At 42.9% G+C, this 115,343-nt stretch carries 119 protein-coding genes, 1 other RNA gene, 2 pseudogenes and 1 other annotated feature (2 of these 123 running past the window's edge); of the genes and pseudogenes, 26 read left to right on the plus strand and 96 right to left on the minus strand.

Translation table 11 applies throughout. From position 1 onward, the window contains the following. From ACFSCZ_RS01615 to rpsU, 5 genes are all read right to left on the minus strand, one after another. A protein-coding gene (locus tag ACFSCZ_RS01615; protein WP_380771870.1) for a hypothetical protein crosses the window boundary here: on the minus strand, positions 1-98 show its 5' portion. Its footprint begins 406 nt before the window's first position; the window shows 98 of its 504 coding nt (coding positions 1-98); its start codon is at positions 96-98; the stop codon falls past the left edge of the window. 65 nt (positions 99-163) lie between these two features. Further along, entirely contained in the window at positions 164-1,165 is a 1,002-nt protein-coding gene (floA, locus tag ACFSCZ_RS01620) for a flotillin-like protein FloA (RefSeq protein WP_380771872.1), read from the minus strand. A 24-nt stretch (positions 1,166-1,189) separates the two neighbouring features. Further along, on the minus strand, positions 1,190-2,491 hold the full coding sequence (locus ACFSCZ_RS01625) for an NfeD family protein (RefSeq protein WP_380771874.1): 1,302 nt from the start codon (positions 2,489-2,491) through the stop codon (positions 1,190-1,192). A 310-nt stretch (positions 2,492-2,801) separates the two neighbouring features. After that, on the minus strand, positions 2,802-3,248 hold the full coding sequence (locus ACFSCZ_RS01630; protein ID WP_380771875.1) for a GatB/YqeY domain-containing protein: 447 nt from the start codon (positions 3,246-3,248) through the stop codon (positions 2,802-2,804). A gap of 15 nt (positions 3,249-3,263) precedes the next feature. Then, positions 3,264-3,434: a 30S ribosomal protein S21 gene (rpsU, locus tag ACFSCZ_RS01635; RefSeq protein ID WP_380771877.1), complete on the minus strand. Its 171-nt coding sequence runs from the start codon at positions 3,432-3,434 to the stop codon at positions 3,264-3,266. Between the two features lie 161 nt (positions 3,435-3,595). Between rpsU and ACFSCZ_RS01640 the strand changes: the two genes are divergently transcribed. Continuing rightward, positions 3,596-4,531, plus strand: a complete 936-nt coding sequence (locus ACFSCZ_RS01640; RefSeq protein WP_380771879.1) for a Na/Pi symporter — start codon at positions 3,596-3,598, stop codon at positions 4,529-4,531. 75 nt (positions 4,532-4,606) lie between these two features. Here ACFSCZ_RS01640 and deoC read toward each other — a convergent pair whose 3' ends face one another. The 12 genes from deoC to gpr all read right to left on the minus strand — a co-directional run bounded on the left by deoC (position 4,607) and on the right by gpr (position 18,254). Next, positions 4,607-5,272 (minus strand): deoxyribose-phosphate aldolase, encoded by a 666-nt coding sequence (gene deoC / locus ACFSCZ_RS01645; protein ID WP_380771881.1) that lies wholly within the window; start codon positions 5,270-5,272, stop codon positions 4,607-4,609. A 63-nt stretch (positions 5,273-5,335) separates the two neighbouring features. After that, positions 5,336-6,685 (minus strand): tRNA (N(6)-L-threonylcarbamoyladenosine(37)-C(2))-methylthiotransferase MtaB, encoded by a 1,350-nt coding sequence (gene mtaB, locus ACFSCZ_RS01650; protein WP_380771883.1) that lies wholly within the window; start codon positions 6,683-6,685, stop codon positions 5,336-5,338. Between the two features lie 4 nt (positions 6,686-6,689). Beyond that, positions 6,690-7,442, minus strand: coding sequence for a 16S rRNA (uracil(1498)-N(3))-methyltransferase (locus tag ACFSCZ_RS01655; protein WP_380771885.1), 753 nt, complete (start codon positions 7,440-7,442; stop codon positions 6,690-6,692). Between the two features lie 10 nt (positions 7,443-7,452). Further along, positions 7,453-8,391 carry a 50S ribosomal protein L11 methyltransferase gene (prmA, locus tag ACFSCZ_RS01660; protein ID WP_380771887.1) on the minus strand — a complete coding sequence of 313 codons (939 nt, stop codon included), beginning with the start codon at positions 8,389-8,391 and terminating at the stop codon, positions 7,453-7,455. An 18-nt stretch (positions 8,392-8,409) separates the two neighbouring features. Next, a complete protein-coding gene (dnaJ, locus tag ACFSCZ_RS01665) occupies positions 8,410-9,531 on the minus strand; it encodes a molecular chaperone DnaJ (protein WP_380771889.1) in 1,122 nt (373 codons plus the stop codon). Positions 9,532-9,676: 145 nt separating this feature from the next. Then, entirely contained in the window at positions 9,677-11,518 is a 1,842-nt protein-coding gene (gene dnaK, locus ACFSCZ_RS01670) for a molecular chaperone DnaK (protein ID WP_380771891.1), read from the minus strand. 33 nt (positions 11,519-11,551) lie between these two features. After that, entirely contained in the window at positions 11,552-12,160 is a 609-nt protein-coding gene (grpE, locus tag ACFSCZ_RS01675; protein ID WP_380771893.1) for a nucleotide exchange factor GrpE, read from the minus strand. Between the two features lie 238 nt (positions 12,161-12,398). Beyond that, positions 12,399-13,430: a heat-inducible transcriptional repressor HrcA gene (gene hrcA / locus ACFSCZ_RS01680; RefSeq protein ID WP_380772170.1), complete on the minus strand. Its 1,032-nt coding sequence runs from the start codon at positions 13,428-13,430 to the stop codon at positions 12,399-12,401. A 111-nt stretch (positions 13,431-13,541) separates the two neighbouring features. Beyond that, the gene (hemW, locus tag ACFSCZ_RS01685; protein WP_380771895.1) at positions 13,542-14,672 is read right to left on the minus strand and encodes a radical SAM family heme chaperone HemW; all 1,131 of its coding nucleotides are present in this window, start codon (positions 14,670-14,672) and stop codon (positions 13,542-13,544) included. Positions 14,673-14,759: 87 nt separating this feature from the next. After that, positions 14,760-16,592 carry a translation elongation factor 4 gene (gene lepA / locus ACFSCZ_RS01690; protein WP_380771896.1) on the minus strand — a complete coding sequence of 611 codons (1,833 nt, stop codon included), beginning with the start codon at positions 16,590-16,592 and terminating at the stop codon, positions 14,760-14,762. A 116-nt stretch (positions 16,593-16,708) separates the two neighbouring features. Continuing rightward, the gene (locus tag ACFSCZ_RS01695) at positions 16,709-17,053 is read right to left on the minus strand and encodes a YqxA family protein (protein WP_380771898.1); all 345 of its coding nucleotides are present in this window, start codon (positions 17,051-17,053) and stop codon (positions 16,709-16,711) included. Positions 17,054-17,135: 82 nt separating this feature from the next. Next, positions 17,136-18,254: a GPR endopeptidase gene (gpr, locus tag ACFSCZ_RS01700; protein WP_380771900.1), complete on the minus strand. Its 1,119-nt coding sequence runs from the start codon at positions 18,252-18,254 to the stop codon at positions 17,136-17,138. A 185-nt stretch (positions 18,255-18,439) separates the two neighbouring features. On the opposite strand from gpr, the gene rpsT reads away from it, so the two are divergent. Beyond that, entirely contained in the window at positions 18,440-18,703 is a 264-nt protein-coding gene (rpsT, locus tag ACFSCZ_RS01705; protein ID WP_380771902.1) for a 30S ribosomal protein S20, read from the plus strand. 40 nt (positions 18,704-18,743) lie between these two features. Here the strand turns inward: rpsT and holA are convergent, their stop codons facing one another. Next, positions 18,744-19,763 (minus strand): DNA polymerase III subunit delta, encoded by a 1,020-nt coding sequence (holA, locus tag ACFSCZ_RS01710; RefSeq protein ID WP_380771904.1) that lies wholly within the window; start codon positions 19,761-19,763, stop codon positions 18,744-18,746. Positions 19,764-20,052: 289 nt separating this feature from the next. Here holA and ACFSCZ_RS01715 point away from each other — a divergent pair, with 289 nt between their 5' ends. Then, positions 20,053-20,199, plus strand: a complete 147-nt coding sequence (locus ACFSCZ_RS01715) for a YqzM family protein (RefSeq protein WP_380771905.1) — start codon at positions 20,053-20,055, stop codon at positions 20,197-20,199. A gap of 71 nt (positions 20,200-20,270) precedes the next feature. Here the strand turns inward: ACFSCZ_RS01715 and ACFSCZ_RS01720 are convergent, their stop codons facing one another. The 3 genes from ACFSCZ_RS01720 to ACFSCZ_RS01730 are packed head-to-tail and all read right to left on the minus strand — an operon-like array spanning position 20,271 to position 23,745. Continuing rightward, positions 20,271-22,586, minus strand: a complete 2,316-nt coding sequence (locus tag ACFSCZ_RS01720; RefSeq protein ID WP_380771908.1) for a DNA internalization-related competence protein ComEC/Rec2 — start codon at positions 22,584-22,586, stop codon at positions 20,271-20,273. A 39-nt stretch (positions 22,587-22,625) separates the two neighbouring features. Continuing rightward, positions 22,626-23,087 (minus strand): ComE operon protein 2, encoded by a 462-nt coding sequence (locus ACFSCZ_RS01725; RefSeq protein ID WP_380771910.1) that lies wholly within the window; start codon positions 23,085-23,087, stop codon positions 22,626-22,628. Between the two features lie 55 nt (positions 23,088-23,142). Continuing rightward, entirely contained in the window at positions 23,143-23,745 is a 603-nt protein-coding gene (locus tag ACFSCZ_RS01730) for a helix-hairpin-helix domain-containing protein (protein WP_380771912.1), read from the minus strand. Between the two features lie 83 nt (positions 23,746-23,828). Between ACFSCZ_RS01730 and comER the strand changes: the two genes are divergently transcribed. Then, complete coding sequence (comER, locus tag ACFSCZ_RS01735; RefSeq protein WP_380771914.1) at positions 23,829-24,650, plus strand: late competence protein ComER; 822 nt, start codon at positions 23,829-23,831, stop codon at positions 24,648-24,650. 156 nt (positions 24,651-24,806) lie between these two features. Here the strand turns inward: comER and ACFSCZ_RS01740 are convergent, their stop codons facing one another. The 8 genes from ACFSCZ_RS01740 to ACFSCZ_RS01775 are packed head-to-tail and all read right to left on the minus strand — an operon-like array spanning position 24,807 to position 29,834. Then, positions 24,807-25,553 (minus strand): class I SAM-dependent DNA methyltransferase, encoded by a 747-nt coding sequence (locus tag ACFSCZ_RS01740; protein ID WP_380771915.1) that lies wholly within the window; start codon positions 25,551-25,553, stop codon positions 24,807-24,809. Beyond that, positions 25,550-25,906 (minus strand): ribosome silencing factor, encoded by a 357-nt coding sequence (rsfS, locus tag ACFSCZ_RS01745; RefSeq protein WP_380771917.1) that lies wholly within the window; start codon positions 25,904-25,906, stop codon positions 25,550-25,552. Before rsfS ends, ACFSCZ_RS01740 begins: the two co-directional genes overlap by 4 nt. Positions 25,907-25,921: 15 nt before the next feature. Next, entirely contained in the window at positions 25,922-26,479 is a 558-nt protein-coding gene (gene yqeK, locus ACFSCZ_RS01750) for a bis(5'-nucleosyl)-tetraphosphatase (symmetrical) YqeK (protein ID WP_380771919.1), read from the minus strand. Beyond that, the gene (locus tag ACFSCZ_RS01755; RefSeq protein WP_380771921.1) at positions 26,469-27,041 is read right to left on the minus strand and encodes a nicotinate-nucleotide adenylyltransferase; all 573 of its coding nucleotides are present in this window, start codon (positions 27,039-27,041) and stop codon (positions 26,469-26,471) included. The genes yqeK and ACFSCZ_RS01755 overlap by 11 nt, the downstream gene beginning before the upstream one ends. Before the next feature lie 5 nt (positions 27,042-27,046). Further along, the gene (gene yhbY / locus ACFSCZ_RS01760; RefSeq protein ID WP_380771922.1) at positions 27,047-27,346 is read right to left on the minus strand and encodes a ribosome assembly RNA-binding protein YhbY; all 300 of its coding nucleotides are present in this window, start codon (positions 27,344-27,346) and stop codon (positions 27,047-27,049) included. Next, positions 27,340-28,182, minus strand: a complete 843-nt coding sequence (aroE, locus tag ACFSCZ_RS01765) for a shikimate dehydrogenase (RefSeq protein ID WP_380771924.1) — start codon at positions 28,180-28,182, stop codon at positions 27,340-27,342. Before aroE ends, yhbY begins: the two co-directional genes overlap by 7 nt. 29 nt (positions 28,183-28,211) lie before the next feature. Continuing rightward, on the minus strand, positions 28,212-29,315 hold the full coding sequence (gene yqeH, locus ACFSCZ_RS01770) for a ribosome biogenesis GTPase YqeH (protein ID WP_380771926.1): 1,104 nt from the start codon (positions 29,313-29,315) through the stop codon (positions 28,212-28,214). Between the two features lie 3 nt (positions 29,316-29,318). Then, positions 29,319-29,834, minus strand: a complete 516-nt coding sequence (locus ACFSCZ_RS01775; protein WP_380772171.1) for a YqeG family HAD IIIA-type phosphatase — start codon at positions 29,832-29,834, stop codon at positions 29,319-29,321. 337 nt (positions 29,835-30,171) lie between these two features. Between ACFSCZ_RS01775 and sda the strand changes: the two genes are divergently transcribed. Further along, entirely contained in the window at positions 30,172-30,327 is a 156-nt protein-coding gene (sda, locus tag ACFSCZ_RS01780) for a sporulation histidine kinase inhibitor Sda (RefSeq protein ID WP_380771928.1), read from the plus strand. A gap of 261 nt (positions 30,328-30,588) precedes the next feature. Here sda and ACFSCZ_RS01785 read toward each other — a convergent pair whose 3' ends face one another. Together ACFSCZ_RS01785 and sigK are read right to left on the minus strand one after the other, a co-directional pair. Beyond that, positions 30,589-30,750 carry a hypothetical protein gene (locus tag ACFSCZ_RS01785; RefSeq protein ID WP_380771930.1) on the minus strand — a complete coding sequence of 54 codons (162 nt, stop codon included), beginning with the start codon at positions 30,748-30,750 and terminating at the stop codon, positions 30,589-30,591. A gap of 31 nt (positions 30,751-30,781) precedes the next feature. Then, entirely contained in the window at positions 30,782-31,516 is a 735-nt protein-coding gene (gene sigK, locus ACFSCZ_RS01790) for an RNA polymerase sporulation sigma factor SigK (RefSeq protein ID WP_380771932.1), read from the minus strand. Positions 31,517-31,681: 165 nt separating this feature from the next. On the opposite strand from sigK, the gene ACFSCZ_RS01795 reads away from it, so the two are divergent. Next, on the plus strand, positions 31,682-33,493 hold the full coding sequence (locus tag ACFSCZ_RS01795; protein ID WP_380771933.1) for a M3 family oligoendopeptidase: 1,812 nt from the start codon (positions 31,682-31,684) through the stop codon (positions 33,491-33,493). Between the two features lie 42 nt (positions 33,494-33,535). Here ACFSCZ_RS01795 and mtnN read toward each other — a convergent pair whose 3' ends face one another. The 19 genes from mtnN to ACFSCZ_RS01890 all read right to left on the minus strand — a co-directional run bounded on the left by mtnN (position 33,536) and on the right by ACFSCZ_RS01890 (position 52,185). Further along, complete coding sequence (gene mtnN, locus ACFSCZ_RS01800) at positions 33,536-34,231, minus strand: 5'-methylthioadenosine/S-adenosylhomocysteine nucleosidase (protein WP_380771935.1); 696 nt, start codon at positions 34,229-34,231, stop codon at positions 33,536-33,538. Positions 34,232-34,256: 25 nt separating this feature from the next. Continuing rightward, complete coding sequence (locus ACFSCZ_RS01805; RefSeq protein ID WP_380771937.1) at positions 34,257-34,892, minus strand: YrrS family protein; 636 nt, start codon at positions 34,890-34,892, stop codon at positions 34,257-34,259. 89 nt (positions 34,893-34,981) lie between these two features. Beyond that, on the minus strand, positions 34,982-36,730 hold the full coding sequence (locus ACFSCZ_RS01810) for a peptidoglycan D,D-transpeptidase FtsI family protein (protein ID WP_380771939.1): 1,749 nt from the start codon (positions 36,728-36,730) through the stop codon (positions 34,982-34,984). Positions 36,731-36,869: 139 nt separating this feature from the next. After that, positions 36,870-37,346, minus strand: a complete 477-nt coding sequence (gene greA / locus ACFSCZ_RS01815) for a transcription elongation factor GreA (protein ID WP_380771940.1) — start codon at positions 37,344-37,346, stop codon at positions 36,870-36,872. Between the two features lie 189 nt (positions 37,347-37,535). Then, the gene (locus tag ACFSCZ_RS01820) at positions 37,536-38,171 is read right to left on the minus strand and encodes an O-methyltransferase (RefSeq protein ID WP_380771943.1); all 636 of its coding nucleotides are present in this window, start codon (positions 38,169-38,171) and stop codon (positions 37,536-37,538) included. A 13-nt stretch (positions 38,172-38,184) separates the two neighbouring features. After that, entirely contained in the window at positions 38,185-39,342 is a 1,158-nt protein-coding gene (gene mltG, locus ACFSCZ_RS01825) for an endolytic transglycosylase MltG (RefSeq protein ID WP_380771945.1), read from the minus strand. 347 nt (positions 39,343-39,689) lie between these two features. Further along, positions 39,690-39,968: a DUF1292 domain-containing protein gene (locus tag ACFSCZ_RS01830; protein ID WP_380771949.1), complete on the minus strand. Its 279-nt coding sequence runs from the start codon at positions 39,966-39,968 to the stop codon at positions 39,690-39,692. A gap of 13 nt (positions 39,969-39,981) precedes the next feature. Beyond that, positions 39,982-40,398, minus strand: a complete 417-nt coding sequence (gene ruvX / locus ACFSCZ_RS01835; protein WP_380771951.1) for a Holliday junction resolvase RuvX — start codon at positions 40,396-40,398, stop codon at positions 39,982-39,984. 1 nt (position 40,399) lies between these two features. After that, on the minus strand, positions 40,400-40,669 hold the full coding sequence (locus ACFSCZ_RS01840; protein WP_380771955.1) for an IreB family regulatory phosphoprotein: 270 nt from the start codon (positions 40,667-40,669) through the stop codon (positions 40,400-40,402). A gap of 80 nt (positions 40,670-40,749) precedes the next feature. Next, positions 40,750-43,380: an alanine--tRNA ligase gene (gene alaS / locus ACFSCZ_RS01845; protein ID WP_380771957.1), complete on the minus strand. Its 2,631-nt coding sequence runs from the start codon at positions 43,378-43,380 to the stop codon at positions 40,750-40,752. A 313-nt stretch (positions 43,381-43,693) separates the two neighbouring features. Further along, on the minus strand, positions 43,694-44,767 hold the full coding sequence (locus ACFSCZ_RS01850) for an AI-2E family transporter (RefSeq protein ID WP_380771958.1): 1,074 nt from the start codon (positions 44,765-44,767) through the stop codon (positions 43,694-43,696). A gap of 224 nt (positions 44,768-44,991) precedes the next feature. Then, complete coding sequence (locus ACFSCZ_RS01855) at positions 44,992-45,180, minus strand: hypothetical protein (protein WP_120068728.1); 189 nt, start codon at positions 45,178-45,180, stop codon at positions 44,992-44,994. Continuing rightward, positions 45,140-45,670, minus strand: a complete 531-nt coding sequence (locus tag ACFSCZ_RS01860; RefSeq protein ID WP_380771959.1) for a PRC-barrel domain-containing protein — start codon at positions 45,668-45,670, stop codon at positions 45,140-45,142. Before ACFSCZ_RS01860 ends, ACFSCZ_RS01855 begins: the two co-directional genes overlap by 41 nt. A gap of 39 nt (positions 45,671-45,709) precedes the next feature. Beyond that, positions 45,710-48,097, minus strand: a complete 2,388-nt coding sequence (gene recD2 / locus ACFSCZ_RS01865; RefSeq protein ID WP_380771961.1) for an SF1B family DNA helicase RecD2 — start codon at positions 48,095-48,097, stop codon at positions 45,710-45,712. Positions 48,098-48,126: 29 nt separating this feature from the next. After that, entirely contained in the window at positions 48,127-48,801 is a 675-nt protein-coding gene (locus tag ACFSCZ_RS01870; protein WP_380771962.1) for a tetratricopeptide repeat protein, read from the minus strand. Positions 48,802-48,874: 73 nt separating this feature from the next. Continuing rightward, positions 48,875-49,990 carry a tRNA 2-thiouridine(34) synthase MnmA gene (gene mnmA / locus ACFSCZ_RS01875; protein WP_380771964.1) on the minus strand — a complete coding sequence of 372 codons (1,116 nt, stop codon included), beginning with the start codon at positions 49,988-49,990 and terminating at the stop codon, positions 48,875-48,877. Positions 49,991-50,004: 14 nt separating this feature from the next. Then, positions 50,005-51,147 (minus strand): cysteine desulfurase family protein, encoded by a 1,143-nt coding sequence (locus ACFSCZ_RS01880; protein WP_380771965.1) that lies wholly within the window; start codon positions 51,145-51,147, stop codon positions 50,005-50,007. Positions 51,148-51,169: 22 nt separating this feature from the next. Then, positions 51,170-51,589, minus strand: a complete 420-nt coding sequence (gene cymR, locus ACFSCZ_RS01885; RefSeq protein WP_380771967.1) for a cysteine metabolism transcriptional regulator CymR — start codon at positions 51,587-51,589, stop codon at positions 51,170-51,172. Beyond that, positions 51,586-52,185 carry a YczE/YyaS/YitT family protein gene (locus ACFSCZ_RS01890; RefSeq protein ID WP_380772172.1) on the minus strand — a complete coding sequence of 200 codons (600 nt, stop codon included), beginning with the start codon at positions 52,183-52,185 and terminating at the stop codon, positions 51,586-51,588. Before ACFSCZ_RS01890 ends, cymR begins: the two co-directional genes overlap by 4 nt. 182 nt (positions 52,186-52,367) lie before the next feature. Here ACFSCZ_RS01890 and ACFSCZ_RS01895 point away from each other — a divergent pair, with 182 nt between their 5' ends. Then, on the plus strand, positions 52,368-53,642 hold the full coding sequence (locus tag ACFSCZ_RS01895) for a replication-associated recombination protein A (RefSeq protein WP_380771969.1): 1,275 nt from the start codon (positions 52,368-52,370) through the stop codon (positions 53,640-53,642). A gap of 28 nt (positions 53,643-53,670) precedes the next feature. Here ACFSCZ_RS01895 and ACFSCZ_RS01900 read toward each other — a convergent pair whose 3' ends face one another. The 5 genes from ACFSCZ_RS01900 to ACFSCZ_RS01920 form a co-directional block, all read right to left on the minus strand. After that, entirely contained in the window at positions 53,671-54,435 is a 765-nt protein-coding gene (locus ACFSCZ_RS01900) for a tRNA threonylcarbamoyladenosine dehydratase (RefSeq protein WP_380771971.1), read from the minus strand. A 415-nt stretch (positions 54,436-54,850) separates the two neighbouring features. Beyond that, positions 54,851-55,038: non-coding RNA, 6S RNA (gene ssrS / locus ACFSCZ_RS01905), on the minus strand. 73 nt (positions 55,039-55,111) lie between these two features. Further along, positions 55,112-56,878, minus strand: a complete 1,767-nt coding sequence (gene aspS / locus ACFSCZ_RS01910; protein ID WP_380771973.1) for an aspartate--tRNA ligase — start codon at positions 56,876-56,878, stop codon at positions 55,112-55,114. A 13-nt stretch (positions 56,879-56,891) separates the two neighbouring features. Further along, positions 56,892-58,160: a histidine--tRNA ligase gene (gene hisS / locus ACFSCZ_RS01915; RefSeq protein ID WP_380771975.1), complete on the minus strand. Its 1,269-nt coding sequence runs from the start codon at positions 58,158-58,160 to the stop codon at positions 56,892-56,894. A gap of 65 nt (positions 58,161-58,225) precedes the next feature. Beyond that, positions 58,226-58,454 (minus strand) — a binding site (T-box leader). Positions 58,455-58,504: 50 nt separating this feature from the next. Next, entirely contained in the window at positions 58,505-58,681 is a 177-nt protein-coding gene (locus ACFSCZ_RS01920) for a hypothetical protein (protein WP_380771977.1), read from the minus strand. A 150-nt stretch (positions 58,682-58,831) separates the two neighbouring features. On the opposite strand from ACFSCZ_RS01920, the gene ACFSCZ_RS01925 reads away from it, so the two are divergent. Continuing rightward, entirely contained in the window at positions 58,832-60,100 is a 1,269-nt protein-coding gene (locus ACFSCZ_RS01925) for an N-acetylmuramoyl-L-alanine amidase (RefSeq protein ID WP_380771978.1), read from the plus strand. A 135-nt stretch (positions 60,101-60,235) separates the two neighbouring features. On the opposite strand, the gene dtd is transcribed toward ACFSCZ_RS01925, so the two are convergent. From dtd to ACFSCZ_RS01955, 6 genes are all read right to left on the minus strand, one after another. After that, entirely contained in the window at positions 60,236-60,682 is a 447-nt protein-coding gene (dtd, locus tag ACFSCZ_RS01930) for a D-aminoacyl-tRNA deacylase (protein WP_380771980.1), read from the minus strand. A 14-nt stretch (positions 60,683-60,696) separates the two neighbouring features. After that, positions 60,697-62,883 (minus strand): RelA/SpoT family protein, encoded by a 2,187-nt coding sequence (locus ACFSCZ_RS01935; protein WP_380771982.1) that lies wholly within the window; start codon positions 62,881-62,883, stop codon positions 60,697-60,699. Between the two features lie 146 nt (positions 62,884-63,029). Then, positions 63,030-63,542, minus strand: a complete 513-nt coding sequence (locus ACFSCZ_RS01940) for an adenine phosphoribosyltransferase (protein ID WP_380771984.1) — start codon at positions 63,540-63,542, stop codon at positions 63,030-63,032. Beyond that, on the minus strand, positions 63,533-65,899 hold the full coding sequence (gene recJ / locus ACFSCZ_RS01945; RefSeq protein ID WP_380771986.1) for a single-stranded-DNA-specific exonuclease RecJ: 2,367 nt from the start codon (positions 65,897-65,899) through the stop codon (positions 63,533-63,535). The genes ACFSCZ_RS01940 and recJ overlap by 10 nt, the downstream gene beginning before the upstream one ends. A gap of 236 nt (positions 65,900-66,135) precedes the next feature. Further along, positions 66,136-68,403: a protein translocase subunit SecDF gene (gene secDF / locus ACFSCZ_RS01950; protein ID WP_380771988.1), complete on the minus strand. Its 2,268-nt coding sequence runs from the start codon at positions 68,401-68,403 to the stop codon at positions 66,136-66,138. Positions 68,404-68,484: 81 nt separating this feature from the next. Then, positions 68,485-68,811: a post-transcriptional regulator gene (locus tag ACFSCZ_RS01955; protein ID WP_380771989.1), complete on the minus strand. Its 327-nt coding sequence runs from the start codon at positions 68,809-68,811 to the stop codon at positions 68,485-68,487. A 112-nt stretch (positions 68,812-68,923) separates the two neighbouring features. On the opposite strand from ACFSCZ_RS01955, the gene spoVB reads away from it, so the two are divergent. Beyond that, positions 68,924-70,468, plus strand: coding sequence for a stage V sporulation protein B (gene spoVB, locus ACFSCZ_RS01960; RefSeq protein ID WP_380771991.1), 1,545 nt, complete (start codon positions 68,924-68,926; stop codon positions 70,466-70,468). A 136-nt stretch (positions 70,469-70,604) separates the two neighbouring features. Here spoVB and ACFSCZ_RS01965 read toward each other — a convergent pair whose 3' ends face one another. Continuing rightward, positions 70,605-71,249, minus strand: coding sequence for a DUF421 domain-containing protein (locus ACFSCZ_RS01965; RefSeq protein WP_380772173.1), 645 nt, complete (start codon positions 71,247-71,249; stop codon positions 70,605-70,607). Positions 71,250-71,407: 158 nt separating this feature from the next. On the opposite strand from ACFSCZ_RS01965, the gene ACFSCZ_RS01970 reads away from it, so the two are divergent. Next, positions 71,408-71,800, plus strand: a complete 393-nt coding sequence (locus ACFSCZ_RS01970) for a TIGR04086 family membrane protein (RefSeq protein ID WP_380771993.1) — start codon at positions 71,408-71,410, stop codon at positions 71,798-71,800. A 104-nt stretch (positions 71,801-71,904) separates the two neighbouring features. Here ACFSCZ_RS01970 and yajC read toward each other — a convergent pair whose 3' ends face one another. From yajC to ruvA, 6 genes are read right to left on the minus strand one after another with little or no spacing between them, the layout of a single operon-like run. Beyond that, positions 71,905-72,165 carry a preprotein translocase subunit YajC gene (gene yajC, locus ACFSCZ_RS01975; RefSeq protein ID WP_380771995.1) on the minus strand — a complete coding sequence of 87 codons (261 nt, stop codon included), beginning with the start codon at positions 72,163-72,165 and terminating at the stop codon, positions 71,905-71,907. Between the two features lie 32 nt (positions 72,166-72,197). Continuing rightward, positions 72,198-73,337 (minus strand): tRNA guanosine(34) transglycosylase Tgt, encoded by a 1,140-nt coding sequence (tgt, locus tag ACFSCZ_RS01980; RefSeq protein WP_380771996.1) that lies wholly within the window; start codon positions 73,335-73,337, stop codon positions 72,198-72,200. Positions 73,338-73,362: 25 nt separating this feature from the next. Next, positions 73,363-74,391, minus strand: a complete 1,029-nt coding sequence (queA, locus tag ACFSCZ_RS01985; protein ID WP_380771998.1) for a tRNA preQ1(34) S-adenosylmethionine ribosyltransferase-isomerase QueA — start codon at positions 74,389-74,391, stop codon at positions 73,363-73,365. 3 nt (positions 74,392-74,394) lie between these two features. After that, on the minus strand, positions 74,395-74,601 hold the full coding sequence (locus ACFSCZ_RS01990) for a DUF2905 domain-containing protein (protein ID WP_380772000.1): 207 nt from the start codon (positions 74,599-74,601) through the stop codon (positions 74,395-74,397). Next, positions 74,598-75,599 (minus strand): Holliday junction branch migration DNA helicase RuvB, encoded by a 1,002-nt coding sequence (gene ruvB, locus ACFSCZ_RS01995; RefSeq protein WP_380772002.1) that lies wholly within the window; start codon positions 75,597-75,599, stop codon positions 74,598-74,600. Before ruvB ends, ACFSCZ_RS01990 begins: the two co-directional genes overlap by 4 nt. Before the next feature lie 18 nt (positions 75,600-75,617). Then, positions 75,618-76,238, minus strand: coding sequence for a Holliday junction branch migration protein RuvA (gene ruvA / locus ACFSCZ_RS02000; protein WP_380772004.1), 621 nt, complete (start codon positions 76,236-76,238; stop codon positions 75,618-75,620). A gap of 194 nt (positions 76,239-76,432) precedes the next feature. Here ruvA and ACFSCZ_RS02005 point away from each other — a divergent pair, with 194 nt between their 5' ends. Beyond that, entirely contained in the window at positions 76,433-77,101 is a 669-nt protein-coding gene (locus tag ACFSCZ_RS02005) for a general stress protein (RefSeq protein ID WP_380772006.1), read from the plus strand. Positions 77,102-77,260: 159 nt separating this feature from the next. Further along, the gene (locus ACFSCZ_RS02010; protein ID WP_380772008.1) at positions 77,261-77,878 is read left to right on the plus strand and encodes a YktB family protein; all 618 of its coding nucleotides are present in this window, start codon (positions 77,261-77,263) and stop codon (positions 77,876-77,878) included. Positions 77,879-78,098: 220 nt separating this feature from the next. Here the strand turns inward: ACFSCZ_RS02010 and ACFSCZ_RS02015 are convergent, their stop codons facing one another. Further along, positions 78,099-78,893: an ABC transporter ATP-binding protein gene (locus ACFSCZ_RS02015; protein ID WP_380772010.1), complete on the minus strand. Its 795-nt coding sequence runs from the start codon at positions 78,891-78,893 to the stop codon at positions 78,099-78,101. A gap of 252 nt (positions 78,894-79,145) precedes the next feature. Beyond that, entirely contained in the window at positions 79,146-79,988 is an 843-nt protein-coding gene (locus ACFSCZ_RS02020) for a glycoside hydrolase domain-containing protein (RefSeq protein WP_380772013.1), read from the minus strand. Positions 79,989-80,446: 458 nt separating this feature from the next. Here ACFSCZ_RS02020 and ACFSCZ_RS02025 point away from each other — a divergent pair, with 458 nt between their 5' ends. Then, positions 80,447-80,575 (plus strand): hypothetical protein, encoded by a 129-nt coding sequence (locus tag ACFSCZ_RS02025; RefSeq protein WP_380772016.1) that lies wholly within the window; start codon positions 80,447-80,449, stop codon positions 80,573-80,575. Positions 80,576-80,834: 259 nt separating this feature from the next. Then, a complete protein-coding gene (locus ACFSCZ_RS02030) occupies positions 80,835-80,930 on the plus strand; it encodes a YjcZ family sporulation protein (protein WP_380772019.1) in 96 nt (31 codons plus the stop codon). Between the two features lie 60 nt (positions 80,931-80,990). Here ACFSCZ_RS02030 and ACFSCZ_RS02035 read toward each other — a convergent pair whose 3' ends face one another. After that, positions 80,991-81,146: a hypothetical protein gene (locus tag ACFSCZ_RS02035; RefSeq protein WP_380772022.1), complete on the minus strand. Its 156-nt coding sequence runs from the start codon at positions 81,144-81,146 to the stop codon at positions 80,991-80,993. A gap of 158 nt (positions 81,147-81,304) precedes the next feature. Between ACFSCZ_RS02035 and ACFSCZ_RS02040 the strand changes: the two genes are divergently transcribed. From ACFSCZ_RS02040 to ACFSCZ_RS02050, 3 genes are read left to right on the plus strand one after another with little or no spacing between them, the layout of a single operon-like run. Continuing rightward, entirely contained in the window at positions 81,305-81,679 is a 375-nt protein-coding gene (locus tag ACFSCZ_RS02040; protein ID WP_380772024.1) for a DUF2512 family protein, read from the plus strand. A gap of 35 nt (positions 81,680-81,714) precedes the next feature. Further along, a complete protein-coding gene (locus tag ACFSCZ_RS02045; protein ID WP_380772174.1) occupies positions 81,715-82,545 on the plus strand; it encodes an MBL fold metallo-hydrolase in 831 nt (276 codons plus the stop codon). Between the two features lie 58 nt (positions 82,546-82,603). Next, positions 82,604-82,813: a heavy-metal-associated domain-containing protein gene (locus tag ACFSCZ_RS02050; RefSeq protein WP_380772027.1), complete on the plus strand. Its 210-nt coding sequence runs from the start codon at positions 82,604-82,606 to the stop codon at positions 82,811-82,813. A gap of 7 nt (positions 82,814-82,820) precedes the next feature. On the opposite strand, the gene ACFSCZ_RS02055 is transcribed toward ACFSCZ_RS02050, so the two are convergent. From ACFSCZ_RS02055 to ACFSCZ_RS02065, 3 genes are all read right to left on the minus strand, one after another. Continuing rightward, a complete protein-coding gene (locus tag ACFSCZ_RS02055) occupies positions 82,821-83,390 on the minus strand; it encodes a phosphatase PAP2 family protein (RefSeq protein WP_380772030.1) in 570 nt (189 codons plus the stop codon). A 504-nt stretch (positions 83,391-83,894) separates the two neighbouring features. Continuing rightward, on the minus strand, positions 83,895-84,068 hold the full coding sequence (locus tag ACFSCZ_RS02060; protein ID WP_380772032.1) for a hypothetical protein: 174 nt from the start codon (positions 84,066-84,068) through the stop codon (positions 83,895-83,897). 16 nt (positions 84,069-84,084) lie between these two features. Then, a complete protein-coding gene (locus ACFSCZ_RS02065) occupies positions 84,085-86,052 on the minus strand; it encodes an aconitate hydratase (RefSeq protein ID WP_380772034.1) in 1,968 nt (655 codons plus the stop codon). A gap of 408 nt (positions 86,053-86,460) precedes the next feature. Here ACFSCZ_RS02065 and ACFSCZ_RS02070 point away from each other — a divergent pair, with 408 nt between their 5' ends. Continuing rightward, positions 86,461-86,781: a YbjQ family protein gene (locus ACFSCZ_RS02070; RefSeq protein WP_380772036.1), complete on the plus strand. Its 321-nt coding sequence runs from the start codon at positions 86,461-86,463 to the stop codon at positions 86,779-86,781. Positions 86,782-86,786: 5 nt separating this feature from the next. Continuing rightward, positions 86,787-87,014, plus strand: a complete 228-nt coding sequence (locus ACFSCZ_RS02075; RefSeq protein WP_380772038.1) for a hypothetical protein — start codon at positions 86,787-86,789, stop codon at positions 87,012-87,014. A gap of 116 nt (positions 87,015-87,130) precedes the next feature. Here the strand turns inward: ACFSCZ_RS02075 and ACFSCZ_RS02080 are convergent. The 4 genes and pseudogenes from ACFSCZ_RS02080 to ACFSCZ_RS02095 all read right to left on the minus strand — a co-directional run bounded on the left by ACFSCZ_RS02080 (position 87,131) and on the right by ACFSCZ_RS02095 (position 90,129). Then, positions 87,131-87,561 (minus strand): annotated as a pseudogene (locus ACFSCZ_RS02080) (acyl-CoA thioesterase). A gap of 76 nt (positions 87,562-87,637) precedes the next feature. Then, positions 87,638-88,516, minus strand: a complete 879-nt coding sequence (locus ACFSCZ_RS02085; protein ID WP_380772040.1) for an SDR family oxidoreductase — start codon at positions 88,514-88,516, stop codon at positions 87,638-87,640. Further along, positions 88,513-89,199, minus strand: coding sequence for an RluA family pseudouridine synthase (locus ACFSCZ_RS02090; protein ID WP_380772175.1), 687 nt, complete (start codon positions 89,197-89,199; stop codon positions 88,513-88,515). Before ACFSCZ_RS02090 ends, ACFSCZ_RS02085 begins: the two co-directional genes overlap by 4 nt. A gap of 33 nt (positions 89,200-89,232) precedes the next feature. Beyond that, on the minus strand, positions 89,233-90,129 hold the full coding sequence (locus ACFSCZ_RS02095; RefSeq protein ID WP_380772176.1) for a DMT family transporter: 897 nt from the start codon (positions 90,127-90,129) through the stop codon (positions 89,233-89,235). 162 nt (positions 90,130-90,291) lie between these two features. Between ACFSCZ_RS02095 and ACFSCZ_RS02100 the strand changes: the two genes are divergently transcribed. Further along, positions 90,292-90,873, plus strand: a complete 582-nt coding sequence (locus tag ACFSCZ_RS02100; protein WP_380772177.1) for an LOG family protein — start codon at positions 90,292-90,294, stop codon at positions 90,871-90,873. Between the two features lie 161 nt (positions 90,874-91,034). Here ACFSCZ_RS02100 and ACFSCZ_RS02105 read toward each other — a convergent pair whose 3' ends face one another. Together ACFSCZ_RS02105 and ACFSCZ_RS02110 are read right to left on the minus strand one after the other, a co-directional pair. Beyond that, positions 91,035-91,445 carry an acetylglutamate kinase gene (locus tag ACFSCZ_RS02105; RefSeq protein ID WP_380772041.1) on the minus strand — a complete coding sequence of 137 codons (411 nt, stop codon included), beginning with the start codon at positions 91,443-91,445 and terminating at the stop codon, positions 91,035-91,037. A gap of 113 nt (positions 91,446-91,558) precedes the next feature. Next, positions 91,559-93,199: an ABC1 kinase family protein gene (locus tag ACFSCZ_RS02110; protein WP_380772043.1), complete on the minus strand. Its 1,641-nt coding sequence runs from the start codon at positions 93,197-93,199 to the stop codon at positions 91,559-91,561. Between the two features lie 396 nt (positions 93,200-93,595). Here ACFSCZ_RS02110 and ACFSCZ_RS02115 point away from each other — a divergent pair, with 396 nt between their 5' ends. Genes ACFSCZ_RS02115 through ACFSCZ_RS02125 form a run of 3 tightly spaced genes read left to right on the plus strand, consistent with a single transcriptional unit; the run spans position 93,596 to position 96,559 of the window. Next, positions 93,596-94,552 carry a tripartite tricarboxylate transporter substrate binding protein gene (locus tag ACFSCZ_RS02115; RefSeq protein ID WP_380772045.1) on the plus strand — a complete coding sequence of 319 codons (957 nt, stop codon included), beginning with the start codon at positions 93,596-93,598 and terminating at the stop codon, positions 94,550-94,552. 40 nt (positions 94,553-94,592) lie between these two features. Then, positions 94,593-96,098 carry a tripartite tricarboxylate transporter permease gene (locus tag ACFSCZ_RS02120; protein WP_380772046.1) on the plus strand — a complete coding sequence of 502 codons (1,506 nt, stop codon included), beginning with the start codon at positions 94,593-94,595 and terminating at the stop codon, positions 96,096-96,098. Next, positions 96,095-96,559 carry a tripartite tricarboxylate transporter TctB family protein gene (locus ACFSCZ_RS02125; RefSeq protein ID WP_380772048.1) on the plus strand — a complete coding sequence of 155 codons (465 nt, stop codon included), beginning with the start codon at positions 96,095-96,097 and terminating at the stop codon, positions 96,557-96,559. Before ACFSCZ_RS02120 ends, ACFSCZ_RS02125 begins: the two co-directional genes overlap by 4 nt. A 327-nt stretch (positions 96,560-96,886) precedes the next feature. Here the strand turns inward: ACFSCZ_RS02125 and ACFSCZ_RS02130 are convergent, their stop codons facing one another. From ACFSCZ_RS02130 to ACFSCZ_RS02145, 4 genes and pseudogenes are all read right to left on the minus strand, one after another. Beyond that, positions 96,887-97,363: a DinB family protein gene (locus tag ACFSCZ_RS02130; protein WP_380772050.1), complete on the minus strand. Its 477-nt coding sequence runs from the start codon at positions 97,361-97,363 to the stop codon at positions 96,887-96,889. Positions 97,364-97,468: 105 nt separating this feature from the next. Beyond that, a pseudogene (locus tag ACFSCZ_RS02135) lies at positions 97,469-98,074 on the minus strand (SDR family NAD(P)-dependent oxidoreductase). A gap of 315 nt (positions 98,075-98,389) precedes the next feature. Then, positions 98,390-99,229: a deoxyribonuclease IV gene (locus ACFSCZ_RS02140; protein ID WP_380772052.1), complete on the minus strand. Its 840-nt coding sequence runs from the start codon at positions 99,227-99,229 to the stop codon at positions 98,390-98,392. 16 nt (positions 99,230-99,245) lie between these two features. After that, complete coding sequence (locus ACFSCZ_RS02145; protein WP_380772054.1) at positions 99,246-100,034, minus strand: Fpg/Nei family DNA glycosylase; 789 nt, start codon at positions 100,032-100,034, stop codon at positions 99,246-99,248. A 435-nt stretch (positions 100,035-100,469) separates the two neighbouring features. Between ACFSCZ_RS02145 and ACFSCZ_RS02150 the strand changes: the two genes are divergently transcribed. Continuing rightward, on the plus strand, positions 100,470-101,003 hold the full coding sequence (locus ACFSCZ_RS02150) for a nitroreductase family protein (protein ID WP_380772056.1): 534 nt from the start codon (positions 100,470-100,472) through the stop codon (positions 101,001-101,003). A gap of 178 nt (positions 101,004-101,181) precedes the next feature. On the opposite strand, the gene ACFSCZ_RS02155 is transcribed toward ACFSCZ_RS02150, so the two are convergent. The 5 genes from ACFSCZ_RS02155 to glmS all read right to left on the minus strand — a co-directional run bounded on the left by ACFSCZ_RS02155 (position 101,182) and on the right by glmS (position 107,694). Further along, entirely contained in the window at positions 101,182-102,132 is a 951-nt protein-coding gene (locus ACFSCZ_RS02155; protein ID WP_380772058.1) for a ketopantoate reductase family protein, read from the minus strand. A 154-nt stretch (positions 102,133-102,286) separates the two neighbouring features. Then, positions 102,287-103,102: a ZIP family metal transporter gene (locus ACFSCZ_RS02160; protein WP_380772060.1), complete on the minus strand. Its 816-nt coding sequence runs from the start codon at positions 103,100-103,102 to the stop codon at positions 102,287-102,289. Between the two features lie 191 nt (positions 103,103-103,293). Continuing rightward, complete coding sequence (locus ACFSCZ_RS02165; RefSeq protein WP_380772062.1) at positions 103,294-104,313, minus strand: alpha/beta fold hydrolase; 1,020 nt, start codon at positions 104,311-104,313, stop codon at positions 103,294-103,296. A gap of 189 nt (positions 104,314-104,502) precedes the next feature. Beyond that, positions 104,503-105,828 carry a type I glutamate--ammonia ligase gene (glnA, locus tag ACFSCZ_RS02170; RefSeq protein WP_380772064.1) on the minus strand — a complete coding sequence of 442 codons (1,326 nt, stop codon included), beginning with the start codon at positions 105,826-105,828 and terminating at the stop codon, positions 104,503-104,505. Between the two features lie 66 nt (positions 105,829-105,894). Then, entirely contained in the window at positions 105,895-107,694 is a 1,800-nt protein-coding gene (gene glmS / locus ACFSCZ_RS02175; RefSeq protein WP_380772066.1) for a glutamine--fructose-6-phosphate transaminase (isomerizing), read from the minus strand. Positions 107,695-108,099: 405 nt separating this feature from the next. Here glmS and ACFSCZ_RS02180 point away from each other — a divergent pair, with 405 nt between their 5' ends. Then, positions 108,100-109,002 (plus strand): DMT family transporter, encoded by a 903-nt coding sequence (locus tag ACFSCZ_RS02180; protein WP_380772069.1) that lies wholly within the window; start codon positions 108,100-108,102, stop codon positions 109,000-109,002. Between the two features lie 85 nt (positions 109,003-109,087). On the opposite strand, the gene ACFSCZ_RS02185 is transcribed toward ACFSCZ_RS02180, so the two are convergent. From ACFSCZ_RS02185 to safA, 5 genes are all read right to left on the minus strand, one after another. After that, positions 109,088-109,843, minus strand: a complete 756-nt coding sequence (locus tag ACFSCZ_RS02185; protein WP_380772071.1) for an exodeoxyribonuclease III — start codon at positions 109,841-109,843, stop codon at positions 109,088-109,090. A 361-nt stretch (positions 109,844-110,204) separates the two neighbouring features. Further along, positions 110,205-110,720, minus strand: coding sequence for a BofC C-terminal domain-containing protein (locus ACFSCZ_RS02190; RefSeq protein WP_380772073.1), 516 nt, complete (start codon positions 110,718-110,720; stop codon positions 110,205-110,207). Positions 110,721-110,836: 116 nt separating this feature from the next. Then, entirely contained in the window at positions 110,837-111,553 is a 717-nt protein-coding gene (locus ACFSCZ_RS02195) for a YebC/PmpR family DNA-binding transcriptional regulator (protein ID WP_380772075.1), read from the minus strand. Positions 111,554-111,628: 75 nt separating this feature from the next. Next, the gene (locus ACFSCZ_RS02200) at positions 111,629-112,615 is read right to left on the minus strand and encodes a phosphotransferase (protein ID WP_380772077.1); all 987 of its coding nucleotides are present in this window, start codon (positions 112,613-112,615) and stop codon (positions 111,629-111,631) included. Next, complete coding sequence (gene safA / locus ACFSCZ_RS20140) at positions 112,605-113,669, minus strand: SafA/ExsA family spore coat assembly protein (RefSeq protein WP_417774581.1); 1,065 nt, start codon at positions 113,667-113,669, stop codon at positions 112,605-112,607. The genes ACFSCZ_RS02200 and safA overlap by 11 nt, the downstream gene beginning before the upstream one ends. Before the next feature lie 520 nt (positions 113,670-114,189). Here safA and ACFSCZ_RS02210 point away from each other — a divergent pair. Next, positions 114,190-114,756: a transcription repressor NadR gene (locus ACFSCZ_RS02210; protein WP_380772079.1), complete on the plus strand. Its 567-nt coding sequence runs from the start codon at positions 114,190-114,192 to the stop codon at positions 114,754-114,756. Between the two features lie 82 nt (positions 114,757-114,838). Here ACFSCZ_RS02210 and ACFSCZ_RS02215 read toward each other — a convergent pair whose 3' ends face one another. Beyond that, on the minus strand, positions 114,839-115,300 hold the full coding sequence (locus tag ACFSCZ_RS02215; protein ID WP_380772081.1) for an ACT domain-containing protein: 462 nt from the start codon (positions 115,298-115,300) through the stop codon (positions 114,839-114,841). A gap of 21 nt (positions 115,301-115,321) precedes the next feature. Continuing rightward, a protein-coding gene (obgE, locus tag ACFSCZ_RS02220; RefSeq protein ID WP_380772083.1) for a GTPase ObgE crosses the window boundary here: on the minus strand, positions 115,322-115,343 show its end. 1,271 nt of this gene lie beyond the right edge of the window; the window shows 22 of its 1,293 coding nt (coding positions 1,272-1,293); its start codon lies off the right edge, out of view; its stop codon occupies positions 115,322-115,324.

Consider the following 115,343-nt stretch of genomic DNA (forward strand, 5'->3'; position numbering starts at 1 on the left):
TTTTTATTTTCTTGATTTGCCCGTTTCTTCTGTTCGTTCGCCCGGTTGACGAAAAAACTGATCAGTGCAATGACTAAAATGGGCAAAAACTGTTCCAAAGGAGGTACCCCCTTTCCAATGAGGACATAGACCGAAATCAGTTATTTTGGACAGGTGTGATCCATTATTCAGGCTTTTTGTTTTTATCTTCAGCAGGCTTTGTCATTCTTCCGATTGAATCACGCATATCTGTATCTGCATCGATATTTCTTAGAGACAAGTAGTCCATTACACCAAGATTTCCTGATTTGAGCGCTGATGACATGGCAAGAGGCACTTCCGCTTCTGCTTCGACAACTTTGGCTCTCATTTCCTCGACGCGAGCTTTCATTTCCTGCTCTTTTGCCACAGCCATTGCACGTCTTTCCTCGGCTTTTGCCTGGGCAATTTTTTTGTCTGCTTCAGCCTGGTCTGTCTGGAGCTGGGCACCGATATTTTTTCCGATATCCACATCGGCAATATCAATGGAAAGAATCTCGAAAGCTGTACCTGCGTCCAGGCCTTTGGCTAAAACTGTCCGGGAAATCATATCCGGATTTTCTAAAACTTTTTTATGATCATCACTTGAACCAATGGTGGAGACTACTCCTTCCCCAACACGGGCGATCACTGTTTCTTCTCCTGCACCCCCGACAAGTCTGTCAATGTTTGCCCGTACAGTAATACGCGCCTTTGCCTTCACTTCAATTCCATCCATGGCAACCCCGGCAATAAACGGTGTCTCAATTACCTTCGGATTAACACTCATCTGTACAGCTTCCAATACATCACGGCCTGCAAGGTCAATGGCTGCCGCACGTTCAAAGGTTAATTCTATGTTTGCTCTTTGGGCAGCAATCAGCGCATTTACAACACGATCCACATTACCTCCAGCCAAGTAATGGCTCTCCAGCTGGTTAGTGGCAACATTAATTCCGGCTTTATGGGCCTTAATCATCGGTTCTACAACACGCCTGGGGATAACCCTTCTTAACCTCATTCCGATTAAAGTAAATATGCCGATTCTGACTCCCGCAGCCAACGCGGAAATCCACAGGCCGACCGGGACGAAGGTAAACAATACTGCCAGAACAATAATGGCTATGACGACAATAATTAATAAAAACAATGTTTCAGCACCCAGCATGATTTCTCCTCCTTCATTTTTATATCAGACTGCCCGAACAACAATTCGGGAACCTTCTACTTTGACTATTTTAACTTGTGTTTCTTTTTCAATAAAACTCCCTTCAGCGACTACATCAAGGCGTTCATCATCCACCTTGACAGTTCCTGACGGCCGAAGCGGCGTCATTGATACTCCCACACGCCCGATTAATTCCAACCGATTTACATTTGAAACATATCCGCTTTCTGTATTCGTTGAGTCTGTTAAAATAAATTTTCTGAAAATATTCACTCTTTTACCAAACACCTTTAACATAATAATGATGAGAAGTACAGCCAGAATTAAAGAGGCAACAATCGACATACCCATATGCACCACATTTTCGCCTGCCAGCAGCATACTGCCGATAACAGCAGCTCCACCCGATATTCCAAGGATTCCGCCGGCAACAAATATTTCAGCAGCAATCAGGATTAAGCCGATAACGAATAAGATAATGGATTCATACCCGGCCAGGCCTGCGACATAATGTCCGTAAAAAAATAGCAGCAAAGCGGAAAGTCCCATTCCTCCCGGCAGGCCGAATCCTGGTGAATATAATTCAAGTACCAGGCCAAGGCTTGCAATAGACAGCAAAATAGGGACAACAATCGGATGGGTAATAAACCTGGCAAGCGATTCGGCAAAGGCGGGCTCAATGGTTTCAACTTTGGCTTCAGACAAGCCTAAAGCTTGAAGCAACTCATCCATATTATGAACGGTCCCTTCGGAGTAGCCTACTTTTAAGGCCTGACCAGCCTCAAGTGTCAACAGTTCCCCCTTTTCCTTTAAATCAGGAAGATCAACCTTATTGCTTGCCATCGCTTTGGCAATATCGGGGTCACGTCCACTCTTTTTGGCTGCAGCTTCCATGGCTGCCAGCCACATGCTTTCGGCCTTTTCACCTGCAGCGTTCCCTTGCTGATCAATGACAGCCGCCGCACCCATTACAGCATTGGGTGTCATATAAATTTCATCGGTATGCAACGCTATATAGGCCCCTGCGGAAATCGCCCACGAATTGACAAAGGTTACGGTTTTTACATCGGTATCAGCAATCCTGTTTCCAATATCGCGAGCGGCATCCACAGCTCCTCCCGGAGTATTCATATTAAACACTATGAGATCAGCCTTTTCCTTTTCGGCCGTGCTGATAGCTCTGTCCAAAAAGGCATGAAGGCCTTTTTCTACTTCATCTTCTATAGGGATCACATAGACCTTTTTATCCTGACTGTCCGCCTGTACGGGAATCAATAACATCATCGCCATCATGACCAGGAGCACCGAAGCCAGAATTCTTTTCAAAAAACCCCCTCCCTTCCCTTATACCTAGTTCCTATCATTACGGATAACAGGAGAAAAAAGTTTCAATGTTTTTCACACTTATTATACATATAATAAATAAGAAAAATGTAATTTCTGCTTCATAGATTTTTGAGTCAGGGAAATTGGCAAGGAATTTTGTTGGTATGTATCCATCCACCCTATGATTCATTGGCATTCCTTTACAACATTCGTATGATCTTCATCATTGTGGGCTCAGCGGGGCAGGTTGATAATATACATACCTAACAAAAGCCGGAAAGCATGGCTTTCCGGCTTTTGTTTAAACACTTTATGACAGATGCCGCTGGACAAGCTTGCTGACAAGCGCTCCATTAGCCTTTCCTTTTACTTTGGGCATCAGGACACCCATCACTTTGCCCATATCAGCCTTTGACGATGCACCCGTCTCAGCTATCGCTTGCTGAACGAGCTTTTCGACTTCTTCATCACTCAGCTGTTCCGGCATGTAAACACTGATATATTCAAGTTCTTCTTGTACTTTCTGGGCGAGATCTTCACGTCCAGCTTTTTTGAATTCTTGGAGGGATTCATTACGCTGCTTTACTTCGCGAGAAAGGACTGTCAACTCTTCATCTTCGGACAATTGTTTATTGCCCAGCTTGATTGCTTCATTCTGCAATGCAGCTTTTAGCATGCGAATCACTGAAAGCTTTTCTTTTTCTTTGCTTTTCATCGCCTGCTTCATATCCTCATTTAAACGATTTAGAAGATTCATTTGTCCACCCTTTAATTACTTGCGTTTTCTAGCTGCTTCAGATTTTTTCTTGCGTCTAACGCTTGGTTTTTCATAAAACTCGCGTTTCCTATATTCTTGTAGAGTCCCTGTTTTAGAAACAGTACGCTTAAAACGACGAAGAGCATCCTCAAGCGATTCATTTTTGCGAACGACTGTTTTTGACATCTAACTTTCCCTCCCTCCGAACGAGCGATCACATATAAATGGATCGAAATCCATGTACTAAGCAATTATATTATAACAATTATTTCAGGTCAATGGATTGAGCATACGATTTTTTGCATGTTCCGCTAAAACAACCCATATCATTCAGTAGGGGTGAGGACATGCTCTATATCATTTTGTTTTTTTTATTGGCTGCCTGTTTTCTTGCCGGTATGACCTGGATGAGAATCGGGCTTTTTAATCTATCAGGCAGTGCGCTGCAACGTTGGGTGCAGCATGTTACAAACACTCCTCTAAAAAGCATGTGCGCAGGCATTGTGATGACTCTGATTCTTCAAAGCAGCTCTGCAGTGACAGTTATAGCTGTTGGATTGGTATCTGCCGGAATTTTGACATTTCCTCAAACTATCGGCATCATTCTGGGAACGAATATCGGTACAACCGTGACATTGGAAATCATCTCTTTTGATTTATCCGGGTTGATCATTCCTCTTTTCCTTATAGGCGTACTCTGTCTTTTTTTCCAGCATACCAGAGTAAGAAGCTGCGGTTTTATCCTCATCGGAATCGGGATGATCTTCTCCTCCATGAAAGGATTCAGCTGGCTTTCAAGCCCTCTGACAAACATCAGCTTTGTACAGCAGCTCATCCAGCAGTTGGAAATAAATATGCTGTATGCCTTTGCGGCGGGTGTTATATTAACAGCGGTGATCCAATCTGGCACTGTTGCCACAGGCATTGCCATGAGCTTTGTTGGAGCTGGCATATTTGGACTGGAGACAGGCATCCTGATTATGATGGGTTCTAATATCGGTACTTGCTCTACAGCCCTTTTGGCCGGAATAGGTGCAGGCAAAGAAGCTCGGCTTACGGCATATGCTCATTTATGGCTGAATATTCTCGGTGTCACTTTCTTTCTTCCTTTTATCCATCATTTAGCTGACTGGAGCGCTGCTTTATCAGAAAACCCTGAAACGCAGCTCGCTCATGCAAGCGTGTTGTTCAACATGATTTGTTCCATGGCTGTACTTCCTTTTGCGAACCACTTTGGACAATTCATCATGTGGATGCATCAAAAGAAATCAGTCTTCAGGTAAAAAACAACAAGCGGCCGGCATGAGGAGTTCATCAAGATGAAAACAATCGAAATTTTTTTGACCGTCCATCTCCAATTATGTCCCTGACAGGTTCTTGATGATGCTTACACCTGAACTGGCACCGATCCTGGATGCACCTGCTTTTATCATACTCCTGGCATCTTCTGCCGTGCGGATTCCCCCCGAGGCTTTTACACCCAGATGCTCTCCAACGGCCTCCCGCATCAAAGAAACATCTTTTGCTGTCGCCCCGCCTGTCGAAAAGCCGGTTGAAGTTTTCACAAAATCTGCGCCTGCCCGCTTCGAAATTTCACAAGCCAGTCTTTTTTCTTCGTCGGTCAGCAAACAGGTTTCAATAATGACTTTGACTAAGGCTCTGCCACTGGCCGCTTCTATTACGGCTCGAACGTCTTCTTCAACTAGAGAAAGCTGACCACTTTTTAATGCACCTATATTTAACACCATATCAATCTCTTGGGCCCCTTTTTTAATCGCATCGTCCGTCTCGAATGCCTTTGTTTCGGGGGTGGAGGCTCCCAATGGGAAACCGATGACCGTGGACACTTTTACATCAGAACCATTCAGCAAATCAGCAGCAAACTCAACCCAGGCCGGGTTGACGCACACGGATGCAAATTGATATCCTTTCGCTTCTTTGCATAATTGTTCAATGTCACTTTTTGCAGCATCCGCCTTTAGTAACGTATGGTCGATCATTTGTGCCATAACTTTTGGTTGCATCTAACATGTCTCCTTTGCTTTTCTTTATTGTATAAAAAAACTGCAGCGTATTGCTGCAGTTTCTTATATTGCCATGGAAGCCGGTGTATCCTCATCCATTACGCGCACAAATTGGCCTTCGTTATATGGATACCCTGCCTTTGTAATTTTTACTTTTACCAGCTTTCCGACCATGTTTTCTGTGGCAGGGAAAACAACTTTCAGATAGTTATCTGAATACCCCTCGTATAACCCGCTGTCAGGATCTTGTTTGAATCGTTCCTCAGGAATGACTTCAAGGACCTCATTTTCAAATTGCGAAGCATATTCTTTTGCCAATTGATCGGAGAGGGCAATCAACCGGTGGACGCGCTCATTTTTTAGATTTTCGTCAATTTGATCTTTCATCCTGGCCGCTGGAGTTCCTGTTCTCATGGAATAAGGAAAAACGTGAAGTTCAGAAAAACGATGTTCTTTAACAAAGTTATATGTTTCCATGAACTCCTCTTCGGTTTCGCCCGGGAATCCTACAATTACGTCCGATGTAATCGCCAAGCCGGGCAGTGCTTTTTTCAGCTTTTCAAGACGTTCTGCAAAAAATTCCATTGTATATTTGCGGCGCATTCTTTTCAGGACCGTGTTGGAACCCGATTGTAGCGGGATGTGCAAATGTCTCACGACAAGCCTGGACTTGTCAATGACGTCAATTACTTCATCCGTCAGCTGGCTGGCTTCTATTGAGGAAATCCGAACTCTCTTGAGCCCTTTCACTTGCGCTTCTAAATCTCTGAGCAATGCTGCCAGATTGTAATCTTTCATGTCTTCTCCATAGCCGCCCGTATGAATGCCGGTCAAAACAATTTCTTTATAACCTGCATCCACAAGCTGCTGTGCCTGACGGATGACTTCTTTGGGATCCCTTGAGCGCATCAATCCGCGAGCCCAGGGGATGATGCAGAACGTACAGAAGTTATTGCAGCCTTCCTGAATTTTAAGGGAGGCACGTGTGCGGTCAGTGAAAGCAGGAACATCCAATTCTTCATAGACGCGGTTTTTCATGATATTTCCCACGCCGTTGATCGGCTGGCGTTCTTTTTTGTACTGCTCAATATAATCAAGCATTTTTACCCTGTCCTGGGTTCCTACTACAACATCTACCCCTGGAATAGCCATAATTTCGCCGGGTGAGGTTTGGGCATAACAGCCCGTTACACAAATAACGGCATCCGGATTTTTCCGAATGGCCCGGCGGATCACCTGACGGCTTTTTTTGTCCCCGGTATTTGTGACAGTACAAGTATTGATGACATAGACATCAGCGGTATTTTCAAAATCAACCCGCTCATATCCATTGTTTTTAAACAGTTGCCAGATGGCTTCTGTTTCATAGTGATTCACTTTACATCCTAATGTATGAAATGCCACAGAAGACATTTAATCACCTCATTAATTCAAAATGATAAGAAACAGCGGATAATGCAAATAATGGTGCAGTTTCTGTTCTAAGTATTCTGGGGCCCAGGCCGATCAATCGAAAATGATGATCCTGCAGTTGGGCAATTTCTTCTTCTGACAATCCGCCTTCAGGACCAAATACGATCAATATATGTTCCCCGTGGCTGGCGGATGAGAGCATCTCGGCCAAGCCGCTTGTTTCCCCCTGTTTAGCGGACTCCTCATAAGCAGCAGCTTTATGTGTAAAAAGATGGCTCATATCCAGCAGCTGTCGGAAGGATACAGGCGGCATAACTTCAGGAACTTTTTGCCGATGGGACTGCTCAGCCGCTTCTTTAGCTATCTTTTTCCATCTTTCCAGCTTTTTTGAGCTCTTTTTCTTATCCCATTTTACAATGGAGCGGACAGCAATAAAAGGGACAAATTGTGACGCACCAAGTTCGGTCCCTTTTTGAATGATCCATTCCCATTTATCCCCTTTGGGCAGCCCGCTCGCAATTGTTATTTGAACTGGGAGCTCTTTGACAAACTCTTCCCATTCCTTAATCTGTACTATTGCGGAGGAGTTATCTATCTGTTCAATCACTGCTATTCCGGCTTCACCGCTTGAAAAAACAACAATCAGGGAATCGCCCGGCTTCATTCTCATCACTCGGCTGATGTGATGAAAATCTTCTCCCGCAATTTCCACAGTTTGCTGGCCTTGATAATGGTCATCAATAAAATACCGTTGCATCCTTCCACCTCTAATTCTTACGCCTGGAAATCAGTGCAACCCAGTCACTGATTCGGATCATTTCTTCAACCCGGAATCCTGCCTGCTGAAGAGCCTTCTTTACTTCATCCGCTTTTTTCTCAATAATGCCGGATGTAATAAAAAACCCGTTCTTTTTAACAACGTTAGAGGCATCCCCAGAAAAAGAAATAATCACTTCAGCCAATATATTGGCTACGACGACATCTGCTTTGGTTGTAATTCCTTGAAGTAAATCATTTTGTTCAACTGTAATGACATCATCGGCCTGATTTAAAGAGATATTTTGCCTGGCTGCTTCCACGGCCACGCTGTCTAAGTCGAGGGCTTTAACACTTTTGGCCCCAAGAAGAGCAGCTGCAATGCTCAGCACACCAGATCCGGTACCGACATCAATGACCGTATCACCCGGCCTGACTGTCTTTTCAAGAGCCTGGATACACATCACCGTTGTCGGATGAGTTCCAGTCCCAAAGGCCATGCCGGGGTCCAATTCAATCACCAGTTCATTTTCGGCCGGATGGTATTCCTCCCATGTCGGAACGACGGTAAACCGTTCGGATATCTTCACGGGATGATAGTATTTTTTCCATGCAGTCGCCCAGTCTTCCTCTTTGACATCTGTTATAGTGATTTGTGCCTTCCCAATATCTATTTGAAAATCCGCCAATTGTTTTATTTTTTCTTGTATGGAAGCTAAGGTTTCCATGAGACCATTTGTCTCCGGCAAATAGGCTTTGATCACAACTCCCTCTTCAGGAAAGTCGTTCGGGTCCAGTTCATAGATTTCGCCAAATGGATGGTCTCTATCACGCAAAAAATCTGCCCTGTCTTCAATAGCCAAGCCGCCTACTTTTGCTTCATGCAAAATAAAACTGATGGGTTCAACTGCTTCATTTGTGGTAAGAATGCTCATTTCCTTCCAGTTCATTCGCCGGCTCCCTTTGATTTATTCCCCTTTAAAAGCACGCTTCATTTTTCCAAAAAAACTTTCATTCTGTTCGTCCGGTACATTTCCGCTGATTTCTGCAAATTCCCGCAATAGTTCTTTTTGCCGGTCATTCAGCTTTGTCGGGGTGACAATTTTAACGATAACATGCTGGTCTCCTTTTCCAAAACCTCGAACATTTTGGACCCCTTTTTCCCGAAGCCTGAAACGAGTGCCTGTTTGAGTACCCGCAGGAACTTTTAATTTTACCTTTCCATAGAGAGTAGGCACTTCTATTTCATCTCCAAGGGCTGCCTGAACAAAGGTGATAGGCATTTCGCAATATATATCATCCCCATCCCTTTCAAAGAATTCATGCGGCCTGACGTGAAAAACAATAAAAAGATCTCCGGGAGGCCCCCCGTTCACACCTGGCTCTCCTTGCCCGGCAACTCGCATTTGCTGGTTGTCATCAATTCCTTTCGGAATCTTGACATTAATTTTTTTCCGATTCTTTACTTTCCCGTCCCCATAGCAAGTTGGGCATTTTTCTTTAATGATTTTCCCTGTTCCTTGACAATGGTTACAGATTCTTCGGTTAACGATTCTTCCAAAGGGTGTTTCCTGTTCTATATTCAACTGGCCTGACCCATGACAGTGGCTGCACGTCTCGGGAGTTGTCCCTGGCTTTGCCCCAGAGCCTCTGCAAGTGTCACAAGTTTCTTCTCTCGGAATTTCAATGACGGTTTCCTTGCCAAATATGGCTTCTTCAAAAGTCAATGACATCGTATATTGTAAATCAGCCCCTTGTCGCGGAGCATTCGGATCCCTTCTGCCGCCTCCAAAAAAAGTGCTGAAAATATCTTCAAATCCCCCGAAACCGCCGAAATCAGAACCTCCGCCGAAACCGCCAAATCCGCCCTGCGGACCTTCATGGCCAAATTGATCATATTGGGCTCTTTTTTGATCGTCACTTAATACTTCATAGGCTTCGCTGATTTCTTTAAACTTCTCGTCTGCTCCGGGTTCTTTATTAATATCCGGGTGATACTTTTTTGAAAGACGCCTGTACGCTTTTTTTATCTCATCCTTTGAGGCATCTTCCGATACGCCAAGTACTTCATAATAATCCCTTTTGCTCATGCTCCCACACTCCCGAATCTTTTCACATAACGTTCATTTTATCATACTCAATGCCATCATTAAAAGAAGAATACCGATATTTCCAGACTCATGAATAAAGTCAAAGCCCGAAATCGGGCTTTGACTTTATTGCTGGAAAGTGTGATTACTTGGAACCTTTGTCGTCATTGACTTCCTCATATTCTGCATCAACAACATTATCATCTGCGCCTGCTGTACTGCTGTCTCCAGCTCCTTGTTGAGCTTGAGCCTGTTTAGCAGCTTCTTCATAAAGTTTAACGGAGAGGTTTTGTACGATCTCCTGCAAGGCATCTTTCTTCGTACGGATTTCGTCAATGTCATCTTTTTCTACTGCAGCCTTCAGCGCATCTTTTGCTTCTTCTGCTTGTTTGACCTCTGACTCATCCACTTTGCCTTCAAGTTCTTTTAGCGTTTTTTCTGTTGTAAAAATCAACTGGTCCGCTTCGTTTTTAAGCTCGACTTCCTCTTGGCGCTTCTTGTCTTTTTCCGCATTTTCCTCAGCTTCTTTGATCATGCGCTCCACTTCTTCTTCAGAAAGGCCAGAGGAAGATTTAATTGTGATATTTTGCTCTTTCCCGGTTCCCAGGTCTTTTGCGCTGACGTTGACGATCCCGTTTTTATCAATGTCAAACTTTACTTCAATTTGCGGTACGCCGCGCGGAGCAGGTGGAATATCAGTCAGTTGAAAACGCCCAAGAGTTTTATTGTCTGCTGCCATTGGACGTTCACCCTGCAGTACATGAATGTCTACCGCCGTCTGGTTATCGGCTGCAGTAGAGAATACCTGCTGTTTGGAAGTAGGGATCGTAGTATTTCTCTCAATCAGTTTTGTAAAGACGCCGCCCATAGTCTCGATTCCAAGGGAAAGAGGAGTAACATCGAGCAGAACAACATCTTTAACGTCTCCGGAAAGCACTCCACCCTGGATGGCAGCACCCATAGCAACCACTTCATCAGGGTTTACGCCTTTATGAGGGTCTTTGCCGGTTTCCTTTCGGATCGCTTCCTGTACAGCCGGAATACGTGTTGATCCCCCGACAAGGATCACTTTGTCTATTTCAGATGCCGTAATGCCAGAATCCTTAATCGCCTGACGGGTAGGGCCCATTGTTTTTTCCACGAGATGAGAAGACATTTCTTCAAATTTTGCCCTGGTTAATGTAATTTCAAGGTGAAGCGGCCCAGCCTCACCCGCCGTAATAAACGGGAGGGAAATTTGCGTCTGAGCTACGCCCGACAGATCTTTCTTCGCTTTTTCCGCTGCATCTTTTAACCTTTGCAGAGCCATTTTATCTTGTGACAGGTCAATACCATGTTCTTTCTTAAATTCTTCCACAAGATAGTCAATAATGACCTGGTCAAAATCGTCTCCACCCAACTGGTTGTCACCGGCTGTGGCCAATACTTCAAACACACCGTCGCCAAGTTCAAGAATAGAGACATCAAACGTACCGCCGCCAAGGTCATAGACTAAAATCGTCTGGTCTTCATCCGTTTTTTCAAGTCCATAGGCAAGAGCAGCCGCTGTGGGTTCGTTAATGATCCGCTCTACCTCAAGCCCGGCAATTTTCCCGGCATCCTTCGTAGCCTGGCGCTGCGAGTCATTGAAATAAGCAGGAACCGTAATAACGGCTTTATCTACTTTTTCTCCCAGGTAATCCTCCGCATAAGATTTCAGATATTGAAGAATCATGGCAGATAATTCCTGTGGTGTATATTCCTTGCCTTCTATGTCCTCTTTAAAGTCAGAACCCATGTGGCGTTTAATGGATATCACTGTATGAGGGTTCGTTATCGCTTGGCGTTTAGCTACTTCCCCTACTTGAATTTCCCCATTTTTAAAAGCTATGACAGAAGGCGACGTGCGGTTGCCTTCTGGGTTTGGAATGACTTTGGGCTCACCGCCTTCGAGCACTGCGACACATGAGTTCGTCGTACCCAAGTCTATACCGATGATCTTGCTCATGTCAGATAACCTCCTTAACAATATGTAAAAGCACTATTTACTTACTTTAACCATAGATGGCCGGATCACCCGATCCTTCAAGAGATACCCTTTTTGGAATTCTTCCAAAACGATATTCTCTTCTGTACCTTCTTCTTCCGCCTGCATGACAGCCTGATGGAGGTTAGGATCAAATTCCTTACCTACAGCATCAATTTGCTTGGCTCCTTCCGTCTGCAGGGCATCAATAATGCTCCGGTAGACCATTCCGACACCGTCAAGCAAAGCTTTCGTCTGTTCGTTGTCAGGTTCAATCTGCATAGCTCTTTCAAAATTGTCAAGAGCTGGAAGAAGGTTCGTGATCAACTCTTGCGCTCTATATTTCTCAGCCGCTTCCTGGTCAAGTTTGGCCCGGCGGCGAGAATTGTCAAAATCGGCAAGCAGACGTAAGTAACGATTCTCTTTTTCCTCAAGCTGACCCTCGAGTTCTTTTATTTTGGCTTTCAACTCATTATCCTGATCTGTCCCCTGTTCAGAATCAGCCGGGATCTTCTCGGCTCGAACGTCTTCCTGTCCGCTTGGATTTTCATTTATTTTGTTATCTGCATATTCCTCCTGATTCAGCTCTTCGGGCTGTACAGTTTCTTTAGATTCTTCCTGCATGTCTTCACCTCCTTAAAAGAAAAGCGTAGGCGCCTTGCCCAGCCCCGACAAGCATAAGATAAACGCAGAAGAAGGCGGTCTTTGCCTTCAGCTGTGATTGGCTTATGACCTCGAGGGGCTAGGCGCCGAAGCTGGACAAGCGAAAAGCGTAGGCGCCTTGCCCGGTCCTGAACAAGCAATCTTATATCCAAAAAGAAGGGAAATTAGCATACGCTAATTTCCATTCCCGGATTGTGGTTTACTGTTCATTAAACATGTTTGTTAATGCCTGGCTCATATCCTTGCTCAGTACATCCAGCAGGCTGATCACCCTGGAGTACTCCATGCGTGTTGGACCTAAAATAGCTATGGTCCCAACCGGCTCTTTTGCGATAGAGTAAGTAGCCGTAATCAGGCTGCAGTCTTCTATCGCCATGTTCTTGTTTTCTTTGCCTATCGAGACATGAATGCCATTTGGTGTATGTTTAAAGAGTTCGTAAAACCCGTCTTTCTTTTCAATCATATCCAGCAATGATCTGATTTTATGAATATTGTTGAACTCAGGCTGATTCAGCATATTGGTCTTTCCGCCGAAGAAAATTTTTTCATTTCCCGGCATATCAATGGCCTGTAAAAGGGATTGCAGCAGCCGATCGTATTCATTTATATTTCGCTTGAGCAATTCTGCAACCTCAAACTCAATCTTGTCCCTTAACTCTGATATCGGAACTCCTGTTAATTTGTCATTTAACCAATTGACCAGTTTCTCTATATTTCCCGATGTATAATTGTCCGGCAATGAAAAAATTTTATTTTCAACATGACCGGTATCTGTAATAATGACAGCAACCGCTTTGTCTCCGGTAAGCGGTACAATCTGCAGCTGCTTCAGCTTGTTTTCCTTGACAGCGGGTCCCAGGAGAATTGCCGTGTAGTTCGTCAGCTCGGACAGAACACTGGCAGACCTTTGGACTACGTCTTCAAGTTCATAAATTTTCTCTGCAAAAATGGATCGTATGATTTGTCTTTCATGGGCACGCAGCATTTCCGGTGCCAGCAGGTGGTCCACGTAATATCTGTACCCCTTTTCGGACGGGATACGTCCGGACGAAGTATGGGTTTTTTCAATATATCCATGTTCTTCCAAATCCGCCATTTCATTACGGATGGTTGCAGAGCTAAGATTTATTTCAGCTTTTTTTGATAATTTTCCCGAGCCGATGGGTTGGGCATATCTGATAAAATCATCAATGATAGCTTGTAATATGAGTAGTTGACGATCTGTCAGCACCATTCATCACCTCTTTTAGCACTCTATGATCATGAGTGCTAAATCTACTTTATAAAGTAACAAAATGACCCAATGATGTCAACGAATTTATATACCTTTACCGATAAAGCTTTAGGATAAAAGAAAGGCTTGAAACACTTCGTTTCCAAGAAAAAGACCCTGACGGGTCAGGCGGATCGTCCCGTCTTTTTCTTCAATCCACCCTTTTGCGCATAGGCTGCTGAATTGTTCACGAAACAGACTCCTGGGATCAACAGAGAATTTCTGAATAAAGTGAGATATACTGACACCAGACCTTTTTCTTAAACCGAGAAACATTTCCTCTTCCATCTTTTCCTGATCGGTAACTGTATGTTGTTCTATGATTGGAAGAGAGCCCTTTTCAAGCGGGTTCATATACTTTTTCAGCGGACCGTAATTAGAATAACGTATACCCCTTACATATCCGTGTGCGCCTGCCCCAAAACCGATATATTCCTCATTATTCCAATATACGAGATTATGAATACTTTGAAAGCCCGGATTGGAAAAATTGCTTATTTCATACTGGTCATGGCCGCTTTTGGCCATTTCATCTATAAGCATCTCGTACATGGCAGCCTCCTGATCTTCACCCGGCAACCTCAATTGCCCTTTCCTCATTAAATTGTAAAAAACAGTCTTTGGCTCAACAAGGAGAGAGTACCCCGAATAATGAGGAAGATCCAATTCGATGGCTTTCTTTAAAGTTTCTGCAAAATCTTCCAGCGTTTGACCCGGCAAAGCATAAATTAAATCAATGCTGATATTTGAAAAGCCGGCTTTTTGAGCAAGGCGGATGGACCGGTATACATCCTTCACCTGATGCGAACGGCCAATTTTTTTTAACAGACTGTCATTAAATGATTGTACACCGAGGCTCAGCCTGTTCACACCATGGTCAGCAAGAACACGCAGCTTTTCTTCGGTCAAATCTCCGGGGTTGGCTTCAAAAGTAAATTCCCCACCCTCAAAAGGCAGGTTCCGTCTAATCGCGGAACATAATACTTCCAGCTGGTCTGCACTTAGCGCTGTGGGTGTGCCGCCTCCTACAAAAATTGTCTTTAATGACAAATCCGGAATCTGTTCTATATATAGTTTAAATTCTTTTTCCAGCAGCTGCAAATATTCATCTACCGGCTGCGTGTGCAGAAAAAACTTATTAAAGTCACAATAATGACAGATCTGCTCACAAAATGGAATGTGAATATAGGCTGAGTTCAATTTCTTCACGACCTTTGTTATAGTAGAACAAAAATAAAAGAAAGGAATCTTTTAATCCTTTCTTTTATTTTACCTTAACCGTTATGATTAGCTGTTTCCTGTGTCATCCATTTTCAATACAGCCATAAAGGCCTCTTGTGGAACCTCTACGGATCCCACCTGTTTCATCCGCTTCTTCCCTTCTTTCTGCTTTTCAAGCAGTTTTCTCTTACGGGAAATATCTCCGCCATAGCACTTGGAAAGCACGTTCTTCCTTAGTGCTTTTATCGTCGACCTCGCAACAATTTTTTGCCCGATGGCAGCCTGTACCGGCACTTCAAATTGCTGGCGTGGGATGAGTTCCTTCAGTTTCTCTACAATGTTCTTTCCTCGTTCATACGAGAAATCCTTATGAACGATAAAGCTGAGAGCATCCACTTTCTCGCCATTTAATAAAATATCCATTTTTACTAGATTGGACGGTTTATAGCCAATTGGCTCATAGTCAAAAGAAGCGTAGCCTTTTGTATTGGATTTTAACTGATCAAAAAAGTCATACACAATTTCGGCCAGCGGTATTTCATAAACCACATTGACTCTGATGTCGTCCAGATACTGCATGTCTATGAAATGCCCCCGTTTTTCCTGAGCTAATTCCATAACGGCCCCCACATAATCGTTTGGCACCATCATGGAGGCCTTAACATATGGCTCTTCGACTCTTTCCACGAGCTGGGCTTCAGGCATATTTGCAGGATTATCAACAGATATTTCTGTACCGTCATTTAAAAAAACCTTATAAACAACACTGGGCGCGGTGGTAATCAAATCGATCCTGAATTCACGCTCAATCCGCTCCTGGATAATTTCCATATGAAGAAGTCCGAGGAAACCACACCGGAACCCAAACCCGAGGGCCTGCGAAGTTTCGGCTTCATATTCAAGTGCGGAGTCGTTTAATTCCAGCTTTTCCAAAGCTTCTCTCAAATCATTAAACTTTGCCGAATCGATCGGATATAATCCGCAAAAGACCATAGGATTCATTTTACGGTAGCCGGGCAGGGGCTCGCTTGCAGGGTGTTCCGCATGGGTAATGGTGTCCCCTACACGAGTATCTGCAACATTTTTGATGGAAGCTGTAACAAATCCGACATCCCCTACTGTCAGTTCATCCACTAACATGGGCTTGGGAGCATGAACGCCGACTTCAGCCACCTCAAACTCCTTCCCGGTTGCCATCATTTTAATTTTATCTCCTGCTTTTAAGGTGCCGTCTATTACACGAATGGATGCAATCACTCCTCGATAGGCATCGTAAAGGGAATCAAAAATGAGTGCTTTTAACGGTGCTTCCGGATCTCCTTCAGGTGCAGGCACTTTTTCAACAATCTGTTCCAGAATATCTTCTATTCCAATGCCAGCTTTGGCTGAAGCTAAGACCGCATCAGATGCATCCAGTCCGATGACATCTTCAATTTCTTGCTTGACTCTTTCAGGTTCAGCGGCAGGCAAGTCAATTTTATTGATGACCGGAACAATTTCCAAATCATTATCAAGGGCAAGGTATACATTGGCAAGCGTCTGAGCCTCTATTCCCTGTGCTGCATCCACAACAAGAATGGCTCCTTCACAGGCAGCCAGACTACGAGACACTTCATATGTAAAATCAACATGCCCCGGGGTATCAATCAAATGGAAAATATATTCTTCCCCATCATTTGCTTTGTACTTTAATTGGACAGCATTTAACTTTATCGTAATGCCCCGTTCCCGTTCCAAATCCATGGAATCCAGCAATTGGTTTTTCATTTCTCTGGAAGACAACGCTTTTGTTTTCTCAAGAATCCTGTCCGCCAAAGTGGATTTTCCATGATCAATGTGGGCAATAATAGAGAAATTACGGATATTTTTTTGTCTTTTTTTCCTGTCATTTTGATTCATTTTTGTTCACTCCTGTTAATAGGCACATGTCCACTAGGTTAGATTATATCAGCCCGGCACTCAATTCACAAAAAAAAAAGCGCATGGAAATTCATGCGTTTTTATCAAATACGTATTCAAGACGAAAAGAGCTTCAAAAAAAATTGAATCAGTGCATCGGTTGCCTCTCTTACAAAAGAAGCAAGGGCTTTTCCCATCGACGAAAAAATATTAAACGTACCAATCTTCTCCAGGTCTTCTTTTTTCTTTGACAATTGATCGGCATGCTGGATTTCACTACCTAGCACCTCAGCCTCTATTTGTCCGTCTTCACCTTCATGGATGGAGACAGGAGACGGAAGTGACGGTTCTTCATAGCCCTTCATATTTTGCATCCCCTGATGTGCTTTTTCCATTCCGATAAATACACCTATAAATAGAACCAGCACAACAATGAGACATTTACCGATGAATTTCCCCAAACCGATCACCTCCAAAATCCCGTCCTATATTTCCTCTACTAAAACAGTATGTGTCATAGAGAGTTCATAGAACTTCCAAGTGTTACCGTGTTTTAAATCCGGCGTCTTCTTGGTTAACTGCAGTATGGAGTGCCGCGTTCAGGCCGGCAGCCAGCAGGTTGGCCATGTCTTCAATGAATACATCAACCTCTTTTGGTGTCACCATCAAGTTATGTCCAAGCGGGGCAAGAACTTCTTGGATCAGCTTTCTTTTTTCATCATCCCCGAGTACGCCCACGATTCCCATAAATGTCTTGCGCTTGTCCTCGTCCGGCATATCTTCCTCTGTTAATTTCTTTTTCTCCCCAAAAGTAAGGCCGGCAGGGGCCAATGACCGGGAAGGTTCTCCTGAATCTTTTATTTCTCTCCCAAAATGCTTCAATATAAAATCAATGGTGTCACTGGTAATCGTAACCGCATCTACAACAGTTGGAACACCAATGGAAATAACAGGAATTCCCAGTGTTTTTTGACTCAATTCCTTTCTTTTATTCCCAACTCCCGAGCCCGGATGAATGCCTGTATCGGATATTTGAATGGTTGCATTCACTCTTTCTATGGACCGGGAGGCCAATGCATCAATGGCTATGATAAAATCCGGCTTGGCCTGTCCGGATACACCGTAGATAATGTCACTGGTTTCTATCCCCGTAAGACCCATTACTCCCGGAGTAATAGAACTGACCGGCCTGTAGCCCTCCTCTACAGTGTGTCCATCCAGTTCAAACAGATGCCGGGTGACAATGATATTTTCACAAACAAGAGGACCGAGCGAGTCAGGCGTAACGTTCCAATTGCCGAGGCCGACGATCAGACAGCTCGCTTGTTTTGGAATTCCGAGCATGGATAGAAAACGGCTGAATTCAGCAGCGAATATTTCCTGAACTTTTTGCTGCAGTACACTATCCTGGCTTCGAATCCCCTGTACTTCAAGTGTTAAATAATGGCCGGATTTTTTTCCGATCTGCTGCTCTCCTTCAGGTGTGATATGTACTGAAGATATTTGGACATCATCCTGTATTCTTTCTTCTATGATGACTCCATTAATTTCTCGTTTCTGGCCTTTTTTTACTGCCTTTTGATCCACAGCGATTTCCAGTGCTTCTTTCGCCAGATCGGTTCTGATTGAATAACGGCTTACATCAAGATCCTGCTCCTTCATATGCAACGCCTCCCTTGATAGTGCCTATTTACTTTTCATCTTCTCCGATATCAGAAAGATTCATGCATCAGAATCCACCGGCTCTTTAATTTATATTGCATTCCTATGGGCTGTTTGGTAAAATACTCTTGTTCTATATTGGATCTTGTATGGGCAATGTTTATGGTTTTCAGGAGGTGAAGGGAATGCCAAACATTAAATCAGCGATTAAACGTGTAAAAACCAATGAAAATAAAAACCAGCAAAATGCAGCATTTAAATCAGCAATGCGCACAGCTGTTAAGAAATTTGAAACGGCTGTAGACCAGAATGATGAAAATGCAAAAGAACTTTTCAAAGATGCAATCAAGCAAGTGGATAAGGCTGTGACAAAAGGAATCATCCATAAAAATACAGCAAACCGCCAAAAAGCACGATTGGCCAAAAAACTCAGCAAAGTGAGTGCTTAATCAACGGATCCATGTAAAAAACGACCTCTGCAGGTCGTTTTTATTTTTGCTCCTGTAGAATTTTCACCAGCAGTAATTCAAGTGCCACTGCCCTGTCCAATCCACCGGTTTTCAGAGTCAGATCACAATCCGCGATCAAATCAATTACCCTTTTCAGTTCCTCCTCCGAGAAAAAGCGCGACTGCTCAGCAGCCAATTTAATCCGATATGGATGGACCTTTATTAGTCCAGCCGCATGCTTTTGGCTGTACCCCCTCGCAGTTAATTCCTTTACTTGATAAATCAGTCTGAATTGTCCTGCAATCAACGATAAAATTTTGATTGGTTCTTCATTTTGTTTCATCAAATCGCGAAAAATTCTAAGGGTCTCATCCATATTCCTTTTCATGATATTTTCTGTTAAAGCAAATACATTCTGTTCCAAGGAACGTGAAATTAAATGTCTGACGGTTTCCTCGGTAATTCTCCCTTTTTTACCGGCATAAAGTGAGAGTTTCATCAGTTCCTCATTTAATATCATCAGGTCCGAACCTGCCATGAACAATAAAGATTCAACTGCAGATCCATCAATGGTTACATCATTTAAACCAGCTCGATCTTGAATCCACTTTTTGAGCTGTTGCTCGTTCAGCGGCTTGGCCTCCAACATTACAGCGTGCTTTTTGAATAGCTTGGTGATTTTTTTTCTCTCATCCAGTTTGGCGTAATCAGCAATAAATACCACTACCGTGTATGGCGCCGGATTTTCCATATATTCCTCAAGTCTCTTCAGATGATGCTCCACTTTCTCCTTTTGCTTTACTGCTGTTAAAAACACTGGGTTATGTAGAATCAGCAGCTTTTTTTCACCGGTAAACGGATACGTTTCGGCATCTTCAATAGCAAGTTCCACGGGGGTTTCTTCCAGATCGTACACCGAATAATTAAATTCAGCATCTTGCTCCGTTAACACGTTTGTCATCAGTTGCTGTTTTACCTCATTGATTAAAAAGGTTTCTGTTCCGTATAATAAATATATAGGAGAGATAGCCTTTTTTTGGATTTTTTCGATCATCGTCATATGCACTCGTCTCTCTTTCGCATTTCTACATATCCATCGTAAAAAAAGAAAGAGGTTTTGACAAGAGGCAAAGGGGGCTGTGCCGCCAACAGCCACAGCTCCCTAATCTATATAAACGCTTTTAAACAAGGCCTAGGACACTTATTTAAAAGCGGGGTAACCAACTGTAAGGATAGTTTGGCCGCCAGCAAAAAAAGTATAGGTGTTAACTCTTGTCAACAGAGGTAAATGGATAGTGGATTTTTTTTTCGGCTTCATCTATACTAAAGTGGAAACAGGAGGGGTAGTTGTGAGAGAATCTGAATTCCAATTTGAACAAAATGTACAGTCCAAGCGCAACGATGCTATCGACTCCGGTATTGGATTCGTAGTATCATTTGTATTCTTCACACTCATTTTTGTGATTGGCACTGTGATTGAAGTACTTGGTAAATGATGAATAAAGAAGAAGTTTGCGTCCGCAAGCTTCTTCTTTATTTTTACAAGGAGTCATTAAAGAATATAGCGTTATCTTGCATTATCATATGGAATTACTGTATGAAAGGTTCCTTTTTTTGATGTAAACCGGTAGTGAACTCCCCCATTTTTATCCGTTCGAAAGATATGAACTTTTTCTGTTTCCAGAATGTCAATCACCTCAGGATGAGGGTGGCCGTAACGATTTGATTTTCCTGCTGATATCACAGCATATTGAGGCTGGATATATTCCACAAACATCTTGCTTGTTGATCCTCTGCTCCCATGATGAGCGACTTTTAACACGTCAATATCCAGGTGTTTATAGGCGGAGATCATTTCTATTTCTCCCGCTTCTTCAACATCCCCGGTAAACAGCCAAGTCAGCCCTCCCATGGACGCGTACAGGACAAGTGAATCATTATTTCCTTCATAATAAGTATCAAATGGAAAAACAAATTGAAAAGTGCCCGATTTATTTTTCCAATTTTCCCCTGCTTGCACTTCCTTTACCTTTATTTTTTGCTCCCATGCCACATGGAGCAGATTGGCCATCACGGGTTTCTCCCAGGAATTGGGGCTGATCCATATTTCTCCTACCCTCAATTCTTTCAAGACATCATTTGCTGCACCGATATGATCAATATCACTGTGGGTTAATATCAGTTTATCAATCCGATGAATCCCTTTGCTTTTCAAAAGAGGGATGAGCGTATCCCTGCCCACCTGATAAGGTGCCGTCCTCTCTTCCCATTCTTCCCTGGGAAAGGTAAGCTGTCCTCCTGTATCAATAAGGTATGTGCCCCGGTTATATGGAAGTTTTATCAAAATGCTGTCCCCCTGGCCCACATCAATAAAGACCACTTCTCCGTACGGGGAATATTTTAGGAAAACAGAATAAAAGAATAAAATGAAAATAAGCGGGAGGATGGCTTTAAACGGCTGTACGTTTTTTTCCCTTAATAAGAAATATAAAAATGTACCACCGCATATAAAAATCATTCCACATGCAGAAGGCTTTCCAGTTACATGTACGGCAAAAGGAACAGTGCTTGCCGCGTTTGCTATGTTTTCAGACAGGGATACCATCTGGTCCAGCAGGTACACGAGGCTATTAAAAGCGGGGATTTCAGTAAAAGACAGGATAAACAGAACGAGTGCAGCAGGAAGTAAAATGAGTGTGTAAAACGGAACATACAGCAAATTTGCTGCCAGACTTAATAGAGAAAACTCATAAAAATGATAGGCAAGGATGGGGGCGGAAGACAGCGCAGAGACGACAGAAATATGAATCATCTTCCTAAGGGCAGAACGGTGATGATCCAAGAGAAAAGACGACATCAACAATGAGAAGCTGACAGCATAGGACAATTGAAATCCAACATGATAGACAAGCATGGGATTGACCATTAAGAATGCAATGAAGCTGATAGAGATGACATCTACTGCAGACAGCGGAAGCCTCCATCTTTTTGATAATAATAACAGAGTTGTCATGATCACCGCACGGATGACCGGGGGGTTTCCTCCAGTCAAAACCGCATACATTGGCAGGAAAACAATCAGCAGCCAAAAAGCAAATTCTCTGGTTAAGCCCATTTTAATACAAAGAAAATAGACAGCACCCGCAATAATTCCCACATGCAGCCCGGAGATAGCTAACAGATGCACAATCCCAAGCCGTTGATAAGCCCGTTCCGATTCTTCTGACATGAGGGAACGGTCACCAAAGACAAGCGCTGCCGTATAGGCAGACAACCTCTCGGGGAATTTGTTTTCAATGATTTGAATTCCGGTTGCCCGCATATTTTGCAGAACAGCAGTGACAGAATTTCGGTGAGCATAACAGCTATCGGCTGCTATCCTGTCGGCTTCTAAGATCCAGTGAATATTTTTCCTTTCTAAATATAAAGCATAGTTGAACGCATGTTCGTTTCGGTTGGGCTCCGGCCGGGTCAATATCCCATCCACATGGCAAGTCATACCGGACCTAAGTTTCTGAAACAAATCATTCTTTTCGTTTTCTGCGGACATAAGATATTGCAGCAGGACCTTTTCTTTGGCTGGGGTGATGGCAACAGCCTTTATCCGGTTGCCGTCGAACTGAGGGGATTCTAAGAGGGTGACAGGTTCCTGGATTTTCCCGGAGGTTGCATATGAAGAGTGATGCCGAGCTTTTGTAAACTCGCTCAACAAAAAGAAAATAAGTACGGTTGTGCAAAAGAAGAAGAAGTAGTTTTGGTTTTTTATGTACTTGACTCTTATGATTATCAATAAAAGAAATAGGATGGTCAAGAAACCAGGCTCAAAAGCAGTGAGGATTCCTAATAATGCCGCCAGGGCCACGTACACCCACTTTCCGGACATTTTTCCCTCCTTAGAGAACGGGGGCATCCCGCCCCCTAATTATTTTGCATAAGCAAACTTCATAAAAATATCTCTGTCAAGCGGTACTTTTTCTACATGTAACCCGGCTTGCTCAAACAGTTCAATGGAGTGCGGGTGGTTTTTGTAATCATCAGCATAATAGACCGCTTTAATCCCGGCTTGGATAATTCCCTTTGTACATTGGAGACATGGAAAATGCGTGACATATATCTCAGCTCCGTCCGTCGGAACTCCAAACTTCGCACATTGAATGACGGCGTTCATCTCAGCATGAATGGTACGGACACAATGTCCGTCAATGACATAACACCCTTCGTCAATACAATGTACGCCACCTGCTATGGATCCATTGTATCCCCCCGCAATAATCCGGTTGTCCCTGACAATTGTCGCACCAACCGTCAACCTTGTACATGTACTCCGAAAGGATAATAAGTGGCTTTGGGCCATAAAGTATTGTTTCCATGATATTCTTTCCATAAGCTGCTCCCTTTTTATCTATTTTCTTTAGTTTATCGGCTTGGATCTGTTCCAGTCAATTCACAGAAATCAGCTCTTGGAGCCTCTCAAATGTTTTTTCTCCGATTCCCGAAACATTTTTGAGGTCTTCCGGTGTCTTAAATCGTCCTTGCTCCTCCCTGTAGTCCATAATGGCCTGTGCTTTTGAGGGCCCTATCCCCGGAAGAGTTTCCAGTTCAATCAGTTCTGCCTTGTTTATATTTATTTTTCCTTGATCTTGTGAAGCGGGGACAAATCCTGCAGCAGGACCACTTTCTTCCAATTCTCCTTGTTCCGGGATATAAATCACCATTTCATCATGCACTTTTTGCGCGAAATTAATTTGTTTTTCATCAGCAGTTTCTTCCAGTCCTCCAGCCTGCTGTATTACATCCAAAATGCGGTCGTCCTCATTTGCTTCATACAGTCCAGGGCTGGAAACAGCCCCTTTTACATCGACATATATAGGACCTGCTACATCTTCCAGTTCTTCTTCAGGAGCCTGTCCGGGATATCCTTCAAATATAGGAGGTTCCTGCAGTCCCCCCCTTTCACCCGGTCGGCCAATAAACAACAATCCTGCCAGGACCGTCACTGCAAGGCTGATCAAAATTGTTTTGTATTTCTCAAACCAGATCAATTTACTTGCCTCCTTTGCCTGATGAATATTTACAATTGCAAAAACATACATTGTCAGGAATAGATGTTTAAGGGGGAAACAGCATGAAGGTAGGATTTATAGGTACAGGAAATATGGGAACCATTCTTTTGGAAGCCTTAATCAGCGGCGGAGCAGTTTCTCCTTCGAATATTTTCGTAACAAACCGTACGAAGTCAAAAGCTCTCAGACTGCAGCACAAATATAGGGAAATTACTGTAACGGACGATGCTGAGGAAGTCATAGTACAGGCGGACATCGTCTTTCTTTGCATAAAGCCTATCGATATGATTGCTTTCATCAAGGAAAGAGCATCATTATTTTCAAAGAAACAATGCCTTGTTTCTATTACGAGTCCCATCCAGGTTCCTTGGATTGAACAATTGGTGGAAGCATCTTGTGCCCGGGTCATACCAAGCATTACAAACAGAGCATTGGCAGGAGTTTCGCTTTTTACTTATGGAATTCACTGTGAGGAATATTGGAAAAGGTTACTTTGGGAGATGTTTTCTAAAGTATCTGTACCGCTTGAAATTGATGAAAGGATTGTAAGGGTATCTTCAGATATTGTCAGCTGCGGCCCGGCATTTATCAGTTTTCTGACAAGATGTTTTATTGAAGCCGCTGCAGCTGAAACAAATATCGATGAGGATACAGCTGCTGTTCTAGCGGAAAATATGCTGATCGGCATGGGGGAACTGTTGAAACAAAAGCATTATACCCTTCCCGCCCTTGAAGAAAAAGTATGTGTAAAAGGAGGAATTACAGGAGAAGGGCTCGCTGTTTTACAGGAAGAAAAAGGAGAAATGTTTGAAAAACTGTTTCGTGCTACCCATAAAAAATTTGCGGATGAAGCATTTCATATTCGGGAAAAGTTTAATGTATAAGAGTATAATTCGACAAACCTATGAAAACTCCTTCTGTCTATACGAAAATTTATCCCATCTATCCGGGGCTGGAATATAGTAGAAAGGCCGAACTTTCGGTTAGTAACTTTTTCAAACTCGCAGGAGTTTTACATCAACCATTTGCCCGGCCTCTCTTTACTTTTTTCTGCAAGTAAAAAAAAGACGCCGTGATGTTTCGTCAGGAGGCTGACCGGAAAAGTCTGCTGTGACTGAGAGAATCTCAAATCCGGCTTCCATCAGCCATTCTTGATAATCCTGCAGCAGGTAAGTCCGCTGTTTGTGAAGTTCGTCCATCCTTTGATATTGCCCTGTTCTCTCATCCAAAACAAAAAACGTAATGGCATGTTCAGCTGAGCAGGGCTCCTCTCCGGGATAGGCATCCCATATATAAGCAACATTATCCTCATTCAGAGTAAAAGTCTGATGGGCAAACCCTTGGTCCATTTGATACACAGAATGAACATCAAATAACAGGAGCCCCCCAGAAACGAGATGTTCGTGAGCAGCACGAAATGTTTTTTTCACTTTTTCAGGCGTAGGTAAATAATTCAGTGAGTCACAAAAGATGGTGATGATGTCGTATTCCGGCAACCCTTCCAGTTCACTCATGTCTTGATGATATAAGGGAAGAATAAGCCCTTCGTTTTCTGCTTTTTCGGCTGCCACTGCCAGCATATCCTCTGATAGATCCACACCCGATACATGGAAGCCTTCTTTCATTAAAAGGATGGCCATTTCTCCAGTGCCGCATCCCAAATCAAGCACCCGGACTCCGGGTGCCTTCCATCGATCCTTATTCTCTTTCAAAAAGCGGACCCAGCGATCGTACGGAGCCTCCTCCATTAACTTATCATATACATAGGCCAGCTGTTCATAACTCACGGTGCCAGTTCCCTCTGTACATTCTCCATCGGTGCATCTCCCCACAGTCTTTCGAGATTATAATAGCTTCTCTCATCACGGTGGAATATATGAGCAATGACATGGCCCATATCAATCAATACCCACCTGGCCTCTTCGAAACCTTCCATCTTCTTTATATCAAGGCCCAATTTTTCTGCACTTAATTTCACTTCTCTTGAAATGGCTTGAACCTGTTTTTCCGAAGTCCCGTGACAAATGAGAAAATAATCGGAAATCAGTGAGATTCCCTGCATATTTAACACTACAATATCTTCCGCCTTTTTATCATCTGCTGCTTTTACAACTGTCTTCAATAGTGTTTTTGAGTCCAAGCTTTCATCTCCTCCTTATTTGGGTGCCATAGCATTATAAGCTTCAAATGTATCCGGGTAAACGGTAGCCGATTGACCAATCAAGTATTTGATGGTATTGCCTAGAGATTTGAACACGGCCATATCCAATTGTTGGTCTGCCAGTTGACGGACTTCATCCAGCCCGGGGAATTTTCTTCCCGGTTCAATATAGTCTGCAATATACACTATTTTTTCCAGCAAGGACATGCCTGCTCTGCCGGTCGTATGATAACGGATGGCGTTCAGGATCTCCTCATCTTTTATACCCACTTCTTCCTGTACAAGAACTGCACCTGCAGGTGCATGCCATAGCTCAGGATGAAAATCCAGCAACCGGGAATCCAATCGGTACTCGATAATTAATTCTTTCAGCTCGCTAATCGGCTGAAGTTTTGCGTAATCATGAAAAATTGCAGCCAGGACCGTTCTTTCTACATCTGCACCATACTTTACCGCTAGCTTCTCTGCAGTTTCCGCAACTCGGACTGTATGGTCGTATCTGGGTCCAGATATTTTTTCACTCAGAATCTGATAAGCCTGTTCACGTTTCATATAAGTGATGCTCCTCTATATAGCGAATCACACGTTCAGGGGTTAAATACCTGATGGAGTCTCCATTTCTAACCCGATTCCTGATCATGGACGAGGAAATTTCAATCATGGGAACTTTTACGTTCAAAATCGGATATGGGGTCTCCAATGTATAATCAGGTCTGTTTGTACCTACAAATTGAACAAGTTCAAGCAGCTTGTCAATGTTGTACCAACGAGGCAAAAACTCTACCATGTCTGCTCCAATGATAAAATAGTACTCCGCATTGGTTTCCTGCTCCCGGATAGCTTTCATTGTGTGGTAAGTATACGACGGACCTTCCCGATGCAATTCAATTGTGTCAACAGAAAATAAAGGGTGGTCTTCAATTGCTAGTCTCAACATAGCCAGCCGGTCCTGTGCAGTCGTCCCGCTCCGCTTTTCCTTATGTGGCGGCTCACGGTTAGGCATCAGCCTTACTTCATCCAACTCTAATTGATTCAAAACCTCATTGGCAATGATTAGATGTCCCATATGAGGCGGATCAAATGTCCCCCCTAAAATCCCTATTTTCCTCTTCATACAAATCAACCCTTCACGGGAAGATCAATTTGTTTATTATCCGTGGATTCCTTGTAAAGAACGATGACGCGTCCGATGATTTGTACCAATTCAGCTTGTGTTCCCTGGACGATTTCTTCAGCCACCGTTTCTTTATCATCTTCACAGTTTTGCAGGATATTCACTTTAATCAACTCTCTTGCTTCCAGTGCATCTTGGATTTGCTTGACCATATTGGCATTTACCCCGCCTTTTCCGACTTGAAAAATCGGCTGAAGATGATGGGCTTTGGCACGTAAAAATCTCTTTTGTTTTCCTGTCAGCATGATGTTCCTCCCAAGCAGTGTTGGATCGTCTCTTTCATCCGAGTCACATTTGGTTTTGTATTCGTCCATTTTTCAAAGGCCAATGCTCCCTGATATACAAGCATGGCAAGACCATTCTGAGTTGTAGCGCCATACCGAGCTGCTTCCTTAAGAAATTGAGTTTCTCCAGGGTTATAGATGATATCTGAAACGAAAGCCCCGGGGGTTAATCCTTGCAGTGAGATAGGGCTGCTATAGATATCAGGCTCCATACCGATCGAAGTTGTTTGGATAATCAATGAATACTTGCCGATGCTGGCCTCAGCCTCCTTGAGTGATAAGGCTTGAGAATCTGCTTGATACGGCTGATTTTCAATGAGATTTTTTGCTGTTTGAACCGTTCTGTTGGCAATGTCCACTTGATGAACACCTTTAGACAAAAGAGTGTAATAAATGGCTTTGGCAGCTCCGCCTGCCCCAACAATCAATGTCTTTTCTCCTGAAAGATCATCTTTCCAATCCTCTTTTAGAGATGCTACAAATCCTTCGCCATCAGTATTATAACCGACAAACAGGCCATTTTCTCTGACGACTGTATTTACAGCTCCAATCGCTTCCGCAAGCGGGTCCACTTTGTCCAACAATGGGATAATCGCTGTTTTGTGGGGTATAGTGATATTAAAGCCATTCATACCCATTACTTTCATTCCCTCAACAGCTGTCTTTAAATCTTCCCCTTTTATGTGAAAAGGATGATAATAAGCATCTATTCCGAGTTCATTCAGTTCTCTGTTATGCATGACCGGTGATAATGAATGGGAGATGGGATCGCCAATCACACCAAATAACTTTTTCAATCTACTCATCCTGTCTTCATATTTTTTCATCAAATAAGAGAAGGCCGCAACAATACGGAAACACCTTTAGGTGCATAGGCAGCTATGTTTGCACCTTTTTCCTTTACCGTAACCCAGCCCAATCCTGAAAAAACAATATCCGTTTGATCTGATTTAATGGAAAACTCATGCCTGACAAGTTCCGGGAAATCCTCCAATTCATTTTTATTTGGAGGCTGGAGCATACCGCCGGCATGCTTTTCATACAAATCATCGGCTTTTTCCAATTTCGTCCGGTGTATATCCAGGCTGTTGGACAAATAGCAGATGATAGAGCGCCTTCCGCCTTGTATATAATCTAAACGTGCAAGCCCTCCAAAAAAGAGGGTTTGTCTTTCATTTAATTGGTAGACCCTCGGCTTTATTTCTTTTTTCGGCGTGATGGTTTTCAACGCCTTTTTACTAACAACATGTGCCATTTGGTGGTGATTCATTATTCCAGGGGTATCGACAAGCTTCTTCCCATCGTCAAGCGGAATTTCAATCATATCCAACGTAGTGCCGGGGACATGTGAAGTGGTAATGACTTCCTCACGGCCCGCAGCAGTTTTAATCACTTGGTTGATAAACGTTGATTTTCCAACATTGGTACAGCCTACCACATACACATCTCTTCCTTGGCGGTATGTTTCTATCTGTCCGAGAGCTTCCTGGATGCCCAGGCCTTTTTCTGCGCTCACCAGCAAAATGTCCACTGGGGTCAGTCCCATTTCCCTGGATTGTGCTTTCATCCACTGGATCAGTTTATTTTTATTTGTTGATTTCGGAAGCAAATCCACTTTGTTCCCGATCAGGAGCACCTGATTTCTTCCCGCAAAACGTTGGATCCCCGGGATCCAGCTTCCGTTAAAATCAAAAATATCGATAATTTTTACAACGAGACTATCAGTGCTGCCGATCGCATGCAGGATATCCAGAAAGTCCTGATCTGATAATTCTACATCCTGGACTTCATTATAATGCTTTAACCTAAAACATCTTTGGCAGATGACTTCTTCTTTTTCCAATGCAGAAGGCGGCGTAAAACCGAGTTCGCCTGGCCTTTCCGTTTGAATAGAAACACCGCAGCCTATGCAATGAATGTCTTGATTCACACTTTATTCCTCCCAATGAATGAGGCCTTTGCGTTTAAGCAATGCCATAATCCTTCTCTCAACCATCCGGTTAAATCGGGTAAAAAAGCCATCAGATTGTGCGACCGGCACCACAAGGATTGTGTATAGACCTGCGCGGTTCCCGCCGAATACATCCGTTAACAACTGATCTCCTATAATGACGGTCTCTTCTCTTGACAGACGCATCTCTTTCATTGCCTGTAAAAAAGCTTTTCTGGAAGGCTTTTTTGCTCTGCATATGAATGGGATGTTCAACGGGTTGGAGAATTCGCCGACTCTCTGTTCATTATTATTTGACACAATCGTCACTTTCATGTCATGGTTCTTTAACTCTTCCAGCCATTCAATCAGCTGCGGAGTTGCCTCTGGTCTATCCCATTCAACCAGTGTATTATCCAAGTCTGTAATAATTCCTTTTACACCTTTTGCTTTTAAAGCAGCAGGATCTATGGAAAAAACACTTTTGACATACTCATCTGGTAAAAAACGTTTTAACAACATGCGCACCTCATTATTTCTACATCTCTTTTTATCATATATAAATCGTCCCTGTGTTTCAAAATTTTACAGGAACAAAAATATTAACAAAACTTTTCGACAAATTCTATCAATACCCCAAACTGTGGGTAACTTTATAAACATTACATGTCAGTATACGACTGGCATCAACAGCGTTATAAACAGATTAACCACAAGTTATCCACTAAAGGTTGTGGATAAAGGAACGCTTGTTCCACAATGGGTTCTTTGCTAAAGTAAATGTCAAATAGTAGAACCGATTATCTTAATCATATCCCTTACTGCAGAACGTGAACGATTCATGGAGGTGAAGCTGGTGAAGAAGCTTTCCGATGAACTATTAATCGAAACTTATTTCAAAGCAAAGAAACTGAATTTGTCCCAAGAATTCATCAGTTTAATGGAATCAGAAATCAGGCGGCGTTCTATTGCATGCCAGTACAAGAACGCCATATTAACACGTTCAACGTAAGTGCACCTTTTTCCAAGGTGCTTTTTTCATGATCTGATGGCTTGCCTGCTTTTATCCTGCCTTATTATACCATTTGTTCCGGCTTGCGGACATGTTTATTATAATGAAAAGTAAGTACCAGGAACGAATGATGATTCGATGAGAAATCTCGTCTGATTCATACAATAAAAAAACCGGCTGGGATAGCCGGCTTACTTGCAAGTAATTAAGTATTTGTATAAACCAGCAGAAGCAAGCTTAAAGAAACTTCCAGTGAATTCCTTACGGCTCTCTGCCTAGCCTTCTCAAACCTTTTGCAGCAGGGGAATCCGGATCAGCTTTTCCCTGTTGCTTGGAAAGATTCTCTTGAAATACGCCTCCACCCTCGTTAATCATTCGCTGGACTTCCAATTCATATTGGATGTAATCATCAAGCCTTGGCAAATAACTTGTGCCTCCTTGCTTAAATATACGACTATCTTTCGAAGCCATCTTTATCATTCTTCATTTTGTCTTTTTCCGCCCTGTAGAACTCATGGAACATTTTCATTAAAGCCCTTTTTTCAATGCGGGATACATAACTTCTGGAAATGCCGAGTTCTTTTGCAATCTCTCGTTGGGTCCGTTCTTTCTCAAGGTTCAATCCAAATCTGCCGACGATTACTTCCTTTTCCCTTTCATCCAATACATCGATATAGTCTTTAATCTTCTCTAACTCCATGTTTAGCTGAATCGTATCAAAAATATCCTCTGCATCAGACTTCAAAACATCAATGAGCGAGATTTCATTGCCTTCTTTGTCCTGTCCGATCGGATCGTGCAGGGATACATCTTTCCGTGTTTTTTTGAGCGCTCTGAGATGCATTAATATCTCATTTTCAATGCAGCGTGCCGCGTATGTCGCCAGTTTGGTTCCTTTCCCGAAGGAATAACTTTCAATGGCTTTAATTAATCCGATGGTACCAATGGAAATCAGATCTTCTGAATCTTCCCCAGTATTCTCAAACTTTTTGACAATATGGGCGACCAGGCGTAAATTATGCTCTATCAGCTTATTTCGTGCTTCTTCATCCCCGTCTGCCATCCTGATTAAATACTTTTTTTCATCGTCCGGAGAAAGCGGCTGAGGAAATGCATTATTTTTTACATAAGATACAAGGAAGATCAATTCTTTGAATAATAATCCAATAGCCGTCAGGATTCCCGACAATTCCTCACCCCCTGATGATTTTGCCCAGTGATTATAATATATGACTTCAATGGTGGACATTTGCTTGTCTTTAGAAAAATAGAGTTGTCCATAATCTCTTTGTCATGAAATGAAGGGAAAGCTTATCATATAATAAAAGAAATATGTTTAAAGGAGGATGATGAGATGAACTCGCATACATATTCCATGACATGGGACCTTGATGTTCTGTTTCCGGGGGGAAGTGCATCCGCTGAATTTTCTGCGCATGTCAAAAGAACAGAAAATGACATTGCCTCCTTTACAGCTTCACTCGAACAATGGAGTCACTCCGGCAAAAGCGTTTCCACACTTCGCAGCCTTTTGAAAAAGCTCCAGCAAGCGGAAATGGATTTGGAAGAGGCCGATTCATTCGTCACATGTCTCCAGGCCCAAAATACAAAAGACGTAAAAGCCAATGAGTTAAGAGGCTTTGTCACAAAACTAAAAGCGGAGCTCCGTACGGACTTAACTTCGTTTGACAAGGCGCTGGCGGAAATACCTGCTGCAACATGGAAACAATGGATGGAACAGAATGAATTAAAAGAGCTTGCATTTGTTTTGAATGAAAAAAGAAAACAAGCAGCTGATCAGCTGTCTAAAGAAGAAGAAGCAATCATTCATGCGCTTTCAACGGACGGTTACCACGGATGGGGAGAATTATATGACACAATCGCAGGTTCAATCAGCATTCCGTTTCAGGAAAATGGGGATCCTGTCCATCTATCTGCAGGTCAGGCGGAAAACAAGTTTGCAAGCCAGGATCGCAAATTAAGGAAGCGATTATTTTATGAATGGGAAAAAGCGTGGAGTGATAAGGCAGGACTTCTTTCTGATACAATCAATCACCTCTCTGGTTTCCGGCTTGCTGTCTACAGGCAGCGGGGCTGGGATGATGTAGTAAAAGAGGCGCTGGATGACAATCGAATGAGCAAAGAAACGTTGGATACGATGTGGAGGGTTGTATCACAAAACAAAGAACCTTTTACCCGATTTTTGAAAAGAAAGGCGCAGCTCCTTGGCGTAGAACAGCTGGATTGGTATGATTTGGATGCACCTGCTATACAATCACCGAGAACTTATCGGTACCAGGAAGGGGCATCTTTTATTATTGAACATTTTAAGGAATTTGGGGAGGAGCTTGCCGAATTTGCCGAAAAAGCTTTCCGCGGAAGATGGATTGAAGCGGAAGACCGGCCAGGAAAACAGCCGGGCGGCTTCTGTACATCATTTCCGCTGAGCGGACAGTCAAGGATATTTTTGACATATTCTGGAACATATGAAAATGTGTCTACTATTGCACACGAATTAGGACATGCTTTTCATGCGTATGCCATGAAAGATGTACATCCATTAAACACTCAGTATGCTATGAATGTTGCGGAGACAGCCTCAACTTTCGCTGAAACGATTGTAGCTGATGCCGCCTTGAAGATGGCTAAAGATGATCATGAGAAGCTGGCCCTGCTTGAAAGCAAGATTCAAAACTCCGTCGCCTATTTTATGAATATCCATGCACGTTTTCTGTTTGAGTCACGCTTTTATGAAGAACGTAAAAAAGGCATGGTGTCTGCTCCAAGACTGAACCAGCTGATGGAAGAAGCCCAGAAAGAAGCTTACGCGGATTCACTCGGACAATACCATCCATATTTTTGGGCATCCAAGCTCCATTTTTATATAACCGATGTTCCATTTTATCATTTCCCTTATACGTTTGGATACTTATTTTCCCTCGGTATATACGCAGAAGCTAAAAAGCACGGGAAAGGCTATGAACAGAAATATATGGCCCTTTTGAAGGATACCGGAAAAATGCGTGTCGAGGAGCTTGCGAAAAAACATTTGGATGCAGATTTGACTGAGGAAGGTTTTTGGCAGGCAGGAGTGGAGCTCTGTATCAAAGATATACAGGAGTTTCTTAAAATGACTGAGCCTCAAGTATCCTCTCAAGACTGCTAAAAACCGAAGGTTCGCCACTTGAACCTTCGGTTTCTTTTGAATTTAATCTAAAGATTTGATCATTTCCATAACCAGATTTGCTGAGTTCATTGAAGCTTTTTCAATAAATTGCTCAAAAGAAATTTCCGATTTCTGGCCCGCTATATCTGAAAGCGAGCGGATGACAACAAATGGAATGTTAAATTGATGGGCTACCTGCGCAATGGCGGCCCCTTCCATTTCAGCTGCCTGTAATTTCGGAAAGGTCTTTCGTACGAATTCTACTTTGGCCGGGTCGCTCATAAAAGTATCACCGGTCACAATCAGCCCTTTGACTGCTTTTATACCTTTAAGCACTTGAGCTGCAGCCTGGGCTGTCTTCATTAACTGTTCATCAGCCTTAAAAGCTTCAGGCAGCTGCGGAACCTGGCCGTAAGCATATCCAAACGCTGTGACATCTACATCATGGTGGCGGACTTCGTCTGATATGACCAGGTCCCCAATTTGTAACTCCGGATTATATCCCCCTGCAGATCCCGTATTAATCAAAACATCCGGTTGGTACCTTTCCATTAATATTGTAGCAGCCATGGCTGCATTTACTTTACCGATGCCGGCTTTGGATAAAATCACTTCATGCCCATACAATGTGCCGACAGCAAACTCACAATTCGCCACTGTTTCCGTTTTCGTTGCCCGGAATTGCTCCCGCAACAGTGTGACTTCCTCTTCCATTGCACCTATTACAGCTATTTTCATATGTTGATTAACTCCCTGTTCTTTATTATCTTTTATCGTTTTCAATTAATTTTTTGACCTCTACAGGCTTCCATCCCTCTCCTGAAATCCATTCAATATATACACGGTATGTATCATCGCTGCCCTTTTCGGACACCGTTAAGACGGCTTGATTTTCCGGATCTTCTCCGCCGGTCACCCACCAGTCGTTCATGTTATCGGCTGAAATACCAATCGCATATGCCGCAGCCTGAAGTTTTTCATTCCAATCAGTAGTTCCCATATTATAAGATGATTGATGTCCATTTTGCTCTGTTCCAATCGGCTTCCATGACGGATTGACAATGACCTTTTCAACATTGGGCTCGTCACTGTCCATTTCTCTTATTTCATCGGACTTCTCATCTTCTTCTGTGGACTCTTCATTACCTTGTTCCTCGTTCGGCTCAACTTCGGCGGTAGCTTCCTGCGTTTGTTCTGTTTGCTCAGAATCTGATTCATGATTGTCAGGAGGACTACCGGCCTGCTCTGTCTCACTGCCGCCCCCAAAAAAGATCGATCCTCCGACTAATAAGATTAAAACAAGGACAATGGCAATCAGCGTATTTAAAATAATATTTGTTTTTCTCCGTTTTGCCCGGCGTGCAGAGCGTGATTTTTCATCTTTGAAATCGATCGGCATTGATACAACCCCTCCCGTCATTGTACCTATAATATCATGCACAGGGGAAAACATGCATCCTTTTTTCATTTTGAAGGGTCGACGCGTTTTTACATGGCGTCTGATTGTGCCTGTATCATTTGAACAATATCAGCATACAGGAGATTGACTCCGCCCTGATCAATGGGAACATCCATATTGACGACCACAAGAACATATTGAGGATCTTCAAATGGAAAATACCCGGCAAACCATTTATGATGAAGCTGATGGTCATTTTGAATAACAGCTGTTTCCGCTGTACCAGTTTTTCCTGCTACTTGGATGGGAAGGTTATTCAGTACATGTCCTGTACCTTCCGGATCAGTTACAACCTTTCTGAGAAGCTTTTGAAGCTCCATCGCTGCAATAGGTGACACGTTTCCATTGTCTATGATTTGAGGCTCAAAAGATGTCATAACGGTTCCATCACCATACTGAATTTCGGATACTGCCCGGATGGACATTTTTTCTCCTCCCCTCGCGATCGAGGCCATCATGTTAGCTACAGAAATAGGGGCCAGCCGTACTTCCTGCTGTCCAATCCCTGTCTGAGCTATGAGATTTTTATCTTTTCTGCTCTCATTTTCGGCAAAAATTCTTCCGGTATCGTGCTCAAACTGTTTGAAATCATCTAACTGAAAAATATCTCCCTCCCAAGCGGCCGATTCAAGAAGCCCCAATTTTCTAGCATAATTCTCTAAAACCATGGGATCCTTTTCCAATAACTCTTGTGCCAATTCGGCAAAGGTTCGATTACAGCTCCTGGAAAAGCTGTCCTCAACATTTAGATGTCCAAGGTTACGTTCAGCAGGATTTCCCCTTATATCCAAGTCACATCGGTATCTGTCTTGATCACGGACTATTCCTTCCTCTATTGCAGCTGCAGCTACAACAGTTTTAAAAACCGATCCTGGGATCAGCTGGCTGAACATCATGTTCTTTGAGCCTTCATTCGAATAAGGGTTTTTTGTGTTCATTTGCGGCCTGGAAACGGCAGCCAATAGATCGTTTGTTTTTACATCCAGAAGGAGGGCTCCGCCTTTTTGGATCCCGTGCTTGTCTACAAGGGCTTCGACTTCTTTCTGAAGCGTTTGATCTATTGTTGTTTTAACCTGCAGTGGGTAAAAAGGGTTCGATTGACCTGCATATTTTACATCAATGCCAAAAAGAGGATTGCCATTCCCATCTACATGAAATACAAATTTCGTTTCATTTTCCGACTGCAAAAAATCATCAAATGTTTTTTCAAGTCCGGTTAACCCGATGGTTGTGTATCTCCAATCCTGATCTGGATAGCGTTTTTTAAATAATTCTTCATTTTCTCCGTAAATTCCGATCAGCTGGCCCGCCAGCCGTTTTTTCGGAAAGATTTTCTTTTTCACTGCAAGGACACCTGGTATATTCAATTGGTTAATGGCATCCGCCTGCGGGTCAGTTAATAGAATGGGGTCTTTTCCCCCTGCAATCATCGGTTCATCAGCATGTTCCACTTGACGAACAAGGATAGACTCGGGAACCTGTAAAATAGATGCAATTTCTTCACTTTTCCAATCCATTGATTGAATAAAAGGAAACAGAACAAGCACCGACTTTTCCTCATAAGACAAAGGCTGTCCGTCACGATCCAGAAATTGACCCCTGCCGTCATCCAGGATGAGCTCATGGGTTCTCTGGCGAACACTTTCCTTAACAAGGTTTACATGGCGGGAAGAAAAATTCTCGGTTTGAAATAATTGAATTTGCATCAACCGCCCAACGAGACCGCTGAGCATGAAAAAGAATATCAATGCAACTGCTAGCAGACGCTTTTTTGCCATTTCATACACTCCTCTTTCCCATTGTTGCCGCAGGAAAAGAGATGTAATCATGGCCTACTAAATTTCTGCTAAACGTTGTGACCCTATTTACATATAATTAAAAAAACACGGAAAGCTGCGGCCATCCGTGTTTTACTCGTTAACTGATAGAAATAATTTTTACTCTCATCTCGCCGCCGGGTGTCTGAACAGTTACTTCTTCATTCACCTTTTGCCCAAGCAAGCTTTTGGCAATGGGTGAGTCGTTGGAAATTTTTCCTTCAAACGGATCAGCTTCCGCACTGCCCACAATCGTATATGTTTCTTCATCACCATCAGGCAATTCAACAAACGTAACCGTTTTCCCAAGGGTTACTGTATCCGAATTCATCTCGTCATCTTCAATAATTTTTGCATTGCGGATCATATTTTCCAACGTGGTAATTCTTCCTTCAACAAATGCCTGCTCTTCCTTTGCCGAATCATACTCCGAGTTTTCTGAGAGATCCCCAAAGCTGCGGGCAACTTTGATCCGTTCAACGACTTCTTTTCTCCTTACAGTCTTTAAGTATTCCAGTTCCTGTTCTAATTTTTCTTTTCCGGCTGCTGTCATATGATATTCTTTTTCTGTAGCCATTTCCCTTCACTCCTTATTCATTCCACCATATCATTCGGCTGATGCCTATAAAAATACATGACAGCGCGCCACATGAAGGGCGCGCTATCGATTTAAGTAAATGCTTATATTCATTATCTATGCCATCATATTATAAAAATGACATTTATTCAAGAGCTTGCAGAGCTTATTTGGGAGATTTCGGTTTCTTTATATCTTTTGGCTGACTGCCAGTCCATCACCGGCAGGGATGATGCTTGTACGGTATTCCTCATGATTCATAAGAAACTGGTTGTATTCTTTCATTTTCCGAACGATGTTTTGAAGTCGCCGGTTCTCCACTTTTTCCTCTGCAACATAGCCTTTAAACAGCACGTTATCGGAATAGATGCAGCCTCCTTTGACAAGCAACTCACCGTACAGGTTAAAAAACTTCATATATTGACCTTTCGCCGCATCAATAAATACTGAATCGTAAGGGCCCAAAGCAGAGACATCTTCCACAAGATCCATGGCGTCTCCTGTCAAGACCGTAATTCGCTCCTCTTCTCCTGCAGTACGGATATAGCTTTTTGCCTGCTCCGCTCTAACCGGATCGATTTCAATGGTAGTAATCTTCGCATCAGGCAAAACATCAGCAATACGCAGTGCGGAGTATCCGATGGCCGTCCCAATTTCCAATATGTTGGCGGGTTGCTGAATACTCATGAACTGCAGCATGACATCGATGGCCGTCTGCTGCATAATTGGAACACGATCTTCCCTGGCGAACTTTTCCATGTCTAAAAATAAATCGTTTCTTGGAGGGAGCAGGGATTCGATATATCGGTCCATGAATTCATTCATGCTGGCGTGCCTCCTATTGTTTTCTTTTCTCCGTAATGTATTTCTTTTTAAGTTCATTGTGTTCCTTTAACGTTTCAGCATAATGAACCTTTCCTGTTCCATACTCGGCCAAGAAGTACAAATACTCACTTTCCGCAGGATTCAGGGCAGCCTTGATAGATGTCTCACCTGCATTTGAAATCGGACCGGGCGGAAGTCCCTTGACTTTGTAGGTATTATAGGGAGAATCCACTTCCAAGTCCTCATACAGCGTTCGGTCCTTATGTTCACCCAATGCATACAAAACGGTCGGATCTGTCTGAAGTGGCATATCCTCATCAAGACGATTATAAAACACACTGGAGATCATATGTCTGTCAGCTTTTTCGGTGGCTTCCTTTTCAATGATGGATGCCATGGTCAGCACCTCGTGAACACTCATCTCTTTCTCTGCCATCTTGTCCGAATATTTCACAACGATTTCCTGTGATTTTTGAATCATGGGATCTATGATTTCTTTGATCGACAAGTCTTCCTCAAAAAAGGAATAGGTCGCCGGGTACAAATATCCTTCCAATGGATGTTTAACATGGCTGTTAAAGGCATCGGCGGTCAGCAAGTCCGGATACTTATCTTGAAAATACTTCACAGTTTCCGCCTGATTCAATTCTTTTATGATTTCTTTCTTCGAGTAACCGGTCTGATCAGAGATCAACTCTGCAATTTGGTCCAATGAATACCCCTCAGGAATGGTTAATTTAAAAATCGGTTCAGAAGCCAAAATCCCAGCCTGCAGATTAGTCGAAATTTCCTTTAATGACATCGCAGGTGTAAATGTGTAATTTCCTGCCTGAAATCCGGATATATTATTGAACTTCACATAATACTTGAAGACGGAAGCATTTTTGATGACCCCTTTATCTTCAAGCAACTCTCCAATGGACGCAGTCGTTGAGCCGATCGGCACCTCCACCTGAATTTTTTCGTCACTCTTTGGATCTGCTGGTTTCAGTGCTGACTTTATATACACATAACTGCCAATTGCTGCTATTAAGAGCAACGCTCCAGCAGCGAGCATAATCATGGCGACAATTTTCCTGATGATCGCTGCCTCACTCCTTTTTTCGAGCAGACTTTCTCTGATTATTGCTGCCCGTGCTTCTTCATCTATTTTCTCCTTGCCCTTTATCATGATGCAGGGTTCCCCCTTCCCCATCGCTTTCGCACCACACCTATTATACAATAAATTTAACAAACGTCAGCGAATTTCCGCAGAATTGGTCGAATAGTTCCACACAGGAGCAAAAGCTGTTAAAGGAACGATCCATTCAGGAGAACTCTCGACATGAAAAAAAACCAAGCACGTGTCTATCAGACGGAGCTTAGGAGCCGGGTACTGCTTAAGGATATCCTCTGGTACTTGTTATACAGAGCTGGAGGGGGCAGATTTCGGTATGCGGGCATGGAAACCTCGAGCATGCAATCAAATCCCAATCACATGAAAAATGCCGGCCCAAGGACATTGGGCCGGCAAAGTTTTTATTCCTCTTCTTCAGCAAGAAATGTATTGAGCATTTCTTCAATCATATCCCATTCTTCATCCGTCTCGATCGCCTTTAGATCACCGGCTTCGTCTTCTTCGTTCGGTACATAAGAGGAAGCATGAATTTCAATTTCTTCGTCTTCACTTGCGCCGGCCGGATAGTAAAGAACATAGGATTTATCGAACTCCTCGGAGTCAAACGTGAAGAGGATTTCAAATAGTTCTTCGTTTCCTTCTTCATCTACAACGGTAATAAAATTTTCGGCATTTTCCATCGTTTTCACCTCTTTATCTTTGGCTGTCCAAAAAATTTTGCAGAATCATAGCAGCTGCCATCTTATCAATGACTTTCCTTCTTTTTTTTCTGCTGACATCCGCTGAAAGAAGTACCCGTTCCGCTGCCATCGTACTCAGGCGTTCATCCCACAACTCTACAGGCAAGTGAAACTTTTCTTTCAGCTGTTCAGCAAAAGACATGGATGCTTCGCCGCGAGGTCCTATGGTATTGTTCATATTTTTGGGAAGACCTACAACGATTTTTTCCACATCGTACTCTTTTATAATTTGACCAATCCGCTCAAATCCAAACATCCTCTTTTCTTCATTTATGGATACCGTCTCGATCCCTTGTGCGGTCCAGCCCATTTCATCACTGACCGCTACACCCACTGTTTTGGATCCTACATCCAGGCCCATTACTCTCAAATTATTTCTCCTCACGATGCTGCTTTAAATAGGACTTCACCAGCTCTTCAATGATTTCATCCCGTTCAAGCTTTCTCATCATATTCCTGGCATCCTGATGCCTTGGAATATAGGCCGGATCGCCGGAAAGCAAATACCCGACGATTTGGTTAATTGGATTGTACCCTTTTTCTTGAAGAGCTCCGTACACATGAAGCAAAACCTCTTTGACATCATGTTCCATCGGATCTTCATAAAACTCAAAACGCATTGTTTTATCAAATGAGCCCATTTACAACAACACCTCTTTCAGAACTTGGCGCACACCTGCAATTCAACGTTACCTTCATTGTACATGATTTGAACCCGTATTCAAACGGATTTTACCCATTCACTGACATAAGATAAGGCAGATTCCAGTTGATCAGGGTTTTTTCCGCCTGCCTGAGCCATATCAGGGCGCCCGCCGCCGCCCCCGCCGCAGCGGACTGCCACTTCTTTCACAAGCTTTCCGGCATGATACCCTTTTTTAATTAAGTCTTTTGTAACTCCGGCAATAATACTCACTTTTCCATTTTGAGCGGAACCCAGAACGACAATACCTGATCCAAGCTGCTGTTTTAAATCATCACCCATATTTCTTAATGTATTCATGTCGGCTCCTTGCACAGAGCTGACAAGAACTTTTACTCCATTGATTTCTTCGGTTTTTTGAATTAGGCTTCCTGCTTCCACATGTGCAAGTTTAGATGTCAGTGACTCATTTTCTCTTTGCAATTCTTTCATTTCCTGCAGCAGTGTATCCAGTCGGCCCACTGCGTTTTCGGGCTTCGTTTTTAACATATCAGCCATTGTATGCAAATCATTGACCTTCGCGTTCATTAATCGAAAGGCATGCTCCCCCGTTACAGCTTCTATCCTTCGTACCCCGGCACCAATTCCACTTTCTGAAACAATTTTAAACAAACCGATTTCTGCTGTATTGGATACATGGCACCCTCCACATAATTCAAGACTATCCCCAGCAGCTACTACACGTACAGTTTCCCCATATTTTTCGCCAAACAGTGCCATAGCTCCCATTTCCCTGGCTTCCGACAAGCTGGTTAATTTCGTTTGTACCACATGATTGGCCCAAATTTCCCTGTTAACCTTTTCTTCAACGCTTTTCAGTTCTTCGCCGGTAACAGCCCCAAAGTGCGAGAAGTCAAAACGCAGGCGTTCCGGGCCGACATAGGAACCTGCCTGATTCACATGAGTACCCAGCACTTCCTTCAATGCTCTATGGAGAAGGTGAGTCGCAGTATGGTTCTTAGTAATCTGATGGCGCATATCCAGATCAATTTTTGCTGTTACACTGCTGCCGGATTGCATCCTTCCTTCTTTTACCAAACCGGTATGAAGGTTCTGTCCATTCGGCGCTTTTGTCACCTTTGTTACTTGTACAACTCCGTGTGGGCCGCTTACAGTCCCGTGATCAGCTACCTGTCCTCCGCTTTCAGCATAAAAAGGCGTGACATCCAGAATCAACTGAATTTCATCACCAGTTGCTGCTTCCTCAACCAACTCGCCATCCTTCAGCATAGCCATCACAGTCGACTGCATTTCAAACTGCTCGTAACCGACAAATTCACTGGTTTCTGTAATTTCAGCCAGAGTGCTGTTTTGTACTTGCATGGATTCTTCTTCGTTTCTGGCAGCACGAGCTCTTTCTCTTTGCTTTTCCATTTCATTGGCAAAGCCTTCGTGATCTATTTTTAAATTTTGCTCTTGTGCGTACTCCTCGGTCAGCTCGACAGGAAATCCATACGTATCGTACAGACGGAACACATCCTCGCCAGATATCATGTCTTTCCCTTCCGACTTTGCCTTTCTCATGACTGCTGTAAGGATTTCCAGTCCTTCATGCAGCGTTTCATGGAAACGATCCTCTTCATTTTTAATGACGCGCTGGACGAATTCAGTGTCCTCCATGACTTTCGGGTAAAAATCATTCATCATTTCTCCAACAACCGGGACCAGTTTGTACATAAATGGTTTTTCCATTCCCAGGTCTTTCCCATATCGGACAGCTCTGCGCAACAGCCTCCTTAATACATACCCGCGCCCTTCATTGGAAGGCAGCGCACCGTCACTTACAGCGAACACCACTGTACGAACATGATCTGCAATTACTTTAAAAGCTGTATCTTTTTCAGGCGTTTCCCCATATGACTCTCCGGACAGTTTTTCTGTTTGATGGATAATCGGCATAAATAGATCGGTCTCAAAGTTTGTCGGCACATTTTGAATAACGGAAGCCATTCGCTCAAGGCCCATTCCGGTATCAATATTCTTCTTTGGAAGCGGTGTATAGGTCCCGTCAGGATTATGGTTGAACTGTGAAAATACAAGGTTCCAGATTTCAAGATACCGTTCATTTTCCCCCCCTGGAAACAGTTCAGGATCCTTCGGGTCATCCCCATATTCCGGACCCCGGTCATAGAAAATCTCCGAGTTGGGACCGCTGGGCCCTTCACCGATATCCCAAAAATTCTCCTTTAAACGGATGATTCTCTCTTCGGGCAATCCAATCATTTGGTGCCATAATTCAAACGCTTCATCATCTTCGGGATGAATCGTCACCGATAGTTTGTCCGGATCAAGGGCCATCCATTTTTCACTCGTTAAAAATTCCCATGCCCACTCAATAGCTTCCTTTTTAAAATAATCACCGATGGAAAAATTCCCGAGCATTTCAAAAAATGTATGATGTCTTGCAGTTTTACCGACGTTTTCAATATCGTTGGTACGAATGGATTTCTGTGCGTTGACAATACGCGGGTTTTCAGGTATTTCTCTCCCGTCAAAATATTTCTTCAATGTTGCAACACCACTGTTGATCCACAATAAAGATGGATCATCATGAGGAATTAAAGAAGCACTGGGTTCCACCGTATGTCCTTTTTCTTTAAAAAAATCTAAAAACATCTGTCTAATTTGTGAGCCGGTCAGCTTTTTCATAGTGATTTCCTCCTCTTTTTCCAGAAATGAAAAAAAGCCTCTCCCCATCCAGGGGCGAAGCTTGTACGCGGTACCACCCTGATTTAGCAAAAAAAGATTTGCTGTCTCTCAGGACCTTAACGCGGTAAACGGCAGCCATTAACTGCTCTCCGGATTAGCTCAATATTACTCTTCATCTGGAATTTCTTTCAGCCTGGGAAATTCCTCTCTTCCGCAATTTGCTCAGATGGGCTGTAATATGAATGGATCCTTCCTCGATTTCATGTCATTTAGCTAATAGAAATTATAGGGAATACAATTTCCTTTGTCAATCTTAAGTTCGCTTAGATTCAATCAGATAATTTCGGGAATGCACAACAGCCACCTTGATGATCGCTAAAAGCGGAACTGCTACGACCATGCCAATCACTCCCCCAGCTTCTCCGCCAATGATTAAAGCAGCAATAATAAATAAGGGATGAATGTTAATAGACTTCCCTACAATGAAAGGCGAAAGAATATTTCCCTCCAGAAATTGCAGCAGCAGAATAATACCGGCTGCCATGACGGCCATCTTGATGGAGGTTAATACTGCAAAGGAAACGACCGGGACAGCACCAATGAAAGGACCAAAGTACGGGATGATATTTGTAAAGGCTACAATGGACCCCATAATTACTGGATAATCAAGGCCTATCAGCCAGAATAATAAACTTGAAATGATTCCGATAATTGTGCAAACCAGCAGTTGTCCACGAATGTATCCTCCGAGAGATAAGTTCACCGCAGTAAGAAACTCTTTACCTTGTTTTCGCCATTTTTTCGGAGTTATATACCATGCAGCTTTTTTAATTAATTCAACATCTTTCAATATGTAAAAAGAAATAAACGGGATCACTGCAACAACTAAAATAAAATCAATAAGACCTTTGAAAGCAGTCAATACCTTCTCTAAAAAACCATTCAGCCATTGTTCAAAAGCGTCTACACGTTCTTCCACCTGCATTTGGACACCGTCCGGCAATCTTGAGGCAGAGTCATGTAAATCCCGCACCAGATTTTTGTAATAAGCTGCCAATTCAGGGACATGCTCTGAGAAATGGTAAATTTGCTGTACTGCAATGGGTATTCCGACATACAGTGCAAAACCGGTTCCACCAAAAAACAAGGCATAAATGATCAAAATGGCGGCGGTACGTTTGATGCCCAAATGCTCTAGTTTCTCAACCACCGGATATAACAAATAAGCGATAAACCCGCCAATGATAAATGGAAGCAATCCGATTCCCACAATGGTCAATACCGGTTTCCACAGCGGCTTAATCAGTAATAAACAATATAAGGTGATACATAATAACAAAATGACAGCCAAAATATATAAGAGCCGAAACCGCTTTTGTTTCAACATGTTCCCTCCTTCGATTAGCTTTCGCCACTTTCAACGATTTTAATCGAAGGATCCATAAAAATGCTTTGGGACGGATAAGCTTTATTTTTGGATTAAATGCTTGTAAAAGCATCCATACATCCTTGAGACATTCAGAAAAAGCATAGGTGCTTCAAACCAATCTATGTACAATTCGCAGATAAAAATTTTTTCAAAAACAAGAGGCCGCCTGCTATAGGCAGCCTCTAACTAAGTTTGCGTTCCCGCTCATCAAACAGGTCGTCCAAGGAACTCAAGGTACCATCTTCTTCCACTTGGTGTGTATAAATAATTTCTTTTCCAATGGAAAGTTCAATGAAGCAATTCCAGCAATAGTACTGATTGACTCCAATTTTACCAAGGTCCTTGCTTTGACAGTTCGGGCATTTCATCATGAATCTGGCCACCTCGCTGGTTCATTGCTGACAGGATGATTGCATCTTTTCCAATATTCGGCGGTTCCAGGGTACGGATGACCCGCTTCCCTTCCGTAATATCGCTAAAGAAGCCGTCTGTCAGCTCATATCCAACGATTTTTCCCTCTTTTTCCAAAAAATATACGTCATCCAGCAAACCAAGCTGTTCTCCATCCGGAGTCATGGCTGCTTTTCTGGATAATGACTGGCCATGATGCATGGTATATTCCCCTTCTGTCTCCTGATATTTTGAATGCCTGTCCAAATCTTCGACCATAATTCCATCTTCTCCGTAAGATGAAATGGATGAAACAGGAAGCCGCAATTTTTTACCTATGATCCCTTTTACCTGCAGCAACAGATCTGTTACCTTTCCCTCTTCGCCAATGCAAATATCACAAACCTCACCCAGCAGTTCGCCATTCCTGCTATAAACAGGCATGCCTTTTAATAAAGAAAATGTCCGCAAAAAGAAACACCGCCTTTTTCGAACATTTTTATTTTCTGCTCAGTCGAGGAAATCATAAGGTGAAACATTTTCCATGCCGATCATTGGATCAACCATAAATAACCGTTGTTCATAGGGCATTTCCTCTTGCAAGCCATTATTTATTTCTTCTTTTGGCTCAAGCTCGCCAGTGAGCTTTTCTTTTAAAGTAGTCTGCCTTTGTTGATCATCTTCTCTCTCAATTCCCATACGAAAGGCGCTTTCTTCACCACATAAAATAAGAAACTGCTTGCTTCTTGTGATAGCTGTGTACAGCAAATTTCTTCGAAGCATGCGGTAATAATTCCTCACCACCGGGATGATGACAATCGGAAACTCACTGCCCTGGGATTTATGAATGGAACAGCAAAAAGCATGCGTGATTTGATGAAAGTCCTGTCTCATATATGTGACTTCTGTTCCTTCAAAAGACACGATGATCATATCTTGTTTATCCACGTTCTCTTTGGCATACATAATAGAAATAATTTCTCCGATATCTCCATTAAATACGTTTTTTTCCGGCTGATTGACAAGCTGCAGCACCTTGTCCCCGATCCTGAATTTTGTTTCTCGGAGAGTAATTTCTTTATTTCGTTTTTCTTTTTTTGGATTTAATATGTCCTGCAGAATTTTATTCAGATGGTCAATGCCGGCCGGACCCCTGTACATGGGAGCCAACACTTGAATATCTTTTGCAGAGTATCCTTTTTGAATGGCGTTTTTTACAACCTGTTCGACCACATCCCCGATTTGCTGTGCCTGGCATTTAATAAATGACCGGTCTTTTCGTTGGACTGACACATCATGGGGAATACGGCCATTCTTGATATCATGAGCCAAATCGACAATGGATGAACCATCTTCCTGACGGTAAATATCCGTTAATTCCACTACCGGCAGTATACCGGAAGCCAGCAGGTCTTTCAGTACCTGTCCGGGACCTACAGAAGGCAATTGGTCTTCATCCCCGACAAGGACCACTTGAATAGTTTCCGGAAGAGACTTAAACAGTTGATGTGCAAGCCATGTGTCCACCATTGACATTTCATCGATGATGATCATATTACCCTCTATTTGGCGCTCTCCTTCAGTGTCCAGATCTTCCTGGCCGGTCATGCCAAGCAGTCTATGGATCGTCATAGCTGGAAGACCCGTTGACTCAGACATCCTTTTGGCTGCCCGTCCCGTAGGAGCAGCCAATATAAAAGGAAACACATCACCGCGTTTATATGCATGCGGATCGAGCGAGCAGCCGTGAAGTTCTGCATACAATTCAACAATCCCTTTGATCACCGTTGTTTTTCCAGTCCCTGGTCCTCCTGTCAGGATCATAAGGGGGCTGGTGAGGGCCGTGTGAATCGCTTCTCTCTGGGAAGGTCCATATTGAACCCCGAGCCTTTCTTCCAACTTCCCAAGTGCCATTAAAAACTCAGATTCAGGAAATTGGTCTGCGTACTGCTTTTGCTCCAAAATTTCCCGGATGTTTGTGACGATTCCTTTCTCTGAAAAGTAAAGGGAAGGCAAGTATATGCGCTGTTCCTCGCCAATGATTTTCCCTTCTTCCTTTAATTGAATCAGTGCATCACTGATGAGGGAATAAGAAGTATCAACCGGCCGGCTGCTTTCGAGAAGCTTTTTAACCTGTTCAAGAAGCTGTTCCGCTTCCAGATACACATGTCCATTTTGCATACACTGCTGTTCTAAAATAAATAAGCATCCGGCTTTTACCCGATCCGGATGGTTCCCCTCAATCCCCAGCTGAATCCCCAGTTCATCTGCTCTTCCAAAGCCTACACCTTCTACATCTTCAATCAGCCGGTAGGGATTTTCCTCAATCATAGCAACCGTATCTTCCTTGTAGACCTGATAGATTTTCATCGATATTTGCGGACCGAATCCATATTCATTCAAACGGATCATTACTTGCTCAAGTCCTTGGTGTTCCATCAGCGTTTCGTATATATTTTTTGCAGCCTCTTGTGAAATACGAGGAATTTTTTTAAGGACTGACGGGTTGCTTAATATCTGGCTGATGGCATTTTCACCCAGTGAGTCAACAATTTTTTTCGCGGTCTTTTCCCCGATCCCGGCAAACAAATCGCTGGATAAATACGAAACAATCCCTTGTTTTGTCTGGGGTAATTCTTTTTTAAAGTGACGGGCATGAAATTGGAGTCCAAATTTAGGATGTTCTTTGAGACCACCATAAAAGATATATGTTTCCTGTTCATGAATTTTTGGAAAATAGCCTGTAACCACCGCTTCTTTTTCCTTATATTCCTCATTTGTTTCCTCAACTTTAACCCGGACAACAGAGTAAAGGTTTTGTTCATTATGAAATATGGTCAAGAGGTGCCGGCCTTTTATGAATTTTTCTTCTTCGGAAATAAGTTCATTCGATTTCATCGGCGGTCCCTCCCCATTTCTTAGTCTTTTTATTCCAGAGCTTGTATAATCAGCTTTTTGCCGTTGCCTGCGAGCAGGTGATCCGGTTGGATCTTCAGCGCCTGCTCGAAATATCCCAAAGCTTTCTCAAGCTCGTTTTCTCTCCCTGCATAAGCTACTCCAAGATTATAAAACGCATCCGCATGCTTAGGATCTGCCTCTGTCACTTCCGTCAATGTTTTCACTGCTTCCTCCAAAACTCCTGTTTGTGCCAAAGCCAGGCCATATTGAAATTTTGCTTCTACATCACTATCATCCAGCTCTACACTTCTTTGCAAATAGGGTAAAGCGAGCTCGTTTCTTCCAAGGCTGACAAAGCACATGCCAAGCATATAGTGCAAATCATTGGTTTCCGGGCCAATGGACAAGGCTTTCTGAAACATTTGTGCGGCCTCCGGGTATTTTTCCTGATTGAAGTATAAATTACCGTAACTATAATAAGCAGAGGTTGCCTGATCATCCAATTCCACAGCACGCTTTAAAAACTGTTCTGCCCTCTGAATTTCGCCAACTGACAGAAGGACATTGGCGAAGTTGACATAACCCACCGGATCTTTTGGGTTTTCATCGATGGCTTCCGTAAACATCTGAATGGCTTTTTCCAACTTACCCTGCTGCAAATATTCAATACCTTCTTTATTTTTATCCATTTCCTCACTCCGCACATAAGTTCTGTCAAAAAAATTATAGCATATTTCTCATGAAGAAAAGCTGCTTATTCAGTAAGCAGCCTGTTCATTATCCTACATATTCCAACCTTTTTCCATCTCGGAAAATTTGCTCAATCGTTCCTCCTCCAAGACAAACACCGCCATCATAGAAAACCACTGCCTGACCAGGTGTGACAGCCCTGACCGGACGGGCAAATTTTACTTCGGCTTCACCGTTTCCGAGAAATTTCACTGTTACCTCCTCATCCGGCTGCCGGTAACGAAATTTTGCCGTGCATGTCCGTTCCGTTGGTCTGTCTAGTGTTGAAATCCAGTTGACATCCGCTGCAAGAATACGGTCTGAATAGAGTGCAGGATGACTGAATCCCTGTTCAACATATAAAATGTTTTGTTCCAGATTTTTTCCGACAACAAACCAGGGCTCACCCGCTCCTCCAATCCCGAGACCGTGGCGCTGCCCGATGGTATAATACATCAGGCCGTCATGCGTACCGACTCTTTTTCCATCCAATGTTTCCATATTTCCCTTTTGCGCCGGCAAATACCCGCTCAAGAATTCTTTGAAATTACGCTCTCCGATAAAACAAATACCGGTACTGTCCTTCTTTTGGGCAGTCGCCAGTCCTGCTTCACCTGCAATTTCCCTGACCCTTTTCTTTTTAATTCCTCCCAGTGGAAACATCACTCTTTCCAGCTGTTCCTGCGTCAGCTGATTGAGGAAATAGGTCTGATCCTTGTTCTCGTCTATTCCTCTCAGCATTTTTACTTCCCCATTTTCACGTTCAACCCGTGCATAGTGGCCGGTAGCCACAAAATCTGCTCCGAGCTTCAAGGCATGATCAAGAAAGGCTCTGAATTTAATTTCTTTATTACATATCACATCAGGATTCGGGGTTCTGCCCGCTTTATATTCATCTAGAAAATACGTAAAAACCTTATCCCAATATTGTTGTTCAAAATTAACGGCATAGTAGGGAATTCCGATTTGATTGCAGACCCGGATTACATCGTTGTAATCTTCGGTCGCTGTACAAACGCCAAATTCATCCGTATCATCCCAGTTTTTCATAAATATACCGATTACGTCATACCCTTGTTCTTTCAAAAGAAGGGCAGCTACAGATGAATCGACACCGCCGGACATCCCAACGACTACACGTGTATCTTTCGGTGCTTTGTTCAAGATCAATCTTCCTTTCACATGATAAGCCTGCGGACGATATCCGCTGTTTTCCCGGCTGCCTCTTCTGCTTTTTCGACGGTTGTATCAATTCCAAAGCTAAATCGGATGGAATTCCGGCCGCGTTCAGACTCCTCTCCAAACATAGCGGTTAATACATGGGATGGTTCAATTGACCCGGCTGTACATGCGGAGCCGCTAGATGCCGCAATTCCGGCCAAATCCAAATTTACCAGAAATGATTCAACTTCTGTTCCGGGGAAGCTGATATTCAATACATGCGGTACAGCGTGCTTTTGGGAACCATTGACCGTAAAATCAATATTGTCAGATTCCAAAGTTTGGATAAAGGCCTCTTTCACCTTTTCATAAGTTCGTCTTTTTTCCCGGCGTTCGGCTGCGGCTATCGAAGCAGCTTCTGCAAATCCGCAAATGGATACCAGATTTTCGGTACCCGGCCGCCTCTTTAACTCTTGTTCTCCTCCATATAGAAGAGGTTCTATCCCGGATCCGTTCTTTATATAAAGGCACCCCACACCCTTTGGGCCATTAATTTTGTGTGCTGTTACGGACAGCAAATCAACCTGCAGGTCTTTCACATGTATTTCTTCAGTCCCATATGCCTGAACTGCATCCGTATGAAAATACGCCTGATGGTCTGCCAGCAGTGATCCAATTTCTTTAATAGGCTGTATCGTTCCTACTTCATTATTGACAAACATGATAGAAACCAGAATGGTATCTTCCCGCAATGCCGCTTCCACATCTTTTGCATGAATCAATCCCTCTGCATCCGGTTGAAGATAAGTAACTTTAAACCCTGCTTTTTCCAAAAATTGACATGCGTGAAGCACAGCGTGATGTTCAAACGCCGTTGTGATAATATGTCTTCCTTTACTTTGATTTGCAAAGGCTGTTCCGGCCACAGCGAGATTATCCGCCTCTGTTCCACCGCTCGTAAAAACGATCTCCTGATCCGATGCATGTAATGTCCGGGCAATGATGGATCTCGATTCGTCCAGTACTTGCCGTGCCAGCCGCCCAAATGAGTGTATGCTCGATGGATTTCCAAATATTTCATTCATGACAGAAATCATTTTTTCTGCTGCCCTTGGATGGACAGGTGTTGTAGCAGCATGATCCAAATAAATTTTCCTCATTGTTCCCACCAAATTTCAAAGTTTAAATGTAAAACATATAAGGCTGAACTTGGCCATCATCTTTATGGTTAGCCAAATCTTCCACTGTAGTGCTGTCCAATACATCTTTTACTGCATCACGTATACGGATCCATAAAGCTCTTTTAGCCGGCTCTTCATCTTCAATGCCTTCCACCGGACTAATCGGTCCCTCCAACACACGGATAATATCTCCTGCAGTAATCTCTGCAGGTTTTTTTGCCAGAATATACCCGCCGTAAGCACCCCGGACACTTTTGACAAGACCTGCATTGCGCAATGGTCCCGCGAGCTGTTCCAAATAATGTTCGGAAAGATTATGGGTCTGTGCGATAGACTTGAGTGAAATGGGACCTTCCCCATATTTCTTTCCCAATTCAATCATAATAGTCAGGCCATAACGGCCTTTTGTTGAAATTTTCATATACTTGCACCCCGTTCAATTTCTGCATTAGTATCTTTATCTTTTAGCCATTTATTTGCAAGTGCTTGGCACTGGGGTAAGGCTATACCTATAAATGTTCCCGCAGCAAGGCTGAAAATGACCGTGCCAATAAAAACAGGGCCTCCCAGCAGCCATCCAATGACTAAAACTCCGATCTCCATCAGACGCCTCGCATTGGACACCTTCCATTTTGTCCTGGCAGTCAGGGCCAGCATGAAACTGTCTCTGGGACCCGCTCCCAGCTTTGCTGAAAGGTAAATACCCATCCCATATGCATAAACAACCATTCCCGCCAAGAACATGACACTTTTCCCGTACCACGTGGCAGGCTCAACCATAAATGGCAGACTCATGTACATATCAATAAAAGCGCCAACGAAAATCATATTTAAATATGCTCCAAATCTGGGCCATTCTTTCATCATGATTCCCGCACTCCCGAGTACGATAAAACCGATGATGATATTCCATGTTCCGATGGTCAGGCCAAACTGATAGTACAAGCCGACGTGAAGAACATCCCATGGAGCCGCTCCAACATCAGCGACAATGGTCAGCGTAATTCCAAGAGCCATGATGAGGAGGCCGCCGGTAAATAGGCCTAACCTTTTGTTTAATTGCTGACTGTTCCTCAATTCCTCTACCCCTTTGCATTGCTCCATTATAACATAACATCCGCTTAAAATGCATAGTTGGCGCAAGTCTGATATGATAGAATCATCGAATGAAGAGAACAACAGTTTGGAGAGGATTGTTAATGGACGTACAACCTTTGGCATTCCGAATGAGGCCAAAAACGATTGAGGAAGTAGTCGGCCAGCAGCACCTCGTCGGCGAAGGAAAAATCATTTCAAGAATGGTAAAAGCAAAACAGTTATCCTCCATGATACTATATGGTCCGCCAGGTATAGGAAAAACATCTATAGCCAGCGCCATAGCCGGAAGTACCCAGTATGCATTTCGTTCATTAAATGCAGTAACTAATAATAAGAAAGATATGGAAATTGTGGCAGCAGAAGCGAAAATGAGCGGCAAAGTCATTCTTTTGCTTGACGAAGTCCACAGGTTGGATAAAGCCAAACAGGATTTTTTGCTGCCTTATTTAGAAAACGGCATGATTGTCCTGATCGGAGCGACAACAAGTAATCCATATCACGCGATTAATCCGGCGATCAGAAGCCGCTGCCAAATCTTTGAGCTATATCCACTTTCTGAATCAGACATGAGGAAAGCCATTGAAAGAGCGATCCATGACGATGAGAGGGGACTGGGATCCTACTCTATCAACATTGAAAAGGAAGCTTTACATCATTTTGCATCAGCCAGTAACGGTGATGTAAGAAGTGCTCTAAATGCAGTTGAGCTGGCTGTTTTATCAACCGAGCCGGATCCGGAAGGAATCATTCATATAACAACCGAAATTGCTGAAGAATGCCTGCAGAAAAAAGCCTTCTCCCACGACAAAGACGGTGATGCTCATTATGACGTGTTAAGTGCTTTTCAGAAATCCATACGAGGCAGTGATGTCAACGCAGCTTTACATTATTTGGGTCGAATGATAGAAGCCGGAGATCTGCCCAGCATCTCCAGGCGATTGCTTGTTACAGCCTACGAAGATATTGGCCTGGCTAATCCTCAGGCAGGTCCAAGAGCCCTGGCCGCGGTACAAACAGCAGAAAAAATTGGCTTTCCTGAAGCTCGAATCCCCTTGGCCAATATTGTCGTTGAACTATGCCTGTCTCCCAAGTCCAATTCAGCATATAAGGCCATGGATGAAGCCTTAAGTGACATCAGAGCCGGCAAAAGCGGCGAAGTGCCTCTCCATTTGAAGGATGCCCATTATAAGGGAGCTGAAGCACTCGGAAGAGGAATAGATTATCTGTATCCGCATAACTATGAAAGCGGCTGGGTGAAACAGCAATATTTACCGGATACGATAAAAGACAAAGAGTATTATAAGCCAAAAAAAACAGGTAAATTTGAGCAGGCATTGGCAGCTGTATACGAAAAAATCAAGCAGAATGAATCATAAAAGGACGGGATCTCAGCCCGTCCTTGATTTAATCACTGTTAACTCTTTCAATCCGGATATCCTTTAATAGCTCTCCCACTACATGTCCAGCCATGATGAGTCCGGCTGTTGACGGAACAAATGCATTGGAAGAAGGAGGCATCTGTGACTTCCGAATATCTGAATCCTGTTTTCCGACTTCCTTCACTACATCCTCCCGGACGACAATCGGACTTTCATCCGAAAAGACAACAGGGACTCCTTTTTTAATTCCATCTTTTCGAAGACGGGTCCGGATTACCTTGGCGATCGGGTCAGTATGAGTCTGAAAGATATCTTTTATCATAAACCTGGTGGGATCCATTTTGTTGGCGGCTCCCATACTGGAAATCATCGGAATATCCCTTTTCAGACATTCTTTTATGAGATGAATTTTGTAGGAAATCGTATCAGAAGCATCTATCACATAATCCAAATCATGAGCAAAAAATTCATCGTACGTCTCTTCTGTATAAAACATCTTTAGTGCAATGACTTCACAATCCGGATTAATATCTTTAATCCGTTCTTTCATCAGATCTGCTTTTGGCCGGCCAATAGTGGACAGCAGGGCAATAATCTGTCTGTTAACATTTGTAATATCTACTACATCTTTATCTACGAGAATCAGTTTTCCAATCCCGGATCTTGCCAGAGCTTCGGCGGCAAATGATCCTACTCCTCCTATTCCAAGTACTGCAGCTGTGCTGTTTTTCAGCCGGTCAAGGCCTCTTTTACCTATGGCCAATTCATTTCTGGAAAACTGGTGTAACATAAACATCCACTCCAAACTCTATTCAATTCTGGAATTAGATTAATGTAAAGAACAATAATATGCAAGAAAAAATGAGAGTTTTTCATAGAAGATTTAAATACATGCCTCCATTGACATTTATGAAAATTAGTACGAAGCACATGAAAGCAAAGCGCCATAAACACTTACAGTACTACGGAACGCTCAAACCGGCACAACAAGCTATTACTCAGAAGTCAGCAGCCAAACCTTGATCTCATTAACATGATGAAAGGCTTCATGCAGATTTACAACGTGGTAATCTGAACTCCTTTAAATAAGCTTCCCCGCACTGAAAAGACGCATCCTGAAAGTCCTGCAGCAGGAAGGAGGAGAATTTCCCCTTAAACACAAAAAACAACCTGCCAATTGACAGATTGCTTGTAGAGCAAAATAAAAAAGTCCCGATCGTGCCGTCTTGAAGATCCTTTGTTTTGAACCCGCTCTCGGCAGGTGGGTGCCCTGCTCCAGGCTTCAGGCGTCCTCTGACCAAAGGCTTGCCCTCGTTCTGGAAACTCCAGGCTCCCGTAGGTAAAACTTGTCGGTCAAAACGATAAGGTATTTAGACGAACACATCAGGACTTTCTTGTTGATTAAATATTAGCATAGGAGCTTGAATATATCAAACAAAATCAAATACAAAATTGTAAATTTATTCCTATTCATTTTGGAGGCGCAAATGTAATTCCTTTAGCTGCTGACCGTCTACTTTATCCGGAGCATCCATTAATAGATCGCTCGCACTTGCTGTTTTCGGAAAAGCGATAGTATCTCTCAGGCTGTTTCTGCCCGCCAGAAGCATAACCAATCTGTCAAGACCTATGGCAATTCCTCCATGCGGGGGAGTACCATACTCAAAAGCTTCAAGCAAGAATCCGAATTGTTCTTGCGCTTCCTCTTCCTTAAATCCAAGAGCTTTAAACATTTTCTCCTGAATATCCCGTTCAAAGATTCTCAGCGAACCTCCTCCCAGTTCATATCCATTCAAGACAATATCATATGCTTGGGCACGTACTTGTTCGGGATTTGATTCAAGAAGCCCTACATCTTCCCTTACCGGCATTGTAAACGGATGGTGCGCAGCAGTATACCGGCCTTCATCTTCATCATATTCCAACAATGGCCAGTCCGTCACCCAGAGAAAATTAAACTTGTTTTCATCAATGAGTCCAAGCTCTTTTCCCAGTTTTAAACGCAGAGCACTAAGCGCATCTGCAACAACAGTCCTTTTGTCCGCAACGTATAAAATTAAGTCACCTGTCTCCGCGTCAAGTGCAGCGGTCAGCTGATTCACCTCTTCTCCGCTGAAAAATTTGGCGATCGGTCCTTTGATGCCATCTTCATCTACTTTCATCCAAGCCAAGCCTTTAGCACCATAAATGGCCACAAACTCAGTAAGTGCGTCAATATCTTTTCGTGAATATTTTTCGGATCCCTGCTTGACTACAATGGCCTTTACCTGACCACCTGATTTAACGGCTCCGGCAAACACCTTGAAATCTGAGTCCTTGACAATCTCAGAAACATCCCGAAGTTCCATGCCAAAGCGTGTATCCGGTTTGTCACTGCCAAACCGATCCATTGCTTCATCATAGGTGATCACAGGAAACGGTGTAGGAATGTCAATGCCCTTTATATCTTTCATTATTTTTACCATCATCGTTTCAACAAGGTTCATGATTTCTTGCTGGTCCATAAAGCTGGCTTCAATATCCACCTGGGTAAACTCCGGCTGGCGGTCAGCTCGTAAATCCTCATCCCGGAAACAGCGTGCAATTTGGTAATACTTTTCAAAACCGCTTACCATCAACAATTGTTTAAAGATTTGAGGTGACTGCGGCAGTGCATAAAATTCTCCGGGATGAACGCGGCTTGGGACAAGATAATCCCTTGCACCTTCAGGCGTACTCTTGGTCAGCATTGGCGTCTCAATATCCAAGAACCCGTTGTCATCAAGATAGTTTCTGATTGTTTTCGTCACATCATGGCGCATTTTAAATACTTCAAACATTTCCGGTCTGCGGAGATCTAAGTAACGATATTTCAAACGAATGTCTTCAGCAGCTTCCGTTCTGTCCTCAATCATAAATGGAGGAGTTTTTGACTTATTGATAATTTGAACTTCATGGACAATTACTTCAATGGTTCCAGTTTTTATTTTTGGATTATAAGTCGATTCATCCCGTTTGACGACTTTACCTTTAACATCCAGAACAAATTCGTTACGGATCGTTTCGGCGGTTTCCAAAGCCTTTTGTGACACCTCCGGGTTAAATACGATCTGAACGACACCTGTCCGGTCGCGAAGATCGATAAAGATTAACCCTCCCAAGTCACGCCGTCTCTGTACCCAGCCTTTTAAGACAACGGACTCCCCAATTGCACCTTCTGTTAATTCACCACAATAATAAGTTCTTCCATACATATTCAGACTCTCCTTATCCTTCACTTCTTAAATATCCTGGCAGATGGTCAAACGGAACTCTTTCTTGATCACCGGTTGTTAAATTTTTAACCATTGCGTTTCCGCTCTCCAGTTCATCTTCTCCAATAATTAAAGCAAATTTAGCACCGATTCGCTCCGCTGCTTTAAATTGAGCCTTCATTTTTCGGCCCATATAATCCTTCTCCGCGGAGAAACCTTCCCTGCGAAGCTTTTGTAATAATGGTACAGCATAATCTATCGCCTTTTCACCCAGGGCAATAATATAGCAATCCACCGCATGTTCCTGCGGCAATTCCACTCCTTCAGCTTCAAGGGCACTTAAGAGGCGTTCAATGCTGAGGGCAAACCCGATCCCCGGCTGGTCCGGACCGCCAACCTCCTGTACCAGACCATTATATCTGCCGCCGCCGCACAACGTTGTAATGGCTCCAAAACCATCTGCTTCGCTCATAATTTCAAAAGCAGTGTGGTTATAATAATCCAGCCCCCTTACAAGTGTGGGATCGACCACATATTCGATGTCCATATCTGATAAGTGTTGTTTTACCGCTTCAAAATATTGGAGAGATTCGTCATTCAAATAATCAAGAATCGATGGAGCCGACTTCATGAGCTGATGGTCGCGATCCTTTTTGCAATCTAAAATTCTGAGCGGGTTCGTCTCAAGACGCTGCCGGCAGTCCTTACAAAATTCTCCAATTCTTGGTTTAAAATGATGGATTAATGCATCCCTGTGCGCTTTTCTGCTTGATGTATCACCAAGGCTGTTAATCACAAGACGCAGTTTCTTCAATCCCAGTTCTTTATAAAGCTCCATGGCAAGTGATATCACTTCCGCGTCAATAGACGGGTCGTTGCTCCCTATTGCTTCAACCCCAAATTGGATAAACTGGCGGTAGCGCCCTGCCTGCGGCCGTTCATAACGGAACATCGGTCCAAAATAATATAACTTGACCGGTTGAGCAGCCTGTCCATACATTTTATTTTCTGCATAAGACCTGACAACAGCAGCTGTTCCTTCCGGCCTAAGTGTAAGGCTCCGTCCTCCCCGGTCTTCAAACGTATACATTTCTTTTTGGACGATGTCTGTCGTATCCCCTACACTTCTTTGAAAAAGCTCAGTATGTTCAAAGATAGGAGTTCTGATTTCTTTATATAAAAACCTGTTGCATATTTCTTTGGCTTTCTTTTCGATAAACTGCCATTTTTCAATTTCACCAGGAAGAATATCCTGTGTACCTCTTGGAATTTGAATCGACAACCTCATATCTCCTTTCCAGCACCTATATATAAAACAAAAATACTCCCGGTCTCTTGTTTCGAAAAACAAGGGACGAGAGTATTTCCCGCGGTGCCACCCTTTTTAAAAGCAATCATGCACTTTCACTTTTTCACGTAACGTGTGTGTAACGTCCAGCCCCTACTAGGCATAACTGTTCGAGGAGGAATCCTAAGGAGTGTCTTTCATTAAGGCAATTTGCGGAAATACTTTCAGCCTGGATATTTCCTCTCTGATCAAATCGTTCCCAATTACTTTCTCCCTCAACGGATGGATCTGTTTAATTTCACTATCATCATACGAATGTGCATTGAATTTGTCAATGGTTAACCTCTCTCCAGCTCTTTTTTCATAAAAGAAATACTCGTATGATCCACTCCCGCTTCATTTGTAACAACAGCAAGACCTTCCCGCTGTTCATTCTCGGCGGTGTTTTGCCAGTGGAGCCCGTCCATATCCTGCATGGAAGTTCCTGCAAATCTGCCTTTATCGTTGATCCTCATCCAATGAATCCTCCCAAAAGTTGATTCCTTTATTATTGCCCTACGGACAAAAATCTATCAAAAATTGAAGAAAAACATACCCATTCCAACCTTTTTTATTTTGACCCATCATGCGATAATAATGATCAAGAGAGAGAGGCGGTAAATATAGTGGGGAAAAAAGCATTTCTGATCATGTTCATACTGATATCAATGATTGCCGGGTGCAGCAAAGACCCCTCTCCTGTCATTTCTGATACAGAAACCGCCACCATTGCAGGTGAAGTGGTTAATGTGCGCGAAAAGCCCGGCACTTCCTATTCCATCATTACCCAAATACATCAGGGGGAAACATACCCTGTTATAGATAAAAAAAACGACTGGATTGAAATTAAATTAGATTCCGAAGAAACAGGCTGGATCGCCGGCTGGCTGGCCACTGTCCAAGCGGGAGAGACCATACAAAAAGCAGGGGTTGTTACGGTGCAGCAATTAAATGTTCGTTCAAAGCCAAGTACTGACAGTGAGGCAGTGGGCACACTTCAGGAAGGGGATACGGTTCATGTACTGGACGAAGAGAATGGGTGGATGAAAATTTTTTACCATTCCAGCACAGCTTGGGTGAGCGACAGGTATATACAGATTCAGGCAAATGAACAGTCTGAAAATCACAGCCGGATTGCAGAAAATATCATGGTTCTTCATGATGATTCCAATGTAAGGAAGAAACCGGATATCCAGTCCAACATTGTGGGACAGGCTCATGCCGGTGAAATATATCAAGTGTTGGATGAACAAGATGGCTGGTTCCAAATTGAAACAACAAAAGGAAAAAAAGGCTATATTCCCGAATGGATTGTTTCCTCCACTGACCGGCCCGCCGGCATTAGGAAAAATGGAAAAGGCCTGTCAGATCAACTGATCGTGATTGATGCAGGACATGGTGGACATGATCAGGGGGCAGCAGGAATCAATGGAACGATTGAGAAAGAATTAACATTGGAAACGGCTAAATTGCTGAAAAAAAAGCTTGAAAAAGCCGGAGCAGACATTTTATTAACAAGATCAAGCGATCAGTACGTTCCCCTGCAACAGCGTACAATGATGGCTGCCGAAAATGAGGCAGACGCTTTTATCAGCCTGCATTATGACAGCATTGAAGAAGATTCGGCATCGGGACACACAACATACTACTACTATGCTTACGAAAAGCGCCTGGCGGATACGATTCATAGCCATCTGTCAAAAGCCATTAAACTGAAAGACAGGGGTTCAAACTTCGGTAATTATTATGTCATGAGGGAGAATACACAGCCGGCCGTGTTGCTCGAATTGGGTTATTTGAGCAATGAAGAGGAAGAGCAATTGATCAAAACAAAAAAATACCGTGAAATGATCACAGATGCGATTGTTGAGGGCCTCAAAGATTACTATGATTAATCACACAATCACGACTTATACACCCAATTGCTGCAGCTTGTCATTGCGGGAAGATCAATACGTATTGTTGCATGGATTTTTTGGACATGTTCAAAAAAGTCAGTTGCGAGACGTTCCGCATCTGACTTTTTTCCATTAATTATGATTTTTTTCCAACAGGAGTGTAACAGGCCCGTCATTGACCAATTCCACTTCCATTTTTCCTCCAAATATGCCCGTTTCCACATGAATACCCTTTTTGCGGAGCAGATGATTAAACTGTTCATAGAGCGAAAGGGCCAAATCAGGAGGAGCCGCATCCACAAAGCTTGGCCGTCTGCCTTTTTGACAGTCGGCATAAAGGGTGAACTGGGAGACAGACAGAATGTCCCCTCCCACATCTTTCAAGGAACGGTTCATCTTTCCTTCTTCATCTTCAAAAATTCGCAAATGCACAATCTTTTCTGCCAGCCATTCTGCTTCTTGGACCGTGTCCTGATAAGTAACGCCTACGAGCAAAACAACACCTTGGCCGATAGAACCCGTTACTTTACCATCAACGGTGACTTGGGCCCGGCTGCACCTTTGTAACACAACTTTCACGTATCCATGCTCCTTTAGTTCATTACCCGATGAACTGCATATATATCCGGGATCTGCTTAATTTTTTCCACCACTTTATGAAGATGGCTGATATTATGAATCGCAATGGTCACCATGATTGTAACCATTTTATTTCGGTCCGTTCGGCCGCTGACGGCCGTAATATTTGTTTTTGTGCCACTTACAGTCTGCAAAACTTCATTTAACAGCCCTCTCCGATCGTAACCCAATACCTCAATGTCCACATTATATTCTTTCCTTGTGCCGCCGTCTTGAACCCACTCCACAGATATGAGCCGATTTTCCTGCTCGGTATTAGAAACATTCGGGCAATCTCTTCGGTGGACAGAAACACCCCTGCCCTTAGTAATAAAACCAACAATATCATCTCCGGGAACAGGGTTGCAGCAGCGGGAAAGTCGGATGAGAAGATTATCTGCTCCTTTTACCTTGACCCCTGCATCATGTTTTCGAGGCCGGTTTATCTGCCTTCCTTCTGTGATTTCCTTTACAGCCTCTTCCTCATCCCGTTTTTTCCTCCATTTTTCAGCAAGACGATTGGCTACCTGCTGAGCGGAGATACCATTATAACCTACAGCGGCATACATATCATCTTTTGTGGGAAAATTAAATTTTTCTGCAGTTCTCTCAATATTTTCAGGAGTAAGAACTTCTTTAATATCAAAATCCATTTCTTTGATCTCTTTTTCAATTAATTCCTTACCCTTGATGATATTTTCTTCTTTCCTCTGCTTTTTAAAAAACTGCCTGATCTTATTTTTAGCCTGGGATGTCTGCGCCAGCTTTAACCAATCCTGACTGGGTCCATAGGAATGTTTGGATGTCAGCACTTCAACAATATCACCAGTATGAAGTTTATGATCGAGCGTGACCATCTTCCCGTTTACTTTAGCACCAATCGTTTGATTGCCGATTTCCGAATGAATCCTATAGGCAAAATCTATAGGTACCGATCCTGCAGGAAGCTCTATAACATCCCCTTTGGGAGTAAACACAAACACCATATCGGAGAATAAATCAATTTTTAATGACTCCATGAACTCTTCAGCATTTGCTGCTTCATTCTGGAACTCCAGTATTTCTCTAAACCAGGACAGCTTTTTATCAAACGTTGCAAGCTTGTCAATCGTTTTTCCTTCTTTATATGCCCAATGCGCCGCAATTCCGTATTCGGCAATCCGATGCATTTCAATTGTCCTGATCTGTACTTCAAGAGGTTCTCCTTTAGGCCCTATGACTGTTGTATGAAGTGACTGATACATATTAGTCTTAGGCATGGCAATATAATCTTTGAACCTTCCCGGCATTGGCTTCCAGCATGTATGAATAATTCCGAGCACTGCATAGCAATCCTTAATACTGTTGACAATAATCCTTACGGCCAGCAGATCATAAATTTCATTAAACTGCTTATGTTGCAACGTCATTTTTCGATAGATAGAGTATAAATGTTTGGGCCGGCCATACAGCTCAGCTTTAATTTCCACTTCCTCCAGCCTGTTTCTTACTTCCTCAATGACATTTTCTAAATACTCTTCTCTTTCCGCCCTTTTTCTTTTCATTAAGTTAACGATTCGGTAATATTGCTGAGGATTTAAATAACGGAGTGATATATCCTCCAGTTCCCACTTAATCTTGGAGATACCGAGACGATGGGCCAGGGGTGCAAAAATCTCAAGCGTTTCGTTGGCAATCCTTCTTTGTTTTTCGGGCGCCAGATGTTTTAAGGTCCTCATATTATGGAGTCGGTCTGCGAGTTTAATTAAAATGACGCGAATGTCCTTCGCCATCGCAACGAACATTTTCCGGTGGTTTTCTGCCTGCTGCTGTTCATGTGACTTATACTTTATCTTTCCGAGCTTGGTGACACCATCAACGAGCATGGCCACTTCCTCGCCGAATTCCTCCGTTAACTGTTCAATCGTTACATCGGTATCTTCCACAACATCGTGGAGAAAGCCCGCCGCCACTGTTGCCGGATCCAATTCAAGGTCTGCCAATATTCCTGCTACCTGAACCGGATGGATAATATACGGCTCGCCTGACTTTCGAAATTGATCCTTATGTGCCAACCGGGCAAATTCAAATGCCTTCATGACTAGTTCGGCGTGTTCATCATTTAAATATTTTGTTGTCCGTTCAAAAACATCTTCAGCTGTTAATATGCTATCTTTTGCCACAAGGATCACCTTTTTACAAATAAATATGATATAAAATCAAAATGTAACGCATTTCAGTGATATAAATTTAATATATGAATACTATTATGGTTTTTACAGCAATACTTGTAAAAGCACTCTTACGAGTGCTTTGGCTGTTGTTACATCTAAAACGACATGAGTGACAGAAGGTCGTAATCCTCCAGCTTATCTCTTCCGTTCAAATAAGACAGCTCAATGAGGAAAGCAATTCCTGCAACGACCCCTCCCAATTTTTCCACAAGCTCGATCGTGGCTTTGATGGTTCCTCCGGTCGCCAATAAATCATCAGTGATTAAAACACGCTGCCCTTTTTTGATGGCATCTTTGTGTATAGTCAGAGCATCTTTACCATATTCTTTTCCATAGCTGGCCTTAATGGTTTCTCTCGGAAGTTTTCCCTCTTTTCTTACCGGTGCAAATCCTACACCCAGAGCATAAGCGACCGGACAGCCAATGATGAAGCCGCGTGCTTCCGGACCAACTACAATGTCAATTTCTTTTTCCTTTGCGTACTCAACGATTTGATCTGTTGCATATCGAAACGCTTCGCCGTTATCCATCAAGGTGGTAATGTCCTTAAATAATACACCTTTTTGCGGCCAATCAGGAACGATTGTAATATATTGTTTTAAGTCCATGCATCCATTTCCTCCCCAAAGTAAGCAGGGTCTGCAACTCTCTTTTCAAACCACAGCTTCAATTCCTGATATGATGAGTAGATCAGTTGTTTTTCCAATTCCATAATCGCCTGCTTCTGTTGATAGGCCGGCGACTCTGTCAGATCTCTTTTCATTTTTACTGGATTTAACACGATTGTCCCATCTTTTATTGTAACAAATTCAAGTTCAAAAAACACTTGGGTCATAAATTGTACGGTTTCTTTTGACCAACCCCGGTAGGCTTCCAATTCTTTACCGTATCTTTTTACATCAAATGTCCTTCTTTTGGCAAGAAAAGCATAGTACCATTTAAAATGATCCCTTGTGGGAATGGTTTGAAAGAACTCCCCGCTTTCATGATAAAAATGCGCATAAATACGATCCGGCAATTTTCCTTTTACCAACTCTTCAAGTAGCTCAATGGTTGGAGGAAGATCCAAAAGAACAAGGTATTTACCGTCCAACCTAATGTTTTGTGCCTCTTCCCGACTTTTAATCCATTGGATTTGTGCCTGACTGGTGATTTGAAGCTTATTGAACGTTTGTTCCCTAAATACAACAACAGTAGTTTGGGCGGCCGGTAATTTCGGAAGCCAACTTTCTGTGTTTTTGTTTCCCCGCTTATCAAACAGCTGCCAATTACGAATGCTTGCATCTCTAATAAATATTTGCGGCTTCTTTACATTATTCCATTCATTAATGGACAGTTCCCCGATAACAGACAGGTCAGCATCAGGGGAAATATCGTCTGCCAGTTCTCCCATATGAAAACCGATACCGTCCAAATTCCTGCCGTCTTGTTCCAGCATGATCTTTACATGATTTTTATTAGCTCCAATTTTTCTTACATGTTGAGCTTTTAGCTGATCCATCATAAATAGCGGCTTGGGATTGTTCACCCCGTATGGAGCCAGAAGCTCCAGCTCTTGAATGGTTTGTATATCTACTTCAGTGATAGAGGCTTTATGATCCAGCTCAGTAACAGGCTGTAAATCTTCGGGACTTAACTGATTCTTTGCTTCGGTGTTCAAACGTTCTCTTAGTTCCTTAATATCCGAAATAGAAAGAGTCATTCCGGCTGCCATAGGATGACCGCCAAAATGTTCAAGGAGATCCGAACAAGTAAGCAGGCTGGCAAATAAATCAAAACCTCGAATACTCCTGGCCGACCCTTTCGCTTTACCTGTTTTTTCATCCAGGCCCAGCACAATCACCGGCCTGTAATACTTTTCAACAAGTCTTGAGGCTACGATCCCGATAACCCCCGGGTTCCAGCCCTCTTTTGCGAGTACAAAAACATGCTGCTCGGAAGGAGGAAAGAATGTATCTGCCATATCCATGGCTTCTTTTGTAATTTCTGAAACAAGCGTTTTTCTTTCTTCATTCATTTGTTCGATGGCAGCGGAAAGTTCCTCTGCCTCCTGAACATCGTTTGTTAACAATAATTGTGCCGCCGGATCGGCAGAAGCGAGCCTTCCCGCAGCGTTCAACCGCGGACCAATTGTAAAACCGACAGTTTCCTCAGTCGCTTCAGCCAAATTTACGCCAGCCGACCGGCTCAGTGCAATGAGTCCTGGTCTTTCGGTCTGGCGCAGGCATTGCAGTCCCTTTTTGACAATAAGCCGATTTTCTCCGAGCAGCGGTACAAGATCGGATATTGTCCCAATGGCAGCTAAATCAAGCAGTTCTGTTGGTGCATGGCCTAATAAAGCATGGGCAAGCTTGAAGGTTACTCCTACACCAGCGAGATCCGGAAATGGATATTGTGTATCATTGTATCTCGGATGTATAATGGCATACGCAGCGGGCAATTCAGGCTGGATTTCATGGTGATCTGTAATAATTACATCCATGCCAAGCTGCCGGGCAACCTCTGCTTCGTGAGTAGATGCGATCCCCGTATCTACAGTAATAATTAGATTTACTCCTTCTTGAGCAGCGCGCCGGTAGGCACTTTCATTCGGACCGTAGCCTTCTGAAAAACGATTGGGAATATAAAATTGAGCGCAAGCGCCCATGTCCCTCAAAACTGTCATCAACAGCGCAGTACTCGTCACACCATCAGCATCATAGTCTCCATATACTAAAATTTTCTCTTGATCTTGAATCGCTTTGTGAATTCGCTCCACTGCTATTTTCATATCCTGCATCAAAAAAGGATCATGAAAATCTTCCTTTTCAATATGTAAAAAGCGATAAGCGTCAACAGGGTCTTTGATTCCCCGGTTGATTAACAAACTGGCAGTGAGCGGAGATATACGAAGTTCGCCGGTTAATGCAGCAACCGCCTTCTCATCCGCTTTCTGAACGATCCAGCGAGTTTTTGATTCTAACATTCACTCACTCCCTCAGACTAACTTATTATACAAAATGGCGCGGTCCCTTTCAATAAACCAAGGGGATATAAAAAATAGCACAAGAGCCACTCCAGCAAGACGTTAGCGCATAGAGACGAACAATTCACCATGTGAATCCTCTTCCTGTCAAATAATTTGTCCCAAACCTCAAAAAAGCCGCAGAAAATGCGGCTTTTTATTTGATGCGATGCTAATTTGCTTAAGTTGTCAAATATTTACACTTGGGGTTCGTCTGACCACTTCTTCTTTTCTTTAACCGTTTTGATCGGTCCTTTTTTCTTCAACTCTTTCACTTTAAGGTCATACCACAGTTGGGCAGCAATAAAGATTGATGAATAGGTTCCTGCCAGAAGTCCTACAAGCAGAGCTACTGAAAAGTTTCGAATCGACTCGCTGCCGAAAACCAATAAAGCAACAACTGTCACAATAACTGTCAGGATGGTATTGATGGAGCGAGTCAAGGTCTGGCGAAGACCCCTGTTCACTACATCTGCGATGTCCTGCTCAGTTTTCAACCGTTTTTTCGCTCTCATATTTTCACGAATCCGGTCAAATGTGACAATTGTGTCATTGATAGAGTAACCGACAATGGTCAGGACTGCTGCAATAAAAGTTAAATCCACTTCCAAACGCGTTAAGCTGAAGAAAGCTACAATGAAAAATGCATCATGAGCAAGCCCGACAACAGAAGCAATCCCCATCCTGGATTCAAAGCGGAAAGTAACATATATGATAATACCCAATGCAGCAATACTCAGTGCATAAAATGCATTATTGGCCAGTTCCTTTCCAACTGTCGGTGAAACTGTACTGACATTCGGCTCTACACCATATTTCTTTTCAAAATGGTCCTGCAGCCCGGCAATTTCCTCCTTGGACATGGCCCCTTTATATTTGGCCACACCTATTTCCTGTTCGTTCCCCGACAGAACAATGTCATCTGCCGGCATTCCAATTGAGTCCAGCTCTGCCTTCAGTTCGTCTGCAGACAATGTTTGTCCCGCATTGATTTCGACCCGTGTTCCGCTGGAAAAGTCGATTCCCAGGTTTAGCCGAAACATCCCCAGAATTACAGCGCCTGCCACAAGCAAAACAATGGAAAATGCATAAAATTTCTTTCTGCTTCTAACGAAATCAAACCGGTCAAACGGAGTCTTCAGGTTATATGCAGCAATGTTCTCAGACAGGTCATGAATCTCGGATTTCTTTACACCAAACCATCCCGGTCTGTTGTTAAAGAAATTACTGTTGATCCAGAGGCCGAGAAGCAGTCTTGAACCATAGACTGCAGTTAAAAAGCTCATTAATATACTCAATATGAGCATAGTTGCGAAGCCTTTAACGGAACTCGTACCAAAATAAAAGAGTACTGCTCCTGCCAGCAGTGTCGTAAGATTGGCGTCAAAAATTGAAACAAAAGAGGATTTATTCCCAGCCTTAAAAGCCGACCGCAATGACCTGCCGAGACGAATCTCTTCCTTTAGCCTCTCGTACGTAAGGATGTTTGCATCCACCGCCATCCCGACACCGAGAATTAAAGCTGCTATACCGGGCAGCGTCAAAACCCCGTTCATCAAATTAAAAATGAGCAGGATTAAATATATATAGACACTAAGAGTGATGGAAGCAATGATCCCCGGAAACCGATAATAGAATATCATAAACAGGAATATCATCGCGATGCCAATGATACCCGCGGTAACAGTTTTATCCATTGCCTGTTCCCCAAATTGCGCCCCGACGGATGTGGAATACACCTCAGTCAATTTAACAGGCAGGGCGCCTGCATTCAGAAGGTTTGCAAGATTTTCGGCTTCTTCCACTGTGAAATTGCCTTCAATGGTAACATCCGTTTCGTTGAAAACCTCATTGACATTTGGTGCCGAAATCAATTTGGAATTGCCGGTGGCAACGGCCTCTTCATATGAATCGACCCCTTCTTCAAAATCCATCCAAATGGCCAACTGATTATTGGGCCTCATACTGACAATCTTCTCTGTTACTTCTCTGAATTTATCCCGATCCTTCAGCTTAACAAGGACTATAGGCTGATTTGTCTCCGGATTGAAACTCTGCTTTGCAGCACCTTCGACTAAATCCGTTCCATCCAGCATAATGTTGTCGTTCACATCTCTAAAGGTTAAGGTTGCTTGTGTACCAAGCATTTCCCTTGCTTCGTTCTGATCTTCAACTCCGGCCAGCTGAACCCTGATCCGGTTATTCCCCTCGATTTGAATATTTGGTTCACTTACTCCCAGAGTGTTTACCCTGCGGTTAAGAGCTTCAGTTGTATGAACCAGTGTTTCACGGTTAATTTCCTGCCCCTCTTTAGCAGGCTCTGCCTCATACAAAACTTCGAAACCGCCTTGGAGATCAAGGCCCAGCTTAATGCCATTTACAATATTGGTTGTGGTCGTGCCCGAGATTCCTGCAAGAAAAATCACTATAAGGAAAAAGGCTACGATTCTGCTTCGTTTAACCATGAAAAATATGTCCCCCTTGAAAGAAGAGCAGCCAGAAACTCTTTTTGTCTGATTTGATTATGGAGCAGATGGTAAATTGTGTCAATCAGCTTTATCTGCTCGTAATAGTTCTTGGAGATCTTCGCTCTCTAAATCATCCAGAGAGTTTGAGCCCCGAAATGCTTCCATCGTCGCGAAATGCATAAAATCGCCTGTCTTTAAGGAAAGGATATCTGAAACCAATTCATAGATTCTGATACCTTCTTTAGGCTTTTTCCACGTTTTTTCAGTTAAAAATTTCCAAAGATGGGTTACAGAAACTTCTTCGTAGCCAAGTACTGCAAATTCCTCCACTTTGCTGGCTAAAGCCGGCTGGAGTCTATGAAAATAATCATCATATTCGTGCTTATTCTTTTGTTCAGCCATCATCAGACCACCCTTCTTTTAACAGTACAACCGTGAACTTGTCATGCTTTGTCCAAGTCCATGCATATACATAATTGTAATCGAAATGAGCATATTTGAGAAGGCAGGGAAACAGATGTCAAAGTTTCTGAAAGGCACATTGATTTTGATGGCTGCAGGACTTGTGACGAGGCTGTTGGGATTTATCAACAGAATCGTGCTTGCCCGTGTGGTCGGAGAAGAAGGGGTAGGTTTATATATGATGGCCTATCCAACTTTGATTCTAGTTGTAACCATTACACAGCTGGGATTGCCGGTTGCGATTTCCAAAGCTGTAGCAGAAGCGGATATAAAAGGGGACCAGCAAAAAATCAAAAGAATTCTTGCTGTTTCCCTGGCTGTAACAGGTACTTTATCATTGATTTTCACACCAGCTTTATTCATATTGGGACCTTTGCTTTCCAATATACTTTTTACAGATTCCAGAACAATATATCCGTTGCTGGCGATTACACCGATTATTCCTATTGTAGCTGTATCCTCGGTCATCCGAGGCTATTTTCAAGGGAAACAAAATATGAAACCATCAGCTGTCTCCCAAGTCCTGGAGCAGGCTGTTCGTATTACGCTCATTGCCTTCTTAACAAAAACTTTCCTTCCCTATGGAATCGAATATGCGGCGGCGGCTGCCATGGTGGCATCTGTCATTGGGGAATTGATCTCACTCTTATATTTATTCGCTATGTTTAAATTGAAGAAAAGATTTCCTGTCAGGAAAAACTTTTGGCATGCATTGAAAGGCGGAAGAACAACATTTCATGAGTTAATGAATGTAGCTCTTCCAACAACGGGAAGCAGGATGATCGGTTCTTTATCATGGTTTTTTGAACCAATCATTGTTTCCCAAAGTCTGCTGATTGCCGGAGTTGCTGCGGGAATAGCAACGAAGCAATACGGATTATTGACTGGATATGCACTTCCACTGTTGACCCTGCCTTCTTTTATTACTTTTTCGCTGGCCACTTCACTTGTCCCTGCGATCAGTGAAGCCAATGCAGTTCGTAATCACCAGCTTGTTGAATACCGGCTGCAGCAGGCTTTGAGGTTTGCCTTGTTATCCGGCGGATTGTCAGTCGTTATTTTGTTCACATTTTCAGAGCCTTTAATGAAATTGATCTATGGGACAGAAAATGGAGCTTATTTTATACAGTTAATGGCCCCATTCTTTATATTTCATTATTATCAAGGCCCCCTTCAAGCTATATTACAAGCTTTGGACTTGGCAAAAGCTGCCATGATCAATAGTCTTATCGGAAATGCAGTAAAACTCACTGTTATTTTTGTCCTGGCTTCCCAGCCTGATATCGGTATTACCGGCGCCGCATTAGGCATTGCTACTGGAACTGTCTTAATTACAACCTTGCATTTTGCCACTGTTTTAAAGAAGATTCAATTTACAGTCTATATTCAGGAATACGTGAAGTTTTTTGCAGCAGCCATTGCGGCGGGATTTTGCGGGAGATTGATGTACAGCGGACTGCAAGTTCCATCAACCTTTTTACAGCTAGTGGCCTGTATCATTTTTACGGCATTGATTTATATACTGTTATTATTTCCATTAAAGCTGATCAAAAAAAATGATTTGCAGAGGATCCCTCTAATTAACAACCTATGGAAGTAAGAGACGCACAAGTCGAGAGCCTCAGGCGGCAAGCACAAGATTTTTTCAACTTATAACCGGCTGTGCAGGGACATGCTGGGGCGTACAATACACAACTTTGCTCAAAAAATGATCCCGGCTATATTACCGGGACTTTTTACTCTTTACCATCCATATAATCTACAAAGAATTCCCCATCCTGAAAGCTGCAAAAAGAAATGCTTTCTATCTTTTTGTGCCCCCTTTCAGCCAATTCTCTCCTTAACCATTGTTCGTCGATGTTTGATTTTTTCAGCCCCGGCTCCTGTATCTTTCCATCTATTATAAGAGGAATAGTCAAAGTTCCCGGTTTATTCTTATTTTCCTTTTTAAATACAGATAAATTTCCGCTCGTCTCTAATATGGCAAATTCTACATCCGCTATATTACGGATATCCTTTTGCCTCAGCTGCGTAAGCAGATCATCAAAGTTATAACGGTGTCTTCTCATTTCTTTCTCATTGATTTTGCCTTTTTCAATAATAATGCTTGATTTCCCATCAACCAGACGCCGGAACTTTATACTCTTTAGAGAAAGATAAGCTGATCCAACTTGAATCAGGAGCAAAATGACCAGGGGAATAATGGTATGCAATATAGGATCTTTATGTTGTTCAATCGCAAGTACAGCCAATTCCCCCATCATAATAAACACAACAAGATCGAGTACGCTCAGTTCACCAATTTCCCTCTTGCCCATGAGACGAAAGATAATAAGGATGACGATATAAAGCAAAACTGTCCGCAGGATAATAATGAACATATCAGACACTTTCCATCCCCCTGACAAAAAGCATTACGTATTAGTATGAGCAATAAATTTACAAACATAAGGGAAAAAGCTTCTATTAACGGAATTTGTGAATATGCTGTAGAAGGACAGGCGTTATAATGGCCAAATGTAAAGGAAAGGAGTGAAAGATGATCGAAGCAAAAAACGTTGGACTATCTGTCATTTACGGGGTTGCCACCATCTTATTGCTTGCAGCTGTCACCAGTTTCATTTTTTCGTTCATCTTGTCTTTTACCCATACTCAAGAAAAATCTATTGCTTTACTCATCACGATTATTTCATTTTTTTGCGTATTTGCCGGCGGATTTATATGCGGAGGCAAAGCAAAGCAAAGAGGATGGATCGTGGGAGGAGCGACAGGCTTGCTTTACAGCTTGATTATCTTCTTATATCAATATTTAGGACCAGGTACACTATTCTCCTGGGAACAGCTCATATATTACATTTGTTATACTCTGACAGCCATGATGGGAGGAGTTCTGGGAGTCAATATCGCAGGCGGGCCACAGCACAACAGTTGAGCAATTCATCTCAGCCTAATGCAAAAGGAACACGGCACCTGATCTTTTTGCATGCAAAAAGAAGCGTCATTTGCTGAACGCTTCTTTTTCACATCTTCATAGTATTATGATTGTACTACTTCTCTAATTGCATTTCGATCATATGTAAGTCTGCTGCCATCGCCGCACAAAATGACTACTTGTCCTTCGTCGATCGCATCGATTGTTCCATGGAGGCCGCCGATCGTAATGACCTTGTCTCCTTTTTGCAAATTATTTTGCATCGTTTGAACAGCCTTCTGCCTCTTTTGGTTCGGTCTGATCAGCAAGAAATAGAACAAAACGAACATTAAAATAAATGGCAGTAAATTCGCGAGTGTTTGCAAGTTCCTTCCTCCTTTCCGGATTACTGAATTATTTAGAAATTTTTCGCGTCCGGACGGTTGAATCCATACCGCTCAAAAAATTCTTCCCTGAAGTCACCGAGACGATCTTCACGGATCGCATCTCTGACTTGCTTCATTAATTTTAACAGAAAATAAACATTATGATAAGTCGTAAGCCTGATTCCGAATGTTTCATTACATTTAATTAAATGGCGGATATACGCACGGGTGTAATTGCGGCATGCATAACAATCGCAGTTTTCGTCCATTGGCCGGTAATCACGGGCATACGCAGCATTTTTCACAACAAGGCGGCCTTCACTTGTCATAAGGGTGCCATTTCTGGCAATCCTCGTCGGCAGAACACAGTCAAACATGTCCACACCCCTGATTGCCCCATCGATGAGTGAGTCAGGTGAACCTACTCCCATCAGATACCGCGGCTTATCTGCAGGCAGCAGCGGTGCAGTAAAATCCAGCACTGAATTCATTACATCTTTGGGTTCTCCTACAGACAGACCTCCAATAGCATATCCCGGAAAATCCAATGAAACTAAGTCCTTCGCACTTTGCTTTCTTAAATCTTTATATTCCCCGCCTTGAACAATACCAAACAGACTTTGGTCCTTTGGCCGTTGATGAGCTTTCAGGCACCTTTCAGCCCAGCGTGAAGTTCGCTCAACGGATTTTTTCATATATTCATGTGAAGCAGGATATGGCGGGCATTCATCAAATGCCATCATAATATCCGGTCCAAGGGCATTTTGGATGGCCATCGACTTCTCTGGGGAAAGAAATAATTTGTCGCCATTAAGATGGTTACGAAAATGGACACCCTCTTCTTCAATGTTTCGAAATTCACTCAGACTAAAAACTTGAAAACCGCCTGAATCTGTCAAAATCGCCTGGTCCCAGTTCATAAATCGATGGAGGCCGCCCGCCTCCTCCACAATATTTTCACCAGGCCTCAGCCATAGGTGGTATGTATTACTGAGAATAATTCCTGCGCCTATTTCTTTTAATTCTTCCGGGCTCATTGTTTTAACTGTTGCGAGAGTCCCAACAGGCATAAACATCGGCGTCTCATAGGTTCCATGCGGAGTATGGATCTTACCAAGCCGCGCTCCGGTCTGTTTGCATGTTTTAATCAATTCATAAGTAACAGCAGGCAATCCGAACACTCCTTTCTTATCTCCATTAAATTATGATCATGGCATCGCCAAAACTGAAAAACCTGTATCTTTCTTTTACCGCAATTTCATAGGCATGAAGGATATGTTCCCGCCCTGCCAATGCGCTGACAAGCATAATCAATGTGGACATCGGCAAATGAAAATTGGTCACCAACCCATCTACGGCTTTAAACTCATATCCAGGATAGATAAAAATGTCGGTCCAGCCATTTCCGGGGATAAATACACCGTCGTTTTGTCCGGCGATCGTTTCCAACGTCCTTGTGGATGTTGTCCCAACTGAAATAATTCTGCCTCCTTTTCTCTTCACTTCATTCAGCAGATCAGCAGTTTCCCGGGACATCCTATAGTATTCCGAATGCATGTCATGATCCTCTACACTTTCCGTGCTAACGGGCCTGAATGTTCCCAGCCCTACGTGAAGTGTGATAAAAGCAACATGAATTCCTTTTTCTTTAATCCTTTCCAGAAGGTCATGAGTGAAATGGAGGCCTGCTGTCGGGGCAGCTGCCGAACCTCTTTCCCGTGCATACACTGTTTGATACCTGTCCTGATCCTCAAGCCGTTCCTTAATATACGGAGGGAGCGGCATCTTGCCCAGGGCATCAAGCACCTCATAAAAGATCCCTTCATATTGAAACTCAAATATACGGCCCCCATGATCTTCCGTACCAATACAGACCGCTTTTAACTGCCCGTTACCAAAGGTTATTTCAGTCCCGGCTTTTATTCTTTTCGCCGGTTTTGCCAGCGTCTCCCAACAATCACCCTTCAACTGTTTTAGAAGCAGCACTTCCACTTTTGCACCTGTCCCCACTTTAGTTCCAAACAGCCGCGCCGGAAGTACTTTTGTGTCATTTAGCACAAGACAGTCCCCCGGATTCAAATATTCCGGAAGACTGGTAAACGATTCGTGGGCAATCTCACCTGTTTCTTTATTTAGAATCATCAGCCTGCTTTGAGACCTGTTTTCAAGCGGTACCTGTGCAATCAGTTCCTCAGGCAGATGAAAGTTAAACATATCTACATTCAACTCTTATTTAAGCCTCCCAACGATAAAAAAGATCACTGATAAAATAACGCTGATAATAATAGAGGTTGCCACCGGAAAAAAGAACGTAGCATTCCCTTTCCGAATCACAATATCGCCTGGAAGCTTTCCAAGTTTAAGAAAATGTATCAGAAAACCCGCAATGAAAATAACCGCTCCGGCAACCATCAGCAGTTTAGCCATTCCGTTCAATTTTCCGGCACCTCCATGTTAAAATGCTCATAAACTTGGGGTGTCACAAGACGTCCTCGCGGTGTTCTCTGCAAGAAACCGATTTGGAGAAGGTACGGCTCATATACATCCTCAATTGTGGATGGCTCTTCTCCGATGCTTGCCGCTATTGTATCAATGCCAACGGGCCCCCCCCGGAATTTCTGAATGATTCCCATTAATAGCTTGTGGTCAATATGATCCAATCCCAGTTTATCAACTTGCAGTAAAGACAACGCTTCATCCGCCATAGGTAAAGTAATCACTCCGTTGGACCGAACCTGTGCAAAATCCCGTACTCTTCTGAGCAGCCGGTTGGCAATCCGAGGAGTCCCCCTTGACCGTCTGGCAATTTCAACTGCTCCATTCCACTCGATCTCTGTTTCCAGAATATCAGCCGTTCTGGTAATTATGCTGGTTAATTGGCGTTCATTATAATATTCCAGGCGGCAAAGGACCCCAAACCGGTCCCGTAACGGAGCAGATACTGCACCTGCCCGGGTGGTAGCTCCAACCAGTGTAAATGGAGGAAGATCCAGCCGGACAGAGCGGGCTTCCGGCCCTTTTCCGATGACAATATCAAGACAATAATCTTCCATTGCAGGATATAAAACCTCTTCAATCGCACGGGGCAAGCGATGGATTTCATCTATAAACAAAACTTCCCCAGGTTCAAGTGATGTCAATATGGCAGCCAAATCTCCCGGGCGTTCGATAGCAGGTCCGGAGGTTGTTCTGACATTAACACCCATTTCATTGGCAATAACAACAGCCAGAGTTGTTTTTCCCAGTCCCGGGGGTCCGTAAAGCAGCACATGATCCAGAGCTTCTTTCCGCATTTTTGCGGCTTCTATGAAAACAGACAAATTATCCTTTACTTTATCCTGGCCAATATACTGGGAAAGTGATTGAGGACGGAGACTTTGCTCAAACGATATATCATTTTGCAAAGCTTCTCCGGAGAGGACTCTTTCCTCCATCCCACATCACTCCTTCCTTTATGATTTCATGAATATTTGTAAGGCCTTTTTGATGTATTGGTCGGTTGTCAAATCCTCATTGGCCAGCTTCGATTCAATTTTTTTCAGCTCTCGATCCGAATAGCCCAATGCAGACAAAGCCAGAATGGCTTCATGTAATGCGGCGGAGTCAGTGATGTCCTTACTATCTTCCGGCAGCTCTGCGGCGGCTGCAGCTTCAGCCTTTCCTTCCGTTATCACATCATCCAGCTTTCCTTTTAAGTCTAAAATCATTTGCCTTGCTGTTTTCTTTCCTACACCGGGAAACTTTGTTAAGAACTTCTCATCTTCCATTTCTATCGCCTGCACCACTTGTGCAGGCTTGCCAAATGCCAAAATAGCCAAGGCGCCCTTCGGACCAATCCCTGACACGCTGATCAGCTTTTTGAACATTTGCTTCTCCGTATCTTTTTCAAACCCATAAAGAGCAATGTTATCTTCTCTTACATGCTGATATGTATAGATCGTCATTTCGGATCCTATTTTGGCTGAAAAGACAAAAGGATTCGGCGTTAAAATTTGATAGCCGATTCCATTGTTTTCAACCACTACATATTCAGGGCCAATTTGGCCGATGGTACCTTTAATGTATTCGTACAATGGTTTCTCTCCTCTTCCATACTACCCATCATTGTACCATATAATTCAATTCCCATAACACAAAAAACAACATACGTTCTAATGTGCAAGCCTGCAAGTTTACTGGATTACAAATGGGGTAAACCATATGTAACACTGTTTTCACTAAACTTTGAGCATTCCCGGCTATACGCCGCAAAGGAGGGACCCTGTCAATGTTGAATGTGGTCGGAATATATGGAACAAGCTTTGATGCAATGAAAGCCATCGATACTTTGAAGCATGATGGTATAGACGATCGACATATACACGTAGTTGTGAATGATGAGCTGAAGTCTCGAACCATTGAGGATAAAAGCAGGGCGATTGTAAAAGATGTACAGACAAATGATGTGGAACATGATAATTTCTGGGAAGAGTTGAAGTCATTTTTTACCGATCAGGATCTCAATATAGGAAAAACAGAAGCTGAGGCAGAGAGATATTCGAAAGAAGTGGAAAACGGTCAAATTCTTGTGCTTGTGGGCAGCAACGCAGACCAGGGAAGATCTCGCCTGCTGTCAACAGAGAACATTCCGGTGAATGAAACAGTCTCTTTAAAAGTGCATGGTGAAAAAGTGGACAACCAAATGACAGGAGACCGATTTAACCAGGAAGATCACACTCCACAAGCTAAAAAACCTGGATACCCCTCTTATGCAACAAAATCTAATCCTGATCTTTTACAACAAAGCGGAAGACCAAAAGTGAGAGAAGAAAGCATGACTTCGCTGGCTGGAAGACAAAAAGAGTACGAAGAAGAGATAAATCCATTCGAAAACCGATATTTGCCCGATAAAAACAGGAGTTCAGATCTGCGGGATGATGGAAACAGCCTTTCATAAAGCCCAGGCAAGCGCCTGGCTTTTTTTTCTTGTGTAATCCTTAATTATCTTTGCTCCTGTATGATCATGCTGGTTAAGGTTGCAAAAAGAAGCAAACGGATCATACATTAAGAAATATTTGGTAAACTAAAAATATCATATGAGAAAGGAGAACGGATGATGAAATTTGAAGGTTTTTCGAAAAGCGACTTTGAAACTTTTCACGTAAATGGCCTGGAAGATAGGATGAATGCCATACAAACGAGGATTCAGCCAAAGTTTAAAGCAATTGGGGAAACGCTTGCATCTGATCTATCCGCAATGACCGGCATGGAAATGTTCTTACATATTGCGAAGCATGCAAGAAGAACAGTAAATCCTCCAAATGATACATGGCTTGCCATTGCCAATAACAAACGCGGCTACAAAAAACATCCGCACTTTCAAGTCGGCCTGTTCGATGATCATGCATTTATTTGGCTTGCCTATATTTATGAGCTGCCCAATAAAGCAGAATATGCGCAAAAGTTTCTAGATCAGATGGACTTTATTATAGAAAATGTTCCGGGGGATTTTGTTGTGTCTATGGATCATATGAAAAAAGACGCGGAAAAAATCAGTGTTATTAATCTGAAAAAAACGTTGGAACGCTTCCGTGATGTCAAAAAGGCGGAATTTTTAATAGGAAGGCAAATTCCAGCAGATGATCCCATTGTTCAGGACGGGGATGGCTTTATTTCCTTGGCAAAAGGTACTTTTGAGACTCTAATACCCATTTACAAGTTAGGGTTTGCGTAAAATGAAAACACGGGCGCCGCGTGCCGTATGTGGAGAAATGCAAAAAATGGTTTCCTGCAAACGACCAGCGCTGGCCCATGGCCAAAGCAGCAACCTGTTGCATAAGCGACATGTAGGTACGGATGTCCGTTAAGCCGGATGGAGCCGGACATCAAATATAAAAGGATTCACAACATGTATCCAGGATAAAAGCCGGCTTCCGAAGGCCGGCTTTTTACTATTAAGCATGAACTTTCTTTTCAACAGACAACCAAGGCCTGCCGTCTTCCCACCTTACATGGACGGGGAGCTTAAACGTTTCGGTTAAGATGTCATCCCTTACAACCTCATGTTTTGGACCTGCAGCAACAATTTTTCCGTCCTTTATTGATAATACGTGAGTGACATCTTCAACAAGCTCTTCAATATGGTGGGTCACGTAAACAAATTGGCATGGACGATTGACTATTTCCTTCGTCAGTTCCAAGACCTGTTCACGGGATAATATATCAAGTCCCGAACATGGTTCATCCAAAATTAACAGCTTGGGATCATTCATTAAGGAACGTGCGATGAGCACTCTTCTTCGCTCCCCTTGAGAAAGCTGTTTGTATGGTTTTCCTTTTAACGATTCCAATCGAAACCTGCCAATGAGTTCATCCGCTTTTTCCCAATCCTCCTGGTGGACTTGTTCATATAAGCCAAAGGAGGCAAACTTTCCACTGACGATGATTTCTTCAATCGTTTCATACTCGATAATATGAGAAAACCGGCTCAGCGAACTGCTGACGAACCCGATTTCTTTTCGAAGATCCGGAAGATAGGATTCACCAAATGAATAACCCAGAACAGAAATTTCGCCGGATGAGGGAAATTCATAAGCCGTAATAATATTTAACAAAGATGTTTTCCCCGACCCATTTAAGCCCAGAATCCCCCAATTTTCTCCCTTTTTCATTTCCCAGTTTATTTCGCTTAAAATGTCCCGCCCGTCTCTTTTCCAAGAAACATTTTGTAAAGACAGTAAGTTATCCATTCTTTATGCCTCTCTTTGCAAACCAATGATTTATCATTACCGTAGCAAACTTTAGAAAATAAGTAAATTGGAAGATCCATTTAATTCGGGCAATTCCACTGTAAGACTACAAACACTATAGGGAAAGAGTAAGACAACTCTCCACGTTGATCTTTTTCCTCAATGATGGCATGCTTGTTCCGCCGGCTTGAATCACTTTTCGGCAGCTTGAAACAGTGCTGGCTGCCTTGCCCCTTATGAATCTTACAGCCGTCACCATAAATAATCCAATATGGGGCCTTTGAATAAGTTTGTATCTATGTGACAGCTCTTTGCATCAATACCGTATTGCCATCCGATCACATGGCTTCCTTCAGGTGCTTCAGCGTTATATTCCGGCGCCTTAGCTTGTGAAGTGATACCTGCTTGTGGATGAGCGCTCCATATTAAGGTTTCTTTTTTAAAATTTTCCACATTTTGAGCAGCTTTTACAAATTCTTGATACAGATTTTGTTCTTCAGCAAATACACCGTAAATTCCGGGTTCAAATACTGATTCTTTCACTCCATCGTACCAGCCATGCAAAAACTCTGAGTCTATAGGATAACCTGGCTCAATATCCACAAAAATAGCTTTCCCTTCAGGAACATCAAGCGAACGGGCCAAGGATACTGCCTCTTCAGCTTGGTTGAATCCATTTTCATAACCCCTTGCATCCGTCACATGGTTATAAATCAGCAATATATAAATATCTTTTGAATGAAGATAATCGGCCTCTTGGCCGGTTAAACCCACAGAAACATTTTTATTGTCTCCTATATATCTGCCCCATACTTTAGGATCTCCAAATTGATCCGATACACAGGCATAAAGTTCATCAGTTGTCTTGCTCGCTGAATCCACTCCCCAGTAAACTTCATCTTCTTTTTTATTTGTTGGATGTTCTTCCTGCTCAGCACCTTCTTCATCGGTACCCTTTTGTTTCTGTTCTGTCTGCTCTCCCGGCTGATTTTCATCATTGGCCACATTAGGGATATATTCTTTGAAAACAAATAACAAAGTGCTCAAAATTATGATGGACATGACGATCAAAAAAATGTTCTTCCAGTTATTCATACGTCATCCCCTTCCTCCTGCAATTTATGCAAGAGGATGAAAAAGGGGATTAAAATTTTTTTGAAAAAGGACTAGGAAACTTATATCAATCATAGACGAAATAACTATTGTGAAAAGCACACTTTATATGTACAGAAGATGATTTAAAAAAGAAGATGTGAAACTATGCGTTAAGGGATTCACCCAGACTGGAATGGCCGCTGCCTAAAGGGGGGCCAGACAAACCATTGTATCCTTGCATTGAAAAATTGCTTTGTATATTGGGGCACACATATACGGTATCTTTTATTATGAGGAAAATTGATTATAAAAAATAAGTTGCTGTAGCTTATGACGATGGACAGAAGGGTCCTCCTGTAACGTATCTATTTGCTACAACAGACAGGTCCAAAAAGATGGAACATGCTGTTTGTAAGAATGGTTATGGTACCGTGCGCTGCCCGGTTTGGCGGAAATTGATGATCGTTTCGCAAATAGCTTTGGAGAAAACAAACTATGTAACAAGTAAAAATAAAGAAAATGATATGCGGAATATCATCATCCAACAGCATGTAAAATCAAACTTATTATTTGACATCGGCCTTTAAATCTAAGTCATGTTTGAAGATATAAATATAGCCTCCTTTTTTACACTAATAAGGATTTTTTATATGTATACCGACTTTCTCTCAACACGAAAAATGAAAGAGTAAATCTACACACACCCCCCCTGTGTCTAGTAACAGAAAAATCCTCTAACCTTGCTTAGTCATTTCACCATTTTCGGACAGGTCGTGATTCCTGTCTTAACCGATTGGCTGTATTTCCATATTCTATAATGAGGCTATCATAAGGAGGTGCTGATATATGAGCGGCTATGCAGGAGGTTACGGCAAAGGCTTTGCTTTGATTGTTGTCTTGTTTATTCTGTTGATTATTGTCGGTACATTTTACGGTTACTAGGAGCTCACCGTAAAGACAATCCAGGAAGCTGAGGTAGTGGCTTCCTGGATTTTATTTTCATTACCGTTTTGAGGTTTTGTTTTGCCCGCCCATATTAGAAAATGCGGGAATGAGATTTTGCAGCTGGCCGGATCTTCCTGTCATCATGCTGTATGCAGCAGCCCCAATTCCAACTGACGCAATAATCGGCAAAATTTGGATCTTATTGTTGCGCATAGACAGTCACCCTTTTTACAAGTTTTGCTCAACTGAGCATCTTTAGATTATCCGCTCAGGCTGATAAAAAACGAAGCATTTCTTCCCAATATGTTAATCCTCAGCCAAAACGGGTATTCATTTACTGTCAATGTCACCAATAAAAGGAGGAGTTTGAAATGGATGAAAGTGTGAACCATGGAAAAGCTATAATTATCAAATCTCTGATGGTTCTTCCTGTTGTATGGATTATACTGTCGCTGTTCAATGGTGTAAGCTTTTGGCATTCAACCGTACTTGGATTAGTTTTGCTGCTTCTGTCCTATTTTACAGGAGATATGTTCATTCTTCCCAAAATGGGGAATGCTTCGGCGACTATTGGGGATCTAATTCTTTCACTCATCGTCCTATGGGGCGGGTTGAACCTGTTTGGGTATAGCAAGGCCCTCGGAGAGTCCATTTTAACCGTCGTGGTTTTATGTGCCGGAGAGTATTTCTACCACAAATGGCTGCTCCGAACACAATTTAGGGAAACCCGGAACGGACAATATTAAAACTGCTTAGGAGGGCATAATCTTTGGAAAAGAACATGTCTTATGGAGATGATTATAAATTTATCCCGGCTACCTCTATAAACAGCGGCAGCGGGATTGAAATAAAACCGGATATTTACAGCCATACGATTCAAATAGTGAATGTCTGCTTTATTGGCAGCCCTGACGATACCTTTGTTTTAGTTGATGCCGGGATGCCTCATTCATCTGAACAAATCTTATCGGTAACCGAAAAACGCTTCGGTCCGAATGCAAAGACAGAAGCCATTATTCTGACTCACGGGCATTTTGACCATGTAGGCGCATTAATTGAACTCGTTGAACAATGGGGTGTACCTGTGTATGCCCACGAATTGGAACTGCCATATCTGACAGGCCAAAAATCATATCCCGAACCTGACACAACTGTCGAAGGCGGAATGGTTGCCAAAATGTCTCCCATGTTCCCCATTGAGCCCATCAATTTGGGACATCAGGTGAAAGCGTTGCCCTCGGACGGGACTGTTCCTCATGCACCCGGATTCCGCTGGATTCATACACCCGGCCACACTGAGGGTCATGTATCCTTTTTCAGGGAAAAAGACCGGGTATTGCTAGCAGGTGATGCTTTTGTAACGGTTAAACAGGAGTATTTATATAGGGTATTTACTCAGGAAAAAGAAATTAGCGGTCCCCCCAGGTACTTAACACCGGACTGGTCGTCATCATGGGCATCAGTCAAAAAGCTCCAGCAACTGCAACCGTCAGTGGCCATTACGGGACATGGGGTTCCAATGGAAGGCGAAGAACTGACTATGAAATTGGACAAGCTGGTGAAGGACTTTCATCAAATTGCCATACCGGATCACGGAAAGTATGTAAACTAAATAACCGGGAATCCTTCTGATTCCCGGAGCTCCAGAGTAAGTAAGGAGGCGGCCCAAATTGGAAGAGACTACAATTTATGTAAATGTAGCACAAAACAAAGAGGCGATCCAAAAATTACAGCAAACGCTGCTGGAACTGCATGGAATCGAAAGAGCGTTGGTGGATATCGAGGACGGTGAAGTAAAAATTACCTACAACCATGAAAAGTTATCACATGAAAATATTTTAAGTACCATTTCCAGAAACGGATTTGACATTTTACCGTAACTACATTCTACTTTCCCTTCTCCTTATCCCTGCGTGCTGCTATTAAGTTTTTAAGAGGTTGTTCAAGGATGATTCCCAAAAAAACCAAAGCCAGTCCTCCCGTTATTCCTGCTGTTACATCCGTTAAATAATGGACACCCAGATACAGCCGGCTTGCCGCGACAGTCAAAATCACTCCAGTAAAAACAGCAACCCAAACATAACGTTTTGGGTTATTGTTTTTAAGAGCAAGATACATAAAATACCCATATACCGCAGCACTATTCATGGAATGTCCGCTGGGAAAGCTGTTTCCGGCTTCCTGAATGATCGGATCCATATCCGGCCGATGTCTCCCCACCATGTGTTTAATCAGTTCATTTAACCCTCTGGCTCCCCACAGAACACTCATAAGGAAAATGATTCGCCAAACATGTTTTTTTATAAGAAAATACATGGAAGCAAGAACAGCAAGCGGAAATAAAAATGTTATAGATCCCAGTTCTGTGGCATTGAGAAAAAAAGATGTTAACGGATCCGTACGCATTTCATTAAAAAAAGTAAGCACTTCCCGGTCTATATGCTCAGCAAAGGGCATTTTAAAAACCCATGCCATTATCAACAATATGAATGTGAAGGCAATAAACAAGGGGAATATCACACCATCACCACCGAAAAAAATATCATAGCGAGTCTGATAGGGTTCAATGAGGGGACCAACTTTTTTGCAGCTTAGAGATGATGGATAGGTACTATGTTCAAAGCTATGTATACTGCCAACTTCAACGTACGGAACAGGCTTATCCGATCATGTTTGTAAAAAAGGAGCATTTTTTACTGAACAAGCTTTCCCGGCAAAGCTTGATCTTGATTCGGATGGGAGCAAGCCCCATTCTGTCTGCTATGCAGCATAAGGGCACTATGGGAGTTGAAGTCTCCGCTCTCCTGGACTGCAACGCCCTATGCTTTATGGACTACCACATCTATGATAAATCAATCCTCATTCAAATAAAATTCCCTCTTCACGGATTGTTTATCCAATAACGTTTAAAAAGGACGGATGTGGTTCCGTCCTTAAAGGGATTTAGCATTTCTATTGATTTTAATCCAACAAACGATTGTTTTCATCCACTTCCATTACTTTTGCTGCAGGGGTTTCTTCATTAATATAACCAGCACCCCTGCAGACACTGCATTTATACTGCCATCCTTCATCATCGGCCAGCATGCCTGTCCCATGGCAGGCTGTGCAAGGTTGTTGGCGTAAATCATCCATTTTTGTTCACTCCCCTTTACTTTTCAAATGACGATGCCTTTCTTAACCGTTCCTTTACCAAATTGATTAAACCGCCTTCCAGCATGACTTCAATTTGGCGCTGTGAAAGGGCATGTGCCACTTGTATAGATAATTTTTTCCCTTTTACAGTTATTGTAAACTCCTGACTCTGCTTAATTTTATTTCGGAGATCAGTCAGTTCCAGTACGTCCCCTTGCTCAATCTGATCGTAATCTTCAGCATTTACAAAAGTGAGCGGCAAAACACCAAAGTTCACAAGGTTTTGCCAGTGGATGCGAGCAAAGTCCTTGACAAGAGCTACCCGAAGCCCTAGGAATCTGGGTGCCAGGGCGGCATGCTCCCTGCTTGATCCCTGTCCATAGTTATAACCGCCTACAACCGCATGCCCTGTGGATGCAGCACTTTCCATTGCCCTGGCATAATAGGTCTTGTCAATAATTTCAAAAGCAAATTTGCTTATTTCCGGCAGATTGCTTCTATATGGCAGAACCCGTGCACCGCCAGCCAAAATCTCATCAGTTGAAATATTGTCACCCATTTTTAACAAAATGGGTATTTCCATTTCATCAGCAAGCGGAGACATAGGGGGAATAGAAGCAATATTCGGGCCTTTATGCAGCTTCACTTCTTTCGCTTCTTCATACGGGAGCGGCTCATCCAATAAAGAAGTGTCCACGGTTGGATTCTTTGGTTCTTTGACTTTTGGATATGGCATATCAAGCGCTCTGGGATCGGTTATTTCTCCTTTTAAAGCCGAGGCTGCAGCTGTTTCCGGACTGCAAAGAAATACACTGTCCTCCTGGGTTCCCGAACGTCCGGGAAAGTTACGCGGGGTGGTCCTTAAGCTGTTTCTCCCAGTGGCCGGCGCCTGCCCCATCCCGATGCAGCCATTGCAGCCTGCCTGATGAAGCCTGGCCCCCGCTTGAAGAAGGCTGGCAATGTGGCCCTCTTTTACAAGATCAGTCAACATCTGTCTTGAAGTCGGATTAATATCAAAAGAAACGCCGCTGGCTACCATTTTTCCTTTTACAATTTCCGCAGCAATCGCAAAATCCCGAAATCCAGGATTGGCAGAAGATCCAATATATGACTGGTAGATGGGAGTGCCAGCCACTTCCGAGACAGGAACAACATTTCCCGGACTAGATGGTTTGGCAATCAAAGGTTCTAATTCTGATAAATTAATTTCCTCTTCTATATCGTATGTGGCACCACGATCAGGTTTTAGCTCAACCCAATCATCCTCACGTCCCTGTTCTTTTAGAAATTGTCTGATTACTTCATCGGAAGGAAAGACGGTACCTGTTGCCCCAAGCTCTGCGCCCATATTTGCGATGACATGACGATCCATGGCGCTCAATTGTTTAAGGCCGGGTCCATAATATTCAATAACTTTTCCAACTCCTCCTTTGACATCGTGTCTGCGAAGAAGCTCCAGAATAATATCCTTTGCGCTTACCCAGTCGGGAAGCTCGCCAGTCAGTTTAATTCCCCATACTTTAGGCATTTTAATAAAGATCGGCTCCCCGGCTATGGCTAAAGCAACATCCATGCCTCCTGCCCCCATTGCCAGCATTCCCATACATCCGTTAGCACAGGTATGGCTGTCTGAACCCAGCAGCGTCTTTCCGGGCTTTGCCAGACGCTGCATATGTACAGGATGGCTTACCCCGTTTCCAGGCCGGCTATAATATAATCCGAACCTTCTAGTAGCACTTTGCAAAAATAGATGGTCATCTGCATTTTTATTGTCTACCTGAATAATGTTATGGTCCACATACTGTGCGGATGCTTCCGTTTGAGCCCGTTCCACACCCATTGCCTCAAGTTCAAGCATGACCATTGTCCCGGTTGCATCCTGCGTCAACGTCTGGTCGATCTTCAGCCCAATTTCTTCGCCAGGAACCATCTCACCTGAAAGTAAATGGGATTGAATCAGCTTTTGAGTAATATTTAGTGCCATCCCTTGATCCTCCTGTCAATTACGTTATTACATTGAGTTTGTTCTTATTAGGTTTGTTATTCGCACGCTGAATTATTCACCCTACAGTCATAATTAAGCTCTACTTAGTAATACCTTTCTTTAGGATTGAATAAACAGTCTATTTTTATAAGTAAAATAAACTCATTGGATGAATTATATTGCATACTTTTGTATTGGCAGCAGAGGTCCCCGGCAGCGAAGCTGGGAGTTGGCTTTATTTAAAGCGGGTCGGATCAATTTATGTTGTTTTTTTAAAAGAGTATTCCTAAAGATATCTATTTGCATACTGTCATGCGAAAACATACCACGATATTAAAAATATAGCTGAAACCCAAAGTACAGGTTAATCGTATATGAGATCATACTAAATGGAGAGGAAGAAAAAACATGCTTATTGTAACAACTGAACATGTGGCCAACCACAAAATTGCCGAAATTAAAGGACCCGTATTTGGCATTACTGTTAGGGCCAGAGGACTCGGAAAAGATATTATTGCTTCGCTAAAGGGATTGATGGGCGGAGAAATCAGCCAGTATACAGAAATGCTGGAAGATGCAAGAAAGCAGGCCATCGATCGAATGGTAGAAAATGCACAGGCAATGGGAGCAAACGCCGTAACAATGATGAGATTTGACTCAGGGGAAATCGGGCAAAACATGAGCGAAATCATTGCTTATGGAACAGCTGTCGTTATTGAAGAGGTGTAATGCTGTTGAAATGGATCATTGGATTATATGGATTGCAAATCCTTTTGCTGGTCTTTTTAATCATCGTGTCCTGGTTTGTCTGGGACAAACGTTTTAAGAAAAAGCACGGAGTGGATGTTCCGCCGGGTTTTCGGCGAACGAATGAAATATCAATTGACCCGACCACCAAGAAAAAACTCATTGTGTATTATAATCATGAAACGGGCGAAAGGTTTTATAAGGAAATGAAATAACAGTGATCAATCATATTTCATTTACACTAACAATATTTTTAAATAATTGAATGTTTTTTAGAACTCCGCAGGACTTGAAAATGTTGAAATCAGCTCTGCAGCCTTTAATGCAGAGCTTAATGTTGGGCGAACCATTCTTTTTTCATGTCTGATTCCAATTTTACTTTTGGCACAGGTGAAGGCTTTCCAAGATGGTCTAAGGCCACCAGCGTCAATGTAGAGGTAGTTGTCAATTTTGTCTCACTTTTGTCCAGATGCTGGCACTCCACTTTAACAAATACCTTCATTAATGTACGCCCAGTCGATATTACAAAAGCTTCCAATGTCAAAATGTCCCCGCTTTTTGCGGAAGATAAAAAGTTAACCGTATCAATAGAAGCTGTAACCACTACTTTTTTGGAATGACGCATAGCAGCAATCGTTGCAATTTCATCAATATAGGATAAAATGGTCCCTCCAAAAATCTCCCCATATGATTGGTGTCCGGCGGCAGAACAAGTTTTGTTTGGATAGTTCTGGATTCGTTGGATGAAATCATTTGCTCCATAGTATCTCCTCACTTCATTTCCTTAGCTTTTGCCTAACCCCGGAAATTATAGCTATTATCCATTATCACAAAGGTCTTAACGATTCCCGGAACCTTTCAAAAGGGACTCCTTCAGGTTCAATGAAGCAAAAATAATGTTTTCCCACCATTTCCATGGAAGAGTGTATTTTAAACTTACTGCAGTTTTTACGCCCTTGCCGATGGGATAGCGCAATTTATTTATTTTTTTCTTCATACACAAATCTGCCAGGAATGAAGCGACAGCTATTGGATTTCCGTAGTTGTCTTTACTCTTCATCAAATGGGTTTCCAATGCTTCCATGTAAAATTTGTAAGGGGAAGAATTAAGCTTTGATTTTTCAGCAATTTTTTTGCCTGAATCCCAAATGGATGTTTTAAAAGAACCCGGTTCCACCAAGGCTATATCAATTCCAAACGGCTTTACCTCCAAGCGCAGGCATTCAGTCCATCCTTCCAGCGCATGCTTTGAAGCTGCATAAGGGGATAGACCGGGGAAACCAGTCCTTCCCGAAATACTGCTCATGTTAATAATTCTTCCTCTTCTTCGGTTTCTCATGGAAGGAAGAACAGCTTGGGTAACGCCAATCACTCCAAATAGATTGGTTTCAAACTGTTCCTTATATTCCTGAATACTCGTTTCTTCGCAAAAGCCGCCATATGCAAATCCTGCGTTATTGATTAAAATATCGATCGGCGGGAGAGTTTGTACTTGTTCAGTAAAGCGGTTCAGCGATTCAGAAGAAGCTACGTCCAGTTCAAAGAATATCATTTTTTCGTCGAGACCGAACGTCCTGCTCAGCCTTCTTAGCTCAGCTCCTCTCTCCAGACTTCTCATGGCTGCAATTACAGTATATCCCCTCTTGGCCAATTCCAGAGCAGTGAGCAATCCAATACCGCTTGAGGTCCCAGTAATAAATACCGTTTCACCCCTCATATTTTTTCACTCACTTTAAACAGATTCCAAGGATATTGTTCAGGCGGATAGGACTCAAAGGTCATCCACTCTTTTTTGGTTGGATGTTCTATTTTCAGGTAATTCGCCCATAGCGCAATCTGTTCGCCCGGCTTATTCACCTGACGTCCGTATTTTTGGTCACCGTACAATGGACAGCCTATGGCAGAAAGCTGAACACGAATTTGGTGTGATCGGCCCGTGTGTAAATGAACAGACAAAAGACTCAAGGCATTTGTCCGAGCCAAGGTTTGATAATCCAATACTGCTCTTTTTCCTTGTTTATGTTGAGCGGAAACTGTCTTTACCCTGTTTTCCCGGTGATTTTTTAGCAGATAATGTTCCAGACGGGCTTCCTCTTCGTTCGGTATCCCTCTTACAACTGCAAGATATCCCCGGTTCAACTGATTTCTGCGGATTGAATCCGATAGCCTCGAAGCTGCCTTGGATGTTTTTGCAAAGACCATCACACCGCCAACAGGCCGATCCAGCCGATGAACCAGTCCAAGAAATACATTTCCGGGTTTTTGATAGCGGTCTTTCAGATCGGCTTTTAACATCGTCAAAAGATCTTTGTCCCCGCTTTGATCTTCCTGTACAGGTACATTTACGGGCTTTTCTACAACAAGCAGATGATTGTCTTCATAAATAATAGATATTTCCATCGCTAGATCTTTCACTCCTATTACTGCCATTTTCTATACGATCTTTTCCTTCTTGGTTACTGCTGTTTTCCCCTGATCACTTGATGCGGCAAGGAATACACCAAAAATGACCATCAACATACCCGCAATTTGCTGCCAAGTAACCGGTTCCCCGTAAAGGAAAAAAGAAATCAATGCAGCATTCATGGGGACAAGGTTCATATACAAACTGGATTTACTTGCCCCTGCTTTTTGAATACCTTTATTCCAAAGCAAAAAAGCAATCACGGAGGCACAAAGGATCATAAACCACATTTCCAGCCACGATTGCACGGACATACCGGGAACTGCACTCCAACCATCTTCATTAAAGGATAAGATGATTAAAAAAAACGATCCTGCCATGGTTGTTACAGTGGTGGTCAAAAAGGGAGGGCACTTGGCCAGTACCACCTTGCCAATCAATCCATGAGCAACCCAACAGATTAACCCGCCGATAAACAACAAATCTCCTTTATTAAAGGATAATGTCAACAATATTTGAGGCGATCCTTTGATAATAACAAGGAAAACACCAGTCAGCGAAAGCAGCAGGCCAGCTCCCAGGCGACCGCTCCAGGGCTCTTTTAAAAAAAGCACGGCACCGAGTGTTACAAAAACAGGGGTAGCAGCTACAATTAAAGATCCATTCATGGCCGATGTATGTTCCAACCCCTTGAAAAAGAATACATTATAACCGAAAATACCCGTCAAAGACATGAGCAGCAATCCTAACCACTGATCCCTCACCAGCTTTGGGTTCCAGAATCCTCTCGCCCAGGCAATGATCCATAAAATGATTCCTGCCAGGCCAAAGCGCAAAGCAGCCGCTGTCACGGCCGGAATCTCTGTTACCACATGTTTGGCGGCTGCAAATGCACCACCCCAAAACAACGGTACGAGCAATAACATAAAATAAACGCTTCTATTATTTTCACTATTCTCATGCACTAAATTTCACATCCATTTGGACTTATTCTTCCATCTTATCAAATATTGTATCTACTGTACGAATCAAATAAGTTAATAAAGCGGGCTTGATTGAGTATAATTTTTAAAGGAGGCGAAACAATGATAAAATCTGTAGCTGTATTTTGCGGATCAAGAGATGGGAAAGCCCCTGAGTATTTGGAAGGTGCAGAAATAGTCGGTAAAGAGCTTGCTAAAAGAAACATTACCCTTGTTTATGGAGCTGCAAGTGTGGGAATGATGGGAGCCGTCGCGGATGCTGTACTCGAAAATGGGGGACGAGCAATCGGTGTTATGCCTGAATTCCTGAAAAGAAAGGAAGTCGTTCATCCCGATTTATCAGAATTGATTATCGTAGACTCCATGCACGAGAGAAAGGCAAAAATGGCTGATCTGGCGGATGGATTTATTGCTCTTCCCGGGGGACCCGGAACTCTTGAAGAATTCTTTGAAATTTATACATGGGCACAATTGGGCCTGCATGAAAAGCCATGTGGTTTCTTAAATATCCATCGTTATTATGATCCGCTTGTTCAATTATTCCGGCATATGCTGGACCAACAATTTTTAGATGAGAAGTTTCGAAACCTGGCCATGGTAGATGACACGATTACTGGCCTTCTAGATCAGTTTCAAGCTTTTCAGCCGCCCTCCGTCAACATGAACTTAAAAGAAGATCAGACGTAATCCGTTTAGTCAGAAAAGGATATAAATAATCTTTTCTGTCAAAAAAAATGTGAATGTTTTACAGCTGGCAGCAGCAAAAAATGATCACCACATAATTAAAAACCATAACCCCAAAGGGATTAGATGGAGTGCATCTTTTTGCATCCTTTGGGTTATGGTTTTCAAAGAAATCGATACATATGCGGATAATTCTTAAACATATCGGGGTATAGCTTCACCATGGCTTCGGATATGGTATCTGCCATTTCCCTAGCCTGCTTTTCAATCTCATCATATATTTCAATATCCTTCTGATAATTCATTTGAATCATGAAAACAGCTTCCTGCTTTGTCAAATCCAAATGGTGATAGAACATCTGCCTCACTTTTTCTTTAGGTAAGAATCGGTTAACACTGCTTAAAAATTCTGCTATATCATCTGCATTGGCGTACCATTTTCTCTCAGCGTCCATTGCAGCCTGTGTGTTGCCCGCCAATAAGGATTTTACCAGATCTGCCGCGATCAGCAGATGATCCTTTATAAGCGCAGTATATTTGTCAGCTGCAGCACTGCCGTATAACGGCTTGATCATCTCTTTCCGCTTGTTGTGATCCGCAACCCGCCAGCAGCAACAAGCCTAAAACGAGTGTCATTGTTGTTTTCAAGGAGCTCTTCCTTTCTTGTAATCAATATTGATGCAGCGCATCACCTTTTTTGATACATATACTTCATCCACCTATTCAGCTTATAACTTGTAATTACATAGCCTGTAATGGAAAAAGAAGAAACGATGATAAAAAGGTTTAAAATGAACGGTTTTCCTAAGTATATCCCTGCAGCAATGCCGGATAAACCAAACAATGTCATTTGGAAAAGCTGCTTTTTTTGATTTTCATAGATTGTAAATTGGAACTGTCTTCTTTGTTCGGTTTCCTTCAGATGCTCCAACTTTTCCGGTGTCTTTAAAAATTCTGTCACGGAATAAAAGGCCTTAAATAACGGCTGGGACTGAATCCATTGCCAGTCAAACGACCACTTGTTACCTTGAGACACGAGCCATTCCATGAACACGGGCTTGCCCAACTCAATGATTTCCTCCCCCGGCATTAAATAAGTTACAATTCCTTCAATAGCTATGAATGACCGTCCCAGAAATACAAAACGGGTCGGTACTTGGATGGGCAGCTTCTGAATGAGGTCATTGAGTTCACGTTTAAAGGCGATCAAATCAATATCGGTCATTTGGGAAGGCTGGAAAGCACTCCATTCTGCCAGTAGCCTTTCAATGATTTTGGTGTCAGCTTCCGGAAGCAAGAATCCCAAGCTCGACATGCAATCAACTGCCTTACCGTAATTTTTGGCCACTAAGCTTTCAATGAAACTTTGAAAAGCTGACGCATCCATCACTGAAATTTCACCCGCCATTCCGAAATCGAGCAAGATAATCCGCCCTTCTCCAGATACAAGTATGTTCCCCGGGTGTGGATCGGCATGAAACTTTCCCGGCTCCAGCCATTGGGGTAAAAACACCTTAATGAGCCTTTGAGCCAATTCTTTACGGGTGATGTTCAATTGATTTACGGCCGTAATATCAGTAATTTTAATTCCGTCTACCCATTCCATCACCAATATTTTGGATGTGCACAAATCATCATACACCTGTGGAATTTGAACAATATCACATCCCTTAAACCTTTCTTGGAAGTTTAGCAGGGTTTCCTTCTCCATCGTAAAATCCAGCTCTCTTTCAATGACTTGTTTGAGCTCGGAAAACAATACTTTAAGATTAATAAATCCCTTTGGAATAGGTATAAAATAATTCGCAAACCATATAACCATCCTTAAAGTACGAAAATCAGTTTGAACCACTGAATAAATGTGCGGGCGCTGTACTTTAATGGCTACTTTTGATCCATCTTTTAGAATCCCTCTATAGACCTCTCCGATTGAAGCGGAAGCGATGGCTTCTTTTTCGACAGAAAGCAAGAAGTTTTTATGGCTGCTCCCCCATTCTTTTTCAAGAATCTCTTGGATTTCGCTCCAATCAGAGGGTGGAACCTGATCCGTAAGATCCTCTATTTCGCAAATCAATGGCCTTGGGAGCAGATCAGCGCGGCTGCTAATCATCTGCCCTACTTTAATAAGCAGACCTTCCAGTTCAAAAAGCGTTCTTCGAAACCTTTTTCCAATACTACCCCAAAGTTTTTCCCATTCATCTTCCTGCTTCCTTCTCAACTTGTACCAATAGATCTGAAGGAAAAAAATAAAGAACATCGATAATACTTTATACATCCGAAAGAATTTACTGTTGGTCTTCACAGAAATCAACTCTTTTTCCTTGTTCATGGATATTCTACACTTGTTTAAATAAAACGCGGCTTAATTCCTTCTTCTGTCTTTGTTTTAAGTGTAATCTTTTTTAAACCTATCACTTTTAATTTATATCAGGATAATGGATCGATGACACGTCCACTTCCCTGCTAGATATCCAAAACGAAAAGTAACAGGTTGATTCATATTGCTAAAAACTGTTCCTCGGCTCCAGCTCCTAATTCCTCACCACTCTTTGAAAGCGGATTCTCTTTAGTCATTTTAATGAGATGGAGACTTATTTGGATTTTTTTATATTCATGTAAGTATTTTAAGATATTATCTCCTGTCATTGGACAAAGTTCAGGTTGAATACAATAAAGAAATCAGGGACGTGGTGTTTCAAACCATTAGGGATGAGGGGGAGACGGAGTGAAAAAAACATATTTGAAGCGGATGGTCTTTATTCTGGCTGCTCTTGTCATGGCTGCCTGTTCAGGACCTGCGGAAAAGCAAAAGGATATTTATCCGGACAAATCCATTACGTACAGTATTCCATTTGAACCCGGTGGCCAATCGGATGTCGAAGCCCGCAGACAACAGCCCTACCTTGAAAAATCATTGGGTCAAAAAATTATTATCCAATATAAACCTGGCGGGGGCGGCGCCGTGGGCTGGTCCGAATTAGCCAATAAAAAACCTGACGGCTATTTCCTTGCCGGGATTAATATTCCTCATATTATTCTTCAGCCGCTGGCAAACGATGATACCGGCTATAAAACAGAGGAGATTATTCCAGTCGCTATTTTTCAAGCAACCCCCATCGCTCTCGCTGTATCTAAAGACAGTGAAATAACTACTTTAGAGGATTTTGTAAAAAAAGCGAAGGAGGCACCTGGACAGATTACGATATCGGGTTCCGGGCATCACACCGGACATCATATGGCTTTTTTACAATTACAGAACATGGCCGGTATTGAAATGCAATATGTACCCTTTGATGGGGCTGGTCCTTCCATGCAGGCCTTTTTGGGTGGAAACACTGAAGCCATATTGGCAAACTCCAGTGATTTATTAAAATACAAAGAAGAGATGACCATTCTTGCGATTGGTACGGAAGAACCCTTTGATCCGATGCCTGACATTCCTACCTTTAAGGAAGCCGGATATGATATGACCGCTTCCATTGACCGAGGGATTGCAGTACCGCCCGGAACGGATCCTGACATTATAAGCATTCTGGAAAAAGCATTTTTGGATATCTTGGAAGAGCCCGATGTAATCGAGCAAATGTATGATGAAGGGTTCGAACCCAAGACAATGGGACATAAAGAATCCTTGGAGTATATTGAAAAGAAAACTGAGGAATACAAAGAAACGCTTCAATAAAACCCTTGTTTTGAATGCTCCCAGATGAGGAGGCTCACGAATGGAACTGTTGCCAAGTATTATCGGTTCCTTAACCGATCCGATGAATGTGCTCCTGCTATGCCTTGGTGTTTTGGTTGGAATCATTGTCGGCGCCTTGCCGGGTTTAACCGCCACAATGGCACTTGCCCTGCTTCTTCCATTTACTTTTACCATGATGCCGGATACTTCATTGATCACCATGGGAGGACTATATGTGGGCGGTATATTCGGCGGATGTATTTCTGCCATTTTAATTAACACCCCGGGTACACCATCATCCATTGCCACCACATTTGACGGATATCCTTTAGCCCGGCAGGGTAAGGCCTCCCATGCTTTGACCATGGCGGCACTCAGTTCAGGGATTGGAGGGGTTATCGGCGGGATTGCTCTACTCCTCCTAACCCCAGCCCTAGCCAAATGGGCACTGAGCCTGGGACCTCCCGAATATTTTTGGGTGGCGATTCTTGGATTAACAATGATTGCTACCCTCTCCTCCGGGTCTTTATTGAAAGGATTGATTGGAGGGTGTATAGGACTCCTCCTCGGTACAGTAGGAATATCTCCGGTCGGAGGAGAATCCCGCTTCACCTTTGGGTTTTCGGCCTTACAGTCAGGGTTGGACATGGTGGTCGTCCTTATCGCTTTTTTCTGCATACCTGAAGTTATCTCCATGATTGAAAGTAAAACACGATCACAAAAAACAATCAAAAAAGAACAAGGAGTCATTAAGAACATCTTCTTTTATATGATCAAGAAACCTTTTATCATCATTCGTTCATCCATTATCGGAATTATTGTCGGCATTATACCAGGCGCAGGAGGGAATGTTGCCGCACTATTATCCTATGATGCTGCTGTCAGGTTCTCGAAAGATAAAACTTCCTTCGGCAAAGGGAACATTGATGGGGTAATGGCTGCAGAAACATCGAACAATGCAGAAGTTGGGGGTTCCCTGGTTCCTCTCTTATCACTGGGAATTCCCGGAGCACCTCCTGCAGCCATCATCCTTGGAGCGTTAATGATGCAGGGAATTATGCCCGGGCCTAATTTAATGAAGGAAGAAGCCAGCCTGGTGTACACATTTTTAATCAGCTTTATTATCGCCAACTTGATTATGCTATTCTTTGGTTTGATCGGCTCTAAATACGTAGGAAAAATTCTCTCAGTACCCAACTATTACTTGGCTCCATCCATTGTATTTATGACAATTATCGGGGCTTACACCATCAGAAACAGCTTATTGGACATTACACTTTTAATTGGATTGGGAATCTTTGCATTCCTATTAAAGAATATCGGTTTCCACCCGGCTCCAATCGTTCTTGGTTTTATTCTTGGACCAATTGCAGAAAGAGGACTTGGGCAATCTTTGCTGCTGGGAAATGCATCAGGCGGTATTGCCTCCCTTTTCTTCTCTCGACCCATTACCATTGTTTTGATTGTACTTTGCCTCATCTCTTTCATCGGCCCACTGGTGTCTTCATGGGTAAGATTGAAGAAAGCAGGTGGTAATATCAAATGATCCAAAAATCAAAAATTGATCTGCTTTCCTCTTGTTTACTTCTCCTGTTGGCATCCATTATTCTTTGGGAGACAAGAGGTTTGTCCGAAGTAAGCTACATTTTTCCACGGACGGTAGGAATCATCCTCTTGCTGCTTAGTTCTGTCTATTTTGTCAAAAGCCTGGTTTCTAAAGATACCAGACAATATTTTACCCATATGGACCGCCGGAAAATCATCCTAATTGCCTTGAGTATGGCCGGATATGTATTATTTATCGTTATTGCGGGGTTCTGGCCCGCAAGCATTTTGTATATAACTGTCACCGCATGGTATTTGCAAAGAGACGAACCACTCAAAAGCAGACGAAGGGTCTTTACTCAGTCATTGTCTGTTGCATTTATTTTCAGTACAGCTTTTTATCTATTATTTCGTTATGTTTTTTTCGTTCCTCTTCCTGTCAGTATATTCGTAAGCTCATGAGCACCCACTCACATGGCTGGTCATCCTAAAGAGGCTGGGTCTAAGCAGACCATTCACTCCAATAGCGGAGGAACTAAGGCTGACTCCTGCACGGGGAAAGGCCGCGCTGAGACCTCGCAGTGCGAGAGCACGAGGAGGCTCACCGGCCAGCCTTGAAAAAACAAAAGAGATTTTTCGGAGCGGGTAATACTCACTCCAAACTTTTTTCCCGCCCTCTTCTCTCTTCTATCAAATATAACCTTGCTTCAATTATATCATTGCCTATCATGCCCCGATTGATTGTAAATAAAAACGCATCACCTGCTGTGATGCGATTACATCTGTTCTTTAGTTCTGCTGCATTTCTTTCGTTGGTCCCATGACACCCGGCACATTTAATCCTGCCTGGCGAATCAATACAGTCATCTGTCCACGATGGTGCGTCTGATGATCGATTAAAATTCTTAATAACTTCCCTCTGGGGATGTTTCCGAATACGCTGTTCACCTCTTCCAGCATATCCCCATCAGACAGTTTTGCTGCACCTTCAATGATTCCGTTACTTAACTTTTTATAGGCTTCCGCAATTTCGGAAACATCATTTGGGGCTTGCCGGCCGGGAGCAGGAGCTTTCACATCAAAACCTGCAGATTGTCCAAATGCACCACCCACAGAGACCAAATGCCAGGCTAGCCACCCCAAAGAATTATGCCCTTCAACGATGGACTGGCCTAACTTGTCATTTGTGATCGCTTCAATCGCACTTATTGTTCCTGCAGAAGCAGCTTCCCACTCCTGAACAAAATCCTCTACTTTTCGGTACATGCCTATCCCCTCATTTCTATGTATTATGTTATATTATACTGAATGAAAAAAACAAATTTCAATTTATGAGCATTAAAGAAAAAGTTCCCATGCAAAGGGAACTTTTCAATTATACTGAAGTAGCACCTTGTCCTCCGTCAATTCTGTAATAAGACCCGCTGATAAAAGAAGTACGGTCCGATGCCAAAAATGACTAAATCTGCCAATTTTTTCTGCACTGGCATACCGGTTCAATGGAACGGAGGCTTCAAAAGCTTTTCTTGCCTCTTCCGCACGATCTCCCATTGCACTTTTCTCTATTCTTCTCATCATTTCTGTATTTACTCCTGAAGGGCAGACCGCATTAACCCGTACGCCAAACTCAGCCATTTCAAGTGCAGCAGATTTATTGATTCCGATCACGCGTGCTTGGAAGCCACATAGGCACTCATTCCAGGTGCGTCCAGCAACCCTCCATTGGAAGTCGTGTTTACAACCGCACCGCTTTTTTGCCCTTTCATTACTTGAAGAGCATATTTTAACTCAAAGAATATGCCCATCACGCTAACATCCAATACATTTCGGCAGTTCTCTTCTGGATTGCTCTGTAATATCTTTGAATTCGCCATTAATGCCGGCATTGTTGATAAAGACATCAATGCGGCCAGAGTGATCTTTCGTTTTTTGAACATATTCCCTTACGTCATCTTCTTGGGCAACATTTGCTGTCAACAGTCATTTGTCTTTGGCATCAACAGGTTGACAGCTTGCTCAATCGGTTGCTTTTAAGTCTGCCAGAGCCAATTTGGCCTCTCTTTGGCAATCGCCTTGGCAGCGGCTATCCCTATGCCTCCCGCAGTACCAGTGATTAAAACAACTTTATCTTGAAACATCATCGTTGCAGCACACCTACCTTTAATTTAACAGCTCTATTTGTTGTCTATCAAAACAAACTTGATTCCGGTTCGTTACCCCTATAAAGACACCGACACCTATGAGGATGTCTTCTGTGTGTTTTGTAAGTACCGACGCTGCTGACGCTTATAGTCATTTTTGGCTCCATTTCCTCAGCAATAATTGAATTTCCTTTTCATGCGGCATTTCTTCTTTAGGTGTCTCTAATATCAATGGAACCCCTGCTGCTTGTGTCGATTGTATGAGATCGTCAAATTGCTCTTCTTTTATGCATCCTTTTCCAAAGATGGGAGCATGACGGTCCTTTCCCTCGCGTGTCCCATATTTAGAGTTATTGAAGTGAATTACCTGAAGTTCCTGAAAATATCCCAGGTCTGTACCTTTTTCTGCAAGATCCCTCCAATTGTCTCCATCCCATAAACCCGAAGCAAAAGCATGGCATGTATCCAGGCAAAAACCGATCTTCTCCGGATAGTCACATAAATTGCGGACATGGACGTGTTCTTCCAATGTTGTTCCCATCGTCCCAGGGATTCCCGCATTATTTTCAAGCAATATTTTGGCATCCCCTTCCCAGATATAAAGAATTTCGTTCAATACATCGATCATCAGACGGTAACAATCAAGAAGGGTAAGTTGAGCGACAGGCTTACCAAAATGAACAACGACCCCTAAAGAACCGCATGCCTCGCTGATTTCCAGATCATTTAATAAGGATTGAACTACATGCTCACGTTTTGTCTCGTTTTGGGGAGTTAAATTGGTGGGGTAAGGAGAATGGCTCACGGATACAAGCCCTTTTTCCAGACAAAACTCCTTGCATCGTGCCGCATCCTCTTTGGAAAAATCTTTCACCGTAAGATTACGGGGGTTTTTCGGAAAATATTGAAAGGCCCCCGCATTCATGGCATAAGCCTGCTGAGCAGCTCCGAGATAACCATTTCGAATCGAAAGATGGCAGCCAAATCGCATACTCTCCCTCCTGAACCTATAGCTGGCATTGTTGACAAAAATACATTTTATCTGCTTTCACAATCATGTTCCCACAACGGCTGCAATTCTTTCCTTCAACCCCATGAACAAACATTTGATAGCCTCCGGTTTTGTGGTCATCCCGGTATAGAGGATCCATATATCCTCCATGTTGCATTGCCAGTTGAAGAATAGATTGAATAGATCCGTATAAGCGAACCAGGCCGCTTGGTTCCAGTTCATTGATTCTTCTTTTCGGATGCAATTGACAATGCCATAAAATTTCATCTGAATAACGGCTGCCAATCCCGGAGAGCACCTCTTGATTCATCAAGGTTGTTTTTAAGCCGCCTCTCCTGTTTTGAAATATCGAGAAAAATGCATCTAAAGAAAAATTCGGATCCAGCGGTTCCGGCCCCAAATGCTGCAGCTTTCTCCAAATCATTTCAGGTGTATGCAAATGCAAATAACCCAGCCGCAGTCCGATAAAATAAAGATGATGATCTTGAAAGGATAATTGAACCTGAATGCTCCGGTCAGGCTGTTCTTCTTTTGTCCCATAATACATCCATCCCCCAAGCATCAGGTGCAGCAGCAAACAAAATCCGTTTTGAAGGCGGAATATTACATACTTTGCCCTTCTTTCAATCGATTCAATTTTTTGATGTAAAACCTTCCGGGTAAATTCTTCTATGGGTACATTGATAGATTTTTCCCGATTGATGACGACCCCAGTAATCATTTGGCCGCCGATTATCTGTTCCAACAACACTTTGTACGTTTCCATCTCAGGTAATTCAGGCATGCACTTCACTCCGCTGTATGTAATGTATTGTCATTATTCCTCAATGCGTAAAAAATATAATGTCCGAAAGGACTGGATGATATGGCGGGGCTAAAAAAGGCGGTGAGAAACGTTGATAATCAAACCCTATAAGGAACCGGAGTTGTTGCAAATTTACTCCAATAACCGGTTATGAGTGATTCTTAGATTTAGAGGGTCGTGGATTACTTTTCCAGTGACCGGTTATTAAGATTACTCAAATTCACTCACTTAAAAACAGTCTTGTTGATATGAAATATCACTCACCAAAATCACTCTTCCAGCTTTATCTGCTGAAAAGGAAATTTGATCTCCCATATGGTATTCCACTCATTCATTTTGTTCAATTGATGATCATCATTTATAATAAAACTTATAGGATTAAAAGGGTTTAATTCGGCCGGAGAGGAGAATTGGATGAACGTACAAGAAGCAATTAAAAACCGCAGAGAAATTACCTCATTTTTACCGAAGGACATTGAAAAAGAAAAGCTGGAGCGGATTATTCAGTCGGGGTACTTGGCACCCACAGGCAATAACCTTCCCTCACGTGAATTGATCGTTATCCAGGATCGCGATACATTACAATCGCTGTCAACCGCAACACCTTTTATGAAGTGGCTCGCTGATGCAGGAGCTGGAATCATTGTCACGGGAAGACCGGATATCAGTAAGTATTGGCTTCAGGATTCATCCATTGCCTGCGGATTTTTGTGGCTTGCCGCAACGGAGGAAAAAATAGGCGCAGCCTTTGGAGCCATTTATCATTCAGAGGATCAGAAGGAGTCGGAGAAACGTGAAAGCCATGTACGAAAGCTGGCTTCCATTCCAGAGGACAGGCGAATAACTGCAGTGATAGGGATAGGTTATCCCAATTATGAACCGACACCCAAGAAACATTTGCCTTTTGAGGAAATTGTTCACTTTGGACATTGGTCTTCCGCTGAGTAAATGTGCAAAATGCAGAGAAGACAATACCAGGAAGGAACCTTCCTCCCTTGACAGGGAGACTCCTCCTTCCCATGGAATTTCTTCACGATTCCAATGAAACAAAAGAGGCCATCTCCTTACATTCCAGGAGATGGCCTGATCATTTTAGGAAAAACAAGTTGCCAGTGTCCTTAAAAGTTTAAACACTCTGTGCGGGCACCCCTTTATTTGTGCAGGCCGCTTTTTCTTCGATAATATGTATAATCTTTGTCAATTGTTCATTGATGGGTGTGGGTACGTCATATTTTTCACCTAATTTACATACGGTTCCGCCAAAATAGTCCACTTCCGTTTTTCTTCCGGCTTCTATATCTTGCAGCATGGAGGTTTTCCCCTCTGGGGAAAGATGATTTAATACAGGCCAAAATCGATCAATATCGGCTTCTGTCAAGTTGGCACCGGTTTTTTGTGACAAAGCTACGACTTCACGCATGACAGACTTTGCCCAGTCATAGGCGGAAGGCAATGTCTGAAAAACACCATATGGGGCATTCAGTACGGCTGACGTTTGATTAATGGAAACGTTGATCATAAACTTCCACCACATCGTATGTAAAATATTGTCGGATATCACATAATCGATCCCAGCTCTTTCAAACAGATCCCGAACAGCCAATACATCCTCAGATCTGACGTTATGCTGATCTCCAAATTCAACTCTTCCCAGCGTGCTGAAACGGGTATCATCACCTTTCCTGACAGCATCAATTTCCACACTCATACTGTGCAAAATATGTTCACTTTTAAAAACCGAATAGATTTCCTCTTCACTGGAAATCCCATTCAGCAGAGATAAAATAATCGTGTCAGATCCGATATGGTGTTGAATATCTTTCATTGCTTGAGAGAGATCCGCATTTTTCACTGAGAAAATAACCAGGTCTGCCGGTTCCACTTTTGCATCTGCAGGAACGCAGTTAAAATGATAGACTTTCCCGTTTACCTTTACTCCATGGCTTTGATAACGATTGACTCGCTCCTCATTTGCCACCACTCGAAATGAATCTTTCAGCAATTCATGGAGCTTGCTTCCGTAAGCTGCTCCGATGGCACCCAGTCCAATTAATGATACGGATTCAATCCTTTTCATAATAGTTCCCACCCCTTTTTTCGTTATTTTACCATGCGCTGATGTCAGCTGCCACACTTGTACGGGCAAGCAATTCATTCAGGCTTGTCCTGATTGGAGCTTCATTAAAAAGCACAAAAAGCTGCCGAATCCATCCGTACAGCTTTTTGTGTGCTTATCCGAGGGCCACATCCAAAATCATCATTAAAACAAACCCAAACATCAGGCTCATCGAAGCAAGATCTTTATTCCCTTTTTCCTGTGAACCGGGAATGACTTCTTCAATCACTACAAAGATCATGGCACCTGCCGCAAAGCTAAGGGCATATGGAAGCAAAGGGGAGATAACAGTTACGGCAACAGCTCCAATGACAGCAGCTGCCGGTTCAACCATACCTGAAAACTGCCCATACATAAAACTCTTTCTTCTTGACAGTCCATCCCCTCTCAACGGCAAGGAAACTGCTGCTCCCTCCGGAATATTTTGAATGCCGATACCGATCGCTAATGCAAGAGCGCCCGCTAAAGAAGCCTCTGTTCCTCCGTTTGCAAGCGCACCGAAAGCAATTCCGATGGCAAGCCCTTCAGGAATATTGTGAAGCGTAAGAGCAAACACAAGTAATGTGCTTCGTTTCATTTTTTTGGACTGATATCCTTCTGCATCCGCCATCACGGCATTGGGATGAAGATGGGGGAGAATTTTATCCATAGCCCAAATGAAAATCCCTCCCAGTAAAAAGCCTGATGCAGCTGGAAACCATTCTCCGATGATATGGCCTTCAGACATGTCTATAGCCGGCCCAAGGAGCGACCAGTAACTCGCTGCAATCATCACACCACCGGCAAAACCGAGCATGCTGTCCAGCATCCGCTGATTGACTGTTTTCATAGTAAAAACGAGTGACGCTCCTACAGCTGTCATGAACCAAGTAAATAACGTAACCAGAAACGCTTGTGTTACGGGATTAAAACTTCCGAAAAAATCCTCCATGTTGAAGAACCCCTTTTTCTTTAAGCTTTTTTGCTTCTGGATATTTTCTTAACAAGACTTACCAATATATTATATCAATCTCTTTGGGCTGCGTTCCCCTTTTTTATCATAGAGATTTGTCCTTCACAGTCGATATCTTTTTTACTTTTCGAAGGTAATATGTAATGGACGAGGGATATCGTCCGTTGTGGTTACTTTGCCAGACGGATGATAAAATCTTCAATCATCCTCGTATCTTCCGGGTGAAACATATGTGCAGAGTTCTCGTACAAGACCATCTCTTTTCCCATCGGTGCCTCAACTTTTTTCAAAAAGCGCTCGACCGGTTTGCGGTCAACATGCACATCATGCTTTCCATGTAAAAAATAAAGCGGAACTTCAATTCTGTCAATAGAATGCAAATTAATGTTTGCAAAGTCTTCGATGAGCGCTTGAGTATAGGTTAAGTTGTAGGCACTGTAAAAAGTATGAAAAATATCCTTGAGGGTATAATCTTTTGAAAATAAAAATAATTTAATGCCGCCAGCCATTCCCGGATGCTTCACTTTATCACTTTCATATATCATGGATTTATATTTTATTAACGGGCCCCGAAAATCCGTAAATTGTTTTGGGTTTTTTACATAAGGAGGTTTCCCAATCCTTTCCAGCTTCGCAAGGGTTTTTTTATCATTGGCAGCCTTTGCCTTTTCTTTTACCCAATGATAGCAAAGTGTATCATTTTCGGTCCAATTCATAATTTGAGAAATTCCTATATACGCGTGGAGTTTGTCCGGGTATTTAGATGCAATGGATAATCCAATGATACTGCCCCATGAGTGACCTGCGAGAAAAACTTTATCCTTGTTAAAACGCTCTTTTAAAACATCTATTAATTCATTACTATCTTCAATAAATTGTTCAATTCTCATGGATTCGGAGGGTATTGTTTTGTTATAGGACTTTCCCGCCCCTCTCTGATCCCAAAGGACCAAAACAAAATGTTCGACCAATTTCTTGGTATTGGTGGCAACCGCATAGTCTTGCCCCCGGGATACTACGCCTGGCACAGGCATGCAAGGTCCACCGTGAATAAAAAGTAAAACAGGTTTTTCGGGGTTGATTGCCTGGATGAGAATGGTTTGCTCTACTCCTCCAAGCGTCACTTGTTCAATTAAGTCAATTCCTGTTGAAGGAATCGTAAAATCCCTTCTCCTTAAAAATAATGCCATGACCTTGCCCCCTCTTTTTTCATTCATTATATCTCTTTTCCTAATTTACAGACAATACATTTAAATCTTTTGTACTACATGGACAAAAAAAGACGCAAGGGCTGGTGTCCCTGCACCTTGCGTCTCATTGATATACCATTACGAATCTACTATGATTATCCATAACATTAATGTAAACCACTAATAGCATTAATATTGTGTCATATATTGCTCGCGTTCCCAAGGATGAATTTGCGTTCTGAATTGATCCCATTCAATTTGCTTGGCTTCAGTAAAATGTTCCAGCAAGTGATTGCCGAGAGCCTCTTTGATCACTTGGTCTTGTTTCAATAATTCCAGTGCATCAAATAATGACGCTGGCAGATCCCTGATACCGTTCGCATCTCTTTCTTCTTTCGTCATGTCATAAATATTTTCATTTACCGGATTGGGCGGCTGCAGCTGTTTCTTGATTCCGTCCAGCCCCGCAGCCAGGAGCACGGACATTGCCAGATAAGGATTAGCCGCTGGATCCACACTTCTGACTTCTATACGGGTACTTTTCCCACGGGAAGAGGGAATACGAATCAGCGGACTTCTGTTTTGTGCGGACCACGCAACATAAGATGGGGCTTCATAACCCGGCACCAGCCTCTTATAAGAATTGACAGTGGGATTCGTCACTGCCGTAAAATGGGGGGCATGCTGCAATATCCCAGCGACAAAATGTCTCGCTGTGTCACTGAGCCCCCATTCACCATCCGGATCACAAAAAATATTTTCCTTGTTTTTATGCAGGCTGACATTGCAGTGCATCCCTGAACCGCTGATGCCAAATATTGGTTTGGGCATAAACGTTGCGTGCAATCCATGCTTTCTGGCGATCGTTTTGACTACCAGTTTAAATGTTTGAATGTCATCACAGGCGCGAAGGGCATTTTGGTATTTGAAATCAATCTCATGCTGGCCCGGAGCCACCTCATGATGAGACGCTTCAATATCAAAACCCATTTCCTCAAGTTCCAGGACGATATCCCGTCTGCAGTTTTCTCCCAGATCCGTTGGGGCTAAATCAAAATAGCCCCCCTGGTCATTCAGGTTCATTGTCGGCCGTCCGTTTTCATCCAGCTTGAACAGGAAAAATTCCGGTTCGGCTCCCAGGTTGAAATCCGTATACCCCATCAATTCCATCTCGCGTAATACTCTCTTAAAATTATTCCGAGGATCACCTTCAAACGGGGTTCCATCCGGACGATAAACGTCACAGATCATTCTTGCCACTTTTCCTTTTTCAGCCGTCCAAGGAAATACGACAAAGGTGTCCAAATCAGGATATAGATACATGTCAGACTCTTCGATTCTTACAAATCCATGAATGGAAGAGCCGTCGAACATCATTTTATTATCCAACGCTTTATTCAGTTGGGCGACTGGTATTTCTACATTTTTTACTGTTCCAATTATATCGGTAAATTGCAGACGAATAAACTTTACATGAAGTTCTTCGACCAATCGTAAAATCGTTTCTCGGTCCATCCGCTAAGTTTCCCCCTAGTTGTTATACTATGAATTATTAAAAATCGTTGGCTCTCACTGCCTGCTCTATTCCACTGTGACGCTCTTTGCCAAATTTCTCGGTTTATCCACATCACACCCTCGGTGCAATGCAGCATAATAGGCTATAAGCTGAAGAGGAATGACAGAAACCAGCGGAGTAAGCATCTCATGTACTGCAGGCAATACGTACCGGTCTCCCTCGGCTTCAAGACCTGTGGAAGAAATGATACATGTATGGGCACCCCGGGCAGCCACTTCCTTCACATTTGCACGAATGCTTCCATTCACATAGGACTGCGTTGCCAAGGCAATCACAGGAGTTTCCTTTTCAATTAAAGCCATTGTTCCATGTTTTAATTCCCCGCCTGCAAATCCTTCTGCCTGAATATAGGAAATTTCTTTCAGCTTGAGAGCCCCTTCCAACCCGACATAATAATCGATGGACCGGCCAATAAAGAAGCAATCAAAGGCAGCACGCAAATACTCGGCTGCTATATGTTCAAATTCCTCTTTGTCATCACACAATGTTTCCATGGCATTGGCTGCAGCACCAAGTTCTTTTGCCAAATTCAGATCCGTTGATGCACCCTTGGCTTTTCCTGTTGCATATGCAAGAATACTAAGGACAGCAATTTGAGCTGTATAAGCTTTAGTTGAGGCCACCGCAATTTCAGGACCTGCATGTAGAAGCAGTGTAAAATCAGCTTCCCTGAAAAGGGTGGAGCCTGGAACATTTGTAATGACAAGTGCAGGATGATTCATTTCCTTCACCTTTACCAACACAGCACGGCTGTCCGCAGTTTCCCCGCTCTGCGAAATAAATATGAAGAAGGGCTTTTCGGTAAGCAAAGGCATGTTGTAACAAAATTCACTGGCAAGGTGTACTTCCACCGGAATAGCTGCCAGTTTTTCAATCAGCTGCTTTCCAACCAATCCTGCATGGTAGCTCGTTCCGCATGCTACGATATAGATGCGGTCAGCATCCAGGATGGCTGCTGTAACAGAGTCATCGATCTCCAGGCTCCCGCTTTCACCCTGATACTCTTGAATGATTTTTCTTAATACAAAAGGCTGCTCGTCAATTTCTTTCAGCATATAGTGAGGGTATGCTCCTTTTTCTATATCAGAAGTATCCCATTCCGCCCGGTAAATGTCTCTCTTGGCTACTTCACCTTGCAGATTATAAATCACAGTATTGTTTTTCTTCACGATCACTACATCCCGATCCTTCAATTCCAAAAACTGATCGGTATATTGGATCATGGCCAAGGCATCACTTGCCACGACGTGAAAACCTTCTCCAACTCCCATAAGCAGCGGGCTTTTATGCTTAGCCGCATAGATTGTATCAGGTGTTTCAGCATCGAGCATAGCGATGGCATAGGACCCTTTTAAAAGACGCAGTGTTTTCACAAATGCCTCTTCTGTTTCCATGTCTTTTGAAAACTTTTCCACTAGCTGAACAATCACTTCTGTATCCGTTTCACTTTGAAAGGCCGCATCCTGCAAATAGACAGCTTTCAATTCAGCTTCGTTTTCGATCACTCCATTATGAACCAGCGTAAAACGTCCTGAATGACTTTGGTGCGGATGTGCATTTTCTTTGCTTGGCACTCCATGAGTTGCCCAACGCGTATGGCCGATCCCTATATGCCCCGCAGTACCGGCGTCCACTGCAGCTCTCAGATCTGCTATCCGTCCTTTTTCTTTAAACACATGGACACCCGCCTGGTTTAAAACCGCAATTCCAGCTGAGTCATAACCTCGGTATTCTAATTTCTCCAAACCGTTTAACAAAATATCCTTCGCATTACCTGAACCAATATAACCGGTTATTCCGCACATCTGAACTCCTCCATTTCCGGGAGGGCAAGCGGCATGAGGGCGCACTTGCCCTCACTTTTTATTCGAATTTCACACCGGTACAATCTCTTCCCTCTGTCCACCGAGTCGCCTCAATGTTTTATGAAAGAGTATTCGACTGTGTACCGCAGCCGGGAGGCATCCGCCGAACATTCGATAAACCTCCTCCTCGTCAACTAGCAATCTATGCATACATGTATGTTCCGAATAAATGCTAGTTCTGGCGCTTTACAAACATTCTTGAACGATGCTCCTTTCTGTACTCGACTAAAAAAAGAACATGAATATCATACTATATTCCTTTTTTTATGGTCAATGGTAAAATTGATTAAGTATCAGTTTTATTTTTTTCTAAAAAAATTAAATACATATAATGGGGGGATGTGTATGAATAAAAAAGCATTCTGGATGGCAGTGATTACAATTATTGTATGGTCTTCAGGCTTTGCCGGTGTCCGTGCGAGTTTGTTGGGAGGCTATACTGCTGCCCATCTTGTTTTGATGAGATTTCTCATAGCTTCAGGAGTATTCTTCCTATATGCTTTATGGCCCGGAGCACATATGCGTCTTCCACAGAAAAAAGATCTTTCCAGGATCATACTGGTTGGGTTTATGGGTATTACGGTGTACCATGTCGGCTTGACTTTTGGAGTCCAGACAGTGTCAGCCGGAACTGCAAGCATGATCATCGGGTCTGCGCCTGTATTTACCTCGATCATCGCGATGATTGTGTTAAAAGAGAAAATGGATGTCCTGGGCTGGATCGGATTATTTATTGGATTTATCGGTATTGTATTAATTACAATTGGTTCTTCTGGAGCGAGCTTTACAATATCTGCAGGGACCTTGTATGTCTTGATTGCTACGATCGCTACTTCCTTATTTTTTGTTTTTCAAAAGCCTTTGCTTGAACGCTACAATCCCATTCATTTAACCGCCTATTTCACATGGGCGGGAACCCTTCCCTTGCTGATTTTTATGCCTGGACTTTGGGAAAATATCCAAAGCGCATCGATAGAAGCTCACCTTTCCGCTTTATACGTCGGGATTTTCCCTGCTGCCATCGCCTACGCAACTTGGGCCATTGCGTTATCAGCGGGCAATACAACGACCCTTTCGAGTATGCTGTATTTGGAACCACCGCTGGCTATCCTCATTGCCTGGCTGTGGCTTGATGAATGGCCCAGTACCCTTTCTTTAATTGGAGGAGCAGTCGCCATTTCCAGTATCTTCATTGTAAACTGGATCGGTAAAAAGAAATATTTGAAGAAGCATAACTTGGAAGGCTGACGCTATTTCCTGTACCATTTAAGGTGCATTGCTGTCCGCAATGCACCTTTTACACGATCTGGCTGCGGTTCGCCAGCCATCACTGTTATGCATTCATCTCCAGAACAACCGGGCAATGGTCACTACCCATGACATCGCAATGGATCTGTGCATCTGACAACCGTTCTTGTAATCTTTCAGATACCACAAAATAATCAATCCGCCAGCCGATGTTTCTTTCTCTCACCTTATTCATGTAAGACCACCAAGTATAAGATCCCGCTTGATCCGGATAAAAATACCGATACGTATCAATAAATCCGTTGTCCAGCAAAACGGAAAACTTCCCCCGCTCCTCATCAGTAAACCCAGAGTTTCCTCTATTGGATTTATCATTTTTTAAATCAATTTCTTGATGAGCGACATTCAAATCTCCGCATAAGATGACCGGTTTTTCTTTGTCTAGCTCCAGCAAATATTGAAGCATCAGATCCTCCCATTCCAACCGGTAATCCAGACGGGAAAGATCCCGTTTTGAATTTGGAGTGTAGACATTGACGACGAAAAATGCGGCAAATTCCAAAGTGATCATTCTGCCTTCTTCCTCCTTTTCTCCAACGCCCATACCATATTGGACCGAAAGTGGCTCAATCTTAGTAAAAACAGCCGTTCCGGAGTAACCTTTCTTCACCGCGTAATTCCAATACTGATGATAACCCTCAAGTTCCAATTGAATTTGGCCTTCCTGGACTTTTGTCTCCTGGAGACAAAATATATCTGCATCAACCTCTTTGAAATAATCAAGAAATCCTTTACGGATGCATGCCCGGATTCCGTTCACGTTCCATGATACTAATTTCATCAGGTGTATATCTCCCTTGCTATTGATCTGCCTAGCCTATAGTTTGCCACTCTTTTGAGCGGCAAACAAGCAGGGATAAATGAAAATAAGCGGATAATGCCACCTGAGTACAGCCACGTTTTAGTGCGAACGTGTGGCTGTCGTCCAAATGCGCCACATCCTTGGGCAAAGGCCTGCACTGGGCCTAAAAACAGATTCTGAAAGACAAAGTACTTCAGAAATGAACTTTGCAAGTTGGTAACAAGTTAAACAAAAATCCATCAAACAGCAGATGCATGCCATGCCCTGTAATTGCCTCTTCAGGTACATAAAGGGAAAGAGGCGCAGTTAGTGGACGTAAAAAAAGCCGGGGGCCCGGCCTTTAATCAACAGAGTATCTCTTCATGCTTTCCACGACTTTTGTAAACTCTTCCTTGGTATGGACAGGAATGCCTTGAATCAGCCTTAAATGCTGACTGCTTTCCATTTTCTTTACATCAATCTGAAAAAAAGAGCGGATGACATCGGACTGTTCAGGCTTTCCATTAAAGATCGATAGGGTGCCGTCTTCAGATATTCCAATATATCCGTTTGCTTTCAATAATGGTGAAACGTCATTTATATTTTTTTCAAATACTAATCGTTTTTCGTCCATGTCTACAAGCTGCCAGGACTCATATTTTGCCCAAAAGTCCTCTAACGCAAAGACTGTTTCATTAACGACTTCCTCGCTCATTGCTCCATCAAGATAGACTCGCTTTAAATGAACGGTTAACTCCAGAGGCTGTTCGGATTTGACAGACTCCCGATCTGATGCTTGTACTTCAGCGGACAGCTGACCGACATTATTCATGAATAGGCTGGCACTCATAAGAAATATGACTAATACAGCTTTCAACCCAGATCACCTCTACAGCCTTTCGTTAATATATAGGTATAGTGTGGCCGGTTTTTTCATTAAATATCCAAAAAAAGCATTGCCAAAGGACTGATCACCTTTTGGCAATGCTTTTTTTAGTTATGATAGACATCTTGGACATCGTCATCGTCTTCCAGCATGTCAATAAGTTTTTCCAAACTTTCCTCCTGCTCTTCATTCAATGAGGCTTCCGTTTGCGGAATCATCGTAATTTCCGCTGACGCAAATTCATGTCCTTCTTTCTCTAACTCTTCTTTTACCTGCATGTAGTTTTCAGGTTCTGTATAAATTTCAAAAACTTCCTCACTGGTCTCCATATCTTCCGCACCCGCTTCAATGGCTTGAAGGAGCAGGTCATCTTCTTCTATATCTTTTTCGTTTCGTTCGATGACGAGGTATCCTTTTCTGTCAAAAAGGTAAGAGACACAGCCTGCTTCTCCCAAATTCCCTCCATTTTTCGTAAAAGCATGACGGACATTTGACGCCGTTCTGTTTTTGTTATCCGTCAGGCATGTAACCATTACCGCTGCACCACCGGGTCCATAGCCTTCATATACTATTTCTTCATAATTTTCGGCACCCTGGTTTCCAGTTGCTTTATCGATGGCACGCTTGATATTATCATTAGGCATATTTGCCGATTTTGCTTTATCTACGACTAGACGGAGGGCCGGGTTTGTATCAGGATCCCCACCGCCGCTCTTGGCAGCCACATAGATTTCCTTTGCAAGTTTTTGAAAGATTTTTCCCCGTTTTGCATCTTGAGCGTTTTTTCTTCGTTGAATATTTTTCCATTTAGAATGTCCAGCCAATTGTCATCACTCCCTCTACACATGCCACTTTATTTTATCATATTTGTCAAGAAGGTTCTTCCCTTCATAGTACCTTCACTTGTTTATACGCTCCATTAGGTGCTCTGAATATTGCATTCTTTTTTTAAACTGCAGAAATGTGATGTCTTTAACATATTTCCAGTGCGCTTTTCTTCTTTTATCATCAAACTGAAGGAGATATTTCCACTCCCTGAAAATATCTGCCGGATATAATAATGCAGCTAAAAAAGGAAGATCCTCTGCATAGCGGCGGATCTCTTCTCCTTCTGAGAACAATTTTTTAGGTGACCAGTCCAGCGATGAGGATATTCTGTTGCAATATTGAAGAATATCAATATACTTGGGACCCATACTTATTAAATCAAAATCAATGATGTAGAGTCTTCCATGCTGTGTTCGGATAAAATTGTGGTGGGCGAGGTCCCCATGCAGGATACAGTGTGGTTCCCGGTAAAAATAAGCAGAATGTTGGTTCATCAGGCTGAGAGCATACTCACCTATGCGGGAATACCTTTCTAAATAAGGAAAAGCTGATGAATCTTTAAAATGTTGTATATCCGTTTGAAATTGCTTTATTCTTTTTTCCCATTTTCCCGGCAAATCGCAGGTGGGCAATCTCGCTTTCATTGCTTCCAGGCATTTGGACGTAGCATCGTGAAATTGGCTGATCAGGGCTAGTGCCTCTTTTCGGTCTTTTGCATGACTGTACTGAAATAGATCGTCGTTATCTGATTCAACAAATTGAATGAATCCCAGGCACCTTTTTTCAAAAAAACAGGGACCTGACTGATGAATCGGGTGGAATGTATAGGTATGATGAAAACCGTTTTCCCTTAACAATCGGGTCAATAGATATTGTTGATAAACCTTCTCAGGTTTGGAAAACTCTTTAATAATCCATTTTTCCCGTGGAGCAGCGGCGAGCCAAATCCCTTCTTTTAATTTGGAAATATTTCTGAACGGTATTCCGGTTATCTTTCTGACATAAAGAAGGAGACGGGATGAGAATCCGTCTCTTCTTCGATTCCTTCTATTCTTCATCTTCCCCTTCTTCTACCCTTGGCATCGTGGGATATGGCGTGCCTGCTCCCGGCAGTGTTTGCTCATATGGATTTTCCTGGCCGTATGGCATATGGCCCTGAGGCATTCCCATCTGCTGCATTCCATATGGATAAGACGGCATCATCGGGTATCCGCCTCCGTATGGCTGATTCCACCCTTGAGGCGGCATTGCCGGTGGATCCGTATAATCGGCCTCACCCATCATTGCAGTCGGATTTTGATAAGGTCCATGCGGATTGTGGTGGAACCCGTGATGATGGTGCATCATTTCCATGGAAGGTGAACTGGATGATTCCTCTCCCCAATGATGGGGCATCATCGGATGTTCAGCAGGTACTGCTCCGTAATCGGCTGCCCCCATGACTGCAGGCATTTGCCCATACATTGGCATTTGTCCGCCCATCGGCATTTGGCCATGCATTGGCATTTGCCCGCCCATCGGCATTTGGCCATGCATTGGCATTTGCCCGCCCATCGGCATATACGGATAGCTCATCATTCCATGCACGTAGGGCATCATCGGATAAGGATAACACGGATCACATATTGGCATTACCGGCGGTGGACAGTAAAAATGTGGATACATGGGTTGTGGGACTCCTCCTTCTATCGGCATAACCATCTCAGGCGATTCCTCTTCTTTCGGTTGTTGCTGTACCTGAGCCTGCATTTGGCTCATATTCATCATGTAATAATTGTTAATATCAATTTCCGGAAGTGATTGAGGCATAACCGGCTGATACATTTTTTGCGGCATTTCTTTCGGAACTTCCTTCTTTACTTCTTTTGGTTTTTTGGGAAGCTCTTTTGGCATCTCTTTTTTTGGCACTCCTTTTACACCTGCTTGCGGCATTTTGGGCATTTCTTTTTTTACAGCTGTACCGCCAGCAGGGACTTTGATTTTCATGCCGGGCATAATCATGTCTGGGTTTGATAACTGTGCATTGACTTTCTTCAGTTCTTCGAAATCAACGCCATACTTTTTGGCGATTTTCCAAAGAGTATCCCCCTTCTGCACAATGTGGATTTTCACTTCTTTTCCCCTCCTTAGGCATAAGTCCATACAGTGTATGATGAATTGGGCAAATTGTTATTCATCTATCAACAATACTTATGAAAAGCTCAGATCATTTATGCAACAAGACAAGTATGCTAGTATGTAAGAAAAGCACATGATGCACAGGCACACAATATGCACAAGCAGAATTTTGATAAAAGGGGGGATTTCAGCATCGCAGCCAACTTGCTCTGACCATCATGAGATTTTTGCTCAGAAGTGCTAAGGTGAACGGTTCTATCCAAGGCTAAGCTTTGGCGCAGCAAGATTTTCTCCTGGATCAGCTGGCCGCCTCTTGCTGCCGTACAGCTCCTGCGTGACAGGCTTGGAGATGCGTACAATGTCCGCTGCCGATGCTTTCCATGTCCTGTCATGCAAGCTTATGCCTGTACCGATATCCATGGCCCCAGAGCAAGTCTTCCGAACCTTGAACCAATAAATACTTCACAGTTTGAACCCGTTCTGATATTAAATAAAGTCATTGGAGGATGTTTTTATGAGTAAAGAAAAAGGGCAAAAGCTCCTCGGGGAAGAAAGAAGAGACTGGTTGCTAACCTATTTAAAAAGTCACCCCGGACCAGTGACAGGCATGACATTAGCTGAAAAAGCCAATGTCAGCCGACAGGTGATTGTAGGGGATATCACGTTATTGAAAGCCCGGAACGAACCGATTATCGCCACAAGTCAGGGATATGTATATATGCCTGCAGCAAATGGGCGAGTGGCAGAAAAAATTATTGCCTGCCGGCATGACTCGGGCCGGACCGAACTAGAACTACAAATCATCGTCGATCATGGCGTCACTGTGAAAGATGTGAAGGTTGAACACCCTGTTTATGGGGATTTGACGGCTTCCATTATGGTTTCAAACAGACAGGATGTTGCGGATTTCATACAAAGAATACAAGAAACAAATGCATCACTTTTATCAGAATTAACTGGCGGTTTTCACTTACATACTCTGACGGCAACAAACGTACAAATGATTGAAAAAGCTGAAGAAGAACTGAAAAAAGCAGGAATTCTTGTGGAAGAAAATGAAGAAAACGGAGTAGACTCTTGACGAGTTCCCTCCGTTTTTAAATCTCTGTATGGATAAGAGTGAGAGGATGAGCAGTCCAGGCTGAGCTTCCTATGTTTAATATTTATGCGCCGGAGCTAAGGACATCCACTTTCGCCACGAATTCCAGTCTGCGGAATTTCGCCAGCAGTTCGTCCATATCTATATTCATCTGAGTGACATCCAGGGACAGCGTGACATTGGCACGCCCCTGGATCGGAATCGTTTGGTGAATGGTTAACACATTACAGTGCGATGAGGCAACGATCTTCAGCAATTTTGAGAGGGCTCCAGGCGTATCTTCCAAAAAGAAGAAAAGCGAAATAATTTTTTCTTTAACAACCGTATGGAAAGGAAAGACTGTATCTTTATATTTATAATACGCGCTTCGGCTTAAATCTACCTGTTGCACTGCCTCCCAAATCGATTCGGCTGAGCCTTTCTCAATCAGTGCCTTAGCCTCCAGCGTTTTTCTCATGGCTTCCGGCAGAACATCTTCTCTCACTAAGTAGAACTTTCGATCCACTTCCCTTTTCCCCAAATTCATCTCCCTCCAAGCCCAGAACACCTAATCAAGAAACTCAAATTCA

The sequence above is a fragment of the Siminovitchia sediminis genome, from assembly GCF_042680885.1.
GTDB classification, from domain to species: Bacteria; Bacillota; Bacilli; order Bacillales; family Bacillaceae_C; genus Siminovitchia; species Siminovitchia sediminis.

What these genes read in the sequence shown, in the direction of transcription:
- floA (WP_380771872.1), bottom strand. Translation starts at nt 1,165, where the DNA reads ATGCTGGGTGCTGAAACATTGTTTTTATTAATTATTGTCGTCATAGCC.
- ACFSCZ_RS01630 (WP_380771875.1), bottom strand. Translation starts at nt 3,248, where the DNA reads ATGAATCTTCTAAATCGTTTAAATGAGGATATGAAGCAGGCGATGAAA.
- rpsU (WP_380771877.1), bottom strand. Translation starts at nt 3,434, where the DNA reads ATGTCAAAAACAGTCGTTCGCAAAAATGAATCGCTTGAGGATGCTCTT.
- ACFSCZ_RS01640 (WP_380771879.1), top strand. Translation starts at nt 3,596, where the DNA reads ATGCTCTATATCATTTTGTTTTTTTTATTGGCTGCCTGTTTTCTTGCC.
- deoC (WP_380771881.1), bottom strand. Translation starts at nt 5,272, where the DNA reads ATGCAACCAAAAGTTATGGCACAAATGATCGACCATACGTTACTAAAG.
- mtaB (WP_380771883.1), bottom strand. Translation starts at nt 6,685, where the DNA reads ATGTCTTCTGTGGCATTTCATACATTAGGATGTAAAGTGAATCACTAT.
- ACFSCZ_RS01655 (WP_380771885.1), bottom strand. Translation starts at nt 7,442, where the DNA reads ATGCAACGGTATTTTATTGATGACCATTATCAAGGCCAGCAAACTGTG.
- prmA (WP_380771887.1), bottom strand. Translation starts at nt 8,391, where the DNA reads ATGAACTGGAAGGAAATGAGCATTCTTACCACAAATGAAGCAGTTGAA.
- dnaJ (WP_380771889.1), bottom strand. Translation starts at nt 9,531, where the DNA reads ATGAGCAAAAGGGATTATTATGAAGTACTTGGCGTATCGGAAGATGCC.
- dnaK (WP_380771891.1), bottom strand. Translation starts at nt 11,518, where the DNA reads ATGAGCAAGATCATCGGTATAGACTTGGGTACGACGAACTCATGTGTC.
- grpE (WP_380771893.1), bottom strand. Translation starts at nt 12,160, where the DNA reads ATGCAGGAAGAATCTAAAGAAACTGTACAGCCCGAAGAGCTGAATCAG.
- lepA (WP_380771896.1), bottom strand. Translation starts at nt 16,592, where the DNA reads ATGAATCAAAATGACAGGAAAAAAAGACAAAAAAATATCCGTAATTTC.
- gpr (WP_380771900.1), bottom strand. Translation starts at nt 18,254, where the DNA reads ATGAAGGAGCAGGATCTTGATGTAAGCCGTTATTCAATCAGAACCGAT.
- rpsT (WP_380771902.1), top strand. Translation starts at nt 18,440, where the DNA reads ATGCCAAACATTAAATCAGCGATTAAACGTGTAAAAACCAATGAAAAT.
- holA (WP_380771904.1), bottom strand. Translation starts at nt 19,763, where the DNA reads ATGACGATGATCGAAAAAATCCAAAAAAAGGCTATCTCTCCTATATAT.
- ACFSCZ_RS01720 (WP_380771908.1), bottom strand. Translation starts at nt 22,586, where the DNA reads ATGTCCGGAAAGTGGGTGTACGTGGCCCTGGCGGCATTATTAGGAATC.
- ACFSCZ_RS01725 (WP_380771910.1), bottom strand. Translation starts at nt 23,087, where the DNA reads ATGGAAAGAATATCATGGAAACAATACTTTATGGCCCAAAGCCACTTA.
- comER (WP_380771914.1), top strand. Translation starts at nt 23,829, where the DNA reads ATGAAGGTAGGATTTATAGGTACAGGAAATATGGGAACCATTCTTTTG.
- yqeK (WP_380771919.1), bottom strand. Translation starts at nt 26,479, where the DNA reads ATGAAACGTGAACAGGCTTATCAGATTCTGAGTGAAAAAATATCTGGA.
- ACFSCZ_RS01755 (WP_380771921.1), bottom strand. Translation starts at nt 27,041, where the DNA reads ATGAAGAGGAAAATAGGGATTTTAGGGGGGACATTTGATCCGCCTCAT.
- yhbY (WP_380771922.1), bottom strand. Translation starts at nt 27,346, where the DNA reads ATGCTGACAGGAAAACAAAAGAGATTTTTACGTGCCAAAGCCCATCAT.
- ACFSCZ_RS01795 (WP_380771933.1), top strand. Translation starts at nt 31,682, where the DNA reads ATGAACTCGCATACATATTCCATGACATGGGACCTTGATGTTCTGTTT.
- mtnN (WP_380771935.1), bottom strand. Translation starts at nt 34,231, where the DNA reads ATGAAAATAGCTGTAATAGGTGCAATGGAAGAGGAAGTCACACTGTTG.
- ACFSCZ_RS01805 (WP_380771937.1), bottom strand. Translation starts at nt 34,892, where the DNA reads ATGCCGATCGATTTCAAAGATGAAAAATCACGCTCTGCACGCCGGGCA.
- ACFSCZ_RS01810 (WP_380771939.1), bottom strand. Translation starts at nt 36,730, where the DNA reads ATGGCAAAAAAGCGTCTGCTAGCAGTTGCATTGATATTCTTTTTCATG.
- greA (WP_380771940.1), bottom strand. Translation starts at nt 37,346, where the DNA reads ATGGCTACAGAAAAAGAATATCATATGACAGCAGCCGGAAAAGAAAAA.
- ACFSCZ_RS01820 (WP_380771943.1), bottom strand. Translation starts at nt 38,171, where the DNA reads ATGAATGAATTCATGGACCGATATATCGAATCCCTGCTCCCTCCAAGA.
- mltG (WP_380771945.1), bottom strand. Translation starts at nt 39,342, where the DNA reads ATGATAAAGGGCAAGGAGAAAATAGATGAAGAAGCACGGGCAGCAATA.
- ACFSCZ_RS01830 (WP_380771949.1), bottom strand. Translation starts at nt 39,968, where the DNA reads ATGGAAAATGCCGAAAATTTTATTACCGTTGTAGATGAAGAAGGAAAC.
- ACFSCZ_RS01840 (WP_380771955.1), bottom strand. Translation starts at nt 40,669, where the DNA reads ATGGGCTCATTTGATAAAACAATGCGTTTTGAGTTTTATGAAGATCCG.
- alaS (WP_380771957.1), bottom strand. Translation starts at nt 43,380, where the DNA reads ATGAAAAAGCTGACCGGCTCACAAATTAGACAGATGTTTTTAGATTTT.
- ACFSCZ_RS01850 (WP_380771958.1), bottom strand. Translation starts at nt 44,767, where the DNA reads ATGTTGAAACAAAAGCGGTTTCGGCTCTTATATATTTTGGCTGTCATT.
- ACFSCZ_RS01855 (WP_120068728.1), bottom strand. Translation starts at nt 45,180, where the DNA reads ATGATGAAATGCCCGAACTGTCAAAGCAAGGACCTTGGTAAAATTGGA.
- recD2 (WP_380771961.1), bottom strand. Translation starts at nt 48,097, where the DNA reads ATGAAATCGAATGAACTTATTTCCGAAGAAGAAAAATTCATAAAAGGC.
- ACFSCZ_RS01880 (WP_380771965.1), bottom strand. Translation starts at nt 51,147, where the DNA reads ATGAGGAAAATTTATTTGGATCATGCTGCTACAACACCTGTCCATCCA.
- cymR (WP_380771967.1), bottom strand. Translation starts at nt 51,589, where the DNA reads ATGAAAATTTCAACAAAAGGCCGTTATGGCCTGACTATTATGATTGAA.
- ACFSCZ_RS01890 (WP_380772172.1), bottom strand. Translation starts at nt 52,185, where the DNA reads ATGGCTCTTGGAATTACGCTGACCATTGTCGCTGATGTTGGAGCGGCT.
- ACFSCZ_RS01895 (WP_380771969.1), top strand. Translation starts at nt 52,368, where the DNA reads ATGGACGTACAACCTTTGGCATTCCGAATGAGGCCAAAAACGATTGAG.
- ACFSCZ_RS01900 (WP_380771971.1), bottom strand. Translation starts at nt 54,435, where the DNA reads ATGTTACACCAGTTTTCCAGAAATGAATTGGCCATAGGTAAAAGAGGC.
- aspS (WP_380771973.1), bottom strand. Translation starts at nt 56,878, where the DNA reads ATGTATGGAAGAACTTATTATTGTGGTGAATTAACAGAAGGTGCAATT.
- ACFSCZ_RS01920 (WP_380771977.1), bottom strand. Translation starts at nt 58,681, where the DNA reads ATGAGGATCAACGATAAAGGCAGATTTGCAGGAACTTCCATGCAGGAT.
- ACFSCZ_RS01940 (WP_380771984.1), bottom strand. Translation starts at nt 63,542, where the DNA reads ATGGACTTAAAACAATATATTACAATCGTTCCTGATTGGCCGCAAAAA.
- recJ (WP_380771986.1), bottom strand. Translation starts at nt 65,899, where the DNA reads ATGTTAGAATCAAAAACTCGCTGGATCGTTCAGAAAGCGGATGAGAAG.
- secDF (WP_380771988.1), bottom strand. Translation starts at nt 68,403, where the DNA reads ATGGTTAAACGAAGCAGAATCGTAGCCTTTTTCCTTATAGTGATTTTT.
- ACFSCZ_RS01955 (WP_380771989.1), bottom strand. Translation starts at nt 68,811, where the DNA reads ATGATGGCTGAACAAAAGAATAAGCACGAATATGATGATTATTTTCAT.
- spoVB (WP_380771991.1), top strand. Translation starts at nt 68,924, where the DNA reads ATGTCAAAGTTTCTGAAAGGCACATTGATTTTGATGGCTGCAGGACTT.
- ACFSCZ_RS01965 (WP_380772173.1), bottom strand. Translation starts at nt 71,249, where the DNA reads ATGTTCATTATTATCCTGCGGACAGTTTTGCTTTATATCGTCATCCTT.
- ACFSCZ_RS01970 (WP_380771993.1), top strand. Translation starts at nt 71,408, where the DNA reads ATGATCGAAGCAAAAAACGTTGGACTATCTGTCATTTACGGGGTTGCC.
- ruvB (WP_380772002.1), bottom strand. Translation starts at nt 75,599, where the DNA reads ATGGAGGAAAGAGTCCTCTCCGGAGAAGCTTTGCAAAATGATATATCG.
- ACFSCZ_RS02005 (WP_380772006.1), top strand. Translation starts at nt 76,433, where the DNA reads ATGTTGAATGTGGTCGGAATATATGGAACAAGCTTTGATGCAATGAAA.
- ACFSCZ_RS02010 (WP_380772008.1), top strand. Translation starts at nt 77,261, where the DNA reads ATGAAATTTGAAGGTTTTTCGAAAAGCGACTTTGAAACTTTTCACGTA.
- ACFSCZ_RS02015 (WP_380772010.1), bottom strand. Translation starts at nt 78,893, where the DNA reads ATGGATAACTTACTGTCTTTACAAAATGTTTCTTGGAAAAGAGACGGG.
- ACFSCZ_RS02020 (WP_380772013.1), bottom strand. Translation starts at nt 79,988, where the DNA reads ATGAATAACTGGAAGAACATTTTTTTGATCGTCATGTCCATCATAATT.
- ACFSCZ_RS02025 (WP_380772016.1), top strand. Translation starts at nt 80,447, where the DNA reads ATGATCGTTTCGCAAATAGCTTTGGAGAAAACAAACTATGTAACAAGT.
- ACFSCZ_RS02030 (WP_380772019.1), top strand. Translation starts at nt 80,835, where the DNA reads ATGAGCGGCTATGCAGGAGGTTACGGCAAAGGCTTTGCTTTGATTGTT.
- ACFSCZ_RS02035 (WP_380772022.1), bottom strand. Translation starts at nt 81,146, where the DNA reads ATGCGCAACAATAAGATCCAAATTTTGCCGATTATTGCGTCAGTTGGA.
- ACFSCZ_RS02040 (WP_380772024.1), top strand. Translation starts at nt 81,305, where the DNA reads ATGGATGAAAGTGTGAACCATGGAAAAGCTATAATTATCAAATCTCTG.
- ACFSCZ_RS02045 (WP_380772174.1), top strand. Translation starts at nt 81,715, where the DNA reads ATGTCTTATGGAGATGATTATAAATTTATCCCGGCTACCTCTATAAAC.
- ACFSCZ_RS02055 (WP_380772030.1), bottom strand. Translation starts at nt 83,390, where the DNA reads ATGCCCTTTGCTGAGCATATAGACCGGGAAGTGCTTACTTTTTTTAAT.
- ACFSCZ_RS02060 (WP_380772032.1), bottom strand. Translation starts at nt 84,068, where the DNA reads ATGGATGATTTACGCCAACAACCTTGCACAGCCTGCCATGGGACAGGC.
- ACFSCZ_RS02065 (WP_380772034.1), bottom strand. Translation starts at nt 86,052, where the DNA reads ATGGCACTAAATATTACTCAAAAGCTGATTCAATCCCATTTACTTTCA.
- ACFSCZ_RS02070 (WP_380772036.1), top strand. Translation starts at nt 86,461, where the DNA reads ATGCTTATTGTAACAACTGAACATGTGGCCAACCACAAAATTGCCGAA.
- ACFSCZ_RS02085 (WP_380772040.1), bottom strand. Translation starts at nt 88,516, where the DNA reads ATGAGGGGTGAAACGGTATTTATTACTGGGACCTCAAGCGGTATTGGA.
- ACFSCZ_RS02090 (WP_380772175.1), bottom strand. Translation starts at nt 89,199, where the DNA reads ATGGAAATATCTATTATTTATGAAGACAATCATCTGCTTGTTGTAGAA.
- ACFSCZ_RS02095 (WP_380772176.1), bottom strand. Translation starts at nt 90,129, where the DNA reads ATGTTATTGCTCGTACCGTTGTTTTGGGGTGGTGCATTTGCAGCCGCC.
- ACFSCZ_RS02105 (WP_380772041.1), bottom strand. Translation starts at nt 91,445, where the DNA reads ATGATCAAGCCGTTATACGGCAGTGCTGCAGCTGACAAATATACTGCG.
- ACFSCZ_RS02110 (WP_380772043.1), bottom strand. Translation starts at nt 93,199, where the DNA reads ATGAACAAGGAAAAAGAGTTGATTTCTGTGAAGACCAACAGTAAATTC.
- ACFSCZ_RS02120 (WP_380772046.1), top strand. Translation starts at nt 94,593, where the DNA reads ATGGAACTGTTGCCAAGTATTATCGGTTCCTTAACCGATCCGATGAAT.
- ACFSCZ_RS02125 (WP_380772048.1), top strand. Translation starts at nt 96,095, where the DNA reads ATGATCCAAAAATCAAAAATTGATCTGCTTTCCTCTTGTTTACTTCTC.
- ACFSCZ_RS02130 (WP_380772050.1), bottom strand. Translation starts at nt 97,363, where the DNA reads ATGTACCGAAAAGTAGAGGATTTTGTTCAGGAGTGGGAAGCTGCTTCT.
- ACFSCZ_RS02140 (WP_380772052.1), bottom strand. Translation starts at nt 99,229, where the DNA reads ATGCGATTTGGCTGCCATCTTTCGATTCGAAATGGTTATCTCGGAGCT.
- ACFSCZ_RS02145 (WP_380772054.1), bottom strand. Translation starts at nt 100,034, where the DNA reads ATGCCTGAATTACCTGAGATGGAAACGTACAAAGTGTTGTTGGAACAG.
- ACFSCZ_RS02150 (WP_380772056.1), top strand. Translation starts at nt 100,470, where the DNA reads ATGAACGTACAAGAAGCAATTAAAAACCGCAGAGAAATTACCTCATTT.
- ACFSCZ_RS02155 (WP_380772058.1), bottom strand. Translation starts at nt 102,132, where the DNA reads ATGAAAAGGATTGAATCCGTATCATTAATTGGACTGGGTGCCATCGGA.
- ACFSCZ_RS02160 (WP_380772060.1), bottom strand. Translation starts at nt 103,102, where the DNA reads ATGGAGGATTTTTTCGGAAGTTTTAATCCCGTAACACAAGCGTTTCTG.
- ACFSCZ_RS02165 (WP_380772062.1), bottom strand. Translation starts at nt 104,313, where the DNA reads ATGGCATTATTTTTAAGGAGAAGGGATTTTACGATTCCTTCAACAGGA.
- glnA (WP_380772064.1), bottom strand. Translation starts at nt 105,828, where the DNA reads ATGGACCGAGAAACGATTTTACGATTGGTCGAAGAACTTCATGTAAAG.
- glmS (WP_380772066.1), bottom strand. Translation starts at nt 107,694, where the DNA reads ATGTGCGGAATAACCGGTTATATTGGTTCAGGTAATGCGAAGGATATT.
- ACFSCZ_RS02180 (WP_380772069.1), top strand. Translation starts at nt 108,100, where the DNA reads ATGAATAAAAAAGCATTCTGGATGGCAGTGATTACAATTATTGTATGG.
- ACFSCZ_RS02185 (WP_380772071.1), bottom strand. Translation starts at nt 109,843, where the DNA reads ATGAAATTAGTATCATGGAACGTGAACGGAATCCGGGCATGCATCCGT.
- ACFSCZ_RS02200 (WP_380772077.1), bottom strand. Translation starts at nt 112,615, where the DNA reads ATGAAGAATAGAAGGAATCGAAGAAGAGACGGATTCTCATCCCGTCTC.
- ACFSCZ_RS02210 (WP_380772079.1), top strand. Translation starts at nt 114,190, where the DNA reads ATGAGTAAAGAAAAAGGGCAAAAGCTCCTCGGGGAAGAAAGAAGAGAC.
- ACFSCZ_RS02215 (WP_380772081.1), bottom strand. Translation starts at nt 115,300, where the DNA reads ATGAATTTGGGGAAAAGGGAAGTGGATCGAAAGTTCTACTTAGTGAGA.